This is a genomic window from Cupriavidus sp. CP313 (assembly GCF_054072015.1).
In genome coordinates, this window is the sequence record NZ_JBSVZB010000011.1 from 56971 (window position 1) to 172313 (window position 115343).

A 115343-nucleotide genomic window follows, 5' to 3' on the forward strand; every position below is an offset into this window, starting at 1 on the left:
GTTAAAGCCGCCGGGGGTATATGGCACGACGATTCGAATGGGCTTGTCCGGGTATGCATCGCTCGCAGCGCCAATGGCGCTACCAAAGGCAGTCGCGCCAGCGGCGCCCGCCAGCGAAGACAGAATCCATTTGCACGCGGTTCTTCTGCTAGGCATGTTTGTCTCCTTCACCATCTTTTATATGTGGTGGATCGGTGTCTGCAGAGCGTAGTTGCTCAGAACTTGACGACGTAACCGGGGCCGTCGATCAATGGATACTTCTTGAAGATTTCCTCATCGACTTCGACGCCCAGGCCCGGTGCTTCCGGCGGAACCACGCAACCATCGCTGCCGATTTCGAAGGTCTTGCCGAACATGTCCCGGAACGGATTGAAATGGGAAACGCAGGCTTCGAAGTAGCCGGCGTTCTCGGTTGCAGCGAGGAAATGCAGCGTCGCGGCATGATTGAGGCCCGTAGCGGAACTGTGGGCGTTGATGGGGATGCGGAACGCCGAGGCCATAGCGGCGATGCGCATGCCTTCCGTAATGCCGCCCGTCTTGGACAGGTCGGGTTGCCAGACCTGGACTGCCCCGGCTTCCAGCAGTTGCGCAAACTCGAATCGCATGAAGTGATTCTCGCCTGCTGCGATCGGTACGACAGGAGAAATCCGGGCTGCCTCACGATACGAGGCGAAATCGTTGCAGGCGAACGGCTCTTCGAGCCACCCCGCTTGAATTTCCGCCAGCACAGGCATAACGCGGCGCACGTCGGCCATCGTGTATGCCGTATTGGCATCGGTCAGGATGTCGATGTCATCGCCGACCACGCGGCGCACATGCCGTACGCGCTCGATATCCGCCTTGACCGAGTCGCCAATCCGCAGCTTGACGGCCTTGTAGCCCTGCTCGATATAGGACTGGGCCTCTTCGGTCAGGGACGCCGCCGGCTGGTATCCGAGCGCGATGCCGCCGGCATAGGCGGGAATGCGACGACGCGAGCCGCCAAGCAGCTTGTAGAGCGGCATGTTCGCCGCCTTGCCGCGAATGTCCCAGAGTGCCATGTCGATGCCCGAATGCGCTAGCGCGGCGCCGGCGCCAAGACCGTGGCTGGAGAACTGCATGCGGTGCACGCGCTGCCAGGTGCCGACAACGTCCGTGGCGTCCATGCCAACCAGCAGCGGCGACAGCGTTTTGTGGATAAGGCTGGTGATGGCGCCAGGACTGCGCCCGGGATGCGACTCGCCGTAGCCGACGATGCCCTCGGACGTTTCAACGCGGATGATGATCGCGTCACGCTTGAGCGTACTGCCCACGCCCATGGTGACCGTTTTGCCTTCCGGCAGACGATAGGACAAGGGGATTGCGGTAATGCGGGTGATCTTCATTTGGTTGTCTCCTAGTTGACGGCGTTGAATTCGGGGTTGACGATGTTGTGTGCTCGTTCGCCCCGCAGCAGGGCGAGCATCGTCTCGACGGCGGCCAGGCCCATGGCCATGGAGGCGTCTTGGGTCAGACCTGCGATATGCGGTGTCAAAAGGACGTTCTGCAGAGCTCGAAGCGGGCTGTCGTCTGGGAGCGGATGCTGTTCAAATACATCGAGTACGGCACCGCCTATGGTGCCGCTGCTCAAAGCATCGATCAGATCCGCCTGCTGGATGATCGGCCCCCGTGCCACGTTGACGAGTACAGTTGTCGGACGCGCATGAGCAAAAAGCGTCTTGTTCACCATGCCTCTTGTTGCAGGGATAAGAGGGCACGCGATTACGATGTAATCGCTGCGCGCGAACAACTCGGTGAGTTCCGCCGGGTCGACGTGTGGCGGGAGCTTCGATGGTGTCGACGTGTGGGCAAGCAGCTTCATGCCGAAGCCCGCGCCTGCGATCTCCGCGACGCGGCGGCCGATGGCACCGAAGCCAATAATCCCCAGTGTGGAGCCGCGAAGCTCCCTGGATTGCTCTCCTGCGATCATGCGGCGATTCCAGTCCCCGTTACGCACTGCATCGTCGAAATCTGCCAGCTTTCTGGTCATTGCGAGCATGGCAGAGACCGCATATTCAGCAACGGCGTTCGAGTTCGTGTCCGGCGTATTGGCGACTGGAATGCCGTGAGCCGTTGCGCGGTCTACCGGAATGAAGTCCACGCCAACGCCATGGCGAACGACGGCACGAAGACGATGCTCGCGCTCGAACAGGTCGCCAGGGAGCTGTCGCCGGACGATCAGACCGTCAACCTGCGCAATGCGATCTCGAAGGGCTTGATCACTTGCCTCGCCGATCAGTCCTGGAGGCAGTAACTCGACGTCAGCGTCAGCCGCCAGTCGAGCGTGCGCCTCGGGGGCGATGGGATCAGTCAGAAGTACAAGCGGGCGACTGGCTACCCTGGAGGCTTGTGTCATACGAGCACCGCCCTCGCGATCTCGGCGCCCATTTCCTGTGTACTGGCCCTTCCACCCAGGTCTGGCGTATGTACGCGAGCCGGATGCGTAAGGACAGCTTCGATGGCCTTCATGATCGCGGCTGCTGCCTCAGGCTGTCCGAGGTGTTCCAGCATCATTGCGCCCGACCAGATCTGACCGATAGGATTCGCAATGCCTTGTCCGGCAATGTCCGGGGCAGAGCCGTGCACCGGTTCAAACATCGACGGAAATTTCCCCTCAGGGTTGATGTTTGCGCTCGGCGCCACTGCAATCGTCCCCGTGATACCCGGGCCGAGATCGGAGAGGATGTCGCCGAACAGGTTCGATCCAACCACCACGTCGAAGCGCTCTGGGGACATCGCGAACCGCGCTGCCAGGATATCGATGTGGTACTGGTCGGTGCGGATGTCGGGGTAGTCCGCACCCACTGCGGAAAATCGCTCGTCCCAGAAGGGCATGGAGTGGAAGATGCCGTTGGACTTTGTTGCCGATGTAACGTGATTCCGCCCGAGCTTCCTCGCAAGATCAAACGCATAGCGCATGATTCGATCGGTCCCTCGACGAGTGAAGATGGCCTCCTGCGTGACGAATTCATGTTCCGTGCCGGCGAACATGCGTCCACCAACTTGAGAGTATTCGCCTTCGGTGTTCTCGCGCACGATCCAGAAGTCGATGTCGCCCGGCTCCTTGTTGGCGAGCGGGCAGGGAACACCGGGCAGAAGCCTGACCGGTCGCAGATTCACGTACTGGTCGAATTCGCGACGGATCGGGATGAGCAGATTCCACAGTGATACGTGGTCCGGCACTCCGGGGAAGCCGACTGCTCCGAGAAAGATGGCGTCAGAGTCACGTAGTCGCTCGATGCCGTCGGGCGGCATCATGCTTCCTTGGGCGTGGTAGCGGGCGCAACTCCAGTCATAGGTCGTGAAGGCGAGCTTGAAGCCGAACTTTGCGCTGGCGGCTTCCAAAACCCGAATGCCCTCGGGGACCACTTCGTTGCCAATGCCATCGCCAGGAATGACGGCAATCTTGTACTGCTGGTTTGTGATCATGGTGGCGGTTCCCGTGGACAGTCAGCGAACGGATGCCGGTTCGGCCAGCAGCGCGACAAGCTCCGGCACGGTGCCGTTGGACCGTTGGCCATAGGCGCCGGCATAGGTATCGCGGATCGCTGACGCGGTCGCGTGACTGGCGCCCACTTCACTCGCCATCGTGTCGTAGTAGGTCATGTCCTTCAGCGCGTTGGAGATGGTGAAGCGGAACCCGGAGCTGTCGCCCCGCTCGATGAAGGGACGCAGGCGTTCCAGGATGACACCGGCACCGCCGCCCTTGGCCAGCACGTCTACAAGGACCTCTGGGCTGACATCAGCGCGTGCCGCACAGGCGGCTGCCTCTGCCAGGACCGCGGAGAAACCTAGAGACACGAAGTTGTGCAGCAGCTTGAGTCGGTGTCCGGAGCCGACCGGCCCGGCGAACGTGATGTTCTCGGCGAAGCTCTGCAGCAGTGGCAGGCATTCTCGGTAGAGCGACTCGTCGCCGCCGACGATCAGGTTCAGTCGCCCCTCGGCGGCTTCTTTGGGCGTACGCGTCATTGGCGCGTCGATGAACCTGCCACCGGCCTTCTGCACGGCGGCAGCGATGCGCTCGGTCGAGGAGGGGATCGCCGTCGAACAATCGATGACTACAGTACCGGGCCGCAAGGCGCTGAGGAGGCCTTGGGCGCTGAAAAGCACATCCTCGACCTCGGGGGTGCCGGTGACGCAGAGAATGACGATGTCCGCTTGGCCGGCGAGTTGCGAGATAGCCGGTACCGTTTTTGCTCCCGCCTTCAGCAGCGCGTCGAGTGGCTGGTTACCGGGATGTTCGAGGACCACCAAGGGATAGCCATGCTTTGCAACATTCGTCGCGATGCCATGGCCCATCATGCCAATGCCAATCATGCCCACAGTTTTCATGTTTCTGTCTCCTGTTGTTGGCTTGTGGCTTAGCGCAATGCCAGGCCGCCAGCGCAGATGTACTTGACCTCGATGTAGTCTTCGATGCCGTATTTGGATCCCTCTCGGCCGACACCCGATTCCTTCACGCCGCCGAACGGTGCCACCTCGGTGGAGATCAGGCCCTCGTTCAGGCCCACGATGCCGCATTCGAGCGCTTCTGCCACGCGCCAGGAGCGGGCGTAGTTGGTGGTGTAGAAATAGGCAGCCAGTCCGAAGGGCGTGTCATTTGCCATTGCGATGCCTTCTTCCTCGGTCTTGAAGCGGATGAGGGGAGCCACCGGACCGAAAGTCTCCTCGTTCATGAGCTTCGCCTTCGGAGAAACGTCCGTGAGGATCGTCGGCTTGAAGAAGCGGCCGCCGAGGGCGTGGCCCTTGCCGCCCGTGAACACTTGAGCACCCAGAGAGACCGCGTCGTCGATATGTTCACGAACCTTCTCGATCGCCGCGTCGTCGATCAGCGGTCCGAGATCTACACCGGGCGCCATGCCATCGCCAACGACTTGAGCTTCCACTGCGATCCTGAGCTTCTCGGCGAACGCGTCGTAGACGCCGTCCTGGACGAAGATCCGGTTCGCGCAGACGCAGGTCTGCCCGGCATTACGAAACTTCGAGGCCATGACGCCAGCGACGGCAGCGTCGAGGTCCGCGTCGTCGAAGATGAGGAATGGTGCGTTTCCGCCCAGTTCCATAGAAACTTTCTTCACCGTACCGGCGCATTGCTCAAGGAGAGTCTTGCCAACATCGGTGGAACCCGTGAACGACAGCTTGCGCACGACGGGGCTCGATGTGAGCTCACCCCCCACAACGGAGGCGGAACCGGTGACCACATTCAGTACCCCATCAGGGATGCCTGCTTCCTTGGCCAGGGCGGCGAGCGCCAGCGCAGAGAAGGGCGTGGCAGAGGCTGGCTTGATCACGATCGTGCAGCCTGCAGCCAAAGCGGCGCCAGCCTTGCGCGTGATCATCGCATTGGGGAAATTCCATGGGGTGATGGCGGCGACGACGCCGACGGGCTGCTTGATGACGATGATGCGTCGGTCCGATGACGGCGCAGGAATCACGTCGCCATAGATTCGACGAGCTTCCTCCGAGAACCATTCAATAAAGCCAGACCCGTAGGCAATCTCGCCACGGGATTCTTTAAGCGGTTTGCCTTGCTCAAGCGTCAGGATCGTTGCCAGGTCCTCTTGGTTGGCCATGCAGAGATCGAACCATCGACGCAGCAGGCGGCTGCGTTCGCGCGAGCTGGTTGCGCGCCATGCCGGAAGGGCGCGGTCCGCGGCGGCGATGGCTGTCTGGACGTCGATGGCCGTCATGCGGGGCACAGTACCGAGCGGTTGCCCTGTTGCAGGATTTGTGACGGGCACCACTTCGCCGTCAGCAGCGTCTACCCATTGGCCGTTCACGTGGCACTGTTGGCGGAAGAGAGAAGCATTCTGGATCTGCATGAAAAGGAACTCCGGTCGTTTTGACTTGAAAGGGAGAATCAGGAAAGCAGGTTGGCAGGTCGCTCGCCGCGGCGTAGTGCCGCGATCCCGTCGATCAGAAGCCATCCCATGGCGTTGCGCGTTTCCTCTGTCGCGCTGCCGATATGCGGACTGAGAAAGACGTTGTCGAGCGCGCGGTAACGCGGATCGACGTTCGGCTCGTTGGCGAAGACATCGAGGCCAGCAGCAAAGACATGGCCGTTGTTCAGCGCTTCGATCAGCGCATCGTCGTCGACGATGTCGCCGCGGGAAATATTGGCGACGACAGCGCCAGGTGGCAGCGCGCGGATGTGCGTTTGATCGAGCGCCCCTTTGAGTTGTGGTGAACCCGGTGCCGCGACCAGCAGCATCTCGCTGTGTCGGCACAGGCTATCGAGGGTGGCGTGGTAGATGGCGCCCTCGGCGTCCTCTGGCCCGAGTTGGGATCGGTTGTGGTAGTGGATTTGCATGCCGAACGCGCGGGCACGCGTCGCGATGGCTCGGCCGATGCGCCCCATGCCGAATATGCCGAGCCGCTTGCCGACCAGGCCCTTGCCCAGCAGTTGAGTGGGCGCCCAACCGGGCCATTGGCCGCTGCGGACCATGCGATCCGCTTCATAACCCCGCCGCGCGGCATTGAGGAGGAGCATCAGCGCGACTTCGGCGCATGCATCGCTTAGGACGTCAGGCGTATGCATAACCTCGATGCCGAGTTCCCGAGCCGTGGCCAGGTCGATGTGGTCGTAACCCACCGAAAGCGTGGCCACCGTTTTGAGCGTTGGCGCCAGAGCGCGCAACACATTGCCGTCGATGCGTTCCGTCGCGGTCACGAGCAGAACGCTCGCGCCTTTCGCGCGCTCGATGATCGTGGGGGAATCCGTCAGTTCATCGCTTTCGTTCAGCTTTACGACGAAGCGCTCTTTCAGCGCGGCTTCGATCTCCGCAGGCATGCGTCTGCATACGTAAGCATTTTCAAGCGACTGATTGTGATCCTGGGCCGTCATTGATGCAGTCTCCTCGTTGGTTTGCGACAGCGTCGCACGAAGTCGTTGTGTTCTTATGATTTGTATTACAAATTCATATGATTAGTATGTCAAGCAAATTTGTTCGTGGTGCTATGATGTTGACTGGCGATGCCGCGGCTCCGACGCGCAGCCAAGCCAACGACATATGGAGCATTACCTTGCAGAGCACGACAGAAAATCTGGGAGAAGCAGAGCAGCAGCCGGTGGGGAAAAGCGGTTTTGAGCCTACATTGGCCGATCGCGTCACCGAACACCTCGCTGGGCAGATCCGTCGCGGCATGTACCCTGTAAATGCTCGCCTGCCGACGGAAAAGTTCATGACCGAGCAATACGGCGTGAGCCGCACCGTAATTCGCGAAGCCATTTCCCGCCTCAAGTCCGAGGGGCTGGTAGAAAGCCGGCAGGGGAGCGGTACGGTTGTGCTCAACCCTGCGACCGCAGAGGTATTCCGCCTTGGACGTGGCGGTTCTGACCCAGCCTTGGGTGTCGTGCGAATCCTGGAACTGCGCCGTGGGATTGAAGCGGAAATGGCCGCACTTGCTGCGGAGCGCCGTAGCGAAAGCCAAATGGACGACATCCGGAACACCTTGCGCGAGATCGACTCTGCAGTGCGCGCGGGCGGCGACGGCGTCGAAGAAGACCTGGCGTTCCATCTTGCGGTGTCCCGTGCCACTGGCAATCCCCATTACACCGAGCTACTCGGCATGCTGACGCGGGCGTTGAGAGATGCAATTCGTCTCACGCGCGGCAATGAAGCAAGGCGAAGTGATCTTGCTGCGCATGTCCGCAACGAGCATGCGGAGATCTGTGCCGCGATCGAAACCCAGGATCCGCAACGCGCCCGCCAGGCGGCCTTCCTTCACATGCGCAATACGGAGGAGCGGATTCTCACTGCTGAACGGGACTTCTGGACCGGCGATAGCCGAACTGCCGCGCAGAGACTTGCGGGCGCCGACCTTTCGACAGTGATACGGCGTGCAGCGGAAGGTGGCAGGACCGAAGCCGAATAGAAGCGGCTTTCGCTTCACGAACCAGATCGCTCCACTGGGGAGAGCCGGCAGGCATCGAGCAGTACTTTTTGGCTGATCGCCCGTAGTTTCCCCCTGCAAACCATGACCGGACCCTCACTGGTTTGGTGCGCCGCACAATAATTGACGCTTCCATTCGGTCTTCGCTGACCATAAAATGAATACGTAGCCATTTATATACTGCATTGATTGTTTTTGGTCAATACGTTGGATCAATCGAGTCGTGTTGTACCGCTCATGCGTGAGGTGTCGCGGGATGGCCCGAGGCACGCTCGTGGGAGATGGTGCTTCTGTGAACCAGCACGGTCTAGTGCTGTGAGTGGCCTGCAGCGTCCCTCACGTTACTTGCAAGGAAGTCCTTAAGAAGCTGTTGCAAAATTACCCATAGGGTCTGTTAACTTTTTCGCGCCGGTGTTAACTTCCTGTCTTGTTTTGCCTGACAGGAAGCGATGCCCGGAGAACTGATAGACGACGAACTGTGGTCACTCATCGAACCTCTGCTGCCGGCGCGAGCGCCGCGCAGCCGCCGATATGCAGGTCGCAAGCCGACGCCGGACCGAGCGGTGCTGACTGGCATCGTGTTCGTTCTGCGCTCTGGCATCGCCTGGAACCTACTGCCGCAAGAGATGGGCTGTGGCTCGGGAACCGCATGCTGGCGGCGACTGGTTGCATGGCAGGAGGCTGGCCTCTGGCAACGCATCCACGAGACACTATTGTCCGAATTGCGCCGTCGCGGCCAACTCGACATGGCGCGCGCCATTGTCGACAGCTCCTCGGTTCGCGCCATGCTGGCGGGAAAAAAACCGGCCCGAACCCAACGGACCGGCGCAAGCTCGGCAGCAAGCATCACCTCATCGTCGACGCGCAAGGCATCCCGCTCGCGGTCATCCTGAGCGGCGCGAACTGCAACGACATCACGCAACTCGATGCGCTGGTCGAGGCGATTCCTCCCATTCGCGGAATGCGCGGACGCCCTCTGCGCAAGCCGAAAATCGTCCAAGGCGACCGGGGATACAGCTCTGAGCCACACCGACAGCGCTTGCGCAAGCGCGGCATCACGCCCGTGCTGGCCAAAATTGGTTCGCCTCACGGCAGTGGTCTTGGCAAGACACGTTGGGTCGTGGAGCGCTCGGTTGCCTGGCTCCACTCGTTCAGACGCCTGAAGATTCGATACGAACGATATGCTCATGTCCACGAAGCCTTCCTGTCCCTGGCCTGTTCACTGATTTGCTGGAGCAGGCTAAAGCCCTGGATGGATTAATTTCGCAACAGCTTCTAAGGGATTGTCGGCCCCGGTCTTGTTCTTCTCTTGCATGCCGATAGGGTAGCGCGAGCCCGTTGATGGGCGTCACCGGCCAAGAAAATGGGCCGGTCGCGCTGTCGTGCTGCGCATCGAGCCTTGCTGCGCGAGTCTCGCCCCATCCGGGCTTCCATCGCTGACGCCTACGGCCCGGTTCTTCGATCCGGGCCTGCGCGCTTCGCTTGCGTGGGGTCTGCGCCAACTGCGGCCGGTTGCCTGTCCAGCCGTCTTCCTTCGCTCATCACCTTGTCCGCGACTGTAGCCCGCGGCCGTGCGCCGTCAAGGCGCGCCGGGCCGTGTCCTCGGCTACGCCTGCGGGCCGCACCCACCCGGCGCTTTTCTCCTTGACGGCACCCGTCCGCGCGCTCCTGGCCGTCGCGGGCGATGAACTCAGGAAAGACGGTGGCAACGAGGCCGGCCCAGGTCTCCGCGCCGACCCCACCGGAAAAGCCGAAAGGCGGGCTCCGAATCTAGGAATCCGGTGGTTTTCGACAGCTAACCCTTGTCAGGAGAAAGACCATGCAACTCGCATCCCGCTTCGCTTCGCGTTCCCCGGTGCTGCGCTCGGAATATCCCTTGTCCGACGAGCAAATCCGCAGCGTAGTCCCATCCATCTTCGCGGAAGCCCCGCACGGCAGTCGTTCGCAGCGGTACCGCTATATCCCCACCGTCACGGTATTGGACGAGCTGCGCGGCGAAGGTTTCCAGCCCTTTATGGTGTGCCAGACACGCGTGCGGCAAGACGACCGCCGCGAGTACACCAAGCACATGATCCGGCTGCGTCACGCCAGCCAGATCAACGGTAGCGCGGCCAATGAAATCATTCTGCTGAACTCGCACGATGGCACGAGCAGCTACCAGATGCTGGCCGGCATGTTCCGTTTCGTATGCCAGAACGGCCTTGTTTGCGGCGAAACCGTGGCCGACGTGCGGGTGCCCCACAAGGGCGACGTGGCCGGGCAGGTCATCGAAGGGGCGTACGAGGTCCTGCGCGGATTCGACCGGGTGCAGGAATCCCGCGAAGCCATGCAGGCTATCACGCTGGACGCCGGGGAATCGACGGTGTTCGCCCGCGCCGCGCTGGCCCTCAAATACGCCGACCCGGAAAAGCCCGCGCCGATTACGGAATCGCAAGTCCTGATGCCGCGTCGCACGGACGACCGCCGCGCCGACCTATGGAGCGTGTTCAACCGCACGCAGGAAAACCTCATCAAAGGCGGTCTGTCCGCTCGCACCGCGAACGGCCACCGCCAGACCACCCGCGCCGTGCAGGGTATCGACAATGGCATCCGCCTGAATCGCGCCCTGTGGCTGCTGGCCGAGGGCATGCGCCAGTTGAAAGCCTGAACCTCGCGCCGGAGGGGCTTTCACCATCCCGGCCCCTTCATTCCTCCCGCTGCTGTTCCTGTCACGCATGGAGATACCATTATGAACGCCGTTACCAAAGCCGAGAATCGCGCCATGACCACTACGCTGGAAGTGGCCGACCCGACCAAGAACCTGATCCTGGTTCCGCTCTCGCAGTTGCTGGCGCGCCGTTCCAAGCGCAACGCGCGCACGACTGCGCGCATGTCCATCCCCGAACTGGCCGCCAGCATTTCTCGCATTGGCTTGCTGCAAAACCTTGTTGTCATCCGTGCCGCCGATGGCGAGCATTATGAAGTGGTGGCCGGTGATCGTCGTCTCACGGCGTTGAAGCTGCTGGCGACGAGAAAACACTTCGCCGCAGGGCACGAGGTGCCGTGCCTGCTGGTGCCCGACGCTTCAGCCCGCACCGTGAGCCTGGCCGAGAATCTGCTGCGCGAGGCCATGCATCCCGCCGACCAGTTCGAGGCGTTTGCAGCCCTGGTCAAGGAAGGACGCCCCATCGAGGACATTGCCGCCGATTTCGGCGTGTCCCCGCTGGTGGTGCAGCGCCGCTTAAAGCTGGCGAACGTGTCGCCGCGCTTGGTGGCCGACTACCGTACCGGTGGCGTCACGCTGGAACAGTTGATGGCCCTGACCATCACCGACGATCACGCCGCGCAGGAAGCTGCGTTCTACGGCGCGCCGGAATGGCAGCGGGGCGCATCCGCGCTGCGCGAGCGCCTGACCGAACGCGAGATCGACGCCACGCAACCGCTGGTGCATTTCGTCGGGCTGGACGCCTACACGGCGGCGGGTGGCGGCATCCGCTGCGACCTGTTCGCCGACGACGATAGCGGCAAATACCTGACCGATGCGGCGCTGCTGGAAGCGCTGGTGCGTGGCAAGCTCGACACGCTGGCCGAAGGTGTCCGCACTGAGGGTTGGGTGTGGGTGGAAGCCGTGCCGCACCTGAGCTACGCGGAGCGGCAGGCGTTCCAGGACGCCCCGCGCCAGCGTCGCGAACCGACCGCGCGCGAGGCCCGCCGCGTCGCTTCGCTGCAGTCCCGTCTCGACAAGATCGACGCCGAACTGGAGGAAGCCTACGACGCCGTGGACGAGCACAAGATCGAGGCGCTGGAACAGCGACGCGGGCAGGTGGCCGGTGAACGGCAAGCTGTCGAGGATGCCTTGCAGGGCTACGCCCCGGACGTGCGTGCTGTTGCCGGTGCAATTGTCACTGTCGACCGCCGCGGCGAGGCGGTGATTCATCGCGGACTGTTGCGCGAGGCCGAGGCCAAGGCGCTACGCACGCTAGAGCGACTGCGGCGGGGTGTTCCCGGAGGCGAGGGCGCAAATAACGCGGAGGGCGAGACCGCTGGGCCGGTGAAGGTAGCCGCCAGCCTGTCTGACCGGCTGGCGCAGCGGTTGAGCGCGCACCGTACCGCTGCGCTGCAAATCGAAGTGGCTCGGCATCCGCAAGTGGCCCTGGCTGCACTGGTGCATGGCATGGTGCAGACGGTTGTGCAGACTGACGTCCATGGCGACCGCCTGCCGCTCGGCGTGCGCCTGAACGTGCAAGACCGGCTGGAAGGTTCGGCCCCGGACTGGGCGGCGTCGCCCGCCGCCGTGGCGCTGCGCGAATTGCAGCAGGCATGGGGCGAAAGGCTCCCGCAGGGTAGCGCCGAACTGTTCGCCGCGCTGCTGGCAATGGAGCAGGGCGAGTTGGTGCGGCTGCTGGCCGTGTGCGTCGCGGCCACGGTGGATGTGGTGACGCCCCGCGCGATGCAGCGTCAACCTGGCGTGGAACTGGCGCAGGCGGTAGGGCTGGACATGGCCGCATGGTGGAAGCCGACTGCAGGCGGCTATTTCCGCCACGTCTCCAAGGCTGTGATTTTGGAAGCCGTTGGGCAGTTCGCGCCGTCGCACACTGCCCGGCTGGCGAAGCTCAAGAAGGGCGATATTGCCAGCGAGGCCGAACGGCTGGCCGAAGGCACCGGCTGGATGCCTGCACTGTTCAAGAACGGGCTCGACACGGAGCCGAAGGAGAGTGCGCAGGCAGCAGCAGTTGCGGGGGATGCGCCGGACGATGCCGCCGACGAAGTGACAGCCAACGCGCTGGCCGCGTGACGTAGCAGCATGGCCCAGGCGCGTTGCGCCGGGGCATCCGCTCAAAACCGGGCGCGGCAGATCTGCCGCGCCCGGTCTCAACGTCCACAGCAAAAAACGCCACGTCGCCGCCTTCGGCCAGGCGGCGACGTGGCTGCGCGCAAGTCCTTGCGCGCGGTACGACGATCAGTGCCCCGCTGAGGCGGGCAAGGTTTCGATGGCGCCCCGCCGCAATGGGCCGGGCGCGTGAGGCTACGCCCTGGCTTGCTGCTACAGGTTGTGCGAATGCGTACCGTTCTCGATGCTGGCAAATCGTCGCCCACCACGTCGTGAAGGGCGGTTCGCGGATACGCCGCTCGGCTTCTATGGACCTTTCGCGCCGATGCCTCAAAGACGTCGCCGCAAGCTTGGGCAGGGGGCATTCTCGCTTGTCGTTGCGGGAGTGGTCCTGACCCGCGTTGGGGCGCAATCCGGTGCAGCTGTCATGTGGGGATGCCGAGTCGGCCACGGCTCCTTTCGGAGAGGTCGGCCCATGCGTCCTTTAGCCGTTGTGCATCCTGGCAGGGGCGCGGCTACGCCTCGGCCTTCATGGCCGCAACCTTCCGGCGCAAACAATTTCCCCGCCGCTGCGCGGCTTCCTCGCGCAGCAAATTGTTCGCGCCTCCAGGTCCTCCACTGCGTCTCGGCCGCAAAGCGGTGCAGCCAGACCGGCCCCCGCTGATCGGATCACAACAAGGACGCGATGGGCGCGACCTTGGGTAACCCGAAAGGAGAACGCATCATGGCTAACATCGGCAACTTCACCGCGCAGAACGACGGCTTCACCGGCACGGTTCGCACCCTGACGCTCAACGTCAAGGTCAAATTCATCCCCAACGACAAGACCAGCGAGAACGCCCCCGACTTCCGCATCCAGGCGGCCGGCGGCTACGACATCGGCGCGGCGTGGAAGAAAGTCAGCCAATCCGAGCGGCCCTACCTGTCCGTGACCCTCGATGATCCTTCATTCCCGGCGACGATCTACGCCCGGCTGATCGAGGAGGAAGATGGCATGCACAACCTGATCTGGTCGCGCAGCAAGCCGACGGCCTGACGGCCGCCCCAAACGCCCCGCCCATTGCGGCGGGGCAGCAGTTGCTGCTAGCCGCAGCATCGCGCGCACGCCTACGGCGCGTCGCGCTCTTTCAAGATCGCCTCCAGTTCCTGGCGCACCTGCGCCAGAAGCTGGTCGGCCTTGTTCGTGCTGTCGCCGGCAAAGGCCAGCGTCAGCAGCGTGAGCGGATGCACTTGCATGACCTCGCACAGTTCGGTCAGCTTGTGCATGGTTGGGCTTTTCAGGTTGCGCTCCAACGAACTCATATAGGTGCGGCTCGACACGTCAGAGAACGCTTCCTGGCTCAAGCCGCGCGCTTTCCTGATTATGCGTATTGCTGTCGCCAATGAGTGTTTCGCCGTCACCAATGGTTCCCCTAGAAAACCATGATGTCAGCCTATTGCGCACTATAGTGCTACAATCTATAGTGTTCATTTTAAGTTGATCGAGCTGCTTTCGGGTTTTTGCGGATATCCGCATTTGCGGATTCCGACAGATTAGGGGGACCGCATCCGTGCCTTTCTTGGCTACCGCAATTCCGCTTCCGCGCTTCTGTGCTTGCGCGAATCCGATGGTTTTCGGATCCGTGCTTGCGTACGAATGCGCGCATCTGGCATCCCGTTTCTGCGCTTTGGCGGAAACTTGTGTCCGTGCATCCTCGGATTCGTGTGGTTCTTGACCGTGGCCCGTCCGCTCACCACTGATGATGAGCGCGCGCAGCTGCTCGCCAACGGCGAGGCGCGCGCTGCCGGTCAGGGCATCGACCCGCTGCCTGTAGTGCGGTTTTTCACGCCGGATGCGCATGCCACCTGGTTGCTGGCTGCGCTAGACCCGGCCGATGGCGATACGGCCTGGGGCCTGATCGACCTTGGCATCGGGATGCCGGCGTTGGGGACGGTGAAGCTGTCTGACCTGGCCTCTATCGTCGGCCCGCGTCAGCAGGCCGTCCTGCGCGACTTGTACTTCCGCGCATCGCGGCCGCTATCGGAGTACACCAGGCTGGCGCAGCTCGATGGTTCGATCCCCGACTGATCTGGACCCGTACCGCCAACTCACGGTCGTCAATTCGGCCGGCCCCCCAGACAGAGGCCGTTGCGGCGCAATTATGGCTATTTCAGTCTGACTCAAGGCGCAAGCGGTCTAGATCGAGATTCTTGCGCCAGGACGGTGCGGCCTCGACCCAAAGAGACATGATGCCCTGCGTGGCTTGCGGCAGGATTTCCTGTGCAGCGCGCACTTTCCGCGCTGTGTGGCGGTCGCGTTCGGACAATGTGCGCAAGGCTTCGGAGTCAATAAATGTTGTAATGCATTGATTCTTGCGCTCGATGTCCATAGCGACGTTCCTGATCGACAGAAGTTAACGTCATGGCCGATCGAAGCGGGGATTCTTGGCTTCCGACCGCAGCGTATCTCTATGTTCTGCACCTGGACGGGCCTGGGTTGGCTTGGGAGTACCTGCGCCGCCATCCCGACTACCGGCGCGACTGGCTGCGCCGTCGCCGCCGGCCGGAGGCGGCGCACCGCTGGGGCCTTCGCCTGTTGGAAGACCCGTCTCTGGATGCGCGCGACGCGCATCCGGCCTGGTTCCCCGACCATGATGCGGTGCTCCAACTCTACCCGGATGCCGACCCACCGCCCAATGCCAGTGCCTTTGAATTTTGGCGCATTCCCGGCCAGAAACACCTGGTTCACGACGGCAAACGCCTGATACTGAAGGCTCGCTGGCCCGGCAGCTGCGTACGATTGGCGTTGGCGCCAGGCCTGGAGGATGGCATGGCCTATCTCTACGCCGTCCGCCCCGGCGCCGCGCTCAGCGCGCGCTACCGCACGCTCGTGGCCGAATGGGACAAGTTGGCGGTGCTCGCCGAAGCTTCGCCTACGGTCGCGGTTCGGTCCCGGCCGGCACCCGCCGCATTGCTGGAACTGCGCACCTTGCAAGCGCTCGACGCGACCCAGGCGGGTGCGTCCCTGCGTGAGGTCGGGGAGGGGCTGTTCGGCGCCGATGTTGTGGCAAGTGGCTGGCATGCCGACGGCGGCCTGCGCTCGCGCGTGCGCCGCTTGGTACGCCGCGGCCGATCGCTGATGCACGGCGGCTATCGGCGCCTGGCGCAGCTCGAGTGACCTCGGGAGGGTCGTTTTGCCTTCGCTGCAAAACGACCCTCTGCGCTGCGCATCCCTTTCTTCAGACTGGCCTCCATCCGGTCGCGTTGTGCGGCCGGCGATCTTGATCGATGGAGGATCATCCCATGCGTCCCGATCCCTTGCGGCCTGCCGCCGCTGCCGCCGCTGCCGTCGCTACGACGCCGCAACCCCAACGCTACCTGACCAACGACGAAGCCGCCGACTACCTGCGGCTGTCGCCGCGCACGCTCGAGAAGCAGCGCGTGATTGGCGGCGGGCCGAAGTTCCGCAAATTCGGCCGGCGCGTCATGTACGCCGTGGCCGACCTCGACACCTGGGCCGACCAGCACAGCTACGAGGCCACATCCGATCCCGAGTACGCCGAACATCATGCGGCGGACAGCCGTGCGCGCTGATCGCTGGCTCGCCGGTGGCCATTGCCATGTCAAGTGGATCGGGGGAGCGGGAGCAACTCGACCTCTTCCGCGCTTTGCCGGGCGACATGGCGCCGCGCGATACCCAGGACTTGATGGCCTACCCGTTCTTCTCGCTGGCGAAGTCGCGCCGCACGGCACCGATCGACTTTCGCAGCGGGAGCGTCACCATCCGTGTGGAAGGCACGCAGGAGCATGGCATTGCCACGATCTGGGATGCCGACGTACTGATCTGGGCGGCGAGCCAGATGGTAGAAGCGCGCGACGCGGGCCTGCGCCCATCGCGGCTTATGCGTGCCACGCCGTACGAAATCCTTCGATTCACCGGGCGCGGGGTATCGCTGCGCGACTACCAGCGCCTCAAGGCCGCGCTCGACCGGCTGCAATCGACCACCGTGGCAACCTCGATCCGCGAGACGAGCGGGCGGCGCCTGCATCGGTTCTCATGGATCAACGAGTGGAAGGAACTGGCCGATGCCCGTGGCACGCCGCTGGGCATCGAGCTGATCCTGCCGGACTGGTTCTATGCCGGCGTGGTCGACGCCGCCCTGGCGCTGACCATCGATCCGGCGTACTTCCGTCTCACTGGCGGCATCGAGCGGTGGTTGTACCGCCTGGTGCGCAAGCACGGCGGCAAGCAGCCGGACGGCTGGCAATTCGATTTCCGGCACCTGTACCGGAAATCGGGCAGCGCCACGCGCTTCTCGGATTTCGCCTACGACCTGCGCGCACTGGTGGCGCGGCAACCCTTGCCCGGCTACGTCCTCGACATCGAGCGGGTGCCGGGCGATGCCACCGAAGTGCTGACCTTCCGGCCCGTGCCGTCCACGGCACGGGGATGGCTCGGGGACAACCTGTGAACAGCCTCGTGCTATCAGGAGTAAGGGGTATCGTGCTATCAGGAGTACGCCTATCGTGCTATCAGGAGTACGAAACGCCCGCAACGTCAATACTGGCGCGGGTTTGCGGCTCCGTTAACTTATCTAACTTAAAAAGACTAACTTGTAGTAGCGCGCCGCGTCGGTGGACAACCCTCGACCGGCACGGGGAACACCGCTTTGCAAAGGCAGCGAAGGCTGGTGTTTCAGTACGGGGGGCGAGGTCATGATCGTCGCCTTACTCAATCAGAAGGGCGGCGTGGGCAAGACCACGCTCGCCACGCACATCGCTGGCGAGCTGGCGCTACGCGGCCAGCACGTCGTCCTGCTTGATGCCGATCCACAAGGCTCTGCTCTGGACTGGACGCAACGGCGAAGCCAGCAGGGCTTGCCGCGCCTGTTTGGCGCCGTGGGCCTCGCCCGCGAAACGCTGCACCAGGAAGCACCGGATTTGGCCAGACGCTGTGACCACGTCGTCATCGACGGCCCGCCACGCATCGCCGCCTTGGCGCGCTCGGCACTATTGGCCGCCGAGCGCGTCCTGGTTCCGGTGCAGCCCAGCCCTTACGATCTGTGGGCGTCTGCCGAGATGGTCGCGATGATCCGTGAGGCGCAAGTTTTCCGGCCGGCGCTACGCGCTGACTTCATCATCAACCGCCGCGTCAGTAACACCGTCATCGGCCGCGAAGCCCGCCAAGCGTTGGCCGAACAACCGCTACCGGCGCTGCGCTCGGAAGTGCGTCAGCGCATCGTGTTCGCTGACAGCGTGGCTGCGGGCCGGATCGCCCGCGAAACGGCGCCCGACAGCGCCGCTGCGCGCGAAATCACGGCGCTGGTCGATGAGCTGCTGTGGTGGCCGACATGACGATCACCCGTGGCAAACGTATCGCCATTGGCGCGCGTCCGCCGGCGAACCCGTGCGCCGAGGCGTGGGTTCGCCAGGGCGAGGCAGACGGCCTCCAGAAGGGCGACGTGTACACCGCACGTCTGACGCTCGATATCACACCGGCGATGCGCGCGCGCATCAAAGTGTCGGCGTTCACGCAAGGCGTGACCGTCGCCGAACTGCTGCGCGCGCTGCTGGAACGCGAATTCCCGGAGTCACCTCAATGAACGCGCAACCTTCGGCGGCCGCAGCGACGCCCCCACCACCACTTGCGGTGCTCGCCGGCCTTGACGGTGCCGCGCCGCTGACTCGCGTCTCGCTCGCCTACATCGAGCAGCGCATCGACATCTACCTGCGCTTTGGTGAGCCGGCGCATACCATCCGACTCGACCGCTCGCGTCGTGTCGCAGTGTTCCTGCCGGGCGCAGTGTTCTGCCGCATCCGTTGGCAAGCCAACGATTACGGTACGGTGCGCTGGCAGCTCATGGTGATACAGACCTGCACGTCTCTGGACGCGGCGCAGCGCATCCCGGGTGTGCTGCCCGGGGCGCGATTGCTGCTGCACGCCGAGGGAGAACCGGCGGTGCGCGCCGTGCTGGGACGGATCGACGCCATCGAGGCGCTGGGCATTGCCCCGGTCGCCGTGTCACCTGCGTACTGGCGCACGCTGGGCAATCGGCTCAGCGCGCGCTTGCCGCTCACTGCTTATACCGCCGAGCGGCACGCCGCCTGGCTAGCTGGGAGGTCGCTGTCATGATGGCTGCTGCCGACACCGCGCGGCATCCTCGCTCGCGCCTACGAGCTCGCATCATGGTGGCGGGTTTGTCTACTCTCGGCCTCACTGCGCTCGCCTGGGCGTCTTTCGTGTCGCCGCTACCGCACCTGACCTACAACCCGTCCGACAGCATGGCAGTTGGCTGGTATCGCGTCGATCCGCTCGGCAATCGGGCCACCTTGCTGCAGGGTTCCGTGCATGTGGGCAGCATCGTGCTGACCCGGATGCCGGTTGAAGCGGCTGCACTCGCTGCGCAACGCGGCTACCTGCCGGCGCACGTTCCCCTGCTCAAGCGCGTCGGTGCGGTGGCGTCGCAGCAAATTTGCATTGTCGGGCGCAGCGTGCGCATCGACGGCGTGCCGGTGGCCGCCGCGCTGGCTGCTGACCGCATGGGCCGACCGCTGTCATCCTGGCAGCAGTGCCGGCGTCTGGTTTCAGGCGAGTTGTTCCTGTTGAGCACGACCGATCCGGCGTCATTCGACAGCCGGTATTTCGGGCCGATCACAGCATCCGCCGTAATCGGCGTCGCGCATCTCGTTTGGCCGGAGACAGATCGATGATGGCCGTCGACTCGCTCCGCTTCGTCGTGCCGTCGGGCCTGTCGTTCGCCCGGGCGTCCCCGTGTCGTCGCACCTGCAGCGCGAACGCGCTCGCGCCGCACTTCGCGCCGCCTCCGGCGCGGCGCTCCCACGTGCAGGCGTCTTGCCTGGAACGCGGCCGGCCTGTGGCCGTGGCCGCGGTCTCCGGCGAAGCGGCTGCGGCGCGTGCGGCGCCGCCGGGCCGCCGGCGCCCGGAGCGAGAGCGCAGGGCAAAGGCGGAAGGCAAGATAAAAGGTCGCGGCACGCTGGTCCGCCAAGAGGCAGTCTGCACGTGGGGTGGGCGCGGCACGCGCCAGGGGATAGCAGTGTGCCGCGAAAGTGGCCAATACCGCGCCGGCACTGGCAAAGTCGCGTGCCTCGCACGCCTGGCTGCGACGGTCCTGGATGGAGCGGTACGATGAGCCGTCGCGAAGGTCAGGCTCAGGGCGACCGCTTCCGTGTCCGGCCTGGCGGGCCGAAGCAGCGCGACGACACGTTTATCAACCAGGTGCTGCGCCAGACCAAGGCTGGTGCGAACGTTCGCAAGACACTAGGGAAGGCTGGCCAACGGCCCGGCTCCCGGCTAGGGCGAGGCCATGTCGCGGCGCGTTTCGTCGGTGGCTCGCTGACTGCCAACGCCAGGCGCGTGACGATCAAGACCCGGCTGGTCAACCTGGCGCAGGTCGGGGCGCGCTCGACTGCCGCGCACTTGCACTACATCGAGCGTGAAGGCGTCGATCGCCAGGGTGGGGCGGGGCGCGCCTATGGGTCGACGACCGACGCCGTCGACCTCGATGCGTTCAAGGCGCGCAGCCAGGACGACCGGCACCAGTTCCGCTTCATCGTTTCGCCGGAGGACGGGGAACAGCTCGAAGACCTGCGGACCTACACCCGGCACCTGATGGCTCGCATGGAGGCTGACCTGGGAACAAGGCTGGAATGGGTGGCAGTGGATCACTGGAACACCGACAATCCCCACACGCACGTCGTCCTACGCGGCAAGGACGATACTGGAAGGGATCTCATCATCGCCCGCGACTACATCGCCGAGGGAATGCGCCGGCGAGCCTCGGAACTGGCGACCGAGTGGCTGCGCCCCCGCACCGAGCTGGAGATCCAGCGCGCCATGCAGCGCGAAGTTGATCAGGAGCGATGGACCGGGCTGGATCGCACCTTGCAGCGCGAAGCAGCCGAAGACGGTCTGGTGCATGTCGAACGCTTCGCCGAACCCCGGTTGCAACGGCAGAGGCAACTACTGATAGGGCGCCTGCAACGTTTGCAGCGCATGGGCTTGACGACCGAATGGCAACCTGGTGTGTGGGCGATCCATTCCGACGCCGAGCCGATCCTGCGTGCGATGGGCGAGCGCTGCGACATCATCCGTACCATGCAGCGAGCCATGAGCGGCCAGGAACGCGAACTGGTCGTGTTCCTGGCCGGCGAGGACAAGCGCGCCATTGTCGGCCGGGTGGTCGGCAAGGGGCTGGCCGATGAGTTGTATGACAAGGGCTACCTGGTGATCGACGGAGTCGACGGTAAGGCCCACTACGTCGCGTTGCCGCCGCGATCGAACCTGGAGCAGTACCCGACCGGCGCCATCGTGGAAGTGAAAGGCTCGCCCGAGATGCGCGCGGCCGACCGCAACATCACGGCGCTGGTCGTCGACGGCGTGTATCGCACCGACCATCACCTTGCAGTCGCCCAGGGGCACGCTACGCGGGAGCGCGACCCGCGCGAACTGGTTGCCGCACACGTGCGCCGGCTCGAAGCCCTGCGCCGAGCTGGCATCGTAAAACGTATCGCCGAGGGCGTCTGGCGCGTGCCTGACGACCTGCCCGAACGCGGCCGCCAGTACGACCTACAGCGCCTGGGCGGCGGCGTGGCGGTCCACTTGAAATCGCACCTGCCCATCGAGCGGCAGGCTCGGGCAATCGGCGCGACCTGGCTGGACCAGCAACTGATTGGTGGGGGTAAGGGTCTGGGCGACTTGGGCTTTGGCGGCGAGGTCAAGGACGCGCTACAGCAGCGCGCCAACCTTCTCTCCGAATGGGGACTGGCGGAGCGCAGAAGGCAGCGTGTTGTCCTGGCGCGGGATTTGCTCACGACGCTGCGCGGGCGAGAGCTCGCGCAAGCGGCGCAGGACATCGCCGCAGAAACCGGTCTCAAGCATCGGCCCGGGGCTGACGGCCAGCGCGTGACCGGCATCTACCGGCGCAGTGTCATGCTGGCCAGCGGGCGTTACGCGATGCTGGACGACGGCATGGGATTCAGTCTGGTGCCGTGGAAGCCGGTGATCGAACAGCGGCTGGGACAACAGCTCGCCGCGACAGTGCGTGGTGGCCACGTTTCATGGGAGACTGGTCGACAGCGTGGCCTTGGGATTTAATAGTGGCTTGATCCTGCGGAAAGAAGGATTGTCATACGCCGCCCTGCGGGAACTCTAACAATGTTCGTTGCTTCTTTGGGTATGCCTCAATTGATGAGTCGCTTTTACGCAAGAATAGCGGCAATCATGACCCGAGCGTGCTACGCCAGAAAAATGTGAATCCCGCTGGCATCATCCCGTCTCTTGAGGTTAGCGCTCCCGGTAAGGGCTATTGCTTCGAAGTCCCTGAGCACCTGCAACAGCGATGGTAGTCCTTGCTGTACGATCAGGCCCATTGCTTGCTCGCTGGTCATCAATTGGTAGGTGTCCCAAACACGGGATAGACCGTCGCTGCCCAGAACGATATGGGCAGGCGTCGCGATGCCTCGCTGCTCCTCGACAGCATTCATCGCACTGGCAGGGTTCAGGGTAAGGGCGGTGCTGCACTCGCCCTTCTGCTGTTGCAAACGGCGTTGCCGTAGGTCGACCAGCTTATGCCCCTGGAATCCAGAGTACGGCTTCCAGACATCATAGATCGATGGCAATTGCGCAGGCCTAGCGGAGTGATTCACGCTAGGCGGGGTGCCTTGGAAGACTTCCACGAAGCAATCTGCATAGCGATAGATGGATATGTGCGCCTGTTCAGTCGTTCGATCAATCTCCACGACCGTCGCGGCAGCCACAGGCCAGGCCCATATCGGCTGGGCATCGCCTCCGTCGTGGCGATATTCATCTCGGAGGATCTGGAGACCGTGGTGCAACTGGGCCTTGCTGAAGGGAACGTCTTGAAATTGTTTCTCCAGCAGCTGGCTGAGCCGTCGGGCGAACCATCCGGCGTCAGTGATGTCTTCGTAGGTCTTAAACGGCGCAGCTGTCAGGGAGGAGGCACCATCAATCGCCCAAGCTAGCATGGAGCGCTCGCGCAGGAGATATCCCACTACGTCCTCCGTCGGAATGTACTCGTAGATGCCTTGGGATACTTGTGAGACCGTCGCCTGCATCATGGTCTTTCTCCGCGTGGAGAAAGGGCAATCTGCAGCGTGCGCAACCCTCCGGAGATTACGGTGTCATCCATGAATTCTCTGGCGAGCGATTGAGCAATAGTCTCGGCACGTTCGTCGTCAATGAGCCCTCGCTTGATGAGCTGAGGGCGGAACTGCTGGAAAGACAGGTAGACAACTTCCTTGTGTTCTTTCCTCCAGACCGTAGGTTGACTGAACCGCGCTTCCTTGACGTTGACATCCAGCCCGGTAACGATGGACCAAATGTCCTCGACGCAGTCGTAATCGATGCCATTTATCCAGCCGTAGGCCATCATGACTGCATTGGCCTGTTCGAATCCCGCGACTGCCGGCACTGAGAACAGGCTCGCCAGCGATGGTTCCTCCATGACAAGCGTTCCCGACGGGCTGAGCTGGGTGAGGAGCGCCTGGATGGCCTCGGTGCGCTCATTGATATGCAGCAGGGTGAATCGGCAAGTGATGAGATCAAACGCACCCTCCGACCGAAGTGCGTCAGGGAACCGGATTGCATCCCCGACGCGAAATGTGAGGTTGGTCAACCCCAGTTGCTGCGCGGCAGACGTGGCCAAATCGATCTGGTTCGGACAAATATCGAGCCCCATTACCGTTGACCGCGGACTACGGGTGGCCATCCAGCATGCTATCTGGCCGTGGCCGGAGCCGACTTCTAAGATGCGTCCTTCTGTTGGCAGATATCGACGCAAGAAGCCCTTCGTAGCTGGATCGTAGATCGACGACATGATCTGAAGGCGCTGTCGATCTGATTCACCGGTCTGCAAGGGGTACGTCGCTGCAGCTTGTTGCGACATGTCCGCCGCCGCATGTAAACGCCTCATGCGAACGCAGTCCAAGTTCTGGCAGAATTCCCAGTAAAAAGAGGGAAGATTCTCCGGTTTCTCTGTGGCGACGTCTATCCATTCATAGGCCGAATGTTCCTCACTCAAAGTCAGGGCATGTCCGGTGAACTCGCACAGAAAGAACACAAGCAACACACGTCTGCCCGGAATGATCTCGCAGGATCTGCTGCCGAGATAACTCGTCGTGGTGATATCCAGTCCGCACTCTTCGCTGACCTCGCGTACCAGCGCTGCCTCCAACCCTTCGCCGGCTTCAGGTCTGCCCCCGGGCAACTCCAATTCATCCCGCGGATTCTTGACGAACAGAATGCCTCGAGGTCCAAACATAATGGCTTTTACGCTAACAGGTTCCATTGCTGTCTAGCTCCGTATGGGTGGGTGGTTTCTTGCGTAGGCGGGTACAGCTACCAACTGGCGCTGCCGTGGCGTCAGGAGATCGGCGGAGAAAGACTGGCTGCCTAAGGCCGAATGGTTTGGCGTGGCCGGTAGCGCCGTCATCTCCTGATGCGCAGGAGGCTTTCTGAAATAGGAATGGTTGTTCATGTAACGTGCAAACACCGAGCGTCGTTGGCCGGAGCTCACCACCTTGCAAGTCCCGTGGACAAGCGCTTCCGAGAAGACCAAGGCATCCCCTGCCCGCAGGAAGACATGTTGCAACAGGGGATTGTTTGCGACGATCCGGTATCGGTCTGGAATCGGAAAATTGGCGCGATGCGAACCTGGAATACAGCAGAAGTGATTTTCGGTATCGCTCACATCTGAAATGGCATACTGGACCGCGACAAGACCGCTGTGAATACGATGGTTCCGTACCCAGTAATATATCCCTTCATCGAACATATCGGCCTCATGGTGCAGATTGCCACCACTACTGACGAACCGCTCGTCGGCGCAGAACATATGGTCGAGCCGAAATCTTGACCGATAAATGATGTCCAGGAAGCGATAGATGGGATCAGGGTCAATCAGGGCGCGCCATTCTTCACCCCAATCGAAGTTAATGTCGTGCAGAAAGTGAGTAGTGAGATGTTTTGACCAGTACTCCTGCAGGCTCAGAAGGTGGGGTCGAGCGATTGCCGCTGGAATGATGAGATACCCGTTGAGATCAAATTCATAAATTTCTTCCGGGTTCATATTCGTCACTCCAACGTTTACTTCGGGCGTTATACATTCCGGTACACGTACACGCGGGCTGAATCTATGGATTCGGGAAACATGCACTTTGCAGTGGACGCTGGCTTTCACAATCTGAACTGTCGGTCAATGACTTCGACTTCCGAGAGATAGCCACGCTGGAGATATTCCTTGATCTTTCTCCTCTCTCCGAGAATGCGGGACCTCAGGGTGAGTGACTTCCACCATTGAAGACGGTCAACGCCGAAATAGTTGACTGTCGCACAAGAAACACGTTCGATTTCAGGCCATTGCTTTTTGATCGTCATGACATACCGGCGCTTGGCGTATATCTTGCCGATCAGCAGCAGTTCACGAAGGCCGAAATGATTCATCATGTGGCGTGTATTTCGAATATTCTCACCGGTGTTGGATGATTCTTCTTCCAGCACGATGCTCGCCCAACTCAAGCCTGAGGAGACCAACTTATCGGCGATTTCGCTTGCCTCGCTGATCTTGCTGCCTCGTGTCATTCCCCCAGCTATGACAAGGGTTTCGTAGTATCCAGCGCGAAAGAGACCGAGTGCGGCGTCGATCATCTCGAGCTGGGCGTGCCGACTACCAAACATGAGGGCAAACTGAGATCTGCAAATCTCTGTTTCAGGGGATATGTAATCCATTAGCTCGATGCGGCTGCTGAATTCATTTTCGGCGTGCACAGGACTGCGATTTTCGGTAGGCATCATCTTGGAGTACTTCATCCTTGTTCAACATCGGCCACTTCTCGATGGGAGAAACACCGATGCAGGCCGTATCAGAAAAATATGGCCTGCCAATTGCATGGGCAGATCCGAGCGGTCTGGTGAGTCTTACAAATTGACGGAATGGTAGACGTTCGCGCCGTAGACATTTATTTCTGTTCTGTCTGAATGGTTTCAATATCGATCTAGGCTTCTCCTGGGATGAAAGTTCACGGATCGAAACGTCTTGGGTCGTCCTTCAATCGATCGGCATGTGGAAGTGATTCCTTCTGGGTGCGAAGCGTTCGCTCTCCGATGAAGCTATGGATACGGAAACACGCAGCGCTTTCCAGTGGGACGCCCGAACACGTAGACCATGCGCAGTTGGTCGTCGATGACTGCTTGGGCCCGGTAGACGGACGGCGGGATGCAATACTCGTTGGCTCGCCCATACGCTTCGCCGCTGACCAGCGCCTCGACTGCGTCATGGAAGTCTTCGTGCACGTCGCGTTGGGGCGCCGCGAAATCCACGATGCCGCCAGCGGTTCGCGGCTCCCACATGACGCCGTAGCCGACGTCGGCCGCCCATTGCTTGACCGCGTTGAATGTTGAACGACCGTTTGCGCCAGTGACACTGAAGGCAAATGCTATGGTCGGCGCCAACAAAAGACCCGCCAAAGACGCGGCAGTTAGGAAGGCGCGGCGTGGTTGAGTGAATTTCATCATGTGCTGTTCTTGTGCGCGGCGGTTCGAGCCTGGTCGATTGCAGGGTCGTTCCATCCGCATGGAAATTTGTGAGCGCTGTAGTGAGCACGCATCGCTGCCTAGGAGGAGGCAGCGATGCCTAACGACGCAATCGATGCTCGGCTTCAGCCTTGTGGCCCATCTTGGGAGTCGTCGCCACCCACCGATTTGTAGAGCGTCATTCGGTTATTGAGTCGCGCCAGCCGGTTTGTCGCATCGGCGCTCAGTGCATCGCGTAGCTGCCTTTTCTGATCGAGCCACCGCTGCAGATCGGTGAATCCAGATAGATAGCGAGTCCGCGCGAGCGCTTCCGCACGCCGTGCCAGGGCTAGCGACTGTGTGAGCTCCTCAGCTTGGCGTTCGAGCTGCTCACTCTTCGCCAACGCGTTATCGACCTCGGCGAGCGCACCATACAACGTCTCTCTGAACTTGATGACGGCTTCCTCGTACTCTGTTTTCGAGACCTTGATTTCCAGTTGCATCTTGTTCCATTGGAGAAAAGGCAACGCGATTTCGAGTCCGATGGATGCAAGCGGGTTCGATAATAGGCGCGCGAGGCTTATGCTTGACCCGCCCGTGGAACCTGTCAATGTGAAAGTCGGGTAAAAGCTGGTACGCTTCTGGTCGATATTAGCCAGTGAAGCACGCAGCCGGGATTCGGCCTCGCGGACATCCGGCCGCCGACTGAGCATGTCGGCCGGCATGTACGCCGGGACCACTGGTAGTGGCAGAACGGGTAAGGTCTTTGGTTCGGCCATCAGCACATCGGGTGGTCGATTGAATAGGATCGACAACGCATTTCTATCCTCAGTTCGCTGTTGGATAGTCTCCGTGTGCGCAGCACGCAGAGATATCAGCGTTTGTTCGGCCTCCAAGACATCGATGCGCGACACCGCGCCCGCTGCGTGCCGCGCGCGCACCAGCACAAGCGTGCGTTCAGCGTCAGTAATGTTTGCGTTGTTGAACGCGAGTTGGTCGTTTCGGTACCCGATTTGCCAGTACAGCTTCGCGGTGTCGCCGATGATCTTGAGGCGCGTCACCTCGCGCTCCGCTTGCGTTGCTTCTGCTGTCCAGCGCGCCGCATCGCGTTGCGCAGCGAGGCTTCCCCACAGGTCGAGCTCGTAGTTCAGTGAGAGGTGGAGAGAGCCCACAGCGCGCAGATGCTCGGCTTGGCGTCTAGGTCGGATGCTGCCGTTGGCTGCTACATTCGGCGTTAGGTTGGTCGCGGCAATGCCTGCCTGTAGTTGCGCACGATAGACGCGAATCGCAGCCTTGGCGAGGTCGTTGTTGACGATTAGCGCGTCAGCAATTAGCCGGTCGAGTGCAGGATCGTGGAAGGCGTGCCACCAATCGGATGCAGTTGGACTTTCCGCAGCGGCCAATGCGGCGGCTGGAGGGGCCGCAAGCGTTGGCGCATTTGCCACCTCGGACGGAGTCCCCCGTGCGGGAAACTCCACGGTGAGTAGCTGGCGACTACGTGGGTTCGCACAGCTGGCGAGTAGCGCAGCTGTGAACGATAGCGCAAGCAGACGGTAAAGTATGGTAGCGATGGAAGTTATCATGGCGTCGCCTCATTCCCGCGCGAGCGCATCGATCGGATTGAGCCGGGCGGCGTGGCGCGCGGGCATGATGCCGAAAACGACCCCGATGACCGTCGAACACAGGAATGCAACGATGACCGATTCGACGGAGAACACCATGCTCCATTTGGTGACGAACATCGAGAAGATGAAACGTGAACCAAATGACAGGATGATCCCGATGGTGCCGCCGACCAGGCACATCATCACGGCCTCGACAAGGAACTGCAGCATGATGTCGCTCTGCCGCGCGCCGACCGCCATCCGGATACCGATTTCACCTGTACGCTCGGTGACCGAAACGAGCATGATGTTCATGACCCCGATTCCGCCAACGACGAGCGTGATCGCCCCGATCAGCAATAGGAACAGCGCCATAGATTGGCCAGCCTTCTTGGTCGCTTTGGCGACACCGTCCTGGTTGAATGTAAAGAAGTCCTTGCGGCCGTGGCGCTGCGTCATCAGCCTTTCGACACTGTTTTCGACAGCCTCGCTAGATTGGCCGTCGGGAATCCGAACGGTGATGCTGTCAAGGTGATGCTGGCCAAATAGCCGGGCACTCGCGGTGGAGTAGGGTACCCAAACGCTTAGGTTCTTCGTGTCGCCGGATGCGCGCTTCGAGTCCGTTGTCACGCCAATAACAATGAACGGCACACTGTCGACAAGGATGACTTCGCCAAGCGCGTTGGGAGTCGAGCCGAACAGCTTGCGCCGCGTGTTCTGATCGATCACCGCCACCTGCGCCTGGCGGCCCAATTCGTCGCGTCCGAACCCGACACCCTGCGCAAGCTTCATCCCATGCACTCGGAAATATTGTTCACCGACGCCGCTCACGAGTGCGTTAACGCCGATATTCCGGTAGCGTAGCAGCAGGCTGCGCGAGATTTCTGGCGTCGCGCTGTCGACATAGTGCTGCCCGGCGAGTGCGGCCACGTCGGCGGGTACAAGTGTCTGGATCGCTTCCGCTTGGCTGTCGCCCCAGTCGCGTCCCGGATGGATGCTGATCGTGTTCGTACCGATGCTGCCAAACAGCTCGAGCAGATGCCGCTTGGCGCCGTCGCCGATGGCGACCAACGACACCACCGACATGACGCCGATGGTAACGCCGAGCATCGTCAGGATCGTGCGCAGGCGATGCGATGCGAGCGCGAGCCATGCCATGCGCATCGCCTCGACGAAGCGGATAACACTCGCCGACCAGCGCTGCGCGCCGGCTTGATGCGGGGCGGCGTGATCGGTGTGGCCGGTCGGTGCTCTTGCTTGTGCGGTTGCACAGGCAGCCGCCGGGCGCACCGCTGGCGTGTTTGGCCGGTCCGCGACGATCACGCCGTCGCGGATCTCGATGATGCGGCATGCATGCGCTGCGACATGCTTGTCATGCGTGACGATGATGATGGTATGGCCGTTTGCGTTCAGCTCGTGCAGGATCTGGATCACGCTCTCGCCGCTTTTCGAGTCGAGCGCACCCGTTGGCTCATCTGCGAGTATCACTTCGCCACCATTCATCAAGGCGCGCGCGATGCTGACGCGCTGCTGCTGGCCGCCAGACAGCTGACCCGGCCGGTGTTCGGTGCGGTCCGCGAGCCCAAGGCGGGAGAGGATTTGCCGGGCGCGCGCGCGTCTTTCGGCCTCCAAGCTGTCTGCGTAGACGGCCGGCAGTTCAACGTTCGCCACCGAGTTCAGGTGCGACAGGAGATGGTAGCGTTGGAAAATGAAGCCGAAGCGCTCTCTCCGCAGTTGCGCGAGCGCGTCCTCGTCGAGGTCGCGAGTTTCGCGGCCGCCCACCCGATAACTGCCAGCGCTCGGGTGGTCCAAGCAACCCAGGATATTCATCAGCGTCGACTTGCCGGATCCCGACGCACCGATGATCGCGACGAATTCGCCTGCCCCGATTGAGAGATTGACGTTCTTGAGAGCGATCACTTCCTGGTCGCCCGCGGGAAAGCGACGCGTGACGTCGGTAAGCCGGAGCAGTGGACGGGTCATTGTCAGCTGGTCGAGTCGGAGGAAATGTCGGCCGCTTCACCGACCACGACGCGCTCGCCCTCAGCCAGCCCCGCGCGCACCTCTACCATTACGTTGTTGTTTAGGCCGGTGTGGATCTCGCGCGTAAGAACCTTGTCATCCGGGCCAAGTACGCGAACTATGTAGCGTCCCTTCGGTGCCTTTTCGCCCAGCGCGGCGACCGGAATGCTGAGCGCCTGACGCGCGACATCCAGCAGGACGCTGACTTGTGCGGTCATGGAGATGCGCAGGTCACGGCCGGGATTCGGGACTTCGAACAGAGCGTTGTAGAACACCGCGGAATTCGTCTTGGAGGCGCCGCTGTTAGTGGCCCCAGGCGGGCTCTGCGCGTCGTGGAAGTTCGGGGGGGCGGGCTCGATCGCGCGCAACTTGCCGTAGTACCGCCTGTCCGGGTCTCCGAGGATGGTGAAATACACGGTCTGGCCAGGGCGCACCCGAACCACGTCCGCTTCCGAAATCTGTGCGTTCACGGTCATCGTGTCGAGATCGGCAAGCTTCAGAATGACGGGCGCTTGCTGTTGGGCGTTCACGGTTTGTCCTTCTTGCGAGACGATGGCGACGACCTCACCATCTCTCGGCGCAACAATATGCGTGTAGCTAAGCTTGGCTCGCGCTATCTCGACCTGAAAATGGGCCGCTTTGATCTTGGCGTTGAGCGAGGCGAGAGTGCCTCGCTGCTCGTCGAGTCTTGCCTGCGCCGCTTCGTAGTCTTGCCGCGAGGTGGCATCTTCCAGCAGCATCTCTTGCTGACGACGGAATGCGAGTTCGGCCTCCGCGAGCCGTGCGGCCGTTGCGCGTCTCTGTGCGACGAGCTCCTGCTCGTTGGCCAACTTCTCGCGCAAGTCGTTCTGTAAGACCACAGGGTCAATTTCAGCGAGCCATTGCCCCTTCTTGACCTTTTCCCCGAGCTTGACATTCATCGACTTGATTTGCCCGCTTACCTGTGCGCCGACGTCGACTTGGCTACATGCCTGCAACGTCCCCGTCGCGAGCACGACACTCTCCAGGTCCCTGCGCTCTACTTGCGTCGTCACATACTGCGGAGCCTTGCTCGGAGACCAATGCCAAGCTAGCGCGGCCAGCATGGCGCTGGTAACGAAACCAATGGCCGGGTAGCGCCAGCGGTGGCAGAGAATCTTCATCGAAGCGGTGCGTATAGGGACATATTCGAGCAACGAACGCTATGGGAGCAATTGTCCTCAAGACGATTGCCCAGCTTGTGGATATGGGAAGGGGATCTGCAGCGTCGCCCGGTGGGGCGCCCGACGACGTAAACCAGGCGCATGCGGTCGTCGATAATTGCGTCGGCTTGTACCTCCGACGGTGGAATGCAGTAGACGTTGGTACGTCCATACACGGCGCCGCTTACCAGCCCCTTCACAGCAATCCGAAAATCCTTATGCACTTCGCGGGGCGGAGCAACGAAGTCCACCATGCCGGTGACGGTTCGTGGCTGCCAGATGACCGCGTAGCCGACCTCTGCGGCCCATTGGGTCACGGCATTGAAGGTTGACCGACCGTTGGCTCTCGTAACGCCGTAGGCTAGCGCTGTTGGAGGCGACATGAAGCCGCCTGCAATGGATGCGGCGACCAAGATGGCGCAGGGTGATTTTCTCGATTTCATATTCTGCTGTCTGTTCGGTAGAGAGAAACATAAGTCCTTCAAGTTGGGCCCCGTTTCTGCTTTGGGATACTCCACTGATCTTGGCCTGCCTACGAATTGATGGAATGATCCCCCATGTTCGGAAGATATTTATTCCTGTTCCGCCTGAATGATTTCAATTTCGATCTGGATTTTTCATGTCATGAAAATTTACGGATCGAAAGGTGTTGAGTCCTCCAAGAAATCGATCTTCACGATGAGGAGGTGCCGTTTCATTTCAGCTCTCCTTGACCTGAGAAGCCATCAATCTGCATCCAAGTCCGCGCATTCATGCCGTATGTTCGTGGAATCGCGGCCTATCGCCGCTTGACGGGCGCTCGCAACGAGTGCTCGGTGGGGGCAGAATTGCCTTCGCAGGATTCTGTTTGCGTCGGCTGCAATGAAGACAGAGGTTCAAATTTTCGGTTGAGAGTCGAACTGTCCGGTTAAGGAAACTATTTCAACCAGTCGGGACCTCTAAGGCTTGCAGCCCCATATGGCGGATCGGGCGAGGCTAAAGCCGGTGCTTCCTTGAGGCGGGATGTGTCAGATCGAAGCGTTGGGCCGACATCGGCTCGTCCTTCTTGGATTCTGTTGCATTCGACCGCATATCTGGCGGCGGCTTTCGCTCGCTGATGAGGAGATGCTCCATGCATGAAGATCGGTACGATCGGCCACGGGTGACCCGCTTCTATCCGAATGCCTCACCGAGCGGGAGAGCGCATGCGTAACAGGTCAGGGAGAGGCAGGATGGAACTGCGTCATTTGCAGTGCTTCCTGGCCGTCGCCGAAGAGCTCCATTTCACAAGGGCAGCTGAGCGATTGCACATCGAGCAGTCGCCGCTATCTCGTGCGATACGGGAGCTGGAAGAAGACCTGGGGGTGCGGCTCTTCGTGCGCACCACCCGTAGTACGCGCCTGACGCGAGCGGGTCAGCTGTTCCTCAAGCACGTACGGCGCGTCTTCGCCGCTGTCGAGCAGGCGCGCGACAGCGTACAGGCAGTCGCTAATGGATTTGACGACCAGTTGCGCATTGTCTTGTCAGACTCTAGCGCTCGATCACGTCTACCCGCGTTGCTCGCGCTGTGGCGGCAGGCAGACCCGGAAGTCGAGGTTCGACTGTCCGAAGCGCCGTTGTCGCAGCAGATCAGGGGACTACACGATGGTCTATACGACGTGGGATTCTCCCTGACCGACGAAGTGGGAGATGGCCTCATCGCGCATCCTCTTTGGAACGAGCCTCTCGTGGTAGCGGTACCGCCACGCCATCCGTTGCTTGCCTATAGATATATCCCGCAGGAGGAACTACTGCGCTATCCGTTGGTGCTCTTCGATGCACAAGCGTGCGAGGGGCATGCGCGTCTGATCGATCGTTTGCTGCGCCGGATGGATCATGAGCCGCTGGTCGCGGACCGGGTTTCATCGGTCGACTTGATGATGACATTGGTATCCGCCGGCCTTGCACTGGGCCTGACCGGTGCGTCACAAATTCTTGCGAGCAGAGAGTCTGGTGTGGTCGCGCGGCCGCTGGCGGGGCAGGTGCCCATGGTCACAACCTATCTGCTGCACCTGGATGCGGAGCCATCAGAGACCTTGGCTCGCTTTATCCAGCGGGCCAGCGCTGTCGAGTCTCCTGCATGTGACGAACCCTTCCATGATTCCCGTTATGACGTCGAGGAGGACGTCGCGCCATGAAGAAGACCACGTCGACATTGTTCGCTCTCATTTTGGTGGCCTGCGGTCGTGTTGAATCACCGGACACGGTCGAATCCTTGGCCGCCAATCCCGAGCGACTCAGCGAACTGCGCCAGCAATGCAAGACGGATCGCGCAAAGCTCGGCGCTGAACTCTGTAATCGTGCCGCCGAGGCGATGAATCGCCGTTTTTTTGGCGACGGCAAGACGCCCTATACGCCGCCGAAAGAGTCGCCCAGGTTCTGACCGTTGGCACGTTGCCTCGATTCTTCGCTGTTTATCTATGTACGCCGCGACACGCCACCGCTTGCGGCATTGCGTTGGCGTTCGCCCAGACGCGAACTTTTGCACTTTTCTCAGCCTTTGTTCCAATAACGGTCTTTGACGGGACCTTGATTGACCGCGAATCTGATGCCTGAGGCACGACGTTGTGCTGATTTCAGGAGGTGTCCGTGCAGGAGCGGGCGGAGGCTAAGATGCAAGGTCAAGGCGTACTGGTCGGCCAGATTGCCGTGGTACTCGGCATTGTGAGCGCCGGCGTGTGGACCGCCACACAATGGACGGCCGCCGCTTTGGGCTATCAAGTACGCCTTGGTTCGCCCTGGTTTGATCTCTTTGGGACGCCGGTCTATCACCCCTGGAACCTGTTCGAGTGGTGGTTCGTCTACGATGCCTACGCCCCGCGCGTTTTCGACACCGGCGGTGCGATCGCAAGCGGCAGCGGCTTGCTGGCGGCGCTGGTCGCTATCGGCATGTCGGTGTGGCGCTCACGGCAATCGCAAAGGGTAACGACTCACGGTTCAGCGCGCTGGGCGACCGCCGTCGAAATCCGTAAGGCCGGACTAACCCGACCCGCGGGCGTCTTTCTTGGCCTGCATGACGACCAGTATCTGCGCCACGAGGGGCCAGAACACGTGTTGGCCTTCGCCCCAACGCGCTCCGGCAAAGGTGTCGGCCTGGTGGTGCCGACACTCTTGAGCTGGCCCGCGTCAGCCGTGATCCATGACATCAAGGGCGAGAACTGGAGCCTCACTGCCGGCTGGCGCTCTCGCTTCTCGCACTGTCTTCTGTTCAACCCGACGGATCCGCGGTCGGCTGCTTACAACCCGCTGCTCGAAGTCCGGCGTGGCACGCATGAGGTGCGTGACGTGCAGAACATCGCGGACATCCTGGTCGATCCCGAGGGCGCGCTGGAGCGGCGCAACCACTGGGAGAAGACCAGTCACGCATTGCTGGTTGGCGCCATCCTGCATGTGCTCTACGCCGGTGAAGACAAGACACTGCGCGGTGTCGCTGGCTTTCTCTCGGACCCCGGCTCCCCTTTCGAGCTGACACTGCATCGGATGATGACAACGCCGCATCTGGGCGATGTACCGCATCCGGTCGTCGCTTCGGCCGCACGCGAGGTGCTGAACAAGAGCGATAACGAACGCTCGGGCGTCCTGTCCACCGCGATGAGCTTTCTGGGCTTGTATCGCGACCCCACGGTGGCTGAAGTCACCTCGCGTTGCGACTGGCGAATCGCCGACTTGATTGCCGCGCAGCATCCGGTATCGCTGTACCTGGTGGTGCCACCCTCGGACATCAGCCGTACCAAGCCGCTGGTGCGGCTGATCCTTAACCAAATCGGCCGGCGGCTCACCGAGTCACTCGACGGCAGCGATGGCATTACACGCCGTCACCGGCTGCTGCTGATGCTTGACGAGTTCCCGGCGCTGGGTAGGCTCGACTTCTTCGAGACGGCGCTCGCCTTCATGGCCGGCTACGATATTCGCAGTTTCCTGATCGCGCAATCGCTTAACCAGGTCGACAGAGCCTACGGTCAGAATCATTCGATCCTCGATAACTGCCACGTCCGGGTGACGTTCGCCACCAACGACGAGCGCACGGCCAAACGTATCTCCGAGACGTTGGGCACGGCCACAGAACTGCGCGCGCAGCGCAACTACGCCGGCCACCGGCTCGCACCGTGGCTGGGCCACCTGATGGTGTCGCGGCAGGAGATGGCCCGGCCGCTGCTAACGCCCGGGGAGGTGATGCAGCTTCCGTCCGACGAAGCTGTGGTGATGGTGGGAGGCTGCCCACCGATCAGGGCGAAGAAGCTGCGCTACTACGCGGATGCCAATTTCAAGGGGCGCGTGCTGCCGCCACCGACGCCTGTGGAAGGACGCTACGCCGATGCGCCACCAGCCCGGCCCGACGACTGGAGCCATTTGGCGATCCCCGCAGTATCCGTTGCCCCTGCCGCTATGGAGGCAGCAATCAGCGGAGCCGCCACCACCGACGACCGTGGTCCGCGGCATCAGCCGGAGCACTCGGAGGTGCTGGTGTACAGCCCGGAGCGACCGGCACCGGCGAACGACCTGGCGCTGCTCGATGACGATGATGTGCCACTACCCCCTCCCGGCCAGTTCGATCCGGCGATGCGACGCACGGCACCGCTGGCTAGCCTGGATCCCGACGACGGAGTCGACCTATGAGCCAATACCGCCTGAACGTGTTCATTTCACCTGAACATGCCAAGCGCCTCGACGAACTGTCTGTCAAGAAGGGCGTGTCGAAGTCATCCATCGTCGCGGCGGCGTTGGCGTCCTGGCTGTCGCCGGATGCCGGTGACCAGCGCGAGGCTGCTATCGCCAAACGGCTGGATCGATTGTCTCGTCAATTCGAGAAACTGGAACGGGACCAGAACATCCTGATCGAAGCGCTGGCGCTCTATGTCCGCTACTACCTGACTGTGAGCACCCCGGTGCCCGAAGCGCATCAGCAAGCGGCCCGTGCTCAGGGCAAGGCGCGCTTTGAGCAATTCGTCGAACAGCTTGGCCGTCAACTACTGCGCGGGAGCAGCTTGGTGCGCGACGTGGTGGAAGAGTTGCAACCGGACACGGCGCGACTGGACGAGGCGGCTGCGCTGGCTGAGGCCCAGGAGCGAGTCTCGTGAGCGCGCCAACGCAGTCCTTCGCCAGTGCCTCGCTCGACCGGCGCATCCGCATGCTGCGCACGGCGATGGGGCCTCTGATTGCCGCCGCGCTGGAAGACCCCGACGTGGTCGAGATCATGCTCAACCCTGACCGCACGCTGTGGGTCGATCGGCTGTCCAGCGGGCGTGCTCCCTTGGGCGCGACACTCTCCGAGGCGGACGGTGAACGCATCATCCGCCTGGTGGCCGCGCATGTCGGTGCGGAAGTCCATCGCGGCCAGCCGCTTCTGAGCGCCGAATTGCCGGAGACCGGCGAACGCTTCGAGGGCATCCTGCCGCCGGCGGCGCCAGCGCCGGCGTTCGCCTTGCGCAAGCGCGCCATTGGCGTCATTCCACTGGAACGTTATGTCGCCGACGGGATGATGCGTCGCGAGCAGGCCGATTTCTTGCGAGGCGCGGTACTTGAGCGGCAGAACATCCTGATCGCTGGCGGCACCAGCACCGGCAAGACCACCCTCGCAAATGCCTTGCTCGCTGAAATCGCCGCCACTGGCGATCGCGTGCTGGTGCTCGAAGACACGGTGGAGCTGCAATGCTCGGCGCGCGACCACGTGCCGCTGCGCACGCGCGCCGGGGTGGTTTCCATGACCGAGTTGGTGCGGTCCTCGATGCGGCTACGCCCGGACCGCGTGATTGTCGGCGAGGTGCGCGGCGGTGAGGCGCTGGATCTGGTCAAGGTATGGGGCACCGGGCACCCGGGTGGCATCGCCACCATCCATGCCGGGTCCGCGCAGGGTGCACTGTTGCGCCTGGAGCAACTGATTCTCGAAGTCGCCCTGAACCCGCCGCGCGCGCTGATCGCCGAGGCGGTCAATGTCGTCGTCTACATTGCCGGCCGTGGTCAGCGGCGCCGCATCGAGAACATCGCCCGCGTCGTCGGCTTCGACGGCGCCGGTTATCACCTGGTGGAGGCGTTGAAAGCGCCGCCCCCAGAACTGCCGCTGCCTCTATCCGCCGCTGCTCTCCCATCGGCCGATCACCCCGGAGCACTGCCATGACGCACACCCGTGCTTTCCGCATTTCCGTCAATCCGGTTTCATGCTTCGCACACTTGCGGAGCTTGGCCGGGGCGGCCCATCGCGCCCTGCTGCTGGCCGCCGTCATGCTGATGACGGCCGGCACGGCGAATGCGGCGGGCTCGTCAATGCCCTGGGAAGGGCCGCTGCAAGCCATCCTCGACTCCATCCAGGGACCGGTCGCGCGCATCATCGCGGTCATCATCATCATTGCCACCGGTCTGGCGCTGGCGTTTGGCGACACGTCGGGCGGCTTCCGCAAGCTGTTGCAAATCGTTTTTGGGCTGTCCATTGCCTTCGCGGCGTCCTCGTTCTTCCTGTCGTTCTTCAGGTTCTCTGGTGGAGCCGTCGTATGAGCATGGGCGACGACCTGCCGGGCTTCGAGGTGCCCCTGCATCGCTCACTGAGCGAGCCGATCCTGCTGGGTGGCGCGCCCAGGACCGTGGCGATCGCCAATGGAACGCTGGCCGCCGCCGTGGGCCTGGGCCTGCAGTTGTGGATTCCCGGCATCGTGCTTTGGATCGTCGGCCACGCGCTCGCGGTTTGGGGCGCGCGCATGGATGCGCAGTTCATTCAGGTGTTTGCGCGGCACATTAAGCACAAGCCGCTGCTGGACGTGTAACGGGGAGGGCGCCGCGATGCTGAACCTTGCCGAATACCGCCAACGCCCGGCCCTGCTGGCCGACTGGCTGCCATGGGCCGGTCTGGTCGAGCCCGGCGTGGTGCTGAACAAGGATGGCTCGTTCCAGCGAACGGCGCGCTTTCGCGGGCCAGACCTGGACAGCGCGACGCAGGCCGAATTGATCGCCACGACGGCGCGGCTCAACAACGCGCTGCGCCGGCTGGGTTCGGGCTGGGTGCTGTGCATCGAGGCCGAGCGCCGCCCGGCGGCGGACTATCCGCACTCGGATTTCCCCGAACCACTCTCCTGGCTGGTCGATGAGGAACGCCGGGCCGCGTTCGAGGAGTCGGGCAGCCATTTCGAGAGCGGATATCACCTCACGCTGCAATACTTGCCGCCGGAGGAATCCCGCGCGCGTGCGGCCAAGTTGCTCTACGAGAACAGGCCATCCACCGGCGTGGACTGGCGCGAGCGGCTGGGCGCGTTCGTCGCCGAGACCGACCGCATCTTCGACCTGGTCGACGGGGTGATGCCGGAAATCGCCTGGCTCGACGATGGCGAAACGCTGACCTACCTGCACGCTACCGTCTCGCCCCGGCGTTACCGCATTGGCGTCCCCGAGGTACCTTTCCATCTCGATGCGCTGCTGGCCGACGCACCGCTCGTCGGTGGCCTGACGCCCATGCTGGGCGATCAGCATCTGCGTGTGGCGTCAGTACGCGGATTTCCGACCTCGACTTGGCCAGGGATTTTGGACGATCTCAACCGGTTGGGCTTCGCGTACCGCTGGAGCACGCGCTTCCTGTGCCTGGACAAGGCCGAGGCCGAGAAGGAGCTGCGCCGCCTGCGCCGGCAGTGGTTCGCCAAGCGCAAGAATGTCCTGGCGCTGCTTCGTGAAACCATCTTCCAGCAAGAAAGCCCGCTGGTCGATACCGACGCCAGCAATAAGTCCGCCGACGCGGATGCTGCCCTGCAGGAGCTGGGCAGCGATCAAGTCGCCTTCGGCTACGTCACCGCGACGGTAACGGTGCTCGATGCTGACGCCGGCGTGGCTGACGAGAAGCTGCGCAGGGTGGAGCGCGCTATCCAAGGCCGCGGCTTTGTCACCATTCCGGAGACGCTGAACGCCGTGGAGGCGTGGTTGTCATCGGTGCCGGGCAATGCCTACGCGAACGTGCGCCAGCCGATCGTCTCGACTCTGAACCTGGCTCACCTGATGCCGTTGTCGGCGGTCTGGGCCGGGCCGGAGAAGAATATCCACCTCGATGGTCCGCCGCTCATCGTCACGCGCACGGATGGCGCGACGCCGTTCCGGCTGGTGACGCACCTCGGCGATGTGGGGCATACGCTCGTCGTTGGCCCCACCGGCATGGGCAAGTCGGTCCTGCTCGCCACGTTGGCGATGCAGTTCCGCCGCTATTCCGGTTCGCGCATCTTCGCGTTCGACATGGGGCGATCCATGCGGGCGACGGTACTGGGGCTGAGCGGCGAGCACTATGACTTGAGCGTCGACGGCGCGATCGCGTTCCAGCCGCTCGCGCGCATCGACCGAGAGGGCTATCGCACCTGGGCAGCCGAATGGATCGAAGGCCGGCTGCTGCAGGAAGGTATCGCCGTGGGCCCCGACGAGAAGGCGGCCATCTGGTCGGCACTCAACAGTCTCGCCGGCGCACCGGTCGAACAACGCACGCTCACGGGCCTGTCGGTCCTGCTGCAATCCAACGCGCTGCGCCAGGCACTGGCACCCTATGTGCTCGGTGGTGCTCACGGTAAGCTGCTCGATGCCGATCAGGACCGGCTGGGCAGCGCCGACATCCAGTGCTTCGAGATGGAGGAATTGATGCCCAGCCGCGCTGCGGTGCTGGCCGTGCTGGGCTATCTGTTCGCGCGCCTGGAGGGGCGTTTCGACGGTGCGCCGACGCTGCTGATTCTTGATGAGTCGTGGCTGTTCCTCGACGACCCGGTGTTCGCCGCGCGCATCCGCCAGTGGCTCAAGACGCTGCGCAAGAAGAACGTCAGCGTCATCTTCGCCACGCAGTCGCTGGCCGACATCAAGGATTCGACCATCGCGCCCGCGATCATCGAGAGTTGCGCGAGCCGGATCTTCCTGCCGAACCCGCAGGCCACCGAGCCGCAGATTCGCACAATCTACGAGGGCTTCGGTCTCAACAGCCGACAGATCGAGATCGTCGCCACCGCGCAGCCCAAGCGCGACTACTACTACCAGTCCCGTGCCGGCAATCGCCTGTTCGACCTTGACCTGGGACCGGTCGCGCTCGCGTTCGCGGGGGCCTCAACCCCCGAGGACCAGCGTGCCATCGATGGCGTGCTGCGCGACGCCGGGGTACCGGGCTTTGCCGGCGCCTGGCTGCGTTATCGCGGCCTCGACTGGGCGGCCAACCTGCTGCCGGCAGCGCCGTCCGCCGCCTCCTTCCTGGCTGCTCACACATAGGAGAACCCAACCATGAGAACCCGTGTGCTTCTTGCGATGCTCGCCACCGTGCTGGCCGGCTCGCTCATGCTCGCCCGGCCGGCGTTGGCCATCACCGTGTTCGACCCGTCGAACTACGTGCAAAACACGCTGACTGCTGTGCGCACCCTGGAACTGATCAACAACCAGATCAAGCAGCTCCAGAACGAGGCGCAAATGCTTGCCAACCAGAGGCGCAATCTGGCGAGCCTGCCGTTCAACGTGGTGAACCGGCTGCGCTCGACGCTTACCGACACACAGCGATTGATCGCCCAAGCTCAGGGGCTGGCCTACGACATCCAGAGCCTGGATCAGCAGTTTGCACGCCTGTACCCCGAGCAGTACGCCGCGACGGTGAGCGGTAACCAGATGTACCAGGACGGACGCCAGCGTTGGCAGAACACGCTCAATGGCTTGCAGACGGCCATGCGGGTGCAAGCCCAGGTATCGCAAAACCTCTCGCACGACGAAGGCGTTCTGGCCGACCTGGTTGCCCAAAGCCAATCGGCGACCGGCGCGTTGCAGGCGATCCAGGCGACGAACCAGCTTCTGGCTATGCAGGCGAAGCAGTCCATGCAGTCGCAGCAGCTCGATCTCACGCAAGGCCGTGCGCTGGCGCTGGAGTTGGCGCGGCAGGCCGCCTCTGTCGAACGCGGCCGCGAGGTGACGCGGCGCTTCCTCGGTACCGGCACAGCGTACACGCCGCAGCCCGTGAACTTCTACAACCACTGACAGGTGCACTCGGAGCGGCCATGAACGACGTCGCCATCATCGACCGCTTCCTCAACACGTTCTCCACGTACATCGACTCGGGCTTTGGCCTGTTGCGGGGTGAAGTTGCGTTCCTGACCGCCACGCTGGTGGCAATCGACATGACGATCGCCGGCCTGTACTGGGCACTGGGCCACGCCACCGGCCAGGGCGAGGACGTGATGGCCAAGCTCATCCGCAAGGTGCTCTACGTTGGCACCTTCGCCTACATCATTGGCAACTTCAACTGGCTGGCAAGCATTGTGTTCCGCTCGTTCGCGGGGCTAGGCCTGACTGCGACCGGCTCGCTCAGCATGGAGACCTTCCTGCGGCCGGGACGGCTCGCCAAGACCGGCATTGACGCCGGAGCGCCCATTCTCGAGCAGATCAGCAAGCTGGCCGGCTTCCCGGAAGTGTTCGTCAACATCACACCCATCGTTGTGATGTTCCTGGCGTGGCTGGTGGTCATTGTCAGCTTCTTCGTGCTCGCGGTACAGCTATTCATCACGCTGATCGAGTTCAAGCTGACCACGCTTGCCGGTTTCGTGCTGGTGCCGTTCGCACTGTGGAACAAGACCGCGTTCCTCGCCGAAAAGGTGCTCGGCAACGTAGTGTCTTCGGGCGTCAAGGTGCTGGTGCTGGCCGTCATCATCGGTATCGGGACAGGCCTGTTCGCGGAGTTCCGGGTCGCACCCGACGGGCCTTCCATCGACCACGCGCTGGTCATCGTCCTCGCCTCGCTTGCCTTGCTGGCGCTGGGCATCTTTGGGCCGGGCATCGCTACCGGCCTGGTGTCCGGGGCGCCGCAATTGGGCGCGGGTGCGATGGCCGGCACGGCGCTAGGCGCGGCCGGAACCGCCGTCGCAGTCGGTGCCGCGGCCACCGGGGTGGGCAGCGCGGTCGCGGCCGGGGCGCGCATGGCCCCGGGCGCCGCAAAGATGGCCGCCAGCGGCGCCCGAGCTGCCGCCTCGACGGCCAGCAGCGCACGGTCGGCGTTCCAGGCTGGCTCCGTCGCCGCTGGCGGTGGCGCGAAGGGCGCCTTGTCCGGCCTGGGCAACGTCGCCAGGAGCGGGGCGCAGGAGATTGGCCAGAAGGCGGCTGCCGGGGCCCGAGCGCTCAGGGAGCGTGCGGCTGCCGCCTTGGGTTCAGAGTCCGCAAGGCCGGTGTCTGCTGGTAGCCCTGCGGCCGCTCCTGCCGCACAAGTCTCGGCTACTGCAGGCGAAGCCACGGCCAGCGCCGCCAACCAGGCGCAACCCGCCTGGGCCAAACGCCTGCATCGCCGACAACAGCTCGCCCACGCCGCCACGACCGCCGCCCACACGCTGCGCGCAGGCGACGGTGGTGGTTCGGGCAGCGGCCCAAGCTTGGGCGATTCCGATTCATAAGGAGAACGAGCCATGCGATTCAAACGACCGCAGGTGCGCTACGCCCACACGCCACAGCCTGCCACCCCGTATCAGGCTGCGGCCCAGATCTGGGACGAGCGCATCGGCTCGGCCCGCGTGCAGGCAAAGAACTGGCGGCTGATGGCCTTTGGCTGCCTGGTGCTCGCCTTGATGATGGCTGGCGCCCTGGTCTGGCGCTCGGCGCAGTCCATCGTGACGCCCTACGTGGTGGAGGTGGACAAGACCGGCCAGGTGCGCGCGGTCGGCGAATCTGCCACGCCTTACCAGCCGAAGGATGCGCAGATCGCCTACCACCTGGCGCACTTCGTTGCGCTGGTGCGCTCGCTGTCCATCGATCCCGTGGTCGTGCGGCAGAACTGGCTCGATGCCTACGACTACACCACCGACCGCGGCGCGACGGTGCTCAACGAGTACGCCCGCACCAACGATCCGTTCGCCCGCGTCGGCAAGGAGTCGGTGACGGTACAGATCACCAGCGTCGTGCGTGCCAGCGACACGTCTTTCCATGTGCGCTGGACGGAGCAGCGTTTCGTCAATGGCGCACCAACTGGCACCGAACGCTGGAATGCCGTGATTTCTACCGTCCTGCAAACGCCGCGTACCGAACAGCGACTGCGCAAGAACCCGCTCGGCATCTATGTCAACGGGCTGTCGTGGAGTCGCGAGCTGGATGCGTCCGAAGGAGCCAAGCCATGAATCTGTCTTTCCGTGTTTACGCTTTCGTGCTGCCGCTCGTAGCCCTGTCGGGCTGCGCCACACACGGCAAGCCGCCGCCGACAATCTCGCTCGACGAACCGGTGCGGGCCCAGCCGCTGCCCGAGCCGCCCAAGCCGGTGGAAGTGGTGGCGATACCAAAGGTGCTGCCGATGCCGGGACAGATGAAGCCGTTGCCGGCGGTAGACGAAGCAGTGCCCGCGCCGGAGCCGGCCGACGAAGCCGTGCGCGTGTCACGCGCCAACGCCGAGGCGCGCGTCGCCCCGACGCGCGAGGGTTACGTCAATGCGATCCAGGTCTGGCCGTTCATCGATGGCGCGCTGTACCAGGTCTATGCGGCACCAGGACGCGTTACCGTTATTTCGCTCCAGGCCGGCGAGGAGCTGGTGACGGTCGCCGCCGGCGATACCGTACGCTGGATTGTTGGCGATACGTCTAGCGGTGTCGGCGATACGCTGCGCGTCAACGTACTCGTTAAACCCATTCGCTCCGGGTTAAAGACCAATCTAGTCATCACCACCAGCCGGCGCACCTATCTGATCGAACTGACTTCGACCGAGAAGGCATGGATGGCGTCGGTGTCCTGGGACTACCCCAAGGACCGGATGCTGGCCTTGCAGCGCCAGGCCCAGGCCGCCCAGGCGAGCGCGCCGATCGATACCGGCCTCTCGCTGGAGAAGATCCGCTTCCGCTACGCGATCAGCGGCAGCAATCCGCCGTGGCAGCCGCTACGCGCCTTCGATGATGGCGAAAAGGTCTATATCCAGTTCCCGCCGAGCATCGCCCAAGGTGAGCTGCCGCCGTTGTTCGTGATCGGCGCGCAGGGCGACGGGCAACTGGTCAACTACCGTTTCCGTCCACCGTACTACATCGTGGATCGGCTGTTTGGCGCGGCCGAACTGCGCCTGGGTGGTGACAAGGGCGACGTGGTGCGCATCGAGCGTACTGACGGTGTCGTGCGGAGGAACTGACCATGAGTCAGGACGACACCCTGGAGTTGCCCGTTCCCGACGTCCCCCCGAAGGTCGCGCCGGAGAGCGTGGCGTTGCGGGCGCCGCCGCGTCCGGTCACGCGCCTCAACCGACGAACGCTTGCCATCCTCGCCGGCGGGCTGGCGGTCGCCGTCATGGCCGCAACCATGTGGTCGCTGCAACCGAAGCAGCGGCGCAGCAACAGCGAGCCGGCCGAGCTTTACAACACCGATCGTGTCTCACGCTCGGACGGCCTCGAACAGCTCCCCGCCGACTATTCCAAGCTTCGGCCGGCCTTGCCACCGCACGTACCGGAACTGGGGCCACCGCTACCGGGCGACCTGGGACCGGCCATCGTCAAGTCGCAACAGCCGGCGGAGGCCAGCTACTCGGCCCCCGGCCAAGACCCGGCGGCGCAGGATGCGGCGGCAAGCTCGGCGTCCGGCATGGCGGGCTTCGACCCACTGGCCGCTGGGCCGGCTTCCACGGCCGCCCAGCCTGCCGACCCGACCACCGCACAGAACCGGCAAGACCAGAAGGAGGCATTCCTGAAATCCGGCTCCACGGAAACCCATAATTCCGGAAACCTGCAAATGCCGATCTCGCCGTATCAGGTGATGGCGGGGACGGTGATCGCCGGCGCGCTGGTGACAGGGATTAAGTCGGACTTGCCGGGCGACGTGATCGCAACGGTGACGGAGCCGGTGTACGACACCGCGACCGGCCGCTATCTGCTGATCCCGCAGGGTTCACGCATCCTTGGGCGCTACAACAGCCAAGTGAGCGATGGACAGCGCCGGGTTCAGGTGGTGTGGAACCGGATCATCCTGCCGGACACGTCCTCGCTGACGTTGGCCAACCTGGTCGGCACCGATCCGGCCGGCTATGCCGGTCTGGAAGATGGTGTCGACTGGCATTGGGACCGCATTCTTGCCGGTGCGGCGCTGACGACCCTGCTGGGCGTCGGCGCCGAACTGGCCGCGCCGGAAAACCGTCAGAACGGCGATCGCGTCATTCTCGCCGGGCGGGGCAGCCTGCAGGACAGCGTGAACCGGGTCGGGAAGGAGATGGCCCGACGCAACCTCAACATCCAGCCTACGTTGACGGAGCGGCCGGGCATGCCGGTGCGCGTCATCGTCAATCGGGATCTGGTATTCCGCTAGCGGAATACCAGATCGTATGCCGCGTCCAGAACTATGCCGAGTTGGGTGCGCATGTGCGTCCTCTCATAGGTGTTCCGCCGGAACTTGGTCGGCATAGTCCAACTCAAACCGAGCAATCCTCCAAGGAGGTTGCGATGAGCAGAGCCTGCCGAAGGAGGCCTTCTCGACTGCAAGCCGAGGGGCCGCTGGCTGCCTACCTGGAGCCATATGCCGAATATCTTGCCGGTCTGGGATATTCGCAGGTTTCGTATTGGCACAAGACCTTCCTCGTCAGTAAGTTCAGCCAGTGGCTTGGTCGAGGCGGCGTAGCAATCAACGAAATCACGCGCGTGCATGAAGATGCGTTCCTGCGGGATCGTGCCCGACGCCGCCGTCCTAAGGGAGGCGATCACATCGCTGTGTCCGGCGTCACGCATTGGCTTCGGGAAAAAGGCGTCATCGAATGCCGGTCTACGGCTTCGATCGAGACGTCGAGTATTGCCCAGATATTGCAGGAGTACAGGTTCTGCCTGCTTGAAGATCGTGGCCTGGCAATGACCACCATCGAGAACTATGTGGGATATGTCAGGCGCTTCCTGGCGGACGTATCAGGCAAGAACGATTTGCAACTCGCCTCTGTGAACCCCGCCCAGGTCGCGGAGTACCTGCGCAGGCATGCGCCGAAGGCGCGCACATTCATGTCGGCCAAGCACATTGGCACGGCATTGCGCTCGTTCTTTCGCTTCGCAAGGTCTCGCGGCTACGTCCATGGCGATCTTGCTGCCACAGTGCCTTCGGTGGCCGGATGGTCGATGGCGTCGATTCCGAGAGCGATGCCGGCGGACGGTGTTCAGGCTCTCCTGGGTGCGAGCAAGACATGGCGAGAGCCGGCGGGGCTGCGCAATCGCGCCATCTTGTTGCTGCTGGCCCGGCTTGGGTTCCGTGCTGGCGAGGTCGTCCGGCTCGAACTGGACGACATCGACTGGAGCGAAGGTTGTCTGACAGTGCATGACAAAGGCCGTGCGCAGCGGCCTCTGCCCTTGCCCCATGACGTTGGAGAGGCGGTCGCGGCCTACCTTGAGCGTGGGCGGCCGCCATCGAGTAGCCGCCGAGTGTTCCTGCGTTCGCGCGCCCCCTTCGACGGCCTGAAGTCCTCCAGCGACATCTGCCAGATCGTCGCGCGTGCGATGGAGCGCGCCGGCATTGAGTCGCGCTCCAGAGGAGCGCATCAGCTTCGCCATGCGCTTGCCGTCGATATGTTGCGCCAGGGGGCGTCGCTCACCGATATCGGCCAGGTGCTGCGACATCGCAGTGCACAGGCCACTCGGCGGTATGCGAAGGTGGATATCGAGGGCTTGCGCGAAGTTGCTCTGCCATGGCCCGGAGAATGGGCATGAATACCTTGCGCGCAGGCGTGTCCGACTATCTGGAATTGCGTCGCTCCCTTGGTTTCAAGCTGAAGAAGGATGAGCGGCTGCTTCTGGACTTTGCAGCCTTCATGGAGCGACGCCATGCCGTGCACATTACCGCGAAGCTGGCGGTGAAATGGGCACAGCAGCCGGCATCGACCGATGCGAACTACCATGCAGGGCGGCTGCGCGCGGTGCGCAGCTTCGCCCGCTATCGCATCCTCACCGATCCCCGTACCGAGATACCCGCCACGGACTTGCTGCCGCGGCAGCGAAGCACCTTCCAGCCTCATATCTACAGTGAAGAGGAAATCAGGCGTGTGCTGGCGGCAAGTCAGCAACGCCGGCGTGGCGCCAAGCCGATCTCGCGCTGGTCGCGCTACGCGATCTTCGGTCTGCTGAGCGTCACGGGGATGCGCGTCGGCGAAGTGCTGAATCTCGATCTGGAGGACGTTGACCTCGACAATGGCGTTCTGACCATACGCAACGCGAAGTTCGGGAAGGACCGGCTGGTCCCCGTGCATGCGACCACCTGCGAAGTCCTGAAAACCTATCGCCAGCACCGTGATGAATTCCTGGCGGGCAGGGTCGTCAAACCATTCTTCATATCGCCGCTCGGCTGCCGGATTGCCCATGGCGTTCTAGACAGGTCGTTCCTGCGACTGACCCGCAAGCTCGGAATGCGGGGTGCCTCGGATACAACCGGGCCGCGCCTGCATGATCTGCGGCACACCATGGCGGTCGAGGTCTTGCGCCGCTGCTACCGTGCAGGGGCGGACCCCGAGCGCCGGTTGCCCGCGCTGTCCACATACCTTGGGCACGTACATCTGGACTACACCTACTGGTATCTGCATCAGAACCCCTCGCTCATGACGGAGGCGATGGCGCGGCTTGAACATCGTTGGGAGGCCCCAGCATGAACTCCTCGATACCAACCTTCCCAGCCCTCTTGCAAAGGTTCTTCACGCAGCGCCTGATGCAGCAAAAGCGCGTCAGCGCGCATACGATCAGTTCCTACCGGGACACATTCAGGCTGCTGCTGCGCTTCGTGCAAAAGCGCTTGCGCACCTCTCCCGAGCGGCTGGACTTCGCGAAGCTCGACGCGCCGCTGGTCGCCGCCTTCCTGGCCGAGCAGGAGAAAGCGCGGGGTGTGACCGCCCAGACGCGCAATCTGCGCCTGACCGCCATCCGGTCGTTCTTCCGCTTCGCTGCTTATGAAATGCCGACGCACAGTGCTCAGATACAGCGCGTCCTCGCCGTGCCAGCCAAGCGGTTCGATCGCAAGTTGATCGACTTCCTGACGCGTCCCGAGGCCGATGCCCTCCTGGCTGCGCCGGACAAGAGCACCTGGAGCGGTCGCCGGGACCACGCGTTGTTGCTGACCACGCTGCAAACGGGATTGCGCCTGTCCGAAGTGACCGCCCTGAAGCGTCAGGACGTGGCGTTCGGCACGGGCGCACGTGTCGAAGTTCTCGGCAAGGGGCGCAAGCAGCGCGTCATCCCGCTGTGCAAGCCTGTCGCCGCAGCGCTCCAGGCGTGGCTCGATGAAACAGGCGCCGCGCAGGATGGCATCGTCTTCCCCAGCATGCGCGGCGGGCAGCTGAGCGCGGACGCCGTGGCATGCCTTCTGCAAAAGCACCTGGCCATCGCCAGTGGGACCTGCACCTCCCTCAAGAAGAAGCACATCACGTTCCACTGCCTGCGTCACACGGCGGCCATGGATCTGTTGCATGCCGGGGTGGATACCTCCGTCATCGCGCTCTGGCTCGGACATGAATCCATCGAGACCACGCACATCTATCTCGATGCGGATCTGGCGTTGAAGGAAAAGATCCTTGCCAAGACGATCCCCTTTGACAGCAAGCCGGGGAGGTTCCGACCCGACGACCGATTGATGACGTTCCTCAACCAACTCTAGAGGCAAAACTATGCCGATATCCACGGCACCACATTCCCATGCTGACACGGTCATTCATCGCCCCTTGTGCAGCCGACTCGGCATAGTTCTGGACGCGGCATACGATCTGGTGCTGCGGCCATACCAGCCACTATTCTTCAATCGGGGAACTTCACAATGAGCACGACACCTAAACTGCGTTTGGGGCCACTACCCAAGACCGACAGCACCAAGCTGACCTTCGCCTGCCCGGCCAGCCTCAAGGCAGACCTCGATCGGTACGCAGCACTGCATGCACAGACACATGGCGGGGCGGTTGATGCAGTAACGCTAATCCCGTACATGCTGGAGGCTTTCATGGCGCGAGACAGGGCTTTTCGGCGAGGTAGCGGCGACCACCAGACTTCTGCTCGCGCTGGCATGTCGACAGGCCAGCAAGGGTAGGGGCGGGTCTAGCGCCCCAATGCTATAGGCCCGCCTGACACAGGCGAAGTCGCTGACCTTGAAAGCTCTGGCGGCGCTGGATATCTCCATCGACTTGACACCATCCCAACCGAAGTGAGGTAAGCATGACGATTAGCGAGACGACGCAGGCCACGTTCGACCACGACGTGCTGGGCGATACCCCCGTTCTTGTAGATTTCTGGGCGCCCTGGTGCGGGCCGTGTCTGGCTCTGGCACCTCATCTGGAGACACTCGCGGCGCATTATGTGGGACGACTGAAGGTGCTCAAACTGAATATCGACGAGGCACCGGACGGCTGGAACCATTTTGGCGTGCGCGCCATCCCGACGTTGGTGTTTTTCTCTGGCGGCAAGGAATACAACCGCCTGATCGGTCCATCGACGATGCGGCTGCGACTCATGGTGGAGAAATGGTTTGGCGAATTGGGGTTGACATTACCTACACCGGAGTGTGCATATGACGAGACCCGGAGTGTGATGTCGCAAACGGATCGGCCAGAAAAGAATTGGAACAGTTTCGGCGGCGACGCGACTGTCAAGGCAGCCGGACTCGCCCGCCTGCGCGAAGGTCCCGAAGAAGAGGAATACCTACCGTCGGCACGCCTCTCCGGAGATGAGGAGCAATTTGAAGCGATTGTGGGCGTACCGGCGGCATTGGGCGACCTGCTTGACAGGCTGTATTGGATTCAATCCCATGCTGACGAGCAGATTGCCCCGGCACAGACACTTGAGATCGTCAACGCCATGCCGGTTGGTGCCGATCTGGGGACAGTCGCAGCCAAGGTGCAGTACGACCTCTTATACATATCCCCATGGGAGATCACGCAATACTTTGCCAACGGGGTGGCGAGCAAACTCAGTATGCAGATCAAGATGCTGCATCAGCGCGAGCACGTCGGCGAACGCGTTGCCTCGGCAGACTGGGAAGCCTTGCAACGCGAGGCAGTGCTATTGACGGGGTCTGGCCTGGATGCATCCAAGAGCGCGGTACTTGAGCGGCTGGCTGTATCGTTGATCGATGGAGGCATGCCAAGGGACGTGCTGCCGTTAGTGATCGAGTATGCGGCGAGCGACTATCGGCGGTATCCGGATTGGAGCGAGGCGGAAGCGGCGCACGTCAAAGCTATGCTTGATGAAGATTTTGAGCAAGTTCGGGAGTCACTGGGCGATCGACCGCAGGAAGCAGGCTCTGCCCGCGATGAGTGGTTGGCGCAACTGTCTGAACGCCTGCGGATCCGGGATGGCGAACGTCGCAACAAACAGCCAAGCCTGTGGGCGCGTTATGACGCGCGGCGCGAGTTCGAACAGGAAACTGTGACATCGATCTGCAAACATGTTGCGGTCGTTCTGCTATCGTTACTCCGCGTGGCCGCGAAGTAACCCGCCCATCGACCGCGATCGCTACATGGATCTCATCGAACCCGGCATCGGCAAACTGGCGCGCTGGTGAAGTACATCTTGCTCACCGCGCATGGCGTCGATGAGTAGGCCTGATGCACACGATCGCCGACTTCTTCACCCATCGCTTCGCGTATGCGCACCTTTACTACCAGGCGACCCGTGGCGAAGCGTTGAACCTCGAGGAAGGCATCGTGAAATCGGGCAGCTTAAGCATCAACCAGGGCGTTGGCGTGCGCGCGGGGGCGGACGATCGCGCCGCCTTCGCGTGTTCGGAGGGCCCGTCGCCAGAAGCGATCGAACAGGCGGCCGCAGCCATCAGGCCCATCGCTGGCGGCGGCGGGCGGAAAGGGCAGGCGGAAAGCTCTGATAGGCATCTCGGGCCGCGACCTGTACCTGCCGCCCGAACCGCTTGCGTCGCTCGACGCGAAAGCCGCTCGATCTCATCGAAGCAGATGGCGCTCGGTCGCGACCCGCGCAGAAGGGCTACTAGTGCTTGATTTCCGAGCCTGGCGCTCGGGAAATTGGGTGGCGCCTTTGCCGGAACAGGGCGCGTGAACGAACCCGCTAAGACAACCTGTGCGGGCTCCAATCGCTCATCCCACGGCGCAAGCTTGTTTGCCAGCCAGGTCACTCCAATTGCCGGACGCCCTTGGACACCCGCTGCCAGGCCGATCTCCTCGACCACGTTGTTCTGACGCAAAATGGTGCCACACCACGGAATGCCTACTGCCCCGGGGCAACTTTCTTCCCACCTACGCCAACCGTTGAGGTCTAGGGACGATCCCTTACCAGTTGATCGTTTGCCGTCGCTGATGCAGCAGGCGGCGGGATAAACCTCTTCATGTTCGCCTGGGCCGTCCAACGCAAAGCGCGCATGTGCTCTGGAAGTATCAGACATGTCTTCGCTAGTCAGAGAAGTTCCGTAGCGGACTGTGGCTACCCAAGGATGACTGCTGTGGCGCACGCCACGGTCTTCCCGACGCAACTCGCGTATCCGGGCGCCACTGGCGGCAAGATTGGCGTCGCCGAAGAACCCTTGAAATCGCCGCGGGCACTGCGGCCGGCGCTCACAGCGCCAACCGGGAAAATTCGTCGATTTCGACGACGCATGCGCAAGGTTCGGAGAACAGAATGTGCCGCACAACACCATAAAGGAAATGCCAGGAGCCGCGGACCGTCGAATAGACGCTGAGGCTTGCCACGGGGTTCCAGCGACGATCGTGTCGTCGCACTGCATCTATACGTTGAATTGGAGGAGACGATATGAAGTATCTTGCGACTCTTGCTGTGGCAGGCGTCACGGCGACCATCGGTGCGCATGCGCTGGCTGCGCCTGCGGCGGCTGACGTGGCTCGTCTCGGAAAGGAACTCACGCCTTTCGGGGCCGAGCGTGCGGGCAACAAGGACGGCACCATCCCCGAGTGGACCGGCGGCCTGTGCAAGGCGCCGGCGAAGTACAAGCCGCTCAACGCGCAGGGCGGCACACCTTACTTCGATCCGTTCGGCGACGAGAAACCGGTGCATTCGATCACTGCATCCAACGTCGCCCAGTATGCGAGCAAGCTCGACGAAGCGCAGAAGGAGCTGTTCAAGCGGTATCCGAAGACATACCGGGTCGACGTATATCCCACCCACCGTACCGCATGCTTTCCGGACTGGGTCTACGACAACACCATCAAGCGCGTCATGTCGCCGAAGCTCGTCGGCGACGGCCCCGGGTTAGAAGAGGCGCATGCGCAGTTCCCGTTCCCGATTCCGGCGACCGGACAGGAGGCGATGTACAACTACTTCACGCGGTATTTCCCCGTGTATTACACAGGCAAGTACGCGACGTGGCTGGTTGATGCCGCGGGTAACAAGACACTCAGCACCCAAGGCGTAGCCCATTATTATTTCGGCTACTGGGATAACAGCAAATCCAAGTCCGACCAGGTCTCGGCGGTATCCAACATCCACGTCGGGCCGCCGTCGCAGGCCGGCGTCATGGACATGCGCATTCAATGGCGGCGCATGGACCAGCGTGACCCGACCGCCTGGTTCTACACCCCTGGCCAGCGACGCGTGCGGCTGGCGCCAGAGTTCACCTATGACACCGTGGTCTCGGAGAACAGCGGGCTGTTTCTGTGGGACGAGTACCAGGGTTTCGACGGAAAAATGGACCGCTTCGACTTCAAGCTCGCCGGCAAGAAGGAGATGTACATTCCGTACAACGTTTACAAATATCTGAGCACGCCGACCGAGCAGTTGCTGTCGAGAAATCACATCAATCCGGATGCTTTACGATATGAACTGCACCGGGTGTGGGTCGTAGAAGCCACGCTGAAGAATGGCGTCCGGCACGTCAACAGCAAGAAGGTGTTCTATCTCGACGAAGACAGCTGGAACATCGTCGGCTACGAGGGGTACGATCAAGCGGGCAAGCTGGTTCGTGCACAGATGTTCCCGATCTGGCAAGCCTACGAAGTGCCTGCGCCGATCAACATCAACCAGCTGATCTACGACTTCGTCAAACAGGCGTGGGCACTGGGCGCGGCGCCCGTCGAAGATGGATTCCGCAAGAGCGATCCGCTGCCCGCCAATTACTTCACCTCTGACGCGCTGTCCCGCAGAGGGGTGCAATAGTGTTCGCCCGGCTTGATGGCGCGGGTGGCAGAGCCGGATCGCGAGCCTCGCGTGCGCTCAGGATCGCAGGGCTCCTGCTGTCGCTGACGAGCGCGGCTGTGCCAACTCGCGCTGCCGACGCGAACAGTGCAGCCTTTCAGGATCCCCTGGATACGCCTGCGCAGGTGACGCGATTCGCGACCACGACGCAACTGGGCGCCATTGCGCGGGCGGGGGCGAGATTCGTGGCTGTGGGTGTGCGCGGGCTGATCGTGCTATCCGACGACGACGGCCTGACCTGGCGTCAGGTCAAAAGTCCCGCCAGCGCGGATCTGGTCTCCGTGCGCTTTGTTTCGGCACGGCAAGGGTGGGCGGCTGGACATGACGGGGTCATACTCGCCACCACCGACGGTGGTGAACACTGGATCAAGCAGACCGACGGCCGCACGACGGCCCAGTTGCTCAAGGCCCAATTGAGCGCGCTGGCGGCCGGCGGCGATGCCCGCGCCGCGCGCCTGCTCAAAGGCGTCACCCTGAACTATCAGAGCGGCCCTGAAGTACCGATGCTCGACCTTTGGTTCGAGGACGAGCGGACGGGATGGGCCATCGGTTCGTTCGGCACTATCCTCGGCACGAACGATGGCGGGAAGACCTGGGTGTCGTGGATCGAGCGGGTCGACAACGACAACATGCTTCACTTCAATGCGATCGGCAATGTAGGGGGCTACATCTACCTGGCATCCGAGCAGGGTACGTTGTTCAGGCTCGACAGGACACGCGGCCGCTTCGTGCCGATCGCAACCGGCTACAACGGCAGCTTCTTCGGGCTTGTCGGCACGGGTGAATATGTCGTTGCCTACGGCATTGGCGGTTCGGCCTATCGCTCGCGTGACAGCGGCGTGAGCTGGCAACGTCTGTCCACGGGCGTGCAGGGAAGCATTACCAGTGCCTGCATTCTCGACGATGGCCGGCTGTTGTTCGTCACCCAGGATGGTCGCCTGATTGTCAGCCGGGACCAGGGCGACACATTCCAGAGCGTAGCCGTTTCCCAGCCCGACCTCTTTACCGGCCTCGCGCCCGCGGGACGCAACCGGGTCACGCTGACCGGCATGGGCGGTCTGCGCAGCGCATCCTTATAGTGAGTCACGCGTCATGAAAGTGGATACCGGCAATCGCATCGACAGCCCGGTCGTGGGCAAGATGGAGGATTTCGACCGCAGCAGCGGCATGTGGCTGGAGCGCTTTATCTTCAATAATCGCGCGGCGGTGCTGCTTCTGTCGCTTGTCGGCACGCTGTTCTTCGGCTGGCACGCGTTCCATCTGCAGGTCAATGCCAGCTTCGAAAAGATGATTCCGGGCCGGCATCCGTATGTGCAGAACTACCTGAGCCACAAGGAGGCGCTGCGCGGACTCGGCAATGTCGTGCGCATCGTCGTCGAACGCACGGACGGCGAGATCTTCGACAAAAACTACCTGACTGCGCTGCAGAAGGTCAATGATGCCGTCTATCTGATTCCCGGTGTGGATCGGGCGGCGATGCGCGGCCTGTGGACCAGCAGCCTGCGCTGGACCCAGGTGATGGAAGAGGGCTACCGCGGCGGTCCGGTCATGCCGGACGGCTTTAACGGGTCGGCTGCCGCGATGGAACAGCTCAAGGTCAACATCGCGCGCGCCGGTATCGTCGGCAGCTACGTGGCAGACGATATGCGCTCCAGCATGATCGTCGTGCCGCTGCTGGACTCCAATCCGGAAACGCACCAGCCGCTCGATTACCCGGCGTTCGCCAGGGAGCTGAATGCGAAGATCCGCTCGCTCGAAAGCGCGACCATCAAAGTACACGTCGTGGGCTTTGCCGAACTGGTCGGGCAGCTCATTGACGGCCTGACGCACGTCATGCTGTTCTTTGCGCTGTCGGCTGCGATTGCCGGCCTGTTCGTCTATGCTTTTCTGCGCGACCTGCGCAGCACGCTGCTGCTGGTCGGCGTGTCGGCGTTGGCCGTGGTGTGGCTGCTCGGCCTGATGCAGATGCTTGGCTACGTGCTGAACCCGTACTCCATTCTGGTGCCGTTCCTGATCTTCGCGATCGGCCTGTCGCATGGCGCGCAGAAGATGAATGGCATCGTGCAGGACGTGGCCCGCGGCGTGCATCGCTACGTGGCGGCGCGCTATACGTTCAGGCGGCTGTTCCTGACCGGCTTTGCCGCGCTCCTGACCAATGTCGTCGGCTTTGCGGTGCTGATGGTGATCGACATTCCGGTGATCCGCGACCTGGCGTTGACGACCAGCATCGGCGTGACGGTGCTGATCTTCACCAAGCTGATCCTCGTTCCGGTCTTGCTCTCGTACGTGGGCATCAGCGAAAAGGCGGCTGCCCGTGCCCGGAAGGCGGAAACGGAGGGCGGCAATCAAGCCTGGATTGCACGCGTCTGGGCCGGGCTGCTGCATTTCACCGAGCGACGCTGGGCAGTTGCCGCGACCGTGACGTCCCTGGTGCTCGGGCTTGGGGCGTTTGAAACCAGCCAGCAGCTCAAGACCGGCGATCTGGATCCGGGGGCGCCGGAACTGCGTGCCAACTCGCGCTATAACCGCGACACCGCGTACGTGAACGCGCATTACGCGCTGTCCAGCGATCAGTTCGTGCTGATGCTGGCAACGCCGCCCGGTCATTGCAAGGACTTCACGACGCTGATCGAGCTCGACCGGCTTGGCGCGAGTCTCAGGCAGGTCGACGGCGTGAAGGCGACGGTGTCGGCGGCCGACATGGTGCGCCTGAGCACATCGGGGCAGTTCGAGGGCAACCCCAAGTGGATGACGATCCCGCGCAATACCTCCGTGCTCAACACCGCGCTCGAGCAAGTGATGACGGACCGCCCGGAGCTCGCCGATCCGAACTGCGCGATATCGCCGCTGATCGCCTATCTCGGCGATCACAAGGCAGACACGCTGACGCGCGTGGTGGAGTCGGCCGAGGCGTTCGGACGCCAGCACGACACGGCGGAGCGCCAGCTCAAGCTCGCTGCCGGCTCGGCGGGGATCGAAGCCGCGACGAACCTTGTTGTCAAGGAGGCGAGTCACCGCATGCTGCTGCTGCTCTACGCCGCGGTCGTCGTGCTTTGCTTTATCGCATTCCGAAGCTGGCGGGCGGTCATTGTTGCGCTGGTGCCGCTGCTGATCACGTCGGCGTTGTGCGAAGCGCTGATGGTCGGGCTGGGCATCGGCGCCAAGGTGGCGACGCTTCCCGTCATTGCGCTTGGCGTCGGCGCAGGCATCGACTATGCGCTGTACCTGCTCAGTATCCAGCTGTCGTTCCAGCGCAGCGGCATTCCGCTACGCGAAGCGTACATGCGCTCGCTGCAGTTCACTGGCCGGGTGGTTGCGCTGGTCGGGCTGACCATGTCGGCCGGCGTGATCACCTGGGTGGCGTCGCCGATCAAATTCCAGGCCGACATGGGTATCCTGCTGACCTTCATGTTCCTCTGGAACATGCTGGGCGCGCTCGTGCTTATCCCGGCGTTGTCACACTTCCTGCTGCGGCGGGTTGGCGAGTCGCGCCGCAACGAGCAGGCTTCGGCGCCGGCTGCACCGACGGTTTCGGAAGGGCAGCAAGTGGAAGGCTAGAAACAGTCCGGCCGGGAGGGCCCGGCAAAACACCTTCGCAGTGCGATAAGGCCGTTGGCGCCGCGCTGTCACCACAACCAGCCATGCCGGCCCACGAAGGGCCGGCGTTTCGCCGTTGTGCGGTTGAATTTCGCTGACATTGCCGCCTCGTGGGCGGTTCGGTTCCGGGCGGCGAAGCCGGCCGCGAAGTCTCTCTCGTGACGAATGCCAGGCGTGCCCGGCCGCAACGGAGGGCAGGGCCAGTCCGACAATCTTCGCCCATTATCCCGGTTCGCGGACGAGTGCAATCCGGAGCCGCCGTCTAGTCGCCAACGCTGGCAGTCCTTAGGATTCTCCGCACGGTCGCCTTCAGGCCGAAGACCCATGGTGCGTGAGCCTCATCCCGGAATCGAAGGTCGGGCTCTGGTCCATGCCGGGATGCACGCCGAGCATTCTGAACCTGGGGTGGCACCTGGAAGGGCCGGGGGATCCGGAATAACCCAACGAACATAGACAGGAGAGCGAACTCATGACTTCCAATGCGTCGTCCGCCAAGAAGGCCGCGATTTTGCGTTACTACGAGCAGACGGATGCCGGGCAGTTTCCGGCGGATCTCTTCACCGAGGACTTCGAGTTCTATGTGCCAAAGTTTGGTGTCGGAAGAGGCGTCAAGGATTTCGAAGAGATGGCGTCGCGTGCGAACGTGAAGCAGTTCAGGCATGACATCGCTGAGATGCTGCTGGTCGAGGAGGGCCGCAACATCGCTGTGGAGGGCACCACCGAAGGGGTCACCGGCAATGGCGTCAACTGGCGCGGCGGCAGCACCTCCGGCGGGCGGTTCGCGAGCATCTTCGCGTTCAACGGGGCGGGCCTGATCGAGCGGATGTACATCTATCTCGATCCCGATTTCGACGGTGCTCATGCCGCCGGCTTTCGATGGGATCGAGGCGCCGCTCAGGCCTGGTGAAGCCCAAGAGGACGCGGCCTGCGGTCTTTGGCGGCAATGCATTCCACGGTTCCCCCTCAGCTTCCGGGCTGCTTTGCCGTGAGCCGCAGGCCGACAGCGCTTCGTGATTTCGATCACGCTGCATATCGCTTGTGGCATTACCGTCGGTCGCACTACCAACACTCACTATTGTTAGGCATCGCCATGAAATCGAACTTCACGCATACCCAGCATGCCGCAGCGTTGATCGGCCGCGTTCTGCTGGCAACGGTTTTCATTGTCAGCGGGGTTGGCAAGGTGGCCGCTCCGGGGGCAACCATCGGATACATCACTTCGGTGGGATTCCCGGCCCCCGTGACCAGTTGCATCGTCGCAGCGGCGCTCGAGATCGGTGGCGGCCTGCTGCTGGTCGTGGGCTACCAGACGCGGGTGGTGGCCTCGCTGCTGGCGGCGTACTCGATCCTTACCGCCCTGGTCTTCCATCATGCGTTCGGCGACCAGAACCAGGTGTTTCACTTCCTGAAGAACCTTGCCATGGCCGGCGGCCTGATCCAGGTTCTGGCTTTCGGTGCCAGCGGATTCAGCTTCGATAGCCGCCGCCAGTCCACAAAAGTCCCCGCTGCATAGGGGGACGCAGCAATGGCTCATGTGATAGCGGCACCATGCGTGGCGGACTATTCGTGTGTGGAGATCTGCCCGGTCGGCTGCATCAGCCCGCGCGCCGAACACCAGGATTTCGACGATGCGGAGCAGCTGTACATCAACCCGGATGTCTGCATCGATTGTGGCGCCTGCGTCGAGGCCTGCCCGGTATCGGCGATCTATGAAGCCGGCTGTCTGCCGGAGAAATGGCGGCACTACGCGCAGATCAACAAGGACTACTTTCACGCAAGGAGCGACAAGGCATGACGTTGCCGCTGAGAGTTGCGATCGTCGGCGCCGGTCCCGCTGCGATGTATGCGGCCGGGCATCTCCTCGAGACCAGCGGGCTTGCACCCGAGATCGATGTCTTCGAGCGGCTGCCTAACCCGTGGGGCCTCGTCCGCGCGGGCGTCGCGCCGGATCATCCTGAAAAGAAGTGGGTGGTCGACCGTCTCTTCGAGTTCCATTTGAGCGACCCGCGCGTACGCTTCTTCGGCAATGTCGAGATCGGCACCGATATTGGCCACGCGGAGCTTGCCGCGTGGTACGACGCGCTCATCTATGCCGTTGGCGCGAGCAGTGACACGCGCATGGGTATTCCGGGGGAGTCGTTGCCGGGCTGTTGGGCCGCGCGGGAGTTCGTGGGCTTCTATAACGGTCATCCGGACTACCGGCAGCACGGCTTCGACCTCTCCTGCGAACGGGCGGTGGTCGTCGGAAACGGCAATGTCGCGCTGGATGTGGCGCGCATACTGACGACGCCGGTGACGGAACTGGAGCGCACGGACATTGCCGATCATGCGCTGGATGTCCTGCGTCGGAGCCGCATTCGCGAGGTGGTGGTGCTGGGTCGGCGCAGTCTTCTGCAGGGCGCTTTCAACAATCCCGAGCTCGAGGAGTTGGCGCATCTGGAGGGTGTGGACGTGGTCGTGGAGGGGGACACGCTGCCTGGCGAAGACGAGCGGTTCGCGGAGCGTTTGCCCTGGGACGCCCGGCGCAAGGTGGACACGCTCAGACGGCTCGCTAGCAGGCCTTCCCATTCGCGGAACAAGCGCATCGTGCTGCGCTTCCTGACGTCGCCGGTCGAATTACGAGGCAGTGCGAAGGTTGAACAGGTTGTGGTCGGCTGCAATCGCCTGGAGCGGGACGAAGGTGGAACCCTGATTGCGAAATCCACGGGGGAGACATCGGTCCTGGATGCCGGCCTGGTGCTGCGGGCGATCGGTTATCGAGGCGCGCCTTTTCCGGGGTTGCCGTTCGATGAGCGCGGCGGCGTCATCCGCAACGTCGACGGGCGCGTGGTCGATGAAAACGGATGGATGCCCGGTACCTATGTCACCGGCTGGATCAAGCGCGGTTGCCGCGGCATCATCGGCAGCAACAAAAAGTGCGCGCGAGCGACGGTGGACAGTCTGATTGAAGATGCCCGAAGCAATCGGCTGCCGTGGACGAGTCTCGACAAGGGGAGGGTATTGACGCTCGTCAGAAGCAGGAAGCCGGAGGTGGTGCTACGTGCGGACTGGCTTGCCATCGACCGTGCGGAGAGGGATGCGGGCCGTGACGCGAATCGGCCGCGCATCAAGATGACCGACGTCGCGAGCATGCTGGCATGCGTGGCTGCGGCGCGCTGATCTCGCAACCGACAGCAAGGGAGAAGACGTCTTGGCGCATACGAAACCGACATTTTGTCGCATCTGCGATCCGCATTGCCCGTTGCAGGCCGAGTTCGACGATCGCGGAAAAGTGATCCGCCTGACGCCCGACGCTGGCCATCCGAGCGGCGGCAAGGCGTGCCACAAGGGGTTGTCCTACCTGGACGTGCATAACCATACCGACCGTCTGAACTGGCCGCAAAAACGCGCCAATCCGCGCACCGAAGTGCGCGGCGAATTCATGGAAACGGATTGGGACGCTGCGATGACCGACATCGGCGTGCGCCTGAGATCCGTGCTGGACCGGTACGGGCCGGACTCTGTCGCTGTGTACATGGGCAATCCGTGGTCGTTCGACACGTCGGCGTTTCTCACGCTCGGCCAGTTCCAGGACGCGCTGGGCACCCGGATGCGCTTCAGCGCTAACTCGCAGGATACGGCGAACAAGTTCGTCGTGGCGGGCGAGGTCTATGGCTCGCCGATGTCGTTGATGGTGCCCGACATTCACCATACCGACTATCTGCTTTGCCTTGGATCGAACCCCAAGGTCTCGCGTTGGGTGCTGTTCTCGACACCGAACGACGGCGGCGAGGCGCTCAGGCAGATTGTCCGCAGGGGTGGCAAGGTGCGCTTCGTCAATCCGAGAAAGATCGAGTCTTCCACCGTCGAAACCGGGCCCACGCTGCGTATCAAGCCCGGCACGGACGTCTACTTCCTTGCCGCGTTGCTGCATGAAATCGACCGGCGTGGCGGCGTGGATGCGTCGGTAGTGGCCCGCTACGGCAAGCATGTCGACGGGTTGCTGCGCTTTTGCCGGGAGTATCCCGCACACAAGGTCGCGCCGGTGATCGGCCTCGATGCGAAGGTGGTGGAGGAGGTGGCCAACGAGATCCTCGCGGCCCGATCCGCGGCCGTCCATATGGCCACCGGTCTCAATCAGAGCCAGCAGGGCGTCCTGTGCTATTGGCTGGCGGAAATGATCAATTTCGTCACGGGAAATCTCGGGCGGCTCGGCGGCACGCACAAGCCGAACGGACTGATGGATTACTTTCCGCCGTGTGCGCCATCGCGGCCATTACGCACGTCGATTGGGACCTTCAGTGTGCCGGAGCCGATGGGACACGTGGTATTGCCGGCAGCGTTGCTGCCAGCGTTCGTGGAAAGCGGCGACGTGCGCGCGCTTGTCGTGCTGGGTGGCAATCCGCTGATCACGGTGGGCGGCGGCGAGCAGCTGAGGGAAGCCAGCAAAAAGCTGGACATCATGGTGAGCGTTGACATCTTTCGCAATGCGACCGGGGAGATGGCCGACTATGTCCTGCCAGCAACCGACTGGCTCGAGCGCAAGGATATCAACCTGCTGGCGAGCGGCATGCAGGCCGTTCCCTATGTTCAGTACACCGATGCCATGGAGCAGCCGTCCGGAGGCCGCCGCAGTGCATGGTGGATCCTGGCCAGAATCGCGCAGGCAATGGGGCTGCCATCGCCACTCGACGATCACCCTGACGCGAGCGATGGGGAGCACGAGATCAGCGCCATGCTGGCGGCCAGAAATCTCTCGATCGACTTGCTGCGGACGAAGCCGGCGCATACGGAATCGTTCCCACAGGAAGATCGGGCGGCGTTGTACGGGCGCTGTCTGCAGCATGAAGACCTGAAGATCGATTGCTTCCCCGAGGCGTTCGCGCGCGCAGGCCTCATCGACCGCTGTCACGCGTTCTTTGCCGAGCGCACCGGGGAGCCCGGCGATACGTTGAGGCTCATCTCTTTGCGCACGCCCTACATGCAGAACAGCTGGCTGGCAAACTCGGAACGATTCAGGCGTGGCCGCCAGAGCATCAACCCGTTGAATATCTGCGAAGAAGATGCGGCGGCACGAGGCCTGCACAACGGCGACACGGTCCGTGTGTTCAATCAGTATGGAAGCATCGAAACGCGGGTGCTGATCAACAATGACCTGAGGACGGGAGCGGTGGCAATGACGCACGGCTACGGGCATCACCGCGCATATGGGTTGACGGTGGCGTCACGTAGGCCTGGCGCCAATTGCAATGCATTGATGCCAACGCACGCGGACACGGTCGAGCCGTTGAGCCATATGTCGTGGTTGTCAGGCGTGCCTGTGGAAGTCGAGAGGATCGAGGTGTCGTGAGCTTGCCGGTAGCGTGCCGGCTGCGTGCCAGCCGGTTCGGTTGCGGGAGGGCTGAGGGGAGCCCTCAGCCTGCCCAGCCCTTTACGTCACGCGCGCCTGATTGCCCCGCAGAAGATATTCCGGAATCCATCCTCCGGACCGGTGCGCACGACGACGGCGTGGTTGTTTTCAAGCAGCGCCGGAAGTGACACCGGAAGCGACTTTCTTAATGTCCATGGTACGTCCGCTGAAGGTGCCAGAAGTACCGTGCGATTCATTTCGAATGCAGGCTTCGCCGCAAGGCTGGTACATGAACCAGGGTAGATATAGGAATGGAGGGCCGGCGGCAGGGCCACATCGTCCGGTACGTTGCTGACAAAGATGGAAATCCGCGTCCGGTCACCCTGGGGTATCAGGGTGGCTTGTCCGACTCGCCCAAGGTTGCCTGACAGTGCAACCAGGGTAATGGTCACGATCCCGCGGCTGTCCTTCTGTTCGACGGGTACGGATCCGCAGCCAGCGATACATCCAGCCGCGGCTGCGATAGCAAGCCAGGAATTTTTATTCATTTGGGGCCTCCGTCTGGAAACTGCATGTGAGAGCGACCCCCCGGTAGGAATATAGGTCGTGCCACATGGTCTGGACAGTGATGGACCCACTGCCACGGCAGATTTACCGTTGGTGCCGTTTGGACCGCGTGGGCCTTGGGGAACCCGGGCAGGGATCCTTCCGGCCATACGCTCCTGAATCCACCGCGGCGTCGGTCCCTGCCAAGAGCGCTCCCTCCTGCCCCACGCCCTGTCGCCTGGTTGCCAAGTCAAAGGATTGTGACGTGTCGTGTGCCAATGCCATGGCGACGGACGTGCGCAAGATGCGCATGCGGGACGGCGGGAGTTCCTCGTATTGGGCGTGAAAAATACACGCAGCATGTGCTGCATGACATTTATCAAAATCGTCCCTTCCGCCGATGAATGAATAGTAAGAAGTTCCATAATGGATACTGACCAGACCAACACTGGTCAGGACTACCAGGTTGGCGCTATTCCATAAATATATGGAAAAAAAGCACAACATTAATTGGCTGTCCATGACGATGCCATTGGCTAAAGAAATTATTTTGCGCAGATGCTGAAGGTGGATATTTTCTCACGTCGGGGATCAGTCTGAGTTGGGCAAGTGCCATTGCGCTTGACAGAAAGTGCAGCTGGCCGCTGAACGATGGGATGGGAGGAGGCAATGATGCGACCCGCGATTGTGATTGGCGTGCTCGCCGCCATAGGTCTGGCAGTCCTGGCCTTTGCCTGGCATGAAAGCGAACAGACCAGGGAGCAAGCGAATGAGGTGGGGTGCGTTCGGTATGGCGGGGGGTGCATGTACCCGACGTTCCCTGCGGGGGGCGGCTTCCGTTTGTTTCCCTGAATTCCTCGTCTTGCGGTATCAGCTGGGACCCGGTCTCGCCCGGGTGCAGGGCTACATCTAAAAAACAAACAGGGCTGAGGAGATCGATGTGAAACAGACGGGCAGGAAGTTCGAAGCAAGCGTGCGGGCAAGTATTCGAGCAATGGCATGCGCGGGACTGGTGCTTGCAGGATCCAAGCCAGCGTATGCGTTTGATTTCAACCTGGGGCCTGATATCGACGGGCGCTGGGACAACACCATTCAGTATGTGGGCGGAATGCGCGTACGTGGCATTGATCCCGGCATTGGCAACAATCCCGTTTTCAACCAATCAGACTACAAGTTCAGTCACGCCGGCAGCATCGTCACCAGCCGTCTGTCGGATCTTACGGAGCTCAATCTTTCGTACCGAAAGAGCTATGGAATCCGGGCAAGTGCCTCACTCTTCAAGGACTTTGCCTACACCGATTCGGTGAATTTCAACCCGGGTTTCGCTGCGCCCGGGGTGCCGTACTCGGCGCTCGGATCGTATGATGGCAATCATTACTCTTCGTACACACGTGATCGCTACGTGAAAGGCGTCCAGTTGCTCGACGCCTTTGCCTACGGAAACTTCGAGGTTGGCGGCCATACGCCGTCGGTCAAGGTTGGACGGCTCGCGGCCGTCTGGGGCCCGGCAATCTTCTTCGGTGACCAGAGCATCAGTTACGCCCAGAACGCGGTTGACGGGATCAAGGGGTCCGCGGCACCAGGTTCGACGCTGAAGGAACTGGCACTGCCGCGGGGGCAGCTCTATGTCGAGACCGACGTCACACCGCAACTATCGTTGTCCGCGCAGTATTTCTTCGAGTTCGAGCACAATCGCTTGCCGGAGGGCGGAACCTACCTGGGGATTTCCGATTTCCTGTTCAATGGCCCGAACAAACTCCTGGGCGCAGTTCCTCGCGGAGCAGACCTCAAGCCAAAGAATGCGAATAACAATTTTGGTGTCCGGGCGTCCTGGTCTCCGGACTTCCTGGCGGGTGGCAACATCGGCTTTCACTATCGACGGCTCGATGAGGCTCAGCCATGGGTGCTCTTTGGTGCGGATCCCGCCACTGGAGCGCCGAACTATCACTTGTCCTACAACCAGGGGGCGCAGCTTTTCGGCATCAGCGCGGAAGCTGGCCTCGGCATTGTCAGTTCCGGCTTCGAGATCTCATACCGGCACAACACCGCCCTGAACTCGGCCGCAGGTCCGCTACCGGCTGATTCCTCCGGCAGATACGGCGCTCGCGGCGATACGGTCAACGTGATTGCCAACCTGCTCACGCCTCTAAAGAAAACGCCGCTCTATGATGCGGGTACGCTCGCGGCCGAAGTGGCCTTTACCCGTAGAGTGGGCTCCATCAGCAATGCCGCGCTCTATAACGGTACCGGCAACCCGCTGGCCTGCAGTTCGGGCAGTAAATGGGATGGCTGCGCGACAGACAGTTCGGTCGTTGCCGCGCTGCAGTTCGATCCGAAATGGCTGCAGGTGTTTCCGGGCGTGGACATCGATATGCCGATGTTTGTCATGTACGGGATCTATGGGAACACGCCAACCCTGGCCACGACGGTAGCGAATCAGGGATCGCTGATCTATACGATCGGGGTGCACGCGGTGGTCCACAACAGATACAACATCACACTGCAATACAACGGCTATCGCAGTCATACCCGGGGGACCACCAGATTCGCACCAGGCGGCCCGTCCTTCTACGCCGGCGGGAACGGGGCGTTCATGTGGAATGACAAGCCGTGGGTATCCCTGACGCTGCAGACCACCTTCTGATCCGCGTAATGAGGGCGGGTGCACAACACCCGCCTGGAAAGTTGTTGCCGCATGATTGTGCTGATTCTTGGATGAATGAAATCCAGGCAAGCCGGCTAGTCGCAGATAACGGCACTGAATAAGATCTCCTCACTATCTGGATTCTCTAGTTGAAGGAGCAAATCATGATCCTATCCCAGTCGGCTGGCGAAGTGGCTTCGACGCGCCGCGTCGTGCTCCGTACCCGCGGTAACCAGCATGGGCCGGTAACACGATTGATGAGCCCTTCAGACCTTGGAGAGCTGATACGACCCTTTATCTTCCTCGATCTTATCGACCGGCGCCGCACGTCACCGGCTGGCTTCGGATTGCATCCGCATTCAGGTATTGCGACCCTTACCTGGATCATGGAGGGCAGCGTCGGCTACGAAGATACCCTGGGCCGTACGGGACAAATCTCCGAGCGTGGTGTGGAGTGGATGCATGCCGGTGCAGGCGCCTGGCACGGCGGTGATTTTGGCAAATCAGAACGCCTGCGCGGGTTTCAGCTCTGGATTGCATTGCCGCCGGACGCGGAACTGGGACAGGCCGAGAGTATCTATCTGGAACCTGACGTCATCGAGAGCGATGGTCCCGTGACAGTGCTGCTGGGAAGTTATGGGTCAGCCAGGAGCGCAATTCAGGCACCGTCGCCCATTAACTACCTTTCCGTAAAGCTAAAAGCCGGGGAACATTGGCGGTATCAGCCGCCGCAACGGCAGACAGTGGGGTGGATGGCTGTCAGTGTGGGCAAACTGTTCACGCCGGAGGCGGTGCATGCCGGGGAACTCGCGATTTTCGATGAGTCGGACGGTTTCATCGACTTCCATGCGGAGACGGACACCGAATTCGTACTCGCCTCGGCCGTCAAGCACCCGCACGATCTGGTCCTCGGCTACTACTCGGTGCATACGAGTGCCGCCGCATTGCGCGCGGGCGAGGCAAGGATACGGGAGATCGGAGCGAAACTGCGCGAGCAAGGGCGGTTGCGCTAGCTGAATCCTTGCCGAGCGGCGCCTGCGTGGTTCCGCGTCCCGGCAATCGCTGCATGCCGGATGTCTGAGCCGGCGGCCGGCCTGTCGGCCGCCGCCAGGCCTTCTTGCCACCCGAAGTCCGGAGAGTCCCTGTGAAGATTACCCGCGTCGATGTCATCCCTACAGTTGTTCCGCAGAAGTTCGGTCGCCACGAGGGCCGGCTGCCGGTCGTGGTGGTCCGGATCCAGACGGATGCCGGAGTGGACGGCATTGGCCATACCTTCAGCCTGAACCCGGAGTTCCAGCGTTCGCTGACGGCATTGGTTCGCGAACTCGGCGACCTGATCGTCGGAGAGGACCCTAGGCGCATCGAACACATTTTCGGACGACTGATCTATCCGGCCAACTTCATCGGACCCGGCGGTCTCCTGAATATCGGCGTGACAGCGATCGACATCGCGCTGTGGGACATCTTGGGAAAGGATACTGGCCAGCCGCTATGGCGTTTGCTCGGCGGATTCTCCGACCATGTAAGGACGTACCAAAGCAACCTCGCCCTGGCAAGCAAGCCCGATGTCCTGCAGCGGCAGGCGGCGGATCTGGTTGCGCAAGGCCACCGGGCCGTCAAGATGAGACCGCATGGGGAGCGGGACGCGCGCGTGGGGGATCTCGTTGCACGAGTGCGGGCCATTCGCGAGGCGATTGGATACGAGGTTGACCTGATGTATGACGTCAACCAGACCTGGAGCGTTTCCAGGGCGATCAGGGTTGGACGCGCGCTGGAGGAGTTCGAGCTCTTCTGGCTGGAGGACCCGACCGCGATGCATGACATTGAGGGGCAGGCAGAGATCGCGAGAGCCCTGGACATGCCGATCTGCGCCGGGGAGTACCACTACAATCCGGTGTCCCTGCTGCGGTTGCTGAAGTCTCGCGCGGTGGACTACCTCATGATCGACATGTGCCGGATGGGAGGGATCACCCAGTTCCGGAAGGCCGCGGCGCTGGCCGAGTCCTTCGGCGTACCGGTGGCGAGTCATCTGATCCCGGAGGTCTTTGCACACTGCATTGCGGCGGTTCCCAACGGCCTGATCGCGGAATGGATGGAGTGGTCATCCGTTCTATTCGATGGCTTGCCGGTCCTGGCGGACGGAGCGCTGCATCTCAGCGAACGTCCCGGGCACGGTCTCACATTGCTTGAAGATGTCGTGCAGAAGTACCGGGTCGGCTAGCCGGCAAGTCCGCGAGAGTGTTTGAGAGCCCATGGAGAAGTGTGTGAGCATCCCCTTCAGTCTGATGAACATTGACCAGATGACGACGCTGGCCGAGATTTGCCGGCTACACGCCCTTCAGCGGCCGCACTCGATGGCGCTGTCATTCGAGGGGCGCGAAACGACTTACGCGCAGTTCCATTCCCGTACGAACCAGGTGGCTAATGCACTGACTGGCGCAGGCCTGCGCCATGGGCAGCGAATTGCCTACCTCGGCAAGAACTGCGACCGCTACTTCGAGATCGTGTTCGGAGCCGCGAAGGCAGGGGTGGTGACGACACCGGTCGGCTGGCGCCTCGCTCCTGCGGAGGCCGCTTTCATCATTGAGAACTGCGGGGCCCGCGTGGTATTCGTGGGCCCGGAGGCCTCTGCTCAGGTCGATGCGGCACTTGATGGACTGCCCGGCCGGCCCCTGGTGATTGCGATAGATGGCGCGCCTGCCAAAGGTGCGATACCCCTTGACGCCTGGCTGGCCGCCGCGAGCCAGCAAAGTCCTGAAGTGTCGGTTAGCCCGGAGGATGTCATCCTGCAGCTGTACACCTCCGGTACGACGGGCCGGCCCAAGGGCGTGATGCTGACTCACGAGAACGTACTGGCCAAACAGCGCGATGCGTGCAAAGCGCAGATGTCATGGCACAAGTGGAGTCATGACGACGTCAGCCTGGTAGCCATGCCGGTCGGGCATGCGGGGGGCAGCCTGTGGGGAATACAAGGACTCCTGTATGGAGCGAAGGGCGTGGTCGTGCGCGAGTTCGATCCGCTGAAGGTGCTGGACCTTGTCGAGCGTAAAGGCATCTCGAAGATGTTTATGGTGCCGACTGCGTTGCAGATCGTCGCGCGCCAGCCACGTAGCCGCGAGATCGACTACCGCAGGTTGAAGTACATCCTCTATGGCGCCTCGCCAATGCCGATTGACTTGCTGCGCGAGTGCATGGAAGTGTTCGGTTGTGGCTTCTGCCAGCAGTACGGGATGACGGAGACCGCGGGAGCGATCGTCTATCTGCCGCCGGAGGACCATCATCCCGACAGCAAGCGGATGCGCGCAGCCGGCATTCCGTTGCCGGGTGTCGAGATCAGGATTGTCGATGCACGGGGCGAGAGCCTGCCGCCGTATGCGGTCGGCGAAGTCGTGACACGGTCGAGCGGCAACATGGCCGGCTACTGGCAGATGCCCGGCGAGACACGAGCTGCATTGGATTCGGATGGATGGCTGCAGACCGGTGACGCCGGCTACCTGGACGAGGATGGGTATCTCTACATCCACGACCGGGTCAAGGACATGATCATCTCGGGGGCGGAGAACATCTATCCTGCCGAAGTGGAAAACGCGATCTATGGGCATGCCAGCGTTGCGGAAGTGGCGGTGATCGGCGTGCCGGACCAGAAGTGGGGCGAGGCGGTCAAGGCTGTCGTCGTGCTCAAGCCTGGCGCGGCCGCGGACGTCGAGGACATCCTGTCATTCACGCGTGCCAGGATCGCTGCGTTCAAGCTTCCGAAGAGCATCGACTTTGTCGAATCCCTTCCGCGCAATGCGGCGGGGAAGGTTCTTCGCCGTCAACTTCGCGAACCGTACTGGGCCGGCCTCGAACGAAAGGTTAACTGACCCCCCGGACCAACCCACCAGTCGCTGCCGCCGATCCGCGGCGGCGTGCACTTCCCGCTCATATCAGTACGTGTGTGCCTGTGAACGCCCGTTCGCGGGCAACGGACCCAGCGGCATCACCCGGCGGAACCAACTATCCGGGACACCGATGCCGGCTGATGTCCACCGCATCCTTCCTCCGGGCCTTGCCCGGCATCCGGCGTTGCGGTGGATCTTCAAGCGCGCCCGGTACCGCGCTGTCAGCCGAGGAGCGACGGGTCGAGCAGTTCGTGCCCCCAGGTGTCGCCACGGGGGTTGTACTCGGATTGCTCGAGCGCAAGGCCGCCGCCCCAGCCATATTCACAGAAGAACCCCGAGGGCGTCTGCATGTAGAAGGAGACCATCTTGTCGTTCTGGTGGCAGCCCAGCCCCATCAGAATAGGCACCTTGTGCTCTTTCGCGAGCTCATAAGCCAGGCCTACATCGTCGAGCGTATCCACTTCGACCATGAAATGCTGGACGCGCTTGCTGAAGCCCGGGATACCAAACGCAATAGAGTGGCCGCGCGCGTTGCAATGCATGAACATCGGCGCGATCTGGTGTCCACCCATCTTCAGCCGCGCCTCGACGCTGCCTTTCATGCCGAGGGCTTCCCGATAGAAGCGCTCGGAGGCTGCCATGCCCGTCTCGCGAATGATCATGTGGCCCAGGCCATGCGCGCCGGCAACGAATTTGCCGTGCATGCCGCGGCCGGGGTGGAAGGGCGCGTGACGATCAACCTGCGGGCCATGGAACAGCTCCAGGGGCAAGCCCGCGGGATCCTGCAGCTTGAGCATCTCCAGCACATGGCGCGCCTCGGCCTCGGCCGCGGAGGCGACCTCGAAGGCAACACCGAGAGCGGTAAGCTGTTGCTGCATCGCCCAGAAATCCTCCGGGCCAGACAGCCGGAAGCCGGCGTAGCGCAAGTCGTCGGACGTGCCCTCGTGCAGCACGAATCGCTGATGCCAGTAGTCCAGCCTGAGCCTGGTGCCGTCGGGCTCGGCAATGCTTTCCATGCCCAGGATTTGCGTGGCGTACGCCTGCCAGGCGCCGAGATCGCTCACATCGAAACCGATGTAGCCCAGTTCCGTAACACTAACCTTGTTCATCCTTTGTCCTCTGTTGATGTTCGACGCACTCGGGGGGGGGGAATTCCTCCGGAATCCATGCCTGTTGGCCGCTCTGGCTTTACGGTGTCTGGCGATGTTCCCGGGGGGGCTGCCTGTCGGGGGCGGAGGCGCGCAGTATGTGTGCGCGATATCGCTCCCGCAGCTTGTTCTTCATCAGCTCGCCCGCGGCTGTCCGGGGCAGTTCTTCAACGAAGATGACGTCATCCGGGATCCACCACTTCGCAACCCTCGACCGGAGGTGGGCCAGCAAGTCCTCACGGGTGACGTCCGTGCCGCCGCGCTTGACGATGATGAGCAGGGGGCGCTCCTGCCACTTCGGGTGCGAGGCGCCGATGATCGCGGCTTCCGCCACCGCCGGATGCGTGCAGGCTGCGTTCTCGAGGTCGACCGACGAGATCCATTCGCCGCCGGAGCGGATGATGTCGGTGGTTCGGCCAACGAACTGGACGTAGCCGTCAGGATCAATGCTTGCCACATCGCCGGTCGCCAGCCAGCCGCCGGCGTCGAGCGCGGATCCCGGCTCATAGGGGAAATAGCCGCTCGAGATCCATGGGCCGCGCGCATACAGCTGGCCGAAGCACTGCCCGTCCCACGGCAAGGCCCTGCTGTCATCGTCGACGATCTTGAGCTCGACACCCCACAGTCCACGGCCCTGTTTCATCTTCACGGCCGCCTGCGCGGTCCCGGACAGGCTGGCGTGCCTGGGTAAGAGCTTGCCGGCCGTACCGATCGCGCTCGTTTCTGCCGTTCCCCAGAACTGTTGTACTTCCACACCGAGGTCGTGCTCCAGGCGTTCGAGCAACTTCCGCGGCGTTGCCGCGCCGCCCATACAGATGCGGTCCAGGGCAAGCGAGCGTGCGTCGATCCCTCGGTTCGCGTCGAGATAGTCGCAAAGCCTCAGCCAGACGGATGGCTCGGACTGGCAGAAGGTCACCTTCTCGTCTCGCAGCAACCGGTAAAGGCTTTCACCGTCGAGCTGCGGGCCCGCGAGTACCAGGCGCGCTCCGGTCATGGCGGCACAGTACGGTATGCCACACGCGTTGGCATGAAACATCGGCGTGGCGAGTAGCAGCGTATCCGCGGAGTGGATGCGCAATGTGTCCGTGCCGAGACGGACCAGCGCGCTGAGCACCGTCGACCGGTGCGAGTAGACAACGCCTTTGAGATTGCCGCTCGTACACGGTGTGTAGCACAGCGTGGCCGCGCTGTTCTCTTCGAACAGTGGCCACGTGTAGTCGGCACTGTGGCTGTCGAGCAGATCCTCGTAGCAGATCAGGTTCGGGATGCCAATGGCAGGCATGTGCCTTCGGTCGGTCATGGCAACGAAAGTCCCGACGCGCTTCAGGCGCGGCGCCAGCATCCGCATGACTGTTGAGAAGCGAGGCTCGAAAAAAACTACCTTGGCGACCGCATGGTTGACGACGTACTCAATCTGCTCGGCCGGCAGGTGCGGGTCCACGGTGTGCAATACCGCTCCTGCACCCGACACCGCGTAGTACAGGGTGAGATGGCGATGGGTATTCCACGCCAGCGTGGCGACGCGATCTCCCGGACGCACGCCGAGACTCTGGATCGCATTCGCGGCCTGCTTTGCGCGCTGATGCAACTCGCCATAGCGAGTCAGGAGGACTGCGCCATCCGCCATTCGCGAGACGATTTCGCGATCTGCGTGGTATGTCGCTGCGTGCTCGAGCAATGACGAGATCATCAATGGTCGCGTTTGCATCAGTCCCAGCATCGACACTTCCTCCATGGCTCGTGCACAAGCACTTGTCAGCCGCATCACGTCTTTTTGATGCCAACCAAGAAATGGTCCGTGATGACATGCGCAGTGTAGGCAGGGACCGTCGCGGCCGGGAATCGTCGAATGCGACGATCTTGAGTGGTCGCGTCATTACCGCTGCCTGGTACGTCGCGCAAGCATGACCGCGATGAACACGGCGACGCCTCTCTCGAACGCTCTCTGTCGATTATCCCGGTTGGCGGACTGGTGAAATCCGATTCCATCGCCTAGTCAATGACTGCGGTCGTACCTACGATCTCCGACAGGTCGAGTGACATGCCATTAGCGGACCTGAACGGCCCACTGCAAGACCCGGCCTGTCAGCGATGAAGGAGCGGCCGATGCGCGAGAACCCGAGTGGTGACGCTAACGCTAACGCGTCGATCGCGGCCGAGGTTGGGCGCAGTGCCAAGACCCAGCACACATGATGAACTTGGAGGAGAAGCTATGAAATCGGAGATCTTGTCGGAGCGGGATGCCGCGCTGCTTGCGAAGTACAAGCAGGAGCGCGCCAAGCGTATCCGTGCCGACGGACTTTCCCAGTTCCGGAAGACGGATGGGGAGTTCGCGCGTTTCCTCGATGATCCCTACGCCGCGGCGCCGGTCAGCCGCCCGGCCATGAGTGACGAAACCGATGTCGTGGTGATCGGCGGCGGCTGGTCCGGGCTGCTGACGGCCGCTCGTCTGCGCCAGGCCGGCGTCGATGACATCCGCGTCATCGAGTCGGGTGGCGACTATGGTGGCGTCTGGTACTGGAACCGTTACCCCGGCGCGCGGTGTGACGTCGAATCGTTGATCTACCTGCCGCTGCTCGAGGAGACCGGCTACGTGCCAGCTGAGAAGTATGCGACGTCCGATGAGATCCGGGCGTATGCGCAGGCCGTCGCCAGGCATTTCGATCTGTACCGGCACGCGGTGTTCCAGACCAGGGTCAGTGAACTGCGCTGGGACGAAGATCTGGCCCGGTGGATTGTCAGTACGGACCGGGGCGATGCGATCAAGGCCCGCTTCGTCTTCGCGGGCAATGGCCCGCTGAACTATCCGAAGCTGCCGGCAATTCCCGGCATCGAGTCTTTCAAGGGTCATTCGTTTCACACCTGCCGCTGGGATTACGCGTATACCGGTGGGGACGCACACGGCAACCTGGCCAATCTGAAAGACAAGCGCGTTGCGCTGATCGGTACCGGCTGCTCGGCGATCCAGTGTGTCCCGGCGCTCGGTGAAGGGGCCAGGCAGCTCTACGTCGTGCAGCGTACGCCCGCGGTCGTGGCATTCCGTGGCAACGCCCCCACTGATCGCGAGTGGGCCAGCAAGCTGACGCCAGGCTGGCATCGTGAGCGCATGGCCAACTTTGAATCGGTGCTGGCAGGTACGGTGCGGGACCGAGACCTGGTTGCGGACGAATGGACCCGCTTCTGGGCCCCGCCGCCGGCACCCGGCGCCGATGCCGATCCGCGCGATATGGTGGCGCTGGCCCAGAAGATGGACATCGAGAAGATGGACGAAATCCGCGCGCGCATCGATGCCATCGTCGAGGATCCGGTCACCGCGGAAGCTCTGAAGCCCTACTACAACCGATTCTGCAAACGGCCGACGTTCAACGACGAATATCTGCCGACGTTCAATCGGCCGAACGTGAAACTGGTCGACACGAAGGGCAGGGGACTGAGCCGCATCACGGAAAACGCGATTGTTTTCGAAGACCAGTCCTATGAGGTTGACTGCATCATCTACGCCACCGGCTTCGAGGCCGTGACCACATCGCACAAGACGGGAGGCTTCGAGATCATCGGACGTGGCGGCCAGACTATCGACGAAAAATGGTCGAAGACCGTGAGGTCGCTGCACGGCATCTATACGCACGGATTCCCCAACCTCATGTTTGTCGCCGGGCTGCGGCAGGGCGCGCCAACGCTGAACTTCCCCTACATGATGGACGAGCAGGCCATTCATGGCGCAGCGGTCGTCAAGCGCATGCTGGACGACAACGTCAAAGTCATGGAGGTCACGCAGCAGGCGGAAGAAAGGTGGTGCGAGATCATCATCGAGAAGTCGACGGTCAACCTGGAATACATGCGTGAATGTACGCCCAGCATCCTGAACGCCGAAGGTAACCTGGACGAGCTGGGCAAGCAGACCTTCACCACGGCCTACGGTGGCGGGCCCTTTGAGTACATCGATCTCCTGAAGGACTGGCGGAGCGGGGCTTTCCGGAACGACCTTAAGCTCGATATCGAAGCCTCCTGACGCCGACCGCGCCAGGGGTTGGTAACGATCGCTTCCGATGGCCTCGCGCCGTCGCGCATGCGCGGCACGCCATCGGAGCGCCATGACAATGTACGGCGGAACCCGGTCATATCGTCTGGTCGGGCTTTGCCTCGATTCACTGCAGTCTTTGTGACTGGAGATCTCGCATATGAAGCTGGCCACAGTGAGTGTTAGCGGCGGCCCCCCCGAAATCGGCGTGATCGATGAAGGACGCGTCGTACGCCTCCACACCGCTCGCCACGGGCTGCCGTCAACGATGATCGACCTGATCCCGGCCTGGGAGACGGTGCGCGCGGAGGTGCAGAAGCTCGCCGCCCAATCGTCGGATGTCGTTGCCCTGAACGACGCGGTTCGCATCCTGCCGCCCATCATGCGGCCGGGAAAGATGATGGCGATGGGACTGAACTACGCAGACCATGTCGCGGAAGCGCGCCTGGAGACGCCGGTACATCAGGTCTGGTTCTGCAAGCAGGCAAACTCGGTGCACCCGCCGTACGAGCCTATCCAGATTCCCAGGGCCTCGGTGGCGGTCGACTATGAGGCGGAACTGGTCTTTGTGATCGGCAAGCGCGGCCGCCATATCTCAAAGTCGGACGCGGCAAGCCACGTCTTCGGCTACTGCGTCGGCAACGATGTCACGGCCCGGGACTGGCAGAAGCGAACGCCACAATGGGTGCTGGCCAAGTCCTTCGACACCCACGGTCCGTTTGGCCCATGGATCACGACGGCCGACGAAGTCGGAGACCCGCACCGCCTTGGCATCCGGTCCATCGTGAACGGCGAAGTCCGGCAGGAATCCAATACGCGCGAGCTGATCTTCAACGTGTTCGACCAGATCGAGTACCTGTCACAGGCAATGACACTGGAGCCCGGCGACGTGGTCTTCAGCGGTACGCCGGGCGGCGTGGGCGCGGCAATGAAGCCGCCGGTATTTCTCAGGGCCGGCGATCGTGTGCGCTGCGAGATCGATGGGTTGGGCGCGCTCGATGCCGTCTTCGAGAACGAAGCCTGAGTCCTTATCCGGTCGCGGGCGCCACGCCTGGGCCAGGGAGTTTGATCGTGCAAGACGGTAAAGGACCGCTCATGACGCCACCCGCTCGTCCACGACGCAGCGCAATCTATTTGCCTGCCAGCAGCGCTCGCGCGCTGGAGAAAGTACGCTCGCTGCCTTGCGATGTGGTCATTCTCGACCTAGAGGACATGGTTGGGGCCGATGCCAAGGCTGAGGCCCGCTCCGCTGCCGTCGACGCCGTTCGCCGTGGCAGCTTCGGGTCCAGGGAGGTGGTGATCCGGACGAATGGCCTGGGAACGCCGTGGGGCGAGGATGACCTGGCGGCAGCCGCGCAGGCGCGCCCGGATGCTGTGCTCGTGCCGAAGATATCCGCTCCGGGCGATCTCGCGGCGGCGCGCATGGTGCTGGGGGACGTGGTTCCGATCTGGGCGATGATCGAGACTGGTGCCGCGGTGATGCGGCTGAACGAGATCGGAGCGGCCTCCGCGGCGAAAGGCGTGGCGGCATGGGTGGTGGGCTCCAACGATCTGGCCAAGGACATTCGCTGTGCACACACCGTTGCGCGCCCGGGGCTGGTGACCGCGCTTTCGATGATTGTGATGGCTGCAAGGGCCCACGGCCTGGCGGTCCTGGACGGGATATTCAACGACCTTGCCGATCCAGCCGGCCTGGCGAACCAATGCGGACAAGCGCTCGCATTGGGATTCGACGGAAAGACAGTGATACATCCGGGTCAGCTGGAGATCGCGAACAAGGCGTTCACGCCGGAAGAGGCGGCGGTCATCCGGGCCCAGGCGGTCGTGGCCGCGTTCGATGCCCCCGAGCATGAGGGAAGGGCGGGCCTGAAGGTGGAAGGGCAGTTTGTGGAGCGCCTGCATTATGACGAAGCCAAACGCCTGATCCGGATCGCCGACAAGATCCGGGCGATTGGGTATTAGGTCGGCCGGATGGAAGAGAAGCGCCAGGTCTGTGGATCTGGTGCGTAGCACGAATTCAGGCAACACCAATTCTTAGCAGAGAGGCACAGATAACCATGAGCACATCCACGCCCCGGCTTCAATCAAAGATCGCCCTCGTAACGGGCGGTACGAAGGGAATCGGCAAAGCCACTGTCCTGGCTTTCCTGCGCGAAGGCGCTACGGTGGTCTTCACGGGTTCCACTTCCGAAGAGGGGCCGGTGCTGGAGCAGCAACTCCGGCAGCAAGGCCAGGAAGCGAAGTTCATGCAATGTGACGGCCGGGATGAACGGCAGATCAGCAGCGTGATCGAGCAAGTCGTCAAGGCATACGGCCGCCTGGATATCGCGGTAAACAATGTCGGCAACACGGCGCCGACGGACTCTCCGCTCGGCAAGGTGCATGAGACACCGCTCGAGGCGTTCGAAGACACGGTGCAGCGCAACCTTACCAGCACGTTCCTGGGCATGAAGCATGAACTGGCGGTCATGCTTCGGCAGGGTGGCGGGGTGATCTGCAACACCGCGTCGATGGCGGGTGTGCGTGTCTCCGAAGCCGGTTCGCCTGCCTATCACGCGGCCAAGGCGGCGGTCGTCCATCTGACTCGCAAGGCAGCCATCCAGTATGCACGCGACAACATCCGCGTCAATGTGGTGGCGCCCGGGGCCACGATCACCGAGCGGGTCCTGAGCCGATGGACGCGAGAGGAATTCGACAAGCTGGCCACGGTGCACCCGATGGGCAGAGCCGTGACACCGGAGGAATGCGCCGAGGCGTTTGTGTTTCTCGCTTCGGAAGCGGCGGCGTCGATCACCGGACACATGATTCCGATCGATGGCGGGTGGACAGCGAACTGAGGCTTTGGGAACTGGTGCGCCAACCGGCGCGCAGCGTGAGGAGATTACCGAATGACGAAGACGATTGTGAAATCCAAAGAGGTTGTGCTGCATGGTCACGTCTCACCAAAGTATGAAGGACTGCGGGAGGCGTTTCTCAGGAACTTTCATGACCATGGCGAGATTGGCGGTAGCTACGCCGTGATGATCGACGGCGAGCTTGTGGCCGACCTGTGGGGCGGCTGGAAGGACACGTCGGAAACCATCCCCTGGGACCGTGACACCATCGCCTGCGTCTGGTCCACATCCAAAGGCATTGGCGCCGTCTGCTTTGCCATGCTTGTCGATCGCGGTCTGATTTCCTACGAGGACAAGGTCAGCAAATACTGGCCGGAGTTCGCAGCAGGGGGAAAGGGCGAGCTGACGATCGGGATGCTGATGTCCCACCAGGCCGGTATCACCGGCTTCACTACGCCGGCGACGCTGGACGACCTCTTCGCGGGGGAGGCGGCTGCGCAGCGCCTGGCGGCGCAGGCCCCGCTCTGGCCGATCGGCTCCGCGTCGGGCTATAGCAATGTGATCGGCATCCTGGCGACGGCGCTGTTCAAGCGGATCGAGGGGCGGTCCATCAAGCAATTCGTGTCCGACGAGCTGAACGGCTCGTTTGGCCTGGACCTCTCTGTCGGCCTCGATCCGCGTGACCGCCCTCGGGTAGCCGATCTGTTGGGTGGAGACGACATGGACGCGCTCAACACGATTCCCTTGAGCAATGACGCGCAGCGCGCGCTGCACAATCCGCCGATGCGCGGCGATATGGCCAATAGCCCGGCATTCCAGGCAGCCGACATCGTCGCCGCCAACGGCTTTGCCAATGCGAGGGCGTTGGCCTCGATGTACGGCCTGCTGTTGCACCCGCGCAAGGATGGACGCCGGCTGGTTGGCGACGCTGCCCTGGCGCAGGCGACCAGGATGCGGTTCGACGGCATCGATATGGTCCGCGGCACCCGCCGTCCCTGGGCCGCGGGGTTCCTCCTCAATGAGGAAAATGTCTGGGGGCCCAACAAGGAGGCTTTCGGCCATGGCGGGTGGGGCGGCTCGTTCGGCTTCGCCGACCCCGTCGCAGCGGTCGCCGTCGGGTATGCGATGAATCTCATGAGCGATCAGATGGACCTCAATCCTCGTCGCCGGGGAATCATTGAAGCCGTCTACGCGGCCCTCTGAGGGGAGAGCGGACGCGGGCAAGGCAATCGATGGCGGGAACCGGCGCGCGCCGCCGCTTCCGGAGCCGGCCCGCCTGGCAAGGCCCGGTACAGGCGGGGCAAACCGTGCGGGAACGGCGGGCCGCGTCTGGCAAGGGAGGGGATCCCGACTGGGGGGCGCATGACTGGCTGGCGTGGCGGGCGCGCCCGTGCCGTCGACGCTCTCCGCAATTGACAGAATTCAGGAGCGGACGTGACCGAAGATGTTCTGGTGATTACGCGTACGGGCAGCGTTGCGCAGATCACGATGAATCTGCCGCAAAAGCGCAATGCACTGACGGTTCCACTCTATACCGGGCTGGCCGAGACGCTGGCACGGCTCCAGGAGGACGTGAGCGTACGTGCTGTCGTCCTATACGGCGGCCGGCACTTCTGCGCGGGCGGTGACCTTGGCGGGCTCGGCATGTCAAGCCTCGAGATGCGGCGGGCCATGATTCATGGACACCGGATCGTTCGTGCCCTGGCCGGCAGTCCCTGGCCGGTCATCGCCGCGGTGGAAGGCAATGCCTACGGCGCCGGCTTTTCGCTCGCGCTCGCCTGCGATTTCGTGGTGGCGGACGAAAACTCGGCGTTCTGCGCGGCGTTCGGCCGCGTCGGACTGACGCCGGACTACGGATTGATGTGGACGCTGCCGCAGCGTGTCGGCGTCGGTGTGGCGCGGGAGATCCTGATGCTGTGCGAGCCCATCGACGGCAACAAGGCCAGGCAGCTTGGGCTGGTGGACAGGTTCTGCCCGCAGGGCGCCGTGCTGGACACCGCAATGGAACTGGCCGGTCGGCTTGCCGCCGCCGCGCCAGGGACCGTTGCGACGACCAAGGCTGCGCTTGCCCGCTTTCCGATGCAGCTCGACACGATGCTGGCCTGGGAAGCGGACACACAGTCGGTCCTGGTGCGTAGCGACGACTTTGCCGAGGGCGTGAGTGCCTTCATGGAGAAGCGTGTCCCGCATTTCAGGGGTCGCTGAGGCGCAGCGACGCTCGCCCATTGTATTCAACTCAACCAATCATGACAGACGCTTATATTTACGATCACGTCCGGACACCGCGAGGACGCGGGCGCGCCGACGGCGCCCTGCATCCCGTTACGCCGGTCGAGCTGGCGACTCAGGTGATGATCGCCCTGAAGGATCGGAACCGGCTCGATACGCGCCAGCTCGCGGACGTAGGCCTGGGCATTGTGATGCCTGTCGGCGAACAAGGCGCCGACCTGACCCGTACGGTGCTGCTCAACGCAGGTTACGGGGACCACCTCCCGGGTTATCAGATCAACCGGTTCTGTACTTCCGCGCTCGACGCGGTGAACCAGGCGGCCAGCATGATCCGGGCTGGCCAGGCGGACGCCGCGATCGGTGGCGGCGTAGAGTCGATGTCGCGCGTGCCCATCGGCTCGGACGGCGGTGCCTGCTACACAGATCCCCGCCTGGGGTGCCGGCACCCCTACGTGCCCAATGGGGTCGCGGCTGACCTGATGGCGGCGCTCGGAGGGATCTCGCGCGCGGAGGTGGACGCGTTTGCGCTCGAAAGCCAGCGCCGCGCAGCCCATGCACAGACATCCGGCTACTTCGACAGTTCGATGATCGTCGTGCGCGACCTGCTTGGCGAACCCCTGCTTGCGCGCGATGAAGCGCTTCGCCCCGGGACCACGCTGGCCGACCTGGCGAGGCTCGCGCCGGCATTTTCCGCTCCCGGCGATGCTGGATTCGATGCCGTCGTGCAGCAGCGCTATCCGCACATCGAGCGGATCGAACACATTCACACGAGCGGCAATTCGAGCGGCATCGTCGACGGGGCAGCCGCTGTCCTGCTGGGCAATAAGGCGTTCGGTGAACGTAACGTTTGCAGGCCGCGCGCACGGATTCTCGGCTACGCCTCGGTGGCCTCTGAGCCGCTGCTTAGCCTTGGCGGACCGATCCCGGCTACTGAGCGGTTGCTGTCCCGCTTGGGCATGCGCATTCAGGACATCGACCTGTTCGAGATCAATGAGGCATTCGCGGTCGTGCCGATGTTCTACATGCAGGCCTTCGACGTCCCCCATGACCGGATCAATGTGAACGGCGGCGCGATTGCGCTGGGCCATCCGCTCGGCGCGACCGGCGCGATCCTGCTTGGCACCCTGCTCGATGAACTGGAGCGTCGCGATCTCAGCACCGGCCTCGTCACGCTATGTGCGGCGGCAGGCCAGGCTACAGCCACGATCATCGAACGAATTTGAGCGACCATGATGCATACCATCGATTTCGACGTCGACGCCGAGGGCGTCGCGAGGATCAGCATCGACGTGCCGGGCCGGTCGATGAACGTCTTCATCCCGGAGCTGCTGGCAGACCTTGCCAGCGTCGTGGAATGGATTCGTACACGTGACGACATTCGCGGCGCCGTGCTGACCTCGGCCAAGGCAAGCGGCTTTATCGCCGGCGCCGATCTGAAGAATTTCGCGACAGCCTACGACCGGGGTGTGACCGCCCGGGCAGCGCGTGACGCCACCCTGGAAGCCTCATTGATCTTCCGCAGGCTCGAAACCTGCGGCAAGCCCGTCGCGGCGGCAATCAACGGACTGGCGCTCGGCGGTGGCTATGAGTTGTGTCTGGCGTGTCACTACCGGGTTCTCGCGGACGACCCAAAGGCGGTAGTAGGTCTGCCGGAAGTGACGGTAGGGCTTCTGCCAGGCGCCGGAGGCACCCAGCGGCTGCCACGCCTGATCGGGATCGCGAACGCCGTCCCGCTGCTGCTCGACGGGCGGCATGTCGGACCGGAAGACGCGTTGAAGCTGGGGATGGTCGATGCGGTCGTGTCTCCGGAGCTCGTGTACGCGACGGCCCGCAGCTGGGTACTGCAGCATCCGGAGGCGTGCCAGCCGTGGGACGTCAAGGGATTCCGCACGCCTGGCGGGGTGGGTGCGCTGGCGCCGCATGCGATGAATACCTTTGCCACGGGCGTTGCCGCGATGCGTAAGGTAACGCAAGACAACTATCCGGCGCCGGCAGCGATCCTGTCCTGCGTTTACGAAGGCACGCAGCTCCCGCTCGACCGGGCCCTGCGCGTGGAGGCAAGCTACTTCGGAACGCTGCTGGCCGGACCCGTAGCCCGTAACCTGATGCGTACGCTGTTCGTGAACAAGCTTGCGGCCGACAAGGGCGCGGGCCGGCCGCAGCACCAGGGCGCGCAGGTCTCCCGGCTGGGGATTCTTGGGGCGGGCATGATGGGAAGCGGCATTGCCTGCGCCGCCGCCACATCAGGCATCGAGGTGGTGCTGCTCGACGTAAGCCAGGCGACCGCCGATAACGGCAAGGCACAGTGCAAGAGGCTGCTCGGGAAGGAGGTCGCAAGCGGGCGACGCGGCGAACGGGCGGCGGCGGAAGCGCTCGCCCGCATTACACCGACGAATGCACTCGAGGCGCTTGCAGCATGCGAACTCGTGATCGAAGCTGTTTTTGAGAATCGCGACGTCAAGGCCGACATCATCCGGAAGGCCGAGGCAGTCATGGCTGCCTCGGCGGTGTTGGCGAGCAACACGTCAACGCTGCCGATCACGGGGCTTGCGCAGCAAAGCGAGCGCCCCTCGCAGTTCATCGGCATGCACTTCTTCTCGCCGGTCGAGCGCATGCCGCTCGTCGAAGTCATCGTGGGTCGCGGCACTTCGGAGCCGACGGTTGCGCTTGCTCTCGCCTTCGTCAGGCAGCTTCGCAAGACGCCCATTGTCGTGAGCGACAGTCCGGGCTTCTATGCAAGCCGGATCTTCTGCGCGTACATCGATGAAGGCATGACGATGCTTGCGCAGGGCGTGGCGCCAGCCATTATCGAAAACGCCGCGAAGCAGGCGGGGATGGCGACAGGGCCGCTTGCCGTGACTGACGAGGTCTCGCTCGACCTCCAGAAGCGGGTCATCGACCAGGCGATCGCAGACGGGCTGCCGGCCCGCTTCCTCAGGCAGCACGCGGCGCCTGTCGTTGAACGCCTCAATTCACTGGGCCGCCTTGGCCGCAAGACCGGGATGGGCTTCTACAGCTATCCGGCCGACGCCAGGAAGCATCTCTGGCACGGCCTGGCGGAGCTCTACCCACCGATGGATGCGCAGCCGTCCGTCCAGGAGGTCAAACGCCGCTTGCTGTGCATCCAGGCGCTCGAGGCCGCGCGCTGCCTGGAGGAGGGCGTGCTTGCATCGGCGGCCGATGCTGATCTCGGCGCTGTGCTCGCGCTTGGCTTCCCGACGTGGACCGGCGGGACACTTTCACTGATCGATACCACGGGCCTGAGCGAATTCGTGGCCGAGTGTGACAGGCTGGCGGATCAGTTTGGCGAGCGCTTCCGGCCGTCACAGTGGTTGCGGGAGCGTGCAAGCATGGATGAGAAGTTTCACGCTCATCTGGCCTGACGGAAAAGAGGGAGGATCTATACAGATGCGACGTACTCATTTCGAACCCGACCATCTCGCCTTCCGCGACGCGGTCAGCCGCTTTTTCCAGGGAGAGATCGGCCCGCATGCCGAACGCTGGCGCAAGCAAGGCTTCGTCGATCGCGAGGCCTTTCTGAAGGCCGGCGCACAGGGTTATCTGCTGATGTGGGCGCCCGAGGCCTATGGTGGGCTGGGACTGACGGATCTGCGTTTCGAACAGGTCCTGTACGAGGAAAATATCCGTCATGGGGAGACGGGCTTCTATATCAACCTGCACTCACGTGTCGTCGCGCCATACCTCGGCAGGTTCGGGACGGATGCGCAGAAGGCCCGCTTTCTTCCCCCGGCCATCCGTGGGGAGAAGATTCTGGCGATTGCCATGACGGAACCGGCGGCGGGAAGCGATCTCGCCGGAATGGGCGCAACTGCCAGGGACATGGGTGACTACTGGCTGCTTAACGGCGCGAAGACGTTCATCTCCAACGGTACCCAGGCCGAACTGATCATCGTCGCAGCGCGCACCGTGCCAGACAGCCGCCATGGCATCGGTTTGTTCGTAGTCGAGGACGGCATGCCCGGATTCCAGCGAGGAAGCAGCCTGCGGAAGATCGGCTTGCATGCGCAAGACACGGCAGAACTGTTCTTCGACGACGTCCGTATCCCGAAGAGCAACGTGCTTGGCGATCCGGCCAGGGGTTTTCACTATATGTCGGAGTTGCTCGCGGAGGAGCGTCTGCAGGTTGCCATCGGCTCGATTGCCCACGCGCAGGTGGCGTTCGACATCACACTCGAATACGTCAAGGAAAGGATGGCCTTTGGACGCCCCATCGGGTCGTTCCAGCATGTCCGGTTCGAGATGGCCGGGATGCGTGCACAGATCGATGCCGTGCAAGCGCTGGTCGACCATTGCGTGATGGAAGCGAACGCCGGTGAACTGACCGCGGTGCTGGCGTCAGAAGTGAAGCTGCTGGCAACGGACGTCGAGAACAAGGTGATCGACGCATGCGTGCAGCTCCATGGCGGCGCAGGCTATATGGAAGAGTACCGGATCGCGCGGATGTTCACAGACGCGCGTGTATCGAGAATCTTTGCCGGGGCCAATGAGATCATGAAGGAAATCATCGGGCGCAATCTCGGACTGGACGACCGCAAGCGCCAGGCATGAACGCTCGCGTCATGGAGATGCTCGTTGCCGGTGACAGGCCGCAGGACCGGGCCGGCTATCCGGATCGTACGGCGTGCGGCACGCCGGATCAGTCTATTGGAAAGGATACGTTCATGATTTGGGAAGGAAAGGCCCTGCGCCTCGCGCGGCTGGAAGAGGGGGTGGCCGAGCTATGTTTTGATCGGGATGGACAGGCTGTGAACGTCTTCGATCGGACGACGCTGGCCGAGCTCAGCGCCGCGATCGACCATCTCCTCGCGGCCGACGGCATTCGGGGGCTGCTCATTACCAGCGGCAAGGCCTCGTTCATCGTGGGCGCCGACATCTTCGAGTTCTCTGAGACGTTTCGCTTGCCGCAGCCGGAACTGCGTGCCTGGGATGTGGCGTGCAGCGCGATCTTCACGCGTATCGAGGACCTTCCGTACCCGACCGTGTGCGCGATCAACGGCCAGGCCCTCGGTGGCGGCCTGGAACTGGCGCTGACTTGCGACTACCGGGTGGCCGCGGGAACGGCATACCTTGGCCTGCCAGAGGTTGGGCTCGGCATCGTGCCCGGGTTCGGCGGCACCGTCAGGTTGCCGCGCATTGCCGGCGCGGCCGTTGCCTTCGACTGGATCGGCGGCGCGAGTGCGAAGCGTGCCGATGTCGCGGCGCAGGCAGGCGTGGTCGACACGGTATGTGATCCGGATGTCCTGCGGGAGACTGCCATCTCGCAGTTGCGTGATGCGATGGGCCTGCCGGAAGCGTGGAAAGCCCGTCGGCTGACGCGCATCGCGCCCTTCGAATTGTCCGAGGCGGTACTGGGACAGGCCAGGGCTGCGGCAAGCCGTCACGGGCCGCACTTTCCCGCTGCCGCCAGGGCAGTACGGCTGATCAGCGAGGGCGCGCCGCTAGGGCGCGATGCGGCGCTCGCGCTGGAAGCCGATGCATTCTCTCAGCTGGCGAAGACCGAGGCGGCCGCGTCGCTGGCGGGCATCTTCGTCAATGAGCAGGCGTTGAAGAGAAAGGGCCGGGACGCCGCGCGCATCGCCCGGCCCGTGCGCCGGGCCGCGGTGCTCGGCGCGGGCATCATGGGTGGCGGCATTGCTTACCAGAGCGCATTGCGTGGCACGCCGATTGTCATGAAGGACATTGCCCAGGCGTCGCTGGACCTGGGCATGCGCGAGGCGGGGAAGCTGCTCGACAAGCAGGTCAGTAGCGGAAGGATGCCTGCGGACAAGGCAGACCGAGTCAGGCAGGCGATCGTGCCGACGCTCGACTTCGCCGGATTCGATAGTGTTGACGTCGTGATCGAGGCGGTGGTCGAGGATATCGGGGTCAAGTGCAAAGTCCTGGCCGAGGTCGAACGGCTGATTCCCGAACAAGCTGTCCTGGCGTCCAATACCTCGTCGCTTTCGATCACTGACCTGTCTGCGCCACTGGCGCGCCCAGAGAATTTTGCCGGCATGCATTTCTTCAATCCGGTGCCGTCGATGCCGCTGGTTGAAGTCATTCGGGGCCCCCGAACTTCGGCGGAAACGGTTGCCACGGTGGTCAACTACGCGCGATCGATGGGCAAGACCCCGGTGGTGGTGACAGACTGCCCGGGCTTCCTGGTCAATCGGATACTCACCGCGTACATCGCCAGCTTTCTCCTGCTGGTCCGTGACGGCGTCGACTTCATCGCCGTCGACCAGGCCATGGAGGCCTTTGGCTGGCCGATGGGGCCTGCCTACCTGCTGGATGTGATCGGCATGGACACCGCGTCGCACGTGATCGATGTCATCACCGCGGGCTACGCGCCTCGCATGAACCTTGATGGACGGCATGCCGTCGCGCTGATGGCCGAGGCAGGCCGTCTGGGCCAGAAGAGCGGGCTGGGCTTCTACCGGTATGCAGCGGACGAAACCGGACGCCCCAGGAAGACGCTGGCCGATGACACGCATGCGCTGCTCGCGCGTATCCAGCCGCGCGAAGTCAGGGAGCTGTCGCCGGACGAGATCGTTCTTCGCATGATGCTGCCGATGGTTATCGAGGCTGCACACTGCCTTGAGGATAAGGTGGCCGAGTCGGCGGGCGACATCGACATGAGTCTTGTCCTCGGGATCGGCTTTCCTCGCCATGTCGGTGGTGCGCTGCGATACGCCGATGCGCTCGGCGCCCGTGAAGTCGTTGCGGCCTGCGAGCGCTTCGCGTTCCTCGGGCAGTTCTACAAGCCGACGCCCGGCCTGCGCGCGCTTGCTGAGCGCAAAGGCCGCTACTTCGGCGGTACGTGCGACCAGCCGCGGCATTGAAGCGGGGCACGGGCTGACGATTCCATGCGGATCCGGATGAATGAAATCCGATTCTCTCGTCTAGTCAGCAACCGGGAGCGTGCCTACGATCAGTCCGATGGTCGTCATTCCGACCATCGAGCCAGAACCGGCTTTCTTTTAACCAAACTCGACCATCATGAAAACAGTCTCTGCAGATTCTTACCCGAAGCTTGCTGTGATCGGCCGTCTCCTGATTGCAACCGTATTCATTGTCAGCGGCCTTGGCAAGCTGGCGGCGCCGGGCGCCACCATTGGCTACATCGAGGCGATGGGATTGCCCGCACCATCACTGGCCTTTGTCGCCGCGATGGCCCTCGAACTGGCCGGCGGGGTCTTGCTGATCGTTGGCTACCATGCGCGAACGGTTGCGGCGCTGCTTGCGGCATACTCGGTCCTGACGGCACTGGTCTTCCATCATGGCTTTGGTGACCAGAACCAGGTGTTTCATTTCCTGAAGAACCTGGCCATGGCGGGCGGCCTGCTTCAGGTCATCGCGTTTGGCGCAGGTGCCTACAGCCTCGACAACCGTCGTCTCGTGGCCGCCGAACGTACGGCATAGTTGCCGTGGCGGATCCGGACGTGTCTGGCACGCCCGGATCCACTTCACTCCCTTGTGCGGGTGCGATCGCAGGCCCGGCTGCCGACTGACTCGGGCGCGGAGCCCGGGCGGGCTTCGGCAATCCACGGGCGGTGTGCCGCCCCGGGGGCCCGCAGCCGCGCATGCAGGCCATCGCACCGATGGCGGCCGTGTGCGCGGGATCGCACTAGTAGCAGCGCCGCGGAGAATCTGTCAACGTGGCTGTACAGCACTGGTCTGGGTGGCATCCCCCGTTGACGCCCCCGCTCGTCCGGAATGGGAGTCAGTCCATGGTCGATCTGAATGATGTGGCGCTATTTGTCAATGTCGTGACTGCCGGCAGCTTTGCGAAGGCAGCCCGGCGCATGGGCCTTCCGGCCAACTCCGCGAGCCGGCGGATGCAGGAGCTCGAGCGCGACCTCGGCGTACGCCTGCTGCATCGCTCGACACGACGGCTGACGCTGACCGACGCGGGCGAGCGGCTGTACTCCCAGTGTGCAGCCCAGATCGAGGCGCTGACCCAGTGCACCAACGAAATTGCAGAAGGCACCGCGGTTCCCAGCGGGAGGATCCGGGTTGCTGTCCCGGCGGATTTCTTCCACTTTCTGCCAGTTGACATGATGAGTGAATTCCTGCTCGAGTACCCCATGGTCCGGCTGGAATTCGTCATGAGCGATGCCAGGGCGGACCTGCTCGGTGAAGGCATCGATGTGGCATTCCGGATCGGCAGGACGATGGAGCCGAGCCTGATTGCCAGGCAGCTAGGCTGGAGCTGCGTCGGGCTGGTGGCAAGCCCGGCCTACCTCGATGCACGGGGTACGCCCGAATCGCCGGACGAGTTGTCGAATCACGATTGCATCGCCGTGCCGACGAATCCGGCCGGCTATACGTCATGGCATCTCGATGGAGCGCAGGGCGAGGAGGTCGACGTGGCGGTCAGGGGGCGGTTCCACGCGAACAGCACGCAGGCCCAGCTCAGTGCGTCGCTCAGCGGGCTTGGCATTGCGTTGCTCCCGCGCGCGATGACCGCTGCGGCGATCAAGTCCGGCCAGCTTCGGGAGGTGCTGCCCGAGTACGGTCTTCAAGGCGTTGGTGTCTATCTCCTCTACCTCAACCGTCGGCATCTGCCGCGCGCCGTCAGTGCATTCATCGAATTTACGGCGGCCAAGATGCTCGCGGCAGGATTGATCGAGCCATTGGCGTCCCTGAAGTAAAGGCGCCCGGCGCAGCACCGCGGGCGCGTACATGACCTGACTGTCATGCCGGAGGGACGCCGCTGCGGCCGCCAGCAGGTCGACGATCCTATTATGTAAGTCCGAGCCTGCGGGCGATCGCGACCGCCTCGGTACGGTTACGAGCTTCCAGCTTGCTGTTTATATTGCGCAGGTGCGTGCGGACTGTGCTGTCGGAGACGAAGAGGTGCTCCGCCATGGCAGCGTTGGAATATCCTTCCGCAAGCAACTGCAGCACGCGTAGCTCCTTGCGGGTCAGTGGATCAACGCGGACACCCTCGCAGCGCGGCAAGGCAAGGGACGGTTCGGCAGCCGTCGCCGCCGGCGGACCGAATCCCTGCAGCAGGCGTTGCAGGAATTCGCGCAGGATCGGGTCGTCACGCTGCCCGCCTCCGCCTTGCGCCAGCTGGTGCGATTGTGCGATCAACGGAGCGAGGGCGGCGCCCTCGTCGACGATCGACCTGAAGAATCCCTCGTGGCACATGTGGCGCAGTACCGGGGCGGCCGTGTCGAGGCCGGCCGCCGTGTTGCCGCCGCGGTATTGCGCGAGTGCGATCAACAGGCGCAGTTTTAGGGCGCGGCAATGGCGCGCCGTGCGTGTCGCTTCCGCGAGCGCCTGCTCCAGGGGCTTCACCGCCGCCCGGGCATTGCCGAACGAGATCTCCCATCGCGCCCGGCCGATCACGATGTCCTCGACATCGTTGGCCGGCAAGCTCAGGCGCGTGATGCGCTGCCACTGCTCGGCCTCGTCGGCGCGATTGAGCTCCTCCAGTGACGATTCAGCGTAGCCCTGCATCATCAGGAGGCGCGCACGCTCGAGTCTTGCGGTGGCGACGACACGCGGAAGCTGGCGTTCGACGCCCAGGTACTCGAACTGGCTCAGCAGCTGCAATGACCGATCGACGTCGCCGCGCTGGAAGGCAATGCGCGAGCAGATCCGGTAGCCGATGATGATATGGTCGGGCAGGCCGATTTCGCTTGCGAGCGGCAGGTACACATTGAGCAGGTGTTCGGCCTGCGCGAGGTCATCAGCCTCGTAGAGCACGCTGGCATAGAGCACGCCGGCCCAGGCATTGCCGTTGGTGAGGTCGTAGGAGAACGCACGGGTCGAGCCGGTCGCGATGCGGAAGCGTGCCGTGGCCTCGCGCAGCCGCCCCAGTTGCAGGTCGACAAGGCCCGCCGTCGATTCCGCGTGCATGCGCAGGAACACGTCGGCGTCCTGTGCGCTCCGCGCGCTGTCGAGGAGGCGCTGCGCCTCGGTGTGATGACCGAGGACGGAGGCGATGTGGCCCATCGCGTTGCGCAGCACCCCGTCGGCGAACGCACTTGAGGTGGGTAGCTGCTCCAGGCATTGCTGGCCGGCTTCATAGCCATCCTCGTAGCGCCCCATCATCGCCAGCAGCAGCGGCCGCTGGCCGTTGACGTGCGCGCGCACGACGGGATCCGGGCTGTCCGCGCAACCGGAACGTTCGAGCAGCTCCATTGCTTTCCACGGGCCGCGGGTAAAGGCGATTGCCCATACGGCTATGACCTGGAAGCGCGGATTCAACGCCAGCTCGTGTGGCGGTATCGCGTCGAACCAGCGCGCCAGCAAGCGCATCCGGCCCTGCTCCAGGAATTGATCGAGGTGCTGGGCCAGCAGCGACAAGGCATGCGGCGTGTCGCCACCCTCAATGGCATGGTCGATCGCGGGGACCGGCCTTTGCTGTTCCTCGTACCAGCCGGACGCGGCAAGATGCAGCCGCATTGCTTCGTCAGGCCTTTCACGGCGCAGCTGCGCACCGAGATAGTCGGCGAACATGCTGTGATAGCGCCAGGTTCGCTCCTTGCCGTCTACCGGCGTCAGGAAGAGATTGGTCGCCACCAGCGTGTCCAGGATGCTGCCGGCGTTGAACCCGGGGTTCAGTGCCTGGCATAGATCCGCATTGAACTCCCGCAGGAGACTGGTACGCAGCAGGAACTCGCGGATGTGCGGCGGTTGCTGCGCCAGTACGTCTTCGGTCAGGTAGGCCGCGACGTCGCAGTGAGAACCGGAGAAGTGATCGATGAAGTCACTATGCGCGCGGTGCCGGCCGAGCGAGATGGCCGCCAGCGACAGTGCCGCGGCCCATCCTTCGGTCTTCTTGTGCAGGCGGCCCGCATCCCCTTCGGAAAGCGGCGCGTCGAGACGAAGCGCGAACAACTGCCCGGTTTCGTCCGGGGTAAAGCGCAGGTCGCTGGCGTCGATCTCGAGCAGTTCGCCTTGGACGCGCAGGCGCGCGATGCCAAGGTCGGGCTGGGTTCGCGTGCCGATGAGGAGCTGGCCGTTACGCGGAAGGTGCTCGATGAGTTCCCGCACTAGTCCGATGACGGCGGGCTCGACCAGCTTCTCGAAGTCGTCGAGGAACATCGTGAAAGCCGTCACGTCGCGGCATGCCGTCCTGAGGATTTCCAGCGGCGCGGTCGCCGGCACCTCGTCGAAGGCGTTCTGCGCTACCGCGCTGCGCAGGCGGCTGACGAGACGCGACACCTCGTTATCGGCGCGGTCGAGCGTGATCCAGGCGGTATGCACATTGGCGCGGTCGAGGTGATCGCGCGCCTGAGCCATCGCGGTGGTCTTGCCGAAGCCAGCGGGAGCACGAACCAGCACGAGCTTGGCACGCGAGCTGCCGATGCGCTGGCATACGTCGACGCGCGGAACTTGCCGGTCTGCACTGGCAACGGAAGCCATCTTGCCGCTCAGCGCAGCTTCGGCGGGTGGTGGTTCGAACAGGACGGGCGTATTCATCGAAAGCACTCCGAATTCGCAATTCGGCCGCCCGGTCGGATGGCAAATGGTCGACCCGGCTACGTATCAGATCGTATGCACCGCGGCGGGGAGCGGGTAGACAGGGGAACCGGATTTCACTCGTCCGGGAATCGGGATAATCCGCGGATCTGAACAATGTGCTGCATCGAGCCCTAGTAGGGCGTTGGCGCTGGATGTTGCCTGCCGCACACGTACAGGGTGGCAGGCGAGAGAAAGATCGTCGCATGAGACGATGTGACGACAGGGCGGCCCTCTTACACTGAATGCAGGACGCATCGCGATCCACCGTGCCGGGTAGCGCAGATGCCCGCGGCTCGCCGCAAGGATCGGGTAATGACCTTGCTGATTTCCTTCGCCTCATCAAATGGACGTGCCATGACCTATGAACTGATTGGCGTGGAAGAGGAATTCCGGGATTCCATCAGGTCCTTCCTGGAGACCGATCTGACCCCCGACCTACGTGAAGCCGGCCGGCGCAGTTCGGGCATCTTTGCCGACTACCCCGACGCGATTCGATGGCACCGGGCGCTTGCTCGCCGAGGCTGGAGCGTCGCGCACTGGCCAGTCGAGCATGGCGGCACCGGATGGTCGCCATTGCAGCAGTACATCTTCGCGAGCGAGCTCGCGGCCGCGGATGCGCCGATGCGCTCGCCGGTCGGAACCCACATGGTCGCGCCTGTCATTATTGCGTTCGGTACCGACGCACAGAAAGCACGCTGGTTGCCCGGTATTCGTAGCGGCGAGGACTATTGGGCCCAAGGCTACTCGGAGCCGCAATCGGGATCCGACCTTGCCTCCCTGCAGTGCCGCGCGGTGCTCGAACCCGACGGGTCGAACTTTGTCATCAACGGTACCAAGATCTGGACCACGCACGCGCAATGGGCGAACAAGATCTTTTGCCTGGTGCGCACGTCCAGCGCAGGCAAGCGGCAGCAAGGCATCAGCTTTCTCTGTTTTGACCTCGGCCTTCCTGGCATTACCATCCGTCCGATCATCAGCATATCCGGCGATCATGAGCTCAATCAGGTGTTCTTCGACGATGTGCGGGTACCCGCCTCGGCACTGATCGGAGAGCAGGACAAGGGATGGGGCATCGCGAAGTACCTGCTCGAACATGAGCGTGGCGGCATGTGGGCACCGCTGCTGCGTGCGCGCTTGCGGCGCCTGCGCGCCGCTGCGCACTCTGCCTGGAGCGGTCTTCCGGCCGGCAGCGCACTGCCCGGCGAGCAAGCTCGCAGGCTGACGGAGATGGAGATCGAGATCGATGCGCTGGAAGCTGTCGAGATCCGCGCGCTGCGGGCCCAGGCGCGGGGTGAGCCGCCAGGCATCCGCCCGTCGATCGGCAAAGTTTGCGGTACCGAGGCGCGGCAGAGGCTCACCGAGCTGGGCCTGGAGATTGCCGGTGTGTATGCCAATGCTGGCCTGCCCGTGGAGTCAGCGGCAGGGGGGGAGTTGCCCGTGCCGGAAGAGGCTGTATTCAACATGGCGGCGTATCTCAATGACCGTGCTGCATCGATCTACGGTGGAACGAACGAGGTGCAGCGCAACATCATTGCCGCGCATCTGCTGGCCCGTTGACGAGACTGTGGTGTTGCGGTGCTGCACCAAGGAACTATTGCTATGAACGATACCCAGGCCATGTTGCGGGACAGTCTGTCGCGCTATCTGGACGAGCAGTACGGGGCCGAGGCGAGGTCACGCGCGCTTGCGGCAGCCGTTCACGAGCCGCCGATGTTGTGGCGCGGCATGTCGCGCGACCTTGGTATCCTCGGCGCCAGCCTTCCCGAGACCTGGGGCGGTCTCGGCGGCGGCGTGAGCGAAAACCAGCTGATCATGGAGTGTCTTGGCGGCGCGCTCGCGGCCGAGCCTTATCTGTCCACCGTGGTGATCGGTGGAGGATTGCTGCGCCGGGCTGGCGGAAGCATGGCCGAGAGGCTGATTCCGCGCATCATCGACGGCGATGCGGTGCTCGCGTTCGCCCATGTCGAGCCACCTGGTCACTTCGATCTGGCAGACATCCACACCACGATCTCGCCAGAAGGCGACGCGTTCAGGCTGAACGGCCGGAAGGCGGTGGTACATGGCGCACCATGGGCAACGCACCTCATTGTGACCGCACGTACCACTGGGGCGAGTGGCGATGGCCTGTCTGTAGTGCTGATCGATCGGGATTTGCCTGGCACCTTGATGCGCGCCTACCCGACGCGTGACGGCGGGCGTGCCGCCGAGATCCGGTTCGACAACGTCCGTGTGGATCGCGCCGCGCTGTTGGCGGAGCCGGGGCAGGCGCTACCCTTGCTCGACGAGGTCATCGACAAAGCCACGCTCGCCGTTTGTGCGGAAGCCATCGGCGTGATGCGAAGGCTGATGCGCGACACGTGCGACTATGCACGGGACCGGCACCAGTTCGGCGTGCCGCTTGGCGGCTTCCAGGCATTGCAGCATCGGCTGGCTGACATGTTCATGGCGCTGGAACAGGCAGATGCGTTGACGCAGAGCGTAGCGTCGTGCGTCGATACGCTCGGTCCGCAGCGCAGGCGTGCAGTGTCGTCAGCGAAGGTCGCGGTATGCCGCGCGTGCCGCAAAGTGGGTCAGGGGGCCATCCAGATTCACGGTGCCATGGGCATGACCGAGGAACTGGCCGTCGGGCACTACTTCCGGCGCGCAACCGCAATCGAAGGTCAGTTCGGATCGCTTGATTACCACGTGCGCAGGTACGATCGATCCTCAGGCGCGTCCGCTTGAGCGGGTGTTTCACCCGCTCGCCGACGCCGGGCGTGCGACAGGCATTCGCGCCGCATCCCTTTCTCCGCCCATCGTGCGGAATCAAACCTGACCGGCGTGGAAGCAGGGTGGCGCAACGCTCGCATCGTTTGCCTCCCTTGTCGATTGCTTCCACCGGTGGACGAGTGAAATCCGAGCCCGCTGGCTAGTCGATGAGTCGAGCCGTGTTTAGCATTGTTTCAGGCAGAACCGATCCGTTGCATGGCCTGCATCGACGGTAGCGGTTTCGAGCGGGGTTGTCCGTACAACCACCCATCTGCCCTTAAACTCGACTTTCAAAGGCTCACAATGGCGAAGATCCTTCATATCAACAGCAGCGTTCGAAATGCCGGCTCTGTCTCCCGTCAACTGACAGCTGAATTCCTGAGCAAATGGCAGGCAGTTCGATCCGCCGACGTCATCGTCGAGCGTGATCTGGCGGCGAATCCGGTTCCGCATCTTAGCGAACGGATGATGGGCGCGTTCTTTACGCCGGCTGAGCAGCGCTCTCTGGAGCAGGCTCAGACCGTGCAGTTGTCGGATGCGCTCGTGGCCGAACTGTTCGACGCGGATGTTATCGTGCTGGGCGCGCCGATGTACAACTTCTCGATCAGTTCGACGCTGAAGGCCTGGATCGACCATGTGACGCGTGCCGGCGTGACATTCAAGTATACCGAGGCGGGCCCCGTGGGAATGCTGGAAGGTAAAAAGGTGTACGTCTTCACTGCACGGGGGGGCTATTACACGCACGGCCCGGCACAGTCGCTGGATTTCCAGGAGGCGTACCTGCGCGCTGTGCTCGGTTTCATCGGACTGACTGACGTGACGTTCATTCATGCTGAGGGGCTGGCGATGGGTGATTCGGCGGTCGAGACTGCGCTGGGTCGTAGCCGCCTGATGATCGGTGAACTGGTAGCGACCTGAGCCTCGGGTGGCTGCGATCTGCCGGGTGGCGTATTGCGCCCGACTCGGTCGGGATGGCCGGCTCCGCAGAGCCGGTTCGCGTTGCAGGATCTCGTCAGAGTGCCGCCGATGACCGGTTCCGTACCGCCTACCCCCGCAGACGATCATCGCGGACTCACGGAGTCGCCGCTGGTCGTTGCGCTGGTTGCCGCGGCATTCTTTATGGAGAACCTGGACGTTACGATCATCACCACGGCGTTGCCGCAGATGGCGCGCTCGTTCAACGTTCTCCCGGCAGACCTCGGCATTGGTGTCACGGCGTATCTGCTGGCAGTTGCAGTCTTCATCCCGGTGAGCGGTTGGGCAGCTGATCGCGTCGGCGTGCGTACGCTGTTCGCCAGCGCACTCGCGGTCTTCACGGCAGCTTCCGCTCTTTGCGGCATGGCCGATGGGGTCGCTTCGTTTACGGTGGCGCGTATCCTGCAAGGCATTGGCGGCGCAATGATGGTGCCGGTGGGGCGGCTTGCGGTGCTGCGAGCGACGCGCAAGGAAGACCTGATGCGCGCGATCACGCTGATTACCTGGCCCGGACTTATTGCGCCGGTCATCGGGCCCCCGCTTGGCGGCTTTATCGCGACCTACTCGTCATGGCGCTGGATCTTCTTTCTGAACCTGCCGCTCGGGATCGTCGGCGTCCTGCTCACGTTGCGCTTCGTCAGCAATGCGCGCGAAGGCGCGCAGCGCAGATTCGATATGCGAGGCTTCATCCTTTGCGGAGTTGCCTGTACGACACTGCTGTACGCGACGGAGCTCATCGGCCGAGGCATCGGGCGCTGGTCTGAAGTGCTGGTGTTCCTCGCCATAGGGGGCGTCGTCGGCACAGGCGGGCTCATCCATTTGCGCCGCTCGCACAACCCGATCGTCGACTTGTCCGCATTCCGCATCAAGACGTTTGCCGTCGCGCTCGGCAGCGGATCTCTGTTCCGGGTTTCGATCAGTGCGCTGCTGCTTCTGCTGCCGCTGATGTTCCAGATTGGCCTTGGGCTGAATGCGTTCGAATCCGGGCTGCTCACACTGGCGGTGTTTGCCGGGAACCTATCGATGAAGCTGGTCACGGCGCCCGTCATGAAGCATTTCGGCTTTCGCACGGTGCTGCTTGTCAACGGCGCGGTCAATGCCGCTGCGCTGGCGGCGATGTGTTTCCTCGGCCCGGCCACATCCCATGTCTGGATTTGCAGTGTGCTGTTCGTGAGCGGACTCTCGCGCTCTTTGCAGTTTTCCGCCTACAACACGCTCAGCTTCGCGGACGTTCCGGCGTCTCAGATGAATGCCGCCGCGACGCTGTCGAGCACGTTGTATCCGATCACGATCGGCATGGGTGTCGCGGTCGGTGCGATCGTCCTGCGCCTGGCGGAATGGATCCACGCGAATGATGTGCAGGCAACTCCGCTGAGTGACTTCACGCTTGCGTTTGCAATGATCGCCGCGTTCAGCCTTGTGGGTCTCGTCGACGTGTTCCGCCTTGACCGCGATGCGGGTGCACAGGTGAGCGGGCATGTCCGTCGCCGAACGTCCTTTTAAGAATGCACAGGCCCGATTCAGATGCGTCTGCTTGGGATCCGCACAACCGAAGGGCGTCGGCAGTTCGGATCGATGTCGGCCACGCGCGCTACGTGGTGCCATCGAATCCGTCTGTTCCGACGATGAATCGCAAGCGCAACGCGCCATAATGATTTCTGCGCGGGAAGCCGGACGCTACTCCCGTCGCCAACCTTTTCGCAAGCTCCTTAAACGGATTCGAAGGGAAATCTATGCATATCGGGGTGCCAGCCGAGACGCGCGCTTACGAAACCCGCGTTGCCGCGACGCCGGAAACGGTCAGGAAATACGTCAGCCAGGGTCACCGGGTCACAATCCAGAGCGGTGCCGGGCTCGGCGCGAGCTTTACCGATGACGCGTTTGCCGCGGTCGGCGCGGAACTCGTCGATGTGGTGACCGCATTCGGTGCCGATCTCATCCTCAAGGTCCAGTCTCCCACCGCAGCCGAGCTGTCGCTGATGAAGCGCGGCGCGGTGCTGGTCGGCATGCTAGATCCGTTCAATACCGACAACGCCGCGCAGCTCGCCGCCACCGGCGTTACGGCGTTTGCACTGGAGGCCGCGCCACGGACCACGCGGGCGCAGAGTCTGGACGTGCTGTCGTCGCAGGCCAACATCGCCGGCTACAAGGCGGTGCTCGTCGCGTCGGCGCTCTATCCGCGCTTTGTCCCGATGCTGATGACGGCGGCGGGGACCGTGAAGGCCGCGCGCGTGCTTGTTCTTGGCGCGGGCGTGGCTGGCCTGCAGGCAATCGCGACCGCGAAGCGGCTCGGCGCCGTGATCGAGGCGTCGGACGTGCGCCCAGCGGTGAAGGAGCAGGTCGAATCGCTCGGCGCGAAGTTTCTCGACGTGCCATGCGAGACGGAGGAAGAGCGCGAGGCGGCCGAAGGCGTCGGCGGCTACGCCCGGCCGATGCCTGCGAGCTGGCTCGCGCGTCAGGTCTTGCTCGTCCACGAGCGCGCGAAACAGGCCGACGTCGTCATCACCACGGCACTCATCCCCGGGCGCGCGGCACCGACGCTGATCTCCGCCGACACGGTGCGGTCGATGAAGCCCGGCTCGGTGGTCGTCGACCTCGCGGCGGGCCGTGGCCCGGAGATCGATGGCCACCGCGGCGGCAACTGTCCGCTCACCGAGCCGGACAAGGTGGTGGTGAAGCACGGTGTGACGATCGTCGGCCATACCAATCTCGCGGCAATGGTGCCGGCCGACGCGTCCGCCCTCTATGCACGCAATCTGCTCGACTTCTTGAAGCTGATTCTTACCAGTGAAGGGCAGTTGAGCATCGATCTCGCTGATGACATCGTCGCGACAACGCTATTGGCCCGCGACGGCGCCGTCACGCGCAACGCATGAGAAGAGCCTATCAAGGAGGGGAGATGGAAGTTATCAACCATACGGTGATCAACCTGATCATCTTCGTGCTGGCGATCTACGTGGGTTACCACGTGGTCTGGACGGTTACGCCAGCCCTGCATACGCCCCTGATGGCGGTGACCAATGCGATTTCGGCGATCATCATCGTCGGCGCCATGCTCGCCGCGGGCCTGACCGAAGGCGGGGTCGGGCGCGTGATGGGCACGCTGGCGGTGGCGCTGGCCGCGGTCAACGTGTTCGGCGGCTTCCTGGTCACCCAGCGCATGCTGGAGATGTTCAAGAAGAAGGAACCGAAGGCCAAGGCGCCTGAGGCAAAGCCGGCGCTGGCCAGGGAGGGCGCGTGATGACCGGTCTTGTCAGCATGAACCTCGTCACCCTGCTCTACCTGGTGGCCTCGGTCTGCTTTATCCAGGCGCTCAAGGGCCTGTCGCACCCGGCCTCGGCGCGCAAGGGCAATGCCTTCGGCATGATCGGCATGGCCATTGCCGCGGTGACCACGCTGGTCCTGATCATCAAGCTGAAGAATGAATTCCTCGCGGCGGGCACGGCCCAGTCGTCGGTGGGCACGGGCCTGGCGCTGATCTTAGCCGCGCTCGTGGTCGGCGGCGGCATCGGCGCCTACGTGGCGAAGAAAGTGCAGATGACCAAGATGCCCGAGCTGGTCGCGGCGATGCACTCGCTGATCGGCCTGGCCGCGGTCTTCATCGCCGTGGCGGCGGTGGCCGAGCCGGCGGCGTTCGGCATCAGCCCGGCAGGCTCGCACCTGATCCCGCTGGGCAACCGCATCGAGCTCTTCATCGGCTGCTTCGTCGGCGCGATTACGTTCTCGGGCTCGGTGATCGCCTTCGGCAAGCTGGCCGGGCGCTACAAGTTCCGCCTGTTCCAGGGCGCGCCGGTAGTGTTTGCCGGCCAGCACTGGCTGAACCTGCTGCTGGCGGTGGCGATGGTGGGCTTCGGCGTCATCTTCTTCCTGTCGCAGGACTGGCTGCCGTTCCTGATCATGCTGGCGATCGCCTTCGTGCTGGGCGTGCTGATCATCATCCCGATCGGCGGCGCCGACATGCCGGTGGTGGTGTCGATGCTGAACTCGTACTCGGGCTGGGCGGCGGCGGGCATCGGCTTCTCGCTGAACAACCCGATGCTGATCATCGCGGGCTCGCTGGTGGGCTCCTCCGGTGCGATCCTGTCGTACATCATGTGCAAGGCGATGAACCGGTCGTTCTTCAACGTGCTGCTGGGCGGTTTCGGCGGCGCGACGGCGGCGGCAGCAACGGGCGACCAGCAGCAGCGCCCGGTCAAGTCGGGTTCCGCCGACGATGCCGCGTTCCTGATGGGCAACGCCGAGACCGTGATCATCGTGCCGGGCTATGGCCTGGCCGTGGCGCGCGCCCAGCACGCGCTCAAGGAACTGACCGAGAAGCTGGCCGAAAAGGGCGTGACCGTGAAGTACGCGATCCACCCGGTGGCAGGCCGCATGCCGGGCCATATGAACGTGCTGCTGGCCGAGGCCGAGGTGCCCTACGACCAGGTCTTCGAGATGGAAGACATCAACAGCGAGTTCGGCCAGGCCGACGTGGTGCTGGTGCTGGGCGCCAATGACGTGGTCAACCCGGCGGCCAAGAACGACCCCCAGTCGCCGATTGCCGGCATGCCGATCCTGGAGGCCTACAAGGCCAAGACCATCATCGTCAACAAGCGCTCCATGGCCGCCGGCTACGCCGGGCTGGACAACGAGCTGTTCTACATGGACAAGACCATGATGGTGTTCGGCGACGCCAAGAAGGTGGTCGAGGACATGATGAAGAGCGCTTGATACAACATGGCGTGTGCGCCGGGATCGGGGAAAGATATGCAGGACACCTTATTCGGCCTTCAAGGCAAGCGCGCGCTGGTCACCGGCGCATCTAGCGGGCTTGGGGCGCATTTCGCGCAGGTCCTGGCCGCGCATGGGGCAGAGGTCGTGCTGGCCGCGCGCCGTCTCGACGCGCTCAGGACTGTGGCTGACAAGGTCAGCGCGCATGGCTCCGTTCAGTGTGTCCGGCTCGATGTCACAGATGCTGCGTCACGATCTGCACTGGTAAGCGATATCGAGCCTGTCGATATCCTGGTCAACAATGCGGGGCTGGTGCGGGAGAGCGCAGCACTCGGGCACAGCGAAGACGATTGGGACGTGGTGATGGACACCAATCTCAAGGGAATGTTCTTCGTCGCACAGGCGCTGGCGCGGGGCATGCGCGCGCGCGGTGGCGGCAGCATTGTCAATGTCGCGTCGGTGCTGGGGCTGCGGCAGGCCGGAGGCGTTCTTTCCTATGCTGTTTCCAAGGCGGGCGTCGTGCAGTTGACCAAAACGCTTGCGTTGGAATGGGCGCGCCACGGCATCCGCGTGAACGCGCTCGCGCCTGGTTACATCGACACTGAACTGAATCGGGACTTCTGGCAGACCGATGGCGGCAAGGCGCTGATCACGCGCATACCGCAGCATCGCCTGGGGCGGCCGGAGGACCTGGACGGACCGCTGCTGCTGCTCGCGTCCGATGCGTCCCGATACATGACAGGTGCTGTGATCGCTGTGGACGGCGGTCATCTGGTCAATACGCTTTGAGGAAACCCCGATCATGTTCACCGACTGCCCCACTGAAAGAAGCCGCATCCTTGCCGACCGCGTCGAGCGCTTCGTCCGCGACGTTGTGGTGCCCTATGAGCGCGATCCGCGCTGTGAATCCCATGGCCCATCCGCGGATCTTGTCGCCGAACTGCGCGACAAGGCCCGCGCCGCCGGTGTCATGACTCCACACATTCTGCCCGATGGCTCGCACCTGAGCCAGCTGGAGACCGCGGCCGTGCTCAAGCGCTCGGGCCTGTCGCCGCTCGGGCCGGTTGCGATCAACACCATGGCGCCTGACGAGGGCAATATGCTTCTGCTCGGCAAGGTTGCCACTGCCGCGCAGAAGCAGCGCTTTCTCGCGCCGTTGGTCAGCGGCGAGGCGCGCTCCGCGTTCTTCATGACCGAGCCTGCCGAGGAGGGCGGTGCCGGTTCGGATCCGTCCATGCTCCAAACTACGGCGGTCAAGGACGGCGACGATTGGGTGATCCGGGGCCGCAAGAAGTTCATCACGGGTGCGGAAGGTGCGAAAGTGGGCATTCTGATGGCGCGCACCGGGGACAGTGATCGCAGGCAGAGCACGATGTTCCTTGTCGAGTTACCGCACCCGGCGATTCGCATCGAGCGTTTGGTAGATACCATCGACAGTTCGATGCCCGGCGGACATGCGCTGGTTCTGATTGATGACCTGCGCGTGCCACAGGACCAGGTGCTGGGCGAGGTGAACGAGGGCTTCCGTTATGCGCAGGTCCGATTGGCGCCGGCACGGCTTTCGCATTGCATGCGCTGGTTCGGCGGCGCCGCGCGGGCCGATGAGATCGCGCGCACTTATGCCTCCAGGCGCGAGGCCTTCGGCAATTTGCTGATCGACCATGAAGGGGTGGGCTTCATGCTGGCCGAGAATCTGATCGACCTGCAGCAGGCCGCGCTGATGATCGACTGGTGCGCTGGCGTGCTCGACGGCGGCCACGCGGGGACCGCGGAGAGCTCCATGGCCAAGGTAGCTGTCTCGGAGGCGTTGTTCCGGGTGGCGGATCGTTGCGTGCAGATTCTCGGCGGCATGGGCGTGTCCCGCGACACCGTCGTGGAGCAGGTTTTCCGTGAAGTCCGGGCATTCCGGATCTACGACGGTCCGACCGAAGTCCACAAATGGTCGCTGGCCAGGAAGATCAAGCGCGACACGCTGGGTGCCTTTCATCATGGCTAAGCATGACACCAGCGCCACCGTTCCCGTACGTGCGCAACATCACATTGATGAAGAGGCCCTGTTGCGCTGGATGCAGCAGAACGTGGACGGCTTTTCCGGGCCGATGCGCATCGACCAGTTCAGCGGCGGCCAATCCAACCCGACGTATCGTCTGCGTACGCCAACACGAAGCTATGTCCTGAGAAGAAAGCCCCCGGGAGAACTGCTCAAAGGCGCACATGCCGTGGAACGCGAGGCGCGCGTGATGAAGGCCCTGGGCCAGGCTGGCTACCCGGTCCCCGCTGTCCACTGCCTATGCACGGATGAGTCGGTGATCGGGAGCTGGTTCTTTGTCATGGACATGGTCGAGGGACGGATTTTCTGGGATGCGAGTTTTTCCGAGGTTCCCCGCACCGAACGCGCGGCATATCTCGACGCTATGAACGCGTGCCTGGCCGCACTGCATCGTATCGACTTCGAAGCGATCGGCTTGGGCGACTATGGCAAGCCCGACGGATATGTGGCGCGGCAGATTTCCCGATGGTCGAAGCAGTATCTTGAGGACGAAATGGCAGGTCGGCATCCGGCCATGGACCGGCTGGTCCAATGGCTACCGGAGCATCTTCCAAAGGCTGACGAGACAGCCATCACGCATGGCGATTTTCGCGCCGACAACGTGATCTTTCATCCTACCGAGCCGCGCGTGCTTGCGGTCTTGGACTGGGAACTGTCGACACTTGGCGATCCGCTGGCCGACTTTGCCTATCACGCCATGATGTACCGGATGCCGCGCGATATTCTTGGCGGCATCGCGGGGATCGACCTCGCGCACGCGGGCCTGCCGAATGAGGCCGCCTACGTGGCGGCGTACTGTGCGCGTACGGGCCGTGCTGGCATCGAGGGCATGGACGTTTATGTTGCGTTCAACATGTTCCGTTTTGCCGCCATCCTACATGGCATCAAGGGAAGGGTGGCGCGAGGCACCGCGTCCAGTGCCGATGCGCATGCGATGGGAGAACGTTTTGTCCGGGTTGCCGACCTGGCCTGGGCACAGGCCGAGCGTGTGCGCTGATCAGCGTGATGGGACCCTTCTGGCGCCGCCGCCGATGAGGTTGGCCGACGTGCCGACGTGCAGGTCGTCATAGGCCACACCCACCGAAACGGGGCCGCTGGCGTAACTCAGGTAGGTGCCGTACTCGCGTCCGACGACGTCGCTGTCCGCCACCTCATTACCATTGCTCTGGAACGAAGAGAAGGCAGCGCCGGATAGCGCGCCGAACTTGCCGACTTACATCACGGCGTTGCCCGCCCGCCCGCCAAACTCGGGCGCGATCCCCAGGATGTCGTAGCGGTCGGCCGCTTGCCGCGCGGGTCTTGCTGGTCCAGCCGATACGATGCCGCTCCTGCGTGGCCGCGTGCCCTGCGTGACATCTAGGAATTGCTGTTCGAGCGCGGCGTAATCGTCAGCTACGAGACGATCCGCCGCTGGTGCGATAAATTCGGCGCGGGGTTCGCGCATCGTGTGAAAGCCGCACGGCGCAAGCCAGGCAGCACGTGGCATCTGGATGAGATGTTCGTGACGTTGCGCGGTGAGCCCTACCTGCTATGGTGAGCGGTCGACGAACATGGCGCCGAACTCGACATCCTCCTGCAGACGCGGCGCGACAAGGCTGCACTACCCATCGACCGAATACCGAAGTATGCCCTCCAGCACATAGACGCACTCTTCCTTAAATGTGTAGCTATGCGGCGGTGGAACATGCGAGCCGGGAGGCACATTCAACTCGAATACACCCATCCCGCCTGTGGCGGCTCCGATAACTTGGAGGAGATTGAAAAGGACCGCTAGCGGCGTGGCACCAAGCGAACCAATCAAGGTCGGTCAAGTTAGCATTCAGTACCTGATTGATCTTCGTCCGCCCTCCAACTTTCTCCCGAAGCTGCCCAGGCGCCATCTGCGGGTAGTGCGGCCCCCATGGAGATGCCGTAATATTCCGAGGGACCCGGCACACCGGATCCTGGCGGCAACGAAACTCGACCTTCCCTTCCTGCGGGCCGCCACCACGCCGAGCCCGTTCCTGACCTAGTCCAATGTGGAAGTTTCGACATGACCACACTCTTCGCCGCAAGAGCAGCCTGCCTTGGCGAATGGGGGGGGCAGGGAGAGAGCGACACGCCTGCGGCAGGGCCTACCGCACTCTGATGCTGCTTCTACTTGCGGGACTCAGTGCCTGCGGGTCGCTTCCTCACAATGCTCCGCGCAATCTGCCTCAGGCCGCGGCTGGCAGCGCATCTGCGGCCATGCGCGAACCCACCGACGTCGCCGGCCAGACAACCGTCGCCATGTCGTTCTCTGGCGGTGGCACGCGAGCCGCAGCCTTCGCCTTCGGCGCGCTGCAGGGGCTCGACGCCATGGGAGGTCCTGGGGGCGCGTCCCTGCTCGACGACGTCGCATTCATCAGCAGCGTGTCCGGAGGCTCCATCACCGCTGCGTACTACGGTCTGCACGGCAAGGCCAGCCTGGCGACCTTTCGATCAGTGCTCTTGAAGGACGGAGAGGCGGGACTTCGCTTCAGTCTCCTGAATCCGGTCAACCTTGCGCGCCTCTTCGCGGGGGGGCTCAACGATCGGGAAGGTCTCCAGACATGGCTCGACGAAGACGTGTTCAAGGGCGCGACGTACGCCGACATGTTCCGCCGCGGCAAGCCAATCGTTTGGATCAACGCCACGAACGTCTACTACCGGGTCGCGTTCCCATTCAGCCAGCTGGCATTCGATACGCTATGCAGTGATCTCGCGAGCTTTCCCGTTTCCGAGGCCGTCGCCGCATCCATGGCGGTCCCGCTCTTCTTCGCACCGATCGTCCTTCAAAAATATCCCGAGGCTTGCAGTGCACCGCTGCCGAACCTTGACCACGCCCAGAGGCCTGGGCAATCGCTGCTGTTTGGCGCGTTGGCAATCGCCGTTCGCGGTCTCCGGGACACTTCGAAGGGAAAGTACATCAAGCTGGTCGACGGCGGGGTGACCGACAACTACGGCTTGGCCACCATTTTGCAATCGCGCCTGCTGCTGGGCACGGCTTACGGTCCCATGAGCGAAAACGACGCGATCAATGTGCGGCGGCTACTTTTCATCGTTGTTGACGCCGGTCAGGGCCCGCGCGGCGATTGGAACCAAAGCCAGGATGGCCCATCCGGAATCGAAGTCGCAAGCGCGGCCATCGACGCGGGAATGGCGACCAACGTTCGAATGACCTATGACGCCTTCGTTCCCATGATGCAGCAGTGGCGCGACGACCTCGTGGCGTATCGGTGTGGCATGCCGCATTCTCGGCAGCAGGAGATCGCTGCACGCCGCCCAGGCTGGCGGTGCAATGAAGTCGAATTCTTCGTCACGCGGATCTCGTTTGATGCCCTCGACAAGGAGCGTGCTGCAAGTCTGAACGATCTGCCGACCAGACTTCGTCTGCCCGAGAGGGACGTCGATCGCCTGATCGAGGCGGGAAGGGATGCCATCCTTGGCAACCCGGTGATCCGTGAGTTCGAGCGCGAATCGACTGCGGCGCGATAGTCCCGCGGCACGCGGCGTGGGTGAGGCCGCGTTCTTGCTGCTCGGCCGCGGCGCTCTGGCGGAGGCACGCTCCGCACGGCCGATCTCAACTCTAAGGCGCCTGGAGTTGGGCGGGCCTAGCGAGTTGAGCAAGAGTCCGGGAGTCCTATGAGGCAGTCATGGACCCATCTGACGTCTCCCCGGACAACCGGGCCAAGTCCAAAACGCAGAGGTCACTCAGCATGGGTCTACTTCTGTAGCGACCAGACCAGCAGCTGATCACGAAGGTTCATTGGGAAGCTTGAAATCGGTCGTTCACGAGCGGCCGGATTTGGTCCGGCACTGCGCTTTCACTGCCCAAGGGTGATCGTCCCTTTGGCTCATCAACGCCGAGCAGGCGCAGCGCAAATCAGCCAACGACGTGGAAACCATCCACGCCGAGCTGGCCGCGGCGCAGCGCCGGGCCGAGCGCGCCGAAGCCGAAGCGGCGCTGGCACGTCAGCTGCTGGCAGAATTGCGGGTGGAGCCGCCCGAAAGAGAGGAGGGCGGCGGGCGTCGGCGCAAGGCCGGCGGCCCGGCGCCGACGGAGAAACAAGGCGACAAGTCGAACGAACAACAGGACAAAAAGCAGGGCGCGCCGGGCGCCGCCCTGAATCCGGATGACGGCAGCGACGGCAGCGACGGCAGTGACGACAACGATGACAGGCAACAATGAGCGGGAGGACGCGATCCGATGGATCCAGGTCCAGATGGCGGACTATGGGCTGACCATGGGGGAGTTGGAAGCGGCGGGGTGCTTCGATCCGCCACCGCCTCCGCCACCCCCGCCATCGGCAGTCTGCTACCGCAACGCCCAGGGAATGAGCTGGGACGGGCAGGGCGAGATGCCGGACTGGCTGCGGCGGGCGGTCAACGCGGGACAGAGCGTGGAATTTTTCAGGGTCGGGTAGCAGCGCCACAACCGGTGGTGTAACCATAGCGTCACGTTGCCGCGATCTTGGCGTCAGCCGCGTGCGCCTATGGTGCTTGCCAGCCTCATGCCGCGGCGCCGTCCGTCAACGCACTGGGGCAATTCATGCGGTCTGTGTATCGTCGTTGAATTTACCTTGCGTCGGCATGGCACCAGGTCTTGGGCTAGTCTAAATTTGAAAATTTGTGTCTGTCGCTTGATACGCCGATAAGCGAGAGCGCCCCCGCAACAGCTTCCCAGCACGGCCCGCTGTCCAGGCGCCGACATCCTTGTGATTTGCTTTTTTTGTAGTATTGTGCTAGTCACATGCGAGCCCATTCAAGGGGCTCCCGTGGTCGGCAATGGAGGGTGAACCATGAAGATCGTCGTCATCGGCGGCACCGGCCTAATCGGCTCGAAGACTGTCGCCATTCTTCGGCAGGGCGGCCACGAGGTCATTGCCGCCTCGCCCAAAAGCGGTGTCAACAGCATTACTGGCGAGGGACTCCAGGAGGCCATGGCCGGCACGCATGTGGTCATCGACCTCGCCAATTCGCCGTCATTTGAAGACAGGGCGGTGCTGGAATTCTTTGAGACCTCCGGCCGCAACCTTCTCGCGGCGGAAGCCAAAGCGCGTGTCGGGCACCATGTGGCGCTATCCATCGTCGGGACCGACCGAACGCCAGACAATGGATACTTCCGCGCCAAGGTCGCCCAGGAGAAGCTGGTCGAGGCTTCCGGCATTCCCTACACCATTATCCGCTCGACCCAGTTCATGGAATTCCTCGGCGGCATCGCCGATTCCAGTGTGGATGGAAACACAGTCAGGCTTTCGCCAGGGCAGTTCCAGCCGATCGCGTCCGACGACGTCGCCGCCATGGTTGCCGATGTGGCGCTCGCGGCGCCACAAAACGGCATCGTCGAGATCGCCGGCCCGGAGCGCGCGCCACTCAACGAAATCGTCGCCCGCTATCTGAAGGCGGGCGGCGACCCGCGTGAGGTCGTGCGTGACCCCGAAGCCCGATACTTCGGCGGTCGTATTGAAGAGCATTCCCTGGTGCCGTTGGGCGAGGCGCGCCTCGGCCGCATCGGTTTAGACGAATGGCTCCGCCGCTCACAGGCAGGACCCTAAAGCCCACATACGCCAACTGAAGAACAGGAAGTTCCATGAAACTCGCGGTGTTTGTGGTGGACACGAACGAGACGGAACTGACGACTCCGTTCGGGAACTGAAGTTTATTGCCTTTCGTGCGGAGTATTGGCTCGCGAGAGAATGCGCGAGCCAATGCACGTGTCGAAGCTACAGCCTCAAAACAGCGAGCGAGGGCGTGCCAGATCATGGTTACAGTCGCCACATGAAAAGGGGGCTCATTCAGCTAGCCCCCATGATGCTCGCCGCCACGCTGCTCGCAGCATGCGCGAGTTTCAGCGGCTTGCGCACGCGTGCCAACGCCATCGATCCGCAGGATCTGGAAGCGGCGCAGAGTCTTTCATCGGTTTCGTTTTCGGCCGCAGCCTGGCCGAGTGAACAGTGGTGGATCGCCCTGGGCGACGATCAGCTCAACCGGTTCATCAGTAATGCACTGCAGGGGCAGCCAAGCCTGCACGTTGCCGAGGCACGAGTCAGGGCTGCGCAAGCCGTGTCCACCATTGCCGGGGCCGCGCTCTACCCACAGGTTAACGTCATCGCCACCAGCGTACGTCGGCGCTTCAGCGAGGCGGGCACCGTGCCACCACCGATCGCGGGCACCTGGCAAACCGTCAATGACGCAGCATTGGGCGTCACTTACGAACTCGATTTCTGGGGCAAGAACCGCGCGGCCATGGGGGCCGCGCTGGATCGTGCCCGTGCCACGGAGGTCGATTTGCAAGCCGCACGGCTTGTGCTGACCACAACGTTGACAAGGACGTATCTACGCCTGGATGCAGCCTACGACCTGCGTGACCTGGCCGAAAGCACGCTTAAGCAACGCGAACAGACGCTGGCATTGACGCGCCAAAGGGTTGCTGCCCAGATCGACTCCAAGCTGGAACTGACCCAGGCCGAGGCCGCGTTGCCAGTTGCGCGTGAGCGCATTGCGTCGCTCAACGAAATCATCGCACTGCTCAACAATCAGCTGGCAGCACTGCAAGGAAAAGGCCCGGACGCCGGCCTGGTCGTGCAACGGCCGCACCTTGCCAAAGTTGGGATCGTGCAATTACCGAGTGATCTTCCCGTCGAGTTGATCGGCCGTCGCCCTGATGTCGTCGCGGGGCGATGGCGGGTCGAAGCGGCCCGCCTGGACATAAAGGTTGCCAGGGCACAATACTATCCAAACATAAGCTTGAATGCCTTCGTCGGACTGGAGCGGCTCGGCTTTGACGACTTTCTCTCAGCCGGTAGTCGGGTAATCGGTATCGGCCCGGCCCTGACGTTGCCCATCTTCGACGGTGGTCGCCGACGCGGCAATCTTGTATTGAATCAGGCCGCCTACGACGAAGCGGTCGAAACGTATAACGCGACGCTGATCGATGCCCTCCACGATGTGGTCGATCAACTGGTATCGCTGCATTGGCTCGATGCGCAAGAGAGGGAACAGAACGAGGCCTTACAACTCACCCAGCAAGCGTACGACCTGGCCATCAGCCGGTATCGCAGTGGCGTCGCCAGCTATCTGCAGGTTTTGATCGCTGAAGGCCAGGTACTGCTGCAGAAGCGCCTAGTCATCGAATCGCAGGCTCGCGAACGCGAGTTGCATTTGAACCTGATTCGCGCGCTTGGTGGAGGCTATGCACCGACATCCTCCCCCGATCCTCGCCTCGCGGAAGAATCATGACTCCTGGGAACTCACCATGAATGCCAGCGCAGCTAATTCTGGGCCTGGAGGCAAGCCAGGCGATTCGGATGGCGGCAGGGGTAGTGGTGCGCCTCGCTGGCGAATCGCGGGCTCGATCCTGCTAGTGCTGCTAGCACTTGGCATCGCTGTCTGGTGGCTCGTCGCCGGTCGATATAGAGAGTCCACTGAAGACGCCTATGTCGATGGCAACGTCGTATCGGTGACCGCCCAGGTAAGTGGCGTAATCACTGCCATCAGCGCAGACAACACCGACTACGTAACCGCAGGACACCCATTGGTCAAGCTTGACGATACCGACGCAAAGCTGGCGCTTGCGCGAGCTGAAGCTCAGCTGGCCAAGACAGTACGCCAGGTGCGTACCCAATACGCCGCTGCCGAGCAGGCTCGTGCAAACCAGCGACTGCGGGAGATCGAACTTGCCAGGGTCAGGGCCGACCTGGCTCATCGGAAGGAACTCGTGGGCAGCGGTGCCATCCCCGGCGAAGAGGCTCGACACGCGGAAGACACCGTACGCGCGGCTGTCGCCGCCCTGGATGCCGCGCGCCATCAATTGGCTGCGAGCACTGCTCAGGTTGAGCACACGACGATCGCTACGCATCCCGATGTACGGGCCGCGGCCTCTCAGGTCCGCGACGCCTATGTGGCGGCTCACCGCACCGAGGTGCCGGCGCCTGTGACTGGCGTGGTCACCAAGCGTAGCGCACAGGTAGGCCAGAAGATCAGCCCGGGAATCTCGTTGATGTCGGTGGTGCCGCTGGACCACCTGTGGGTCAACGCCAACTTCAAGGAATCCCAGCTACGGCATATCCGAATTGGGCAGTCCGTCCGTCTCTATGCTGATGTGTACGGCGACGACGTGATCTATGAGGGCACGGTGATTGGGCAGGACGCCGGTACCGGCAGTGCGTTCTCCCTGATGCCGGCACAAAACGCGACGGGAAACTGGATAAAGGTCGTACAACGGGTGCCGGTCCGCATAGCGCTCGATCCCCGGCAGATTGCAAAGCATCCCCTGCAACTGGGGTTATCGATGAAAGTGGTGGTGGACACTCGGCAGCGCGACGGCACGCGGTTGGTTGTTCCGGGATCTCGAACCCACGGTTACCAGACCGACGTATTCGCCGGCGAATTGGCGCGCGCAGACGACGTTGTGCAGAAGATCATCCAGGCGAATCAATAGCGCCTTCGCGAATCAGGAGAGGCTTCGACATGTCTCAAAGCAGCCCGGGACGCCTGTTCTACGCCATGATTTTCCTGCTGGTCTCCGTCGATTTCCTGCAGTCGGGAATGACCGCCTTTGCCGCCGTTCCGCTCATGGGCGAATTGGGCATGACCCCGGAGGACTTCAGTTTTGCCTCGGTGATCTACGCGAGCGTGGCGATTCTCTCGATCTCCATGGCGCGCTGGTGCGTGGAGCGCCTTGGGCCGCGCCGATTCGTCCAGTACGCCACTGCCATTTGCGCAACTGGTGCCGTGCTGTGCGCCACCAGTGATGACTTCTTTTCATTCCTGGCAGGACGGGCTGTGATGGCACTCGGCGGTGGCGCACTGTTCACGTGCGCCCGCATGATGATTCATCACGTGCTCGCCGGGCCCACGCGATTCGTCGGCATCAAGTACCTTGCCGGCGGTGTGGCGGTGAACATTTCGGCGGCACCCTGGTTGGCGTCGCTCGCGGTATCGCATGAAAGATGGAGCGCCATTTACTGGCTTCTTGCCGCATTGGCCGGATCGCTCATACCACTGGCATCAGTGGTCCTGCACGATCGGCCGCTGGTCGCACCGGAGCATCGTTCGGAGCCGGACCTGTGGCCACAGATCATCCTGATAGGCGGAAGCTTCCTGCTGCTCTACGCACTGCAGCGCTTTTATTATGACTTCTATGGAGACGTACTGCCGATTGGGATAATGATTGCCCTGGCAGTCGTCGGTTTGATGTTCTATGGGCGCGCCCAGCATGCCGGAGATAACCCCATACTGCGAGTGCGCGAAATGCTGAGCGTTCGCTACGTGTCGGGCGTGGCGCTGTTCCTGTTTGGCTACGTGATGCTTGGCGCGAACAACTATATGATCCCGACGTTGCTGCAGCGAACCTTGGGTTTTGCGTGGGCGACCGTGGGCGAATTCGAGGCGCTGGGTTTTGCGGGGGGGATCCTGACCTGGTGCGTCATGATGCGGATCTTGCCACGTTACCCGTCTCCACGAAAGTTTCTCGTCATCGGTTTCCTTGCGCTCGCCGTGTACGGTGCATGGCTCTCCAGGATCGATGGTCATGCCAACATGTGGCGTGACATCCTGCCGGCGCTTGCCATCTATAGCGTATTTCCTCTGATCGTCATGCCCGTGGCTGCCATGAATACCTTCAGGGAACTCGAATATGACGAGTCGGTTTTCGCCAATGCCCAACAGATGAAGAACATGCTCGCGCAAATCGGCGTCGCACTGGGCATCACACTGGCGACACTCGGGCAGCAATGGCGGACGACCGCGCACTATGCCGTTCTCAATGAGCGGGTGGCGTCGGGCGACCCCGTTTTCGTGGAGACATTTCAGAAGCTCCAGGAGTCATTGATCAATGCGACCGGTGCTGCGCAGGCGGCGCAATTGGCGACGGCCCAGATCGCCCAATTGCTGGCCAGGGAATCCGCCTTGCTGGCGCATATTGACTATTTCGGACTGGTCGCTGTGCTCGGACTTGCGGGTGTGCTGGTGACGTTGATCCAGCGGGTGTTCCGATAAGATAAATTGCCTGCCGGCAGTTCGGACCTCGGCCCTGCGACCTGCCATACCGCTGTGAGATGCGCACCATGCACCTGGGGAAATCGTACACAATATCCGAGTTCACGTTCTGGTCGAGACGGCTGCTCTATGCCTCGCTAGCGTGCGGTTCGCTGCCAGTTGTCCTCTATCAGTTCCTCGGACTCAAATGGCTGTCGATCCCGGTCTCGGTTGTGCTGCTGTTGGGCACGGCCACTTCATTCATCGTGGGTTTCAGGAACGTGCAGACCTACAGCAGGGCCCTGGAGGCACAGCAGATCTGGACTGAGATCCTGAATGGCAGCCGGTGTCTGGGTGTGATGAGCCGGGACTTCCTGGCCGGGCAGGGGGGCGGGCGAGACCTGATTCTCCGGCATTGCGCGTGGCTGACGGCGCTGCGCTACCAACTGAGGACCCCAAGGATCTGGGAAAACGTGGGCAAGGCATCCAACGTGGAGTACCGGAAGTACTACCGGGTTCCAGAGTGGGAGACGCCATTGGAACAAGCGCTTGCGCGGTATCTGCCCCAGGCCGAGCTCGACGCGCTTGCGCACGCCGAGAGCAAGGCAAGCCGGTTGCTGGGAACGCAGTCCGCGACGATCAGGCGGTTCCTTGACGCTGGCGAGATCAGCAATGCGTTCTATTTGGAGTTGGTAGCATCGATCAGAGGCTGCTTCGCGCAGCAAGGACGGGCGGAGCGTATCAAGGACTATCCGTATCCCAGGCAATATGCGGTCGTCAACAAGCTCTTTGTCCGTACCTTTTGTCTGCTGCTGCCTTTTGGCATTCTTACGGAGTTCGAAAAGCTCGATGCCAGCGTTTCAGGCTTCATGCATGGCAACATGATCTGGCTGGTCATTCCATTCAGCACGATGATCTCATGGATGTACCTCGCGCTGGAGCAGGTGGGTGAAAGCACGGAGAACCCGTTCGAAGGAATGCCCAATGACGTACCCATGGCACAGATCTCCTGGAAGATCGAACGCGAACTCATGGATATGCTTGGCGAGAAGAGCGATGTCCCCGAGTCAACGTCAGAGCACGGTATTGTCCTCTAGACCATTCCAAGGCCAGCGCCTCCCCAGCCCAGTGCGACCGTCAGCGCCGGGGCGGTGAGGGACAAGACCGACCGCGTGCGCTGCGAAAGAGTCGGCGAAGTGCGGCGTCGCCGCTCCCGTTGGCAGCGTCACGGCAGTGTTGTCAGGTATCGTCGGCAATGAACGCTTCTAGAACACATGCTTTACACCAAGCATCGCACCGAACTGGCTACTGCCGGGTGGGGGATTGGAGCCGGCAGAGCCACCGCTTACGGACAGCGCCAACTTCCCGCCGTTGTTGATGTAGCCGGCCGTGGCGTATACCGAGGTCCGCTTTGACAAGCTGTAAGTTCCACGCAGCGCGAACAGCGGCGCCTTGTTCGCACTGCTGTGGTATTTCAGATAGTAGGCCTGGCCGGCAAGCGTAAAGGCGGGCGTAATGTCGTAAGCCAGGCCAGCGAACCAGATATCGCTGATCGACGGTGACGTGGCCTCGTTGTCGCGACGCAACCACCCCATTCCCAGCTTGGCTCTGGTGAGGATCACAAATCCGTTAATCGAAAGCCGGTTGTCGGACAGGCTGCTGCGCGTAAGTCCGCCAAAGGCGCCAGGACCGCCGCGGATGGAATCGTAGGAAACACTGGTTCCCCACCAGCCTGTCTCATATCTGATCAATGCCGACCACTCACGGCAAGCGCTCCTGTCCGCTGGGTCTTCGCCGGCACAGTTGGTGCCGGCCGCGCTCGGGCCGGCATTCACCCCGTCGCGGCCAAAGCTGTAGGATCCGCCTACGGTCAGGCCGCCGAACGTCCCTTTGTAGACAATGGAATTATCGGCACGGGCATTCGGGATATAACTGTCAAGGGAACCCAATCCGTAGAGGTTCGGGCCAAGGATATCGGCATCAAGCGTCGACAAGGACTGCATCGTGTACTGGCGCCCGAAAGAAATCTGCCCCCATTTGCCTGACAGGCCGACGAGCGCCTGTTGGCCAAACAACCGACCGCCCTGGTTGGAAGCACCGGTATCCGGTGAAAACCCGGACTCGAGGACGAAAACGCTCTTTAGTCCGCCACCGAGATCCTCGATGCCTCGCATCCCCCAGCGCGAAGGTACGGTACCCTTGAGGTTTGGCATGCGAAACAGATTGTCCTTCGACGCGCCTACGTTGTTGACATACTCCACACCGGTATCCACGACACCGTAAATGGTTAGCGACGATTGTGCCGATGCAAGCGCTGGAATCAACGCGGCAAATGAGACTGCTACTTTCAGCCTGCCTGGCTTCACTTTGTCTACCTCCACCTTCTAATTCTTCTATTGATGCAACCCGGCTTCGTTGTCAGCTCGGCCCTATTGCTTCGCGATGCCAAGTTCAGTGAGATAGCGCAGTACACCCCTGTGGATGCTCTCCCGGCCTGGGGCGGCCGCGAACGTGTTCTCCGGGCGAGTCTCCGTACCTTGCCTGACGCGGCTGATGAGTCGGTCATGTCCCTGGTCCAGCGCCTTGGCGATCCGATAGGCTGTGTCCTCTGGCAACGTCGGGCGAGCGAGGATGTAGCTCCACGAGCCAACCGCCTGGATGGCTTCGTCCTGGCCGGGATATGAGCCCGCCGGCACAGTGATCGGAGTGAGGAAGTTGTGCCTGGCGCGGACCCTCTCGACCTCTGCCGCGGACAGGCCAATCAGCCGGCCACCTGCCTTCGTGATTGCCGTGAAGCCAGGCCAGCCGATGCCTGCCCCCCATTGCGCGGCCACCAGCCCTTCTGCCACCATGATCGGACCGTCCCCTGCCTGGTCCAGGAAGCGCGGCTCGAAGTCCATGTCTCGGTTCAGCCCCAGACCATCCATGACGTACTTGCCGAGCAAGGTGATCCCCGAAGCCCGCGTTCCCCACGCGATGGGCTTGCCCACCAGGTCCTGCACGCAGCGTGCCGGACTGGCGCCTCCGACCGCGAACATGCCCGGGCTTGAATAGATGGCAGCGATCACCTTCAGGTCGACCCTGAGCCTGCCGATTCCCGCGAAGGCCTCGTAGGCCGGCTCACCGGCCACCAGCGCCAGGTCCAGTTGGCCCGTCTCGAGCAGCTGGATGTTCTCCGTGCTACCCGCGGTGTTGCGCGTCTGCACATCAAGCGTCTCGTCTGTCTCGTTGATCGCCGCGGCAGCGGCGTCGCCATACAGCGGAAAACCGCCGCCAGGCGTAGCCGTACCGAGGATGACTTTGGTGGGAGGGGTAAGCATGGTCATGATCTCTTGAGAGCGCAGTTCAGAATCGGGTGGGACGATCGGCGGCAACGTATTCAGGCCCCGGCTTTGGCGGTCTTCACGCAGGCCACCGTGGACAAGCCCCAGGCAAGCAGCCAGGCGACGGGCCCGAGGAGACCGGGCCATAGCGGCAGATAGCCGGGGATCAGCAGGAACAGGATGAAGCCCATGTCGACCAGGCCGACAAGGACGGTGTTGAGCCAATAGCCCTCGCGGCTATTTCGCGAGTTCATCGTGATGGCAACGAAGATCGCTACAACGGACGCGAAGAGAAGATTCCATGCGTGCTGCACCATCCGGCCTTGCAGCATCCCTGGCTCGAGGCTACTTCCCAGGCGATACACGGCATACGCCGCTTGCAAGTGCAGGAGTCCCCAGATGACGTAGAGGGCGGCTGATAATGTGGCCACAGGATGCCTTTCCACTTTTCATTTCCCTGATGAATTGATGAAGGGGTTCACCGCTACTTCGATCGCGCGTGCCTCAGCTGGCAGGCGCTTGTCTGCCAAGCCATGGAAGCACTAACAGAACGACGAGCACAGCACCGAGATACCCGACGCAGAAGTGCCGGGCCAACGACGTCCACCCATCGTGGCGCCAGCCGTCGTACAGCAGGTTCGCGAAGACGCCACCCAGACAGGTCAGCAGGCAGTTCAACAAGGCCGGACGGATTACCCAGATCCCCTGCAAGTACTGGTTCCAAAGGCCATGCAC

At 62.8% G+C, this 115343-nt stretch carries 101 protein-coding genes and 3 pseudogenes (2 of these 104 only partly in view); 76 read left to right on the forward strand and 28 right to left on the reverse strand.

Annotated features, from left to right (window positions below; all coding sequences use genetic code 11):
• The 7 genes in view from ACW4E8_RS16810 to ACW4E8_RS16840 are tightly spaced (at most 59 nt apart) and all read right to left on the reverse strand, a layout consistent with a single transcriptional unit that may run on beyond the window.
• Positions 1-156: the start of a tripartite tricarboxylate transporter substrate binding protein gene (locus tag ACW4E8_RS16810; protein ID WP_456805529.1), read on the reverse strand. It extends 843 nt beyond the left edge of the window; 156 of the gene's 999 nt are visible here — the first part of the coding sequence; the start codon lies at positions 154-156; the stop codon falls past the left edge of the window.
• Between the two features lie 59 nt (positions 157-215).
• Positions 216-1364, reverse strand: a complete 1149-nt coding sequence (locus tag ACW4E8_RS16815) for a mandelate racemase/muconate lactonizing enzyme family protein (protein ID WP_456805530.1) — start codon at positions 1362-1364, stop codon at positions 216-218.
• An 11-nt stretch (positions 1365-1375) separates the two neighbouring features.
• Complete coding sequence (locus ACW4E8_RS16820) at positions 1376-2374, reverse strand: hydroxyacid dehydrogenase (RefSeq protein WP_456805531.1); 999 nt, start codon at positions 2372-2374, stop codon at positions 1376-1378.
• The gene (locus ACW4E8_RS16825) at positions 2371-3447 is read right to left on the reverse strand and encodes a tartrate dehydrogenase (RefSeq protein WP_456805532.1); all 1077 of its coding nucleotides are present in this window, start codon (positions 3445-3447) and stop codon (positions 2371-2373) included. Before ACW4E8_RS16825 ends, ACW4E8_RS16820 begins: the two co-directional genes overlap by 4 nt.
• Before the next feature lie 21 nt (positions 3448-3468).
• Complete coding sequence (locus ACW4E8_RS16830; protein ID WP_456805533.1) at positions 3469-4350, reverse strand: NAD(P)-dependent oxidoreductase; 882 nt, start codon at positions 4348-4350, stop codon at positions 3469-3471.
• A 29-nt stretch (positions 4351-4379) separates the two neighbouring features.
• A complete protein-coding gene (locus tag ACW4E8_RS16835) occupies positions 4380-5840 on the reverse strand; it encodes an NAD-dependent succinate-semialdehyde dehydrogenase (RefSeq protein WP_456805534.1) in 1461 nt (486 codons plus the stop codon).
• A gap of 38 nt (positions 5841-5878) precedes the next feature.
• On the reverse strand, positions 5879-6862 hold the full coding sequence (locus tag ACW4E8_RS16840) for a 2-hydroxyacid dehydrogenase (RefSeq protein WP_456805535.1): 984 nt from the start codon (positions 6860-6862) through the stop codon (positions 5879-5881).
• A 251-nt stretch (positions 6863-7113) separates the two neighbouring features.
• Between ACW4E8_RS16840 and ACW4E8_RS16845 the strand changes: the two genes are divergently transcribed.
• The 5 genes from ACW4E8_RS16845 to ACW4E8_RS16865 all read left to right on the forward strand — a co-directional run bounded on the left by ACW4E8_RS16845 (position 7114) and on the right by ACW4E8_RS16865 (position 13757).
• Entirely contained in the window at positions 7114-7893 is a 780-nt protein-coding gene (locus ACW4E8_RS16845; RefSeq protein ID WP_456805663.1) for a FadR/GntR family transcriptional regulator, read from the forward strand.
• Positions 7894-8360: 467 nt separating this feature from the next.
• Positions 8361-9172 (forward strand): IS5 family transposase gene (locus ACW4E8_RS16850; RefSeq protein WP_456805536.1). Its coding sequence is split into 2 segments (ribosomal slippage): positions 8361-8700 and positions 8700-9172, totalling 813 coding nucleotides; the frame shifts between segments, so codons are not numbered across the junction.
• Positions 9173-9730: 558 nt separating this feature from the next.
• The gene (locus ACW4E8_RS16855; protein ID WP_456805537.1) at positions 9731-10558 is read left to right on the forward strand and encodes a DUF932 domain-containing protein; all 828 of its coding nucleotides are present in this window, start codon (positions 9731-9733) and stop codon (positions 10556-10558) included.
• An 81-nt stretch (positions 10559-10639) separates the two neighbouring features.
• Complete coding sequence (locus ACW4E8_RS16860) at positions 10640-12685, forward strand: ParB N-terminal domain-containing protein (RefSeq protein WP_456805538.1); 2046 nt, start codon at positions 10640-10642, stop codon at positions 12683-12685.
• A gap of 760 nt (positions 12686-13445) precedes the next feature.
• Positions 13446-13757: a DUF736 domain-containing protein gene (locus ACW4E8_RS16865; RefSeq protein WP_456805539.1), complete on the forward strand. Its 312-nt coding sequence runs from the start codon at positions 13446-13448 to the stop codon at positions 13755-13757.
• A 71-nt stretch (positions 13758-13828) separates the two neighbouring features.
• On the opposite strand, the gene ACW4E8_RS16870 is transcribed toward ACW4E8_RS16865, so the two are convergent.
• Positions 13829-14122: a helix-turn-helix domain-containing protein gene (locus ACW4E8_RS16870; RefSeq protein ID WP_456805540.1), complete on the reverse strand. Its 294-nt coding sequence runs from the start codon at positions 14120-14122 to the stop codon at positions 13829-13831.
• A 316-nt stretch (positions 14123-14438) separates the two neighbouring features.
• On the opposite strand from ACW4E8_RS16870, the gene ACW4E8_RS16875 reads away from it, so the two are divergent.
• The gene (locus ACW4E8_RS16875; RefSeq protein WP_456805541.1) at positions 14439-14789 is read left to right on the forward strand and encodes a DUF2958 domain-containing protein; all 351 of its coding nucleotides are present in this window, start codon (positions 14439-14441) and stop codon (positions 14787-14789) included.
• Between the two features lie 82 nt (positions 14790-14871).
• Here the strand turns inward: ACW4E8_RS16875 and ACW4E8_RS16880 are convergent, their stop codons facing one another.
• Positions 14872-15090, reverse strand: a complete 219-nt coding sequence (locus ACW4E8_RS16880; protein ID WP_456805542.1) for a hypothetical protein — start codon at positions 15088-15090, stop codon at positions 14872-14874.
• A gap of 32 nt (positions 15091-15122) precedes the next feature.
• Between ACW4E8_RS16880 and ACW4E8_RS16885 the strand changes: the two genes are divergently transcribed.
• The 8 genes from ACW4E8_RS16885 to ACW4E8_RS16920 all read left to right on the forward strand — a co-directional run bounded on the left by ACW4E8_RS16885 (position 15123) and on the right by ACW4E8_RS16920 (position 21815).
• Positions 15123-15878, forward strand: a complete 756-nt coding sequence (locus ACW4E8_RS16885) for a DUF7011 domain-containing protein (protein ID WP_456805543.1) — start codon at positions 15123-15125, stop codon at positions 15876-15878.
• A 125-nt stretch (positions 15879-16003) separates the two neighbouring features.
• Positions 16004-16294 (forward strand): helix-turn-helix domain-containing protein, encoded by a 291-nt coding sequence (locus ACW4E8_RS16890; protein WP_456805544.1) that lies wholly within the window; start codon positions 16004-16006, stop codon positions 16292-16294.
• A 26-nt stretch (positions 16295-16320) separates the two neighbouring features.
• Entirely contained in the window at positions 16321-17172 is an 852-nt protein-coding gene (locus ACW4E8_RS16895; RefSeq protein ID WP_456805545.1) for a replication initiator protein A, read from the forward strand.
• 244 nt (positions 17173-17416) lie between these two features.
• Positions 17417-18055: a ParA family partition ATPase gene (gene parA / locus ACW4E8_RS16900; RefSeq protein WP_456805546.1), complete on the forward strand. Its 639-nt coding sequence runs from the start codon at positions 17417-17419 to the stop codon at positions 18053-18055.
• A complete protein-coding gene (locus ACW4E8_RS16905; RefSeq protein WP_456805547.1) occupies positions 18052-18303 on the forward strand; it encodes a chromosome partitioning protein ParB in 252 nt (83 codons plus the stop codon). The genes parA and ACW4E8_RS16905 overlap by 4 nt, the downstream gene beginning before the upstream one ends.
• Positions 18300-18833, forward strand: coding sequence for a DUF2840 domain-containing protein (locus ACW4E8_RS16910; RefSeq protein ID WP_456805548.1), 534 nt, complete (start codon positions 18300-18302; stop codon positions 18831-18833). The genes ACW4E8_RS16905 and ACW4E8_RS16910 overlap by 4 nt, the downstream gene beginning before the upstream one ends.
• Positions 18830-19411, forward strand: a complete 582-nt coding sequence (locus ACW4E8_RS16915; RefSeq protein ID WP_456805549.1) for a S26 family signal peptidase — start codon at positions 18830-18832, stop codon at positions 19409-19411. Before ACW4E8_RS16910 ends, ACW4E8_RS16915 begins: the two co-directional genes overlap by 4 nt.
• Positions 19412-19847: 436 nt before the next feature.
• Complete coding sequence (locus ACW4E8_RS16920; protein WP_456805550.1) at positions 19848-21815, forward strand: relaxase/mobilization nuclease domain-containing protein; 1968 nt, start codon at positions 19848-19850, stop codon at positions 21813-21815.
• A gap of 140 nt (positions 21816-21955) precedes the next feature.
• On the opposite strand, the gene ACW4E8_RS16925 is transcribed toward ACW4E8_RS16920, so the two are convergent.
• From ACW4E8_RS16925 to ACW4E8_RS16965, 9 genes are all read right to left on the reverse strand, one after another.
• The gene (locus tag ACW4E8_RS16925) at positions 21956-22798 is read right to left on the reverse strand and encodes a hypothetical protein (protein WP_456805551.1); all 843 of its coding nucleotides are present in this window, start codon (positions 22796-22798) and stop codon (positions 21956-21958) included.
• Positions 22795-24027 carry a methyltransferase domain-containing protein gene (locus tag ACW4E8_RS16930; protein WP_456805552.1) on the reverse strand — a complete coding sequence of 411 codons (1233 nt, stop codon included), beginning with the start codon at positions 24025-24027 and terminating at the stop codon, positions 22795-22797. Before ACW4E8_RS16930 ends, ACW4E8_RS16925 begins: the two co-directional genes overlap by 4 nt.
• 6 nt (positions 24028-24033) lie before the next feature.
• Complete coding sequence (locus ACW4E8_RS16935; protein ID WP_456805553.1) at positions 24034-24807, reverse strand: phytanoyl-CoA dioxygenase family protein; 774 nt, start codon at positions 24805-24807, stop codon at positions 24034-24036.
• 107 nt (positions 24808-24914) lie between these two features.
• Positions 24915-25547, reverse strand: a complete 633-nt coding sequence (locus ACW4E8_RS16940) for a YdcF family protein (RefSeq protein ID WP_456805554.1) — start codon at positions 25545-25547, stop codon at positions 24915-24917.
• Positions 25548-25847: 300 nt separating this feature from the next.
• On the reverse strand, positions 25848-26252 hold the full coding sequence (locus tag ACW4E8_RS16945; RefSeq protein WP_456805555.1) for a hypothetical protein: 405 nt from the start codon (positions 26250-26252) through the stop codon (positions 25848-25850).
• A gap of 143 nt (positions 26253-26395) precedes the next feature.
• Positions 26396-27832: an efflux transporter outer membrane subunit gene (locus ACW4E8_RS16950; RefSeq protein ID WP_456805556.1), complete on the reverse strand. Its 1437-nt coding sequence runs from the start codon at positions 27830-27832 to the stop codon at positions 26396-26398.
• Between the two features lie 9 nt (positions 27833-27841).
• Positions 27842-29836: a MacB family efflux pump subunit gene (locus ACW4E8_RS16955; protein ID WP_456805557.1), complete on the reverse strand. Its 1995-nt coding sequence runs from the start codon at positions 29834-29836 to the stop codon at positions 27842-27844.
• A 2-nt stretch (positions 29837-29838) separates the two neighbouring features.
• Positions 29839-31017 carry an efflux RND transporter periplasmic adaptor subunit gene (locus ACW4E8_RS16960; protein ID WP_456805558.1) on the reverse strand — a complete coding sequence of 393 codons (1179 nt, stop codon included), beginning with the start codon at positions 31015-31017 and terminating at the stop codon, positions 29839-29841.
• Positions 31014-31499: a hypothetical protein gene (locus ACW4E8_RS16965; RefSeq protein ID WP_456805559.1), complete on the reverse strand. Its 486-nt coding sequence runs from the start codon at positions 31497-31499 to the stop codon at positions 31014-31016. Before ACW4E8_RS16965 ends, ACW4E8_RS16960 begins: the two co-directional genes overlap by 4 nt.
• A 768-nt stretch (positions 31500-32267) precedes the next feature.
• Between ACW4E8_RS16965 and ACW4E8_RS16970 the strand changes: the two genes are divergently transcribed.
• The 19 genes and pseudogenes from ACW4E8_RS16970 to ACW4E8_RS17060 all read left to right on the forward strand — a co-directional run.
• Positions 32268-33212 carry a LysR family transcriptional regulator gene (locus ACW4E8_RS16970; protein ID WP_456805560.1) on the forward strand — a complete coding sequence of 315 codons (945 nt, stop codon included), beginning with the start codon at positions 32268-32270 and terminating at the stop codon, positions 33210-33212.
• Positions 33209-33457 (forward strand): EexN family lipoprotein, encoded by a 249-nt coding sequence (locus ACW4E8_RS16975; protein WP_456805561.1) that lies wholly within the window; start codon positions 33209-33211, stop codon positions 33455-33457. The genes ACW4E8_RS16970 and ACW4E8_RS16975 overlap by 4 nt, the downstream gene beginning before the upstream one ends.
• A gap of 230 nt (positions 33458-33687) precedes the next feature.
• On the forward strand, positions 33688-35691 hold the full coding sequence (locus ACW4E8_RS16980; protein ID WP_456805562.1) for a conjugal transfer protein TraG: 2004 nt from the start codon (positions 33688-33690) through the stop codon (positions 35689-35691).
• Complete coding sequence (locus ACW4E8_RS16985; protein WP_456805563.1) at positions 35688-36152, forward strand: CopG family transcriptional regulator; 465 nt, start codon at positions 35688-35690, stop codon at positions 36150-36152. The genes ACW4E8_RS16980 and ACW4E8_RS16985 overlap by 4 nt, the downstream gene beginning before the upstream one ends.
• 50 nt (positions 36153-36202) lie before the next feature.
• Complete coding sequence (trbB, locus tag ACW4E8_RS16990; protein WP_456805664.1) at positions 36203-37189, forward strand: P-type conjugative transfer ATPase TrbB; 987 nt, start codon at positions 36203-36205, stop codon at positions 37187-37189.
• Positions 37186-37563: a TrbC/VirB2 family protein gene (locus tag ACW4E8_RS16995; RefSeq protein WP_456805564.1), complete on the forward strand. Its 378-nt coding sequence runs from the start codon at positions 37186-37188 to the stop codon at positions 37561-37563. The genes trbB and ACW4E8_RS16995 overlap by 4 nt, the downstream gene beginning before the upstream one ends.
• On the forward strand, positions 37560-37829 hold the full coding sequence (locus ACW4E8_RS17000) for a VirB3 family type IV secretion system protein (protein ID WP_456805565.1): 270 nt from the start codon (positions 37560-37562) through the stop codon (positions 37827-37829). The genes ACW4E8_RS16995 and ACW4E8_RS17000 overlap by 4 nt, the downstream gene beginning before the upstream one ends.
• 16 nt (positions 37830-37845) lie before the next feature.
• Entirely contained in the window at positions 37846-40281 is a 2436-nt protein-coding gene (gene trbE, locus ACW4E8_RS17005) for a conjugal transfer protein TrbE (RefSeq protein WP_456805566.1), read from the forward strand.
• Positions 40282-40293: 12 nt separating this feature from the next.
• Positions 40294-41031, forward strand: coding sequence for a P-type conjugative transfer protein TrbJ (trbJ, locus tag ACW4E8_RS17010; RefSeq protein ID WP_456805567.1), 738 nt, complete (start codon positions 40294-40296; stop codon positions 41029-41031).
• A gap of 20 nt (positions 41032-41051) precedes the next feature.
• On the forward strand, positions 41052-42434 hold the full coding sequence (trbL, locus tag ACW4E8_RS17015; protein WP_456805568.1) for a P-type conjugative transfer protein TrbL: 1383 nt from the start codon (positions 41052-41054) through the stop codon (positions 42432-42434).
• Between the two features lie 12 nt (positions 42435-42446).
• On the forward strand, positions 42447-43151 hold the full coding sequence (gene trbF / locus ACW4E8_RS17020) for a conjugal transfer protein TrbF (protein ID WP_456805569.1): 705 nt from the start codon (positions 42447-42449) through the stop codon (positions 43149-43151).
• Positions 43148-44140 carry a P-type conjugative transfer protein TrbG gene (gene trbG / locus ACW4E8_RS17025; protein ID WP_456805570.1) on the forward strand — a complete coding sequence of 331 codons (993 nt, stop codon included), beginning with the start codon at positions 43148-43150 and terminating at the stop codon, positions 44138-44140. The genes trbF and trbG overlap by 4 nt, the downstream gene beginning before the upstream one ends.
• Before the next feature lie 2 nt (positions 44141-44142).
• The gene (locus ACW4E8_RS17030) at positions 44143-45303 is read left to right on the forward strand and encodes a TrbI/VirB10 family protein (RefSeq protein WP_456805571.1); all 1161 of its coding nucleotides are present in this window, start codon (positions 44143-44145) and stop codon (positions 45301-45303) included.
• Positions 45304-45437: 134 nt separating this feature from the next.
• The gene (locus ACW4E8_RS17035) at positions 45438-46679 is read left to right on the forward strand and encodes a tyrosine-type recombinase/integrase (protein WP_456805572.1); all 1242 of its coding nucleotides are present in this window, start codon (positions 45438-45440) and stop codon (positions 46677-46679) included.
• Positions 46676-47611, forward strand: a complete 936-nt coding sequence (locus ACW4E8_RS17040; protein WP_456805573.1) for a tyrosine-type recombinase/integrase — start codon at positions 46676-46678, stop codon at positions 47609-47611. The genes ACW4E8_RS17035 and ACW4E8_RS17040 overlap by 4 nt, the downstream gene beginning before the upstream one ends.
• Positions 47608-48609: a tyrosine-type recombinase/integrase gene (locus tag ACW4E8_RS17045; RefSeq protein WP_456805574.1), complete on the forward strand. Its 1002-nt coding sequence runs from the start codon at positions 47608-47610 to the stop codon at positions 48607-48609. The genes ACW4E8_RS17040 and ACW4E8_RS17045 overlap by 4 nt, the downstream gene beginning before the upstream one ends.
• 156 nt (positions 48610-48765) lie before the next feature.
• Positions 48766-49032 carry a DUF2274 domain-containing protein gene (locus ACW4E8_RS17050; protein ID WP_456805575.1) on the forward strand — a complete coding sequence of 89 codons (267 nt, stop codon included), beginning with the start codon at positions 48766-48768 and terminating at the stop codon, positions 49030-49032.
• Positions 49033-49157: 125 nt separating this feature from the next.
• Positions 49158-50432: a thioredoxin family protein gene (locus ACW4E8_RS17055; protein ID WP_456805576.1), complete on the forward strand. Its 1275-nt coding sequence runs from the start codon at positions 49158-49160 to the stop codon at positions 50430-50432.
• A 25-nt stretch (positions 50433-50457) separates the two neighbouring features.
• A pseudogene (locus ACW4E8_RS17060) lies at positions 50458-50929 on the forward strand (PmbA/TldA family metallopeptidase); the annotation flags it as partial.
• A 56-nt stretch (positions 50930-50985) separates the two neighbouring features.
• On the opposite strand, the pseudogene ACW4E8_RS17065 reads toward ACW4E8_RS17060, so the two are convergent.
• Positions 50986-51174: pseudogene (locus ACW4E8_RS17065) on the reverse strand (2-oxo-hept-4-ene-1,7-dioate hydratase); the annotation flags it as partial.
• 542 nt (positions 51175-51716) lie between these two features.
• On the opposite strand from ACW4E8_RS17065, the gene ACW4E8_RS17070 reads away from it, so the two are divergent.
• The 8 genes from ACW4E8_RS17070 to ACW4E8_RS17105 all read left to right on the forward strand — a co-directional run bounded on the left by ACW4E8_RS17070 (position 51717) and on the right by ACW4E8_RS17105 (position 62040).
• Positions 51717-53075, forward strand: a complete 1359-nt coding sequence (locus ACW4E8_RS17070; protein WP_456805577.1) for a DUF1329 domain-containing protein — start codon at positions 51717-51719, stop codon at positions 53073-53075.
• A 98-nt stretch (positions 53076-53173) separates the two neighbouring features.
• On the forward strand, positions 53174-54193 hold the full coding sequence (locus ACW4E8_RS17075) for a YCF48-related protein (RefSeq protein WP_456805578.1): 1020 nt from the start codon (positions 53174-53176) through the stop codon (positions 54191-54193).
• Positions 54194-54206: 13 nt separating this feature from the next.
• On the forward strand, positions 54207-56672 hold the full coding sequence (locus ACW4E8_RS17080; RefSeq protein ID WP_456805579.1) for an efflux RND transporter permease subunit: 2466 nt from the start codon (positions 54207-54209) through the stop codon (positions 56670-56672).
• Positions 56673-57180: 508 nt separating this feature from the next.
• A complete protein-coding gene (locus tag ACW4E8_RS17085) occupies positions 57181-57618 on the forward strand; it encodes a nuclear transport factor 2 family protein (protein WP_456805580.1) in 438 nt (145 codons plus the stop codon).
• Positions 57619-57801: 183 nt separating this feature from the next.
• Entirely contained in the window at positions 57802-58224 is a 423-nt protein-coding gene (locus tag ACW4E8_RS17090) for a DoxX family protein (RefSeq protein WP_456805581.1), read from the forward strand.
• Between the two features lie 12 nt (positions 58225-58236).
• Complete coding sequence (locus tag ACW4E8_RS17095; protein WP_456805582.1) at positions 58237-58506, forward strand: 4Fe-4S dicluster domain-containing protein; 270 nt, start codon at positions 58237-58239, stop codon at positions 58504-58506.
• Complete coding sequence (locus ACW4E8_RS17100; protein WP_456805583.1) at positions 58503-59870, forward strand: FAD-dependent oxidoreductase; 1368 nt, start codon at positions 58503-58505, stop codon at positions 59868-59870. Before ACW4E8_RS17095 ends, ACW4E8_RS17100 begins: the two co-directional genes overlap by 4 nt.
• A gap of 31 nt (positions 59871-59901) precedes the next feature.
• Positions 59902-62040 carry a molybdopterin-containing oxidoreductase family protein gene (locus tag ACW4E8_RS17105; RefSeq protein WP_456805584.1) on the forward strand — a complete coding sequence of 713 codons (2139 nt, stop codon included), beginning with the start codon at positions 59902-59904 and terminating at the stop codon, positions 62038-62040.
• A gap of 86 nt (positions 62041-62126) precedes the next feature.
• Here the strand turns inward: ACW4E8_RS17105 and ACW4E8_RS17110 are convergent, their stop codons facing one another.
• Positions 62127-62588 (reverse strand): hypothetical protein, encoded by a 462-nt coding sequence (locus ACW4E8_RS17110; protein ID WP_456805585.1) that lies wholly within the window; start codon positions 62586-62588, stop codon positions 62127-62129.
• 938 nt (positions 62589-63526) lie between these two features.
• Here ACW4E8_RS17110 and ACW4E8_RS17115 point away from each other — a divergent pair.
• The 4 genes from ACW4E8_RS17115 (at position 63527) to ACW4E8_RS17130 (ending at position 69093) form a co-directional block, all read left to right on the forward strand.
• Positions 63527-65230 carry a DUF1302 domain-containing protein gene (locus tag ACW4E8_RS17115; protein WP_456805586.1) on the forward strand — a complete coding sequence of 568 codons (1704 nt, stop codon included), beginning with the start codon at positions 63527-63529 and terminating at the stop codon, positions 65228-65230.
• Between the two features lie 164 nt (positions 65231-65394).
• Positions 65395-66243, forward strand: a complete 849-nt coding sequence (locus tag ACW4E8_RS17120) for a pirin family protein (protein WP_456805587.1) — start codon at positions 65395-65397, stop codon at positions 66241-66243.
• 131 nt (positions 66244-66374) lie between these two features.
• On the forward strand, positions 66375-67451 hold the full coding sequence (locus tag ACW4E8_RS17125) for a mandelate racemase/muconate lactonizing enzyme family protein (RefSeq protein WP_456805588.1): 1077 nt from the start codon (positions 66375-66377) through the stop codon (positions 67449-67451).
• A 43-nt stretch (positions 67452-67494) separates the two neighbouring features.
• Complete coding sequence (locus ACW4E8_RS17130) at positions 67495-69093, forward strand: fatty acid--CoA ligase (protein WP_456805589.1); 1599 nt, start codon at positions 67495-67497, stop codon at positions 69091-69093.
• 239 nt (positions 69094-69332) lie between these two features.
• On the opposite strand, the gene ACW4E8_RS17135 is transcribed toward ACW4E8_RS17130, so the two are convergent.
• Both ACW4E8_RS17135 and ACW4E8_RS17140 read right to left on the reverse strand, forming a co-directional pair.
• Entirely contained in the window at positions 69333-70220 is an 888-nt protein-coding gene (locus ACW4E8_RS17135) for a VOC family protein (protein WP_456805590.1), read from the reverse strand.
• Between the two features lie 79 nt (positions 70221-70299).
• A complete protein-coding gene (locus ACW4E8_RS17140; protein WP_456805591.1) occupies positions 70300-71979 on the reverse strand; it encodes a long-chain fatty acid--CoA ligase in 1680 nt (559 codons plus the stop codon).
• Positions 71980-72471: 492 nt separating this feature from the next.
• Here ACW4E8_RS17140 and ACW4E8_RS17145 point away from each other — a divergent pair, with 492 nt between their 5' ends.
• The 12 genes from ACW4E8_RS17145 to ACW4E8_RS17200 all read left to right on the forward strand — a co-directional run bounded on the left by ACW4E8_RS17145 (position 72472) and on the right by ACW4E8_RS17200 (position 87997).
• The gene (locus ACW4E8_RS17145; RefSeq protein ID WP_456805592.1) at positions 72472-74271 is read left to right on the forward strand and encodes a flavin-containing monooxygenase; all 1800 of its coding nucleotides are present in this window, start codon (positions 72472-72474) and stop codon (positions 74269-74271) included.
• 169 nt (positions 74272-74440) lie between these two features.
• Entirely contained in the window at positions 74441-75304 is an 864-nt protein-coding gene (locus ACW4E8_RS17150) for a fumarylacetoacetate hydrolase family protein (RefSeq protein ID WP_456805593.1), read from the forward strand.
• 71 nt (positions 75305-75375) lie between these two features.
• On the forward strand, positions 75376-76242 hold the full coding sequence (locus ACW4E8_RS17155) for an HpcH/HpaI aldolase/citrate lyase family protein (RefSeq protein WP_456805594.1): 867 nt from the start codon (positions 75376-75378) through the stop codon (positions 76240-76242).
• 95 nt (positions 76243-76337) lie between these two features.
• The gene (locus ACW4E8_RS17160; RefSeq protein WP_456805595.1) at positions 76338-77117 is read left to right on the forward strand and encodes an SDR family NAD(P)-dependent oxidoreductase; all 780 of its coding nucleotides are present in this window, start codon (positions 76338-76340) and stop codon (positions 77115-77117) included.
• A gap of 51 nt (positions 77118-77168) precedes the next feature.
• A complete protein-coding gene (locus ACW4E8_RS17165; protein ID WP_456805596.1) occupies positions 77169-78317 on the forward strand; it encodes a serine hydrolase domain-containing protein in 1149 nt (382 codons plus the stop codon).
• A gap of 231 nt (positions 78318-78548) precedes the next feature.
• Complete coding sequence (locus ACW4E8_RS17170) at positions 78549-79319, forward strand: enoyl-CoA hydratase/isomerase family protein (RefSeq protein WP_456805597.1); 771 nt, start codon at positions 78549-78551, stop codon at positions 79317-79319.
• 41 nt (positions 79320-79360) lie between these two features.
• The gene (locus ACW4E8_RS17175; RefSeq protein ID WP_456805598.1) at positions 79361-80566 is read left to right on the forward strand and encodes an acetyl-CoA C-acetyltransferase; all 1206 of its coding nucleotides are present in this window, start codon (positions 79361-79363) and stop codon (positions 80564-80566) included.
• A gap of 6 nt (positions 80567-80572) precedes the next feature.
• On the forward strand, positions 80573-82726 hold the full coding sequence (locus ACW4E8_RS17180; protein ID WP_456805599.1) for a 3-hydroxyacyl-CoA dehydrogenase NAD-binding domain-containing protein: 2154 nt from the start codon (positions 80573-80575) through the stop codon (positions 82724-82726).
• A gap of 25 nt (positions 82727-82751) precedes the next feature.
• Complete coding sequence (locus ACW4E8_RS17185) at positions 82752-83912, forward strand: acyl-CoA dehydrogenase family protein (RefSeq protein WP_456805600.1); 1161 nt, start codon at positions 82752-82754, stop codon at positions 83910-83912.
• Entirely contained in the window at positions 83909-86185 is a 2277-nt protein-coding gene (fadB, locus tag ACW4E8_RS17190; protein ID WP_456805601.1) for a fatty acid oxidation complex subunit alpha FadB, read from the forward strand. Before ACW4E8_RS17185 ends, fadB begins: the two co-directional genes overlap by 4 nt.
• Positions 86186-86342: 157 nt before the next feature.
• Positions 86343-86765, forward strand: a complete 423-nt coding sequence (locus tag ACW4E8_RS17195) for a DoxX family protein (RefSeq protein ID WP_456805602.1) — start codon at positions 86343-86345, stop codon at positions 86763-86765.
• Positions 86766-87073: 308 nt separating this feature from the next.
• Entirely contained in the window at positions 87074-87997 is a 924-nt protein-coding gene (locus ACW4E8_RS17200; RefSeq protein WP_456805603.1) for a LysR family transcriptional regulator, read from the forward strand.
• A 91-nt stretch (positions 87998-88088) separates the two neighbouring features.
• Here the strand turns inward: ACW4E8_RS17200 and ACW4E8_RS17205 are convergent, their stop codons facing one another.
• Entirely contained in the window at positions 88089-90782 is a 2694-nt protein-coding gene (locus tag ACW4E8_RS17205; protein ID WP_456805604.1) for a LuxR C-terminal-related transcriptional regulator, read from the reverse strand.
• A 354-nt stretch (positions 90783-91136) separates the two neighbouring features.
• On the opposite strand from ACW4E8_RS17205, the gene ACW4E8_RS17210 reads away from it, so the two are divergent.
• From ACW4E8_RS17210 to ACW4E8_RS17255, 10 genes are all read left to right on the forward strand, one after another.
• Complete coding sequence (locus ACW4E8_RS17210) at positions 91137-92381, forward strand: acyl-CoA dehydrogenase family protein (RefSeq protein ID WP_456805605.1); 1245 nt, start codon at positions 91137-91139, stop codon at positions 92379-92381.
• 42 nt (positions 92382-92423) lie between these two features.
• Positions 92424-93548 carry an acyl-CoA dehydrogenase family protein gene (locus ACW4E8_RS17215; protein WP_456805606.1) on the forward strand — a complete coding sequence of 375 codons (1125 nt, stop codon included), beginning with the start codon at positions 92424-92426 and terminating at the stop codon, positions 93546-93548.
• A gap of 327 nt (positions 93549-93875) precedes the next feature.
• Positions 93876-94490 carry an FMN-dependent NADH-azoreductase gene (locus tag ACW4E8_RS17220; protein ID WP_456805665.1) on the forward strand — a complete coding sequence of 205 codons (615 nt, stop codon included), beginning with the start codon at positions 93876-93878 and terminating at the stop codon, positions 94488-94490.
• A gap of 108 nt (positions 94491-94598) precedes the next feature.
• Positions 94599-96050 carry an MFS transporter gene (locus ACW4E8_RS17225; RefSeq protein ID WP_456805607.1) on the forward strand — a complete coding sequence of 484 codons (1452 nt, stop codon included), beginning with the start codon at positions 94599-94601 and terminating at the stop codon, positions 96048-96050.
• A 230-nt stretch (positions 96051-96280) separates the two neighbouring features.
• Complete coding sequence (locus tag ACW4E8_RS17230; protein ID WP_456805608.1) at positions 96281-97423, forward strand: Re/Si-specific NAD(P)(+) transhydrogenase subunit alpha; 1143 nt, start codon at positions 96281-96283, stop codon at positions 97421-97423.
• 23 nt (positions 97424-97446) lie between these two features.
• Complete coding sequence (locus ACW4E8_RS17235) at positions 97447-97788, forward strand: NAD(P) transhydrogenase subunit alpha (RefSeq protein WP_456805609.1); 342 nt, start codon at positions 97447-97449, stop codon at positions 97786-97788.
• Complete coding sequence (locus tag ACW4E8_RS17240; RefSeq protein WP_456805610.1) at positions 97788-99257, forward strand: NAD(P)(+) transhydrogenase (Re/Si-specific) subunit beta; 1470 nt, start codon at positions 97788-97790, stop codon at positions 99255-99257. Before ACW4E8_RS17235 ends, ACW4E8_RS17240 begins: the two co-directional genes overlap by 1 nt.
• Before the next feature lie 36 nt (positions 99258-99293).
• Positions 99294-100046 (forward strand): SDR family NAD(P)-dependent oxidoreductase, encoded by a 753-nt coding sequence (locus ACW4E8_RS17245; RefSeq protein WP_456805611.1) that lies wholly within the window; start codon positions 99294-99296, stop codon positions 100044-100046.
• A gap of 13 nt (positions 100047-100059) precedes the next feature.
• Complete coding sequence (locus ACW4E8_RS17250) at positions 100060-101253, forward strand: acyl-CoA dehydrogenase family protein (protein WP_456805612.1); 1194 nt, start codon at positions 100060-100062, stop codon at positions 101251-101253.
• The gene (locus ACW4E8_RS17255) at positions 101246-102304 is read left to right on the forward strand and encodes a phosphotransferase (protein ID WP_456805613.1); all 1059 of its coding nucleotides are present in this window, start codon (positions 101246-101248) and stop codon (positions 102302-102304) included. The genes ACW4E8_RS17250 and ACW4E8_RS17255 overlap by 8 nt, the downstream gene beginning before the upstream one ends.
• On the opposite strand, the gene ACW4E8_RS17260 is transcribed toward ACW4E8_RS17255, so the two are convergent.
• Positions 102305-102457: a hypothetical protein gene (locus ACW4E8_RS17260; RefSeq protein ID WP_456805614.1), complete on the reverse strand. Its 153-nt coding sequence runs from the start codon at positions 102455-102457 to the stop codon at positions 102305-102307.
• Positions 102458-102667: 210 nt separating this feature from the next.
• Here ACW4E8_RS17260 and ACW4E8_RS17265 point away from each other — a divergent pair.
• The 9 genes and pseudogenes from ACW4E8_RS17265 to ACW4E8_RS17305 form a co-directional block, all read left to right on the forward strand.
• Positions 102668-102907, forward strand: a pseudogene (locus ACW4E8_RS17265) (DDE-type integrase/transposase/recombinase); the annotation flags it as partial.
• A gap of 626 nt (positions 102908-103533) precedes the next feature.
• Positions 103534-104802: a patatin-like phospholipase family protein gene (locus ACW4E8_RS17270; RefSeq protein WP_456805615.1), complete on the forward strand. Its 1269-nt coding sequence runs from the start codon at positions 103534-103536 to the stop codon at positions 104800-104802.
• 400 nt (positions 104803-105202) lie between these two features.
• Positions 105203-105496, forward strand: coding sequence for a hypothetical protein (locus ACW4E8_RS17275; protein WP_456805616.1), 294 nt, complete (start codon positions 105203-105205; stop codon positions 105494-105496).
• Positions 105480-105731, forward strand: coding sequence for an H-NS histone family protein (locus ACW4E8_RS17280; protein WP_456805617.1), 252 nt, complete (start codon positions 105480-105482; stop codon positions 105729-105731). Before ACW4E8_RS17275 ends, ACW4E8_RS17280 begins: the two co-directional genes overlap by 17 nt.
• Positions 105732-106106: 375 nt before the next feature.
• Positions 106107-106862: an SDR family oxidoreductase gene (locus ACW4E8_RS17285; protein WP_456805618.1), complete on the forward strand. Its 756-nt coding sequence runs from the start codon at positions 106107-106109 to the stop codon at positions 106860-106862.
• Positions 106863-107115: 253 nt separating this feature from the next.
• Positions 107116-108546: an efflux transporter outer membrane subunit gene (locus ACW4E8_RS17290; protein WP_456805619.1), complete on the forward strand. Its 1431-nt coding sequence runs from the start codon at positions 107116-107118 to the stop codon at positions 108544-108546.
• Positions 108547-108562: 16 nt separating this feature from the next.
• Complete coding sequence (locus ACW4E8_RS17295; protein ID WP_456805620.1) at positions 108563-109747, forward strand: efflux RND transporter periplasmic adaptor subunit; 1185 nt, start codon at positions 108563-108565, stop codon at positions 109745-109747.
• A gap of 29 nt (positions 109748-109776) precedes the next feature.
• Complete coding sequence (locus ACW4E8_RS17300) at positions 109777-111306, forward strand: MFS transporter (RefSeq protein ID WP_456805621.1); 1530 nt, start codon at positions 109777-109779, stop codon at positions 111304-111306.
• 68 nt (positions 111307-111374) lie between these two features.
• Positions 111375-112382, forward strand: a complete 1008-nt coding sequence (locus tag ACW4E8_RS17305; protein WP_456805622.1) for a bestrophin family protein — start codon at positions 111375-111377, stop codon at positions 112380-112382.
• Between the two features lie 168 nt (positions 112383-112550).
• Here the strand turns inward: ACW4E8_RS17305 and ACW4E8_RS17310 are convergent, their stop codons facing one another.
• The 4 genes from ACW4E8_RS17310 to ACW4E8_RS17325 form a co-directional block, all read right to left on the reverse strand.
• Positions 112551-113666: a porin gene (locus ACW4E8_RS17310; RefSeq protein ID WP_456805623.1), complete on the reverse strand. Its 1116-nt coding sequence runs from the start codon at positions 113664-113666 to the stop codon at positions 112551-112553.
• A 48-nt stretch (positions 113667-113714) separates the two neighbouring features.
• Entirely contained in the window at positions 113715-114605 is an 891-nt protein-coding gene (locus ACW4E8_RS17315) for a TAXI family TRAP transporter solute-binding subunit (RefSeq protein WP_456805624.1), read from the reverse strand.
• A 59-nt stretch (positions 114606-114664) separates the two neighbouring features.
• Positions 114665-115039 carry a hypothetical protein gene (locus ACW4E8_RS17320; protein ID WP_456805625.1) on the reverse strand — a complete coding sequence of 125 codons (375 nt, stop codon included), beginning with the start codon at positions 115037-115039 and terminating at the stop codon, positions 114665-114667.
• 73 nt (positions 115040-115112) lie between these two features.
• A protein-coding gene (locus tag ACW4E8_RS17325; protein ID WP_456805626.1) for a hypothetical protein crosses the window boundary here: on the reverse strand, positions 115113-115343 show its 3' portion. It continues 54 nt past the right edge of the window; only the last 231 of its 285 coding nucleotides appear in the window; its start codon lies off the right edge, out of view; its stop codon occupies positions 115113-115115.

Bases quoted from the DNA above. Each gene is read 5' to 3' on its own strand.
- ACW4E8_RS16815 (WP_456805530.1), bottom strand. From the start codon at position 1,364: ATGAAGATCACCCGCATTACCGCAATCCCCTTGTCCTATCGTCTGCCG.
- ACW4E8_RS16820 (WP_456805531.1), bottom strand. From the start codon at position 2,374: ATGACACAAGCCTCCAGGGTAGCCAGTCGCCCGCTTGTACTTCTGACT.
- ACW4E8_RS16825 (WP_456805532.1), bottom strand. From the start codon at position 3,447: ATGATCACAAACCAGCAGTACAAGATTGCCGTCATTCCTGGCGATGGC.
- ACW4E8_RS16830 (WP_456805533.1), bottom strand. From the start codon at position 4,350: ATGAAAACTGTGGGCATGATTGGCATTGGCATGATGGGCCATGGCATC.
- ACW4E8_RS16835 (WP_456805534.1), bottom strand. From the start codon at position 5,840: ATGCAGATCCAGAATGCTTCTCTCTTCCGCCAACAGTGCCACGTGAAC.
- ACW4E8_RS16840 (WP_456805535.1), bottom strand. From the start codon at position 6,862: ATGACGGCCCAGGATCACAATCAGTCGCTTGAAAATGCTTACGTATGC.
- ACW4E8_RS16855 (WP_456805537.1), top strand. From the start codon at position 9,731: ATGCAACTCGCATCCCGCTTCGCTTCGCGTTCCCCGGTGCTGCGCTCG.
- ACW4E8_RS16860 (WP_456805538.1), top strand. From the start codon at position 10,640: ATGAACGCCGTTACCAAAGCCGAGAATCGCGCCATGACCACTACGCTG.
- ACW4E8_RS16865 (WP_456805539.1), top strand. From the start codon at position 13,446: ATGGCTAACATCGGCAACTTCACCGCGCAGAACGACGGCTTCACCGGC.
- ACW4E8_RS16880 (WP_456805542.1), bottom strand. From the start codon at position 15,090: ATGGACATCGAGCGCAAGAATCAATGCATTACAACATTTATTGACTCC.
- ACW4E8_RS16885 (WP_456805543.1), top strand. From the start codon at position 15,123: ATGGCCGATCGAAGCGGGGATTCTTGGCTTCCGACCGCAGCGTATCTC.
- ACW4E8_RS16890 (WP_456805544.1), top strand. From the start codon at position 16,004: ATGCGTCCCGATCCCTTGCGGCCTGCCGCCGCTGCCGCCGCTGCCGTC.
- ACW4E8_RS16895 (WP_456805545.1), top strand. From the start codon at position 16,321: ATGTCAAGTGGATCGGGGGAGCGGGAGCAACTCGACCTCTTCCGCGCT.
- parA (WP_456805546.1), top strand. From the start codon at position 17,417: ATGATCGTCGCCTTACTCAATCAGAAGGGCGGCGTGGGCAAGACCACG.
- ACW4E8_RS16905 (WP_456805547.1), top strand. From the start codon at position 18,052: ATGACGATCACCCGTGGCAAACGTATCGCCATTGGCGCGCGTCCGCCG.
- ACW4E8_RS16910 (WP_456805548.1), top strand. From the start codon at position 18,300: ATGAACGCGCAACCTTCGGCGGCCGCAGCGACGCCCCCACCACCACTT.
- ACW4E8_RS16915 (WP_456805549.1), top strand. From the start codon at position 18,830: ATGATGGCTGCTGCCGACACCGCGCGGCATCCTCGCTCGCGCCTACGA.
- ACW4E8_RS16920 (WP_456805550.1), top strand. From the start codon at position 19,848: ATGAGCCGTCGCGAAGGTCAGGCTCAGGGCGACCGCTTCCGTGTCCGG.
- ACW4E8_RS16925 (WP_456805551.1), bottom strand. From the start codon at position 22,798: ATGATGCAGGCGACGGTCTCACAAGTATCCCAAGGCATCTACGAGTAC.
- ACW4E8_RS16930 (WP_456805552.1), bottom strand. From the start codon at position 24,027: ATGGAACCTGTTAGCGTAAAAGCCATTATGTTTGGACCTCGAGGCATT.
- ACW4E8_RS16935 (WP_456805553.1), bottom strand. From the start codon at position 24,807: ATGAACCCGGAAGAAATTTATGAATTTGATCTCAACGGGTATCTCATC.
- ACW4E8_RS16940 (WP_456805554.1), bottom strand. From the start codon at position 25,547: ATGAAGTACTCCAAGATGATGCCTACCGAAAATCGCAGTCCTGTGCAC.
- ACW4E8_RS16945 (WP_456805555.1), bottom strand. From the start codon at position 26,252: ATGATGAAATTCACTCAACCACGCCGCGCCTTCCTAACTGCCGCGTCT.
- ACW4E8_RS16950 (WP_456805556.1), bottom strand. From the start codon at position 27,832: ATGATAACTTCCATCGCTACCATACTTTACCGTCTGCTTGCGCTATCG.
- ACW4E8_RS16955 (WP_456805557.1), bottom strand. From the start codon at position 29,836: ATGACCCGTCCACTGCTCCGGCTTACCGACGTCACGCGTCGCTTTCCC.
- ACW4E8_RS16960 (WP_456805558.1), bottom strand. From the start codon at position 31,017: ATGAAGATTCTCTGCCACCGCTGGCGCTACCCGGCCATTGGTTTCGTT.
- ACW4E8_RS16965 (WP_456805559.1), bottom strand. From the start codon at position 31,499: ATGAAATCGAGAAAATCACCCTGCGCCATCTTGGTCGCCGCATCCATT.
- ACW4E8_RS16970 (WP_456805560.1), top strand. From the start codon at position 32,268: ATGGAACTGCGTCATTTGCAGTGCTTCCTGGCCGTCGCCGAAGAGCTC.
- ACW4E8_RS16975 (WP_456805561.1), top strand. From the start codon at position 33,209: ATGAAGAAGACCACGTCGACATTGTTCGCTCTCATTTTGGTGGCCTGC.
- ACW4E8_RS16980 (WP_456805562.1), top strand. From the start codon at position 33,688: ATGCAAGGTCAAGGCGTACTGGTCGGCCAGATTGCCGTGGTACTCGGC.
- ACW4E8_RS16985 (WP_456805563.1), top strand. From the start codon at position 35,688: ATGAGCCAATACCGCCTGAACGTGTTCATTTCACCTGAACATGCCAAG.
- trbB (WP_456805664.1), top strand. From the start codon at position 36,203: ATGCTGCGCACGGCGATGGGGCCTCTGATTGCCGCCGCGCTGGAAGAC.
- ACW4E8_RS16995 (WP_456805564.1), top strand. From the start codon at position 37,186: ATGACGCACACCCGTGCTTTCCGCATTTCCGTCAATCCGGTTTCATGC.
- ACW4E8_RS17000 (WP_456805565.1), top strand. From the start codon at position 37,560: ATGAGCATGGGCGACGACCTGCCGGGCTTCGAGGTGCCCCTGCATCGC.
- trbE (WP_456805566.1), top strand. From the start codon at position 37,846: ATGCTGAACCTTGCCGAATACCGCCAACGCCCGGCCCTGCTGGCCGAC.
- trbJ (WP_456805567.1), top strand. From the start codon at position 40,294: ATGAGAACCCGTGTGCTTCTTGCGATGCTCGCCACCGTGCTGGCCGGC.
- trbL (WP_456805568.1), top strand. From the start codon at position 41,052: ATGAACGACGTCGCCATCATCGACCGCTTCCTCAACACGTTCTCCACG.
- trbF (WP_456805569.1), top strand. From the start codon at position 42,447: ATGCGATTCAAACGACCGCAGGTGCGCTACGCCCACACGCCACAGCCT.
- trbG (WP_456805570.1), top strand. From the start codon at position 43,148: ATGAATCTGTCTTTCCGTGTTTACGCTTTCGTGCTGCCGCTCGTAGCC.
- ACW4E8_RS17030 (WP_456805571.1), top strand. From the start codon at position 44,143: ATGAGTCAGGACGACACCCTGGAGTTGCCCGTTCCCGACGTCCCCCCG.
- ACW4E8_RS17035 (WP_456805572.1), top strand. From the start codon at position 45,438: ATGAGCAGAGCCTGCCGAAGGAGGCCTTCTCGACTGCAAGCCGAGGGG.
- ACW4E8_RS17040 (WP_456805573.1), top strand. From the start codon at position 46,676: ATGAATACCTTGCGCGCAGGCGTGTCCGACTATCTGGAATTGCGTCGC.
- ACW4E8_RS17045 (WP_456805574.1), top strand. From the start codon at position 47,608: ATGAACTCCTCGATACCAACCTTCCCAGCCCTCTTGCAAAGGTTCTTC.
- ACW4E8_RS17050 (WP_456805575.1), top strand. From the start codon at position 48,766: ATGAGCACGACACCTAAACTGCGTTTGGGGCCACTACCCAAGACCGAC.
- ACW4E8_RS17055 (WP_456805576.1), top strand. From the start codon at position 49,158: ATGACGATTAGCGAGACGACGCAGGCCACGTTCGACCACGACGTGCTG.
- ACW4E8_RS17070 (WP_456805577.1), top strand. From the start codon at position 51,717: ATGAAGTATCTTGCGACTCTTGCTGTGGCAGGCGTCACGGCGACCATC.
- ACW4E8_RS17080 (WP_456805579.1), top strand. From the start codon at position 54,207: ATGAAAGTGGATACCGGCAATCGCATCGACAGCCCGGTCGTGGGCAAG.
- ACW4E8_RS17085 (WP_456805580.1), top strand. From the start codon at position 57,181: ATGACTTCCAATGCGTCGTCCGCCAAGAAGGCCGCGATTTTGCGTTAC.
- ACW4E8_RS17090 (WP_456805581.1), top strand. From the start codon at position 57,802: ATGAAATCGAACTTCACGCATACCCAGCATGCCGCAGCGTTGATCGGC.
- ACW4E8_RS17095 (WP_456805582.1), top strand. From the start codon at position 58,237: ATGGCTCATGTGATAGCGGCACCATGCGTGGCGGACTATTCGTGTGTG.
- ACW4E8_RS17100 (WP_456805583.1), top strand. From the start codon at position 58,503: ATGACGTTGCCGCTGAGAGTTGCGATCGTCGGCGCCGGTCCCGCTGCG.
- ACW4E8_RS17110 (WP_456805585.1), bottom strand. From the start codon at position 62,588: ATGAATAAAAATTCCTGGCTTGCTATCGCAGCCGCGGCTGGATGTATC.
- ACW4E8_RS17120 (WP_456805587.1), top strand. From the start codon at position 65,395: ATGATCCTATCCCAGTCGGCTGGCGAAGTGGCTTCGACGCGCCGCGTC.
- ACW4E8_RS17135 (WP_456805590.1), bottom strand. From the start codon at position 70,220: ATGAACAAGGTTAGTGTTACGGAACTGGGCTACATCGGTTTCGATGTG.
- ACW4E8_RS17140 (WP_456805591.1), bottom strand. From the start codon at position 71,979: ATGCTGGGACTGATGCAAACGCGACCATTGATGATCTCGTCATTGCTC.
- ACW4E8_RS17145 (WP_456805592.1), top strand. From the start codon at position 72,472: ATGAAATCGGAGATCTTGTCGGAGCGGGATGCCGCGCTGCTTGCGAAG.
- ACW4E8_RS17150 (WP_456805593.1), top strand. From the start codon at position 74,441: ATGAAGCTGGCCACAGTGAGTGTTAGCGGCGGCCCCCCCGAAATCGGC.
- ACW4E8_RS17155 (WP_456805594.1), top strand. From the start codon at position 75,376: ATGACGCCACCCGCTCGTCCACGACGCAGCGCAATCTATTTGCCTGCC.
- ACW4E8_RS17160 (WP_456805595.1), top strand. From the start codon at position 76,338: ATGAGCACATCCACGCCCCGGCTTCAATCAAAGATCGCCCTCGTAACG.
- ACW4E8_RS17165 (WP_456805596.1), top strand. From the start codon at position 77,169: ATGACGAAGACGATTGTGAAATCCAAAGAGGTTGTGCTGCATGGTCAC.
- ACW4E8_RS17175 (WP_456805598.1), top strand. From the start codon at position 79,361: ATGACAGACGCTTATATTTACGATCACGTCCGGACACCGCGAGGACGC.
- ACW4E8_RS17180 (WP_456805599.1), top strand. From the start codon at position 80,573: ATGATGCATACCATCGATTTCGACGTCGACGCCGAGGGCGTCGCGAGG.
- ACW4E8_RS17185 (WP_456805600.1), top strand. From the start codon at position 82,752: ATGCGACGTACTCATTTCGAACCCGACCATCTCGCCTTCCGCGACGCG.
- fadB (WP_456805601.1), top strand. From the start codon at position 83,909: ATGAACGCTCGCGTCATGGAGATGCTCGTTGCCGGTGACAGGCCGCAG.
- ACW4E8_RS17195 (WP_456805602.1), top strand. From the start codon at position 86,343: ATGAAAACAGTCTCTGCAGATTCTTACCCGAAGCTTGCTGTGATCGGC.
- ACW4E8_RS17200 (WP_456805603.1), top strand. From the start codon at position 87,074: ATGGTCGATCTGAATGATGTGGCGCTATTTGTCAATGTCGTGACTGCC.
- ACW4E8_RS17205 (WP_456805604.1), bottom strand. From the start codon at position 90,782: ATGAATACGCCCGTCCTGTTCGAACCACCACCCGCCGAAGCTGCGCTG.
- ACW4E8_RS17210 (WP_456805605.1), top strand. From the start codon at position 91,137: ATGACCTTGCTGATTTCCTTCGCCTCATCAAATGGACGTGCCATGACC.
- ACW4E8_RS17215 (WP_456805606.1), top strand. From the start codon at position 92,424: ATGAACGATACCCAGGCCATGTTGCGGGACAGTCTGTCGCGCTATCTG.
- ACW4E8_RS17220 (WP_456805665.1), top strand. From the start codon at position 93,876: ATGGCGAAGATCCTTCATATCAACAGCAGCGTTCGAAATGCCGGCTCT.
- ACW4E8_RS17225 (WP_456805607.1), top strand. From the start codon at position 94,599: ATGACCGGTTCCGTACCGCCTACCCCCGCAGACGATCATCGCGGACTC.
- ACW4E8_RS17230 (WP_456805608.1), top strand. From the start codon at position 96,281: ATGCATATCGGGGTGCCAGCCGAGACGCGCGCTTACGAAACCCGCGTT.
- ACW4E8_RS17235 (WP_456805609.1), top strand. From the start codon at position 97,447: ATGGAAGTTATCAACCATACGGTGATCAACCTGATCATCTTCGTGCTG.
- ACW4E8_RS17240 (WP_456805610.1), top strand. From the start codon at position 97,788: ATGACCGGTCTTGTCAGCATGAACCTCGTCACCCTGCTCTACCTGGTG.
- ACW4E8_RS17245 (WP_456805611.1), top strand. From the start codon at position 99,294: ATGCAGGACACCTTATTCGGCCTTCAAGGCAAGCGCGCGCTGGTCACC.
- ACW4E8_RS17250 (WP_456805612.1), top strand. From the start codon at position 100,060: ATGTTCACCGACTGCCCCACTGAAAGAAGCCGCATCCTTGCCGACCGC.
- ACW4E8_RS17255 (WP_456805613.1), top strand. From the start codon at position 101,246: ATGGCTAAGCATGACACCAGCGCCACCGTTCCCGTACGTGCGCAACAT.
- ACW4E8_RS17270 (WP_456805615.1), top strand. From the start codon at position 103,534: ATGCGCGAACCCACCGACGTCGCCGGCCAGACAACCGTCGCCATGTCG.
- ACW4E8_RS17280 (WP_456805617.1), top strand. From the start codon at position 105,480: ATGACAGGCAACAATGAGCGGGAGGACGCGATCCGATGGATCCAGGTC.
- ACW4E8_RS17285 (WP_456805618.1), top strand. From the start codon at position 106,107: ATGAAGATCGTCGTCATCGGCGGCACCGGCCTAATCGGCTCGAAGACT.
- ACW4E8_RS17290 (WP_456805619.1), top strand. From the start codon at position 107,116: ATGATGCTCGCCGCCACGCTGCTCGCAGCATGCGCGAGTTTCAGCGGC.
- ACW4E8_RS17295 (WP_456805620.1), top strand. From the start codon at position 108,563: ATGAATGCCAGCGCAGCTAATTCTGGGCCTGGAGGCAAGCCAGGCGAT.
- ACW4E8_RS17300 (WP_456805621.1), top strand. From the start codon at position 109,777: ATGTCTCAAAGCAGCCCGGGACGCCTGTTCTACGCCATGATTTTCCTG.
- ACW4E8_RS17305 (WP_456805622.1), top strand. From the start codon at position 111,375: ATGCACCTGGGGAAATCGTACACAATATCCGAGTTCACGTTCTGGTCG.
- ACW4E8_RS17315 (WP_456805624.1), bottom strand. From the start codon at position 114,605: ATGCTTACCCCTCCCACCAAAGTCATCCTCGGTACGGCTACGCCTGGC.